This is a genomic window from Moraxella sp. E33BD (genome assembly GCF_041807865.1).
Lineage (GTDB): Bacteria > Pseudomonadota > Gammaproteobacteria > Pseudomonadales > Moraxellaceae > Moraxella > Moraxella haemolytica.
Genome location: NZ_JBGTZD010000011.1, coordinates 1 through 107,179, shown reverse-complemented (window position 1 = coordinate 107,179; position 107,179 = coordinate 1). Strand labels below are relative to the sequence as shown.

The 107,179-nt window shown below is 43.1% G+C and carries 91 protein-coding genes, 1 tRNA gene, 1 other RNA gene, 3 pseudogenes and 1 riboswitch; of the genes and pseudogenes, 33 read left to right on the top strand and 63 right to left on the bottom strand.

The window, feature by feature from the left end; all coding sequences use genetic code 11:
- Positions 1-211 precede the first annotated feature (211 nt).
- The 8 genes from ACERC6_RS08175 to nfsA form a co-directional block, all read right to left on the bottom strand.
- Positions 212-288 (bottom strand) — tRNA-Met (locus ACERC6_RS08175).
- Between the two features lie 93 nt (positions 289-381).
- Positions 382-725, bottom strand: an RNA gene (rnpB, locus tag ACERC6_RS08170) — RNase P RNA component class A.
- A 19-nt stretch (positions 726-744) separates the two neighbouring features.
- Positions 745-999 carry a YfhL family 4Fe-4S dicluster ferredoxin gene (locus ACERC6_RS08165; RefSeq protein WP_373628522.1) on the bottom strand — a complete coding sequence of 85 codons (255 nt, stop codon included), beginning with the start codon at positions 997-999 and terminating at the stop codon, positions 745-747.
- Between the two features lie 9 nt (positions 1,000-1,008).
- Complete coding sequence (gene coaD / locus ACERC6_RS08160; protein WP_373628521.1) at positions 1,009-1,506, bottom strand: pantetheine-phosphate adenylyltransferase; 498 nt, start codon at positions 1,504-1,506, stop codon at positions 1,009-1,011.
- Positions 1,507-1,649: 143 nt separating this feature from the next.
- Positions 1,650-2,633, bottom strand: coding sequence for an ABC transporter substrate-binding protein (locus ACERC6_RS08155; RefSeq protein ID WP_373628519.1), 984 nt, complete (start codon positions 2,631-2,633; stop codon positions 1,650-1,652).
- A 42-nt stretch (positions 2,634-2,675) separates the two neighbouring features.
- Positions 2,676-3,419, bottom strand: coding sequence for an ABC transporter permease (locus ACERC6_RS08150; protein WP_373628518.1), 744 nt, complete (start codon positions 3,417-3,419; stop codon positions 2,676-2,678).
- 8 nt (positions 3,420-3,427) lie between these two features.
- On the bottom strand, positions 3,428-4,135 hold the full coding sequence (locus ACERC6_RS08145; protein WP_373628517.1) for an ABC transporter ATP-binding protein: 708 nt from the start codon (positions 4,133-4,135) through the stop codon (positions 3,428-3,430).
- Between the two features lie 33 nt (positions 4,136-4,168).
- Positions 4,169-4,261, bottom strand: a riboswitch (TPP riboswitch).
- Between the two features lie 93 nt (positions 4,262-4,354).
- Positions 4,355-5,137 (bottom strand): oxygen-insensitive NADPH nitroreductase, encoded by a 783-nt coding sequence (gene nfsA, locus ACERC6_RS08140; RefSeq protein WP_373628516.1) that lies wholly within the window; start codon positions 5,135-5,137, stop codon positions 4,355-4,357.
- A gap of 221 nt (positions 5,138-5,358) precedes the next feature.
- Between nfsA and smpB the strand changes: the two genes are divergently transcribed.
- Complete coding sequence (smpB, locus tag ACERC6_RS08135) at positions 5,359-5,826, top strand: SsrA-binding protein SmpB (RefSeq protein ID WP_373628515.1); 468 nt, start codon at positions 5,359-5,361, stop codon at positions 5,824-5,826.
- A gap of 89 nt (positions 5,827-5,915) precedes the next feature.
- On the opposite strand, the gene rarD is transcribed toward smpB, so the two are convergent.
- Positions 5,916-6,860: an EamA family transporter RarD gene (gene rarD / locus ACERC6_RS08130; RefSeq protein ID WP_373628514.1), complete on the bottom strand. Its 945-nt coding sequence runs from the start codon at positions 6,858-6,860 to the stop codon at positions 5,916-5,918.
- A gap of 173 nt (positions 6,861-7,033) precedes the next feature.
- Between rarD and ACERC6_RS08125 the strand changes: the two genes are divergently transcribed.
- Positions 7,034-7,501 carry an Lrp/AsnC family transcriptional regulator gene (locus tag ACERC6_RS08125; protein WP_373628513.1) on the top strand — a complete coding sequence of 156 codons (468 nt, stop codon included), beginning with the start codon at positions 7,034-7,036 and terminating at the stop codon, positions 7,499-7,501.
- A 35-nt stretch (positions 7,502-7,536) separates the two neighbouring features.
- Entirely contained in the window at positions 7,537-8,070 is a 534-nt protein-coding gene (locus tag ACERC6_RS08120) for a hypothetical protein (protein ID WP_373628512.1), read from the top strand.
- A gap of 55 nt (positions 8,071-8,125) precedes the next feature.
- Here the strand turns inward: ACERC6_RS08120 and ACERC6_RS08115 are convergent, their stop codons facing one another.
- The 7 genes from ACERC6_RS08115 to pheS all read right to left on the bottom strand — a co-directional run bounded on the left by ACERC6_RS08115 (position 8,126) and on the right by pheS (position 16,779).
- Positions 8,126-9,031, bottom strand: a complete 906-nt coding sequence (locus ACERC6_RS08115) for a DMT family transporter (protein WP_373628511.1) — start codon at positions 9,029-9,031, stop codon at positions 8,126-8,128.
- A gap of 94 nt (positions 9,032-9,125) precedes the next feature.
- A complete protein-coding gene (gene ligA, locus ACERC6_RS08110; protein ID WP_373628510.1) occupies positions 9,126-11,201 on the bottom strand; it encodes an NAD-dependent DNA ligase LigA in 2,076 nt (691 codons plus the stop codon).
- Between the two features lie 111 nt (positions 11,202-11,312).
- Positions 11,313-12,200, bottom strand: coding sequence for a cell division protein ZipA C-terminal FtsZ-binding domain-containing protein (locus tag ACERC6_RS08105; protein WP_373628509.1), 888 nt, complete (start codon positions 12,198-12,200; stop codon positions 11,313-11,315).
- Positions 12,201-12,437: 237 nt separating this feature from the next.
- Positions 12,438-12,701, bottom strand: a complete 264-nt coding sequence (locus ACERC6_RS08100) for a type B 50S ribosomal protein L31 (RefSeq protein ID WP_284673765.1) — start codon at positions 12,699-12,701, stop codon at positions 12,438-12,440.
- A 214-nt stretch (positions 12,702-12,915) separates the two neighbouring features.
- Positions 12,916-13,215, bottom strand: a complete 300-nt coding sequence (locus tag ACERC6_RS08095) for an integration host factor subunit alpha (protein ID WP_284673764.1) — start codon at positions 13,213-13,215, stop codon at positions 12,916-12,918.
- A 44-nt stretch (positions 13,216-13,259) separates the two neighbouring features.
- Entirely contained in the window at positions 13,260-15,659 is a 2,400-nt protein-coding gene (gene pheT / locus ACERC6_RS08090; RefSeq protein ID WP_373628508.1) for a phenylalanine--tRNA ligase subunit beta, read from the bottom strand.
- A gap of 91 nt (positions 15,660-15,750) precedes the next feature.
- Complete coding sequence (gene pheS, locus ACERC6_RS08085) at positions 15,751-16,779, bottom strand: phenylalanine--tRNA ligase subunit alpha (protein ID WP_373628507.1); 1,029 nt, start codon at positions 16,777-16,779, stop codon at positions 15,751-15,753.
- A gap of 337 nt (positions 16,780-17,116) precedes the next feature.
- On the opposite strand from pheS, the gene ACERC6_RS08080 reads away from it, so the two are divergent.
- The gene (locus ACERC6_RS08080; RefSeq protein WP_373628506.1) at positions 17,117-18,136 is read left to right on the top strand and encodes a porin; all 1,020 of its coding nucleotides are present in this window, start codon (positions 17,117-17,119) and stop codon (positions 18,134-18,136) included.
- Between the two features lie 179 nt (positions 18,137-18,315).
- On the opposite strand, the gene rplT is transcribed toward ACERC6_RS08080, so the two are convergent.
- Together rplT and rpmI are read right to left on the bottom strand one after the other, a co-directional pair.
- Positions 18,316-18,672, bottom strand: coding sequence for a 50S ribosomal protein L20 (gene rplT / locus ACERC6_RS08075; protein ID WP_029102390.1), 357 nt, complete (start codon positions 18,670-18,672; stop codon positions 18,316-18,318).
- Between the two features lie 14 nt (positions 18,673-18,686).
- Positions 18,687-18,884, bottom strand: a complete 198-nt coding sequence (gene rpmI / locus ACERC6_RS08070; protein ID WP_029102391.1) for a 50S ribosomal protein L35 — start codon at positions 18,882-18,884, stop codon at positions 18,687-18,689.
- Positions 18,885-19,104: 220 nt separating this feature from the next.
- Between rpmI and hisIE the strand changes: the two genes are divergently transcribed.
- The 7 genes from hisIE to ykgO all read left to right on the top strand — a co-directional run bounded on the left by hisIE (position 19,105) and on the right by ykgO (position 24,392).
- A complete protein-coding gene (hisIE, locus tag ACERC6_RS08065) occupies positions 19,105-19,917 on the top strand; it encodes a bifunctional phosphoribosyl-AMP cyclohydrolase/phosphoribosyl-ATP diphosphatase HisIE (RefSeq protein WP_373628504.1) in 813 nt (270 codons plus the stop codon).
- A gap of 89 nt (positions 19,918-20,006) precedes the next feature.
- On the top strand, positions 20,007-20,231 hold the full coding sequence (tatA, locus tag ACERC6_RS08060) for a Sec-independent protein translocase subunit TatA (RefSeq protein WP_373628502.1): 225 nt from the start codon (positions 20,007-20,009) through the stop codon (positions 20,229-20,231).
- 17 nt (positions 20,232-20,248) lie between these two features.
- A complete protein-coding gene (gene tatB / locus ACERC6_RS08055) occupies positions 20,249-20,767 on the top strand; it encodes a Sec-independent protein translocase protein TatB (RefSeq protein WP_373628501.1) in 519 nt (172 codons plus the stop codon).
- A gap of 59 nt (positions 20,768-20,826) precedes the next feature.
- Complete coding sequence (gene tatC, locus ACERC6_RS08050; protein WP_373628526.1) at positions 20,827-21,570, top strand: twin-arginine translocase subunit TatC; 744 nt, start codon at positions 20,827-20,829, stop codon at positions 21,568-21,570.
- 89 nt (positions 21,571-21,659) lie between these two features.
- Complete coding sequence (locus ACERC6_RS08045) at positions 21,660-23,147, top strand: UvrD-helicase domain-containing protein (protein WP_373628525.1); 1,488 nt, start codon at positions 21,660-21,662, stop codon at positions 23,145-23,147.
- 15 nt (positions 23,148-23,162) lie between these two features.
- Positions 23,163-24,143 (top strand): tRNA dihydrouridine synthase, encoded by a 981-nt coding sequence (locus ACERC6_RS08040; RefSeq protein ID WP_373628500.1) that lies wholly within the window; start codon positions 23,163-23,165, stop codon positions 24,141-24,143.
- Positions 24,144-24,251: 108 nt separating this feature from the next.
- Entirely contained in the window at positions 24,252-24,392 is a 141-nt protein-coding gene (gene ykgO, locus ACERC6_RS08035; RefSeq protein ID WP_284673755.1) for a type B 50S ribosomal protein L36, read from the top strand.
- Positions 24,393-24,520: 128 nt separating this feature from the next.
- On the opposite strand, the gene ACERC6_RS08030 is transcribed toward ykgO, so the two are convergent.
- Positions 24,521-24,751 (bottom strand): nitroreductase family protein, encoded by a 231-nt coding sequence (locus ACERC6_RS08030; RefSeq protein ID WP_373628499.1) that lies wholly within the window; start codon positions 24,749-24,751, stop codon positions 24,521-24,523.
- Positions 24,703-25,239: a nitroreductase family protein gene (locus ACERC6_RS08025; RefSeq protein ID WP_373628497.1), complete on the bottom strand. Its 537-nt coding sequence runs from the start codon at positions 25,237-25,239 to the stop codon at positions 24,703-24,705. Before ACERC6_RS08025 ends, ACERC6_RS08030 begins: the two co-directional genes overlap by 49 nt.
- 158 nt (positions 25,240-25,397) lie before the next feature.
- Here ACERC6_RS08025 and ACERC6_RS08020 point away from each other — a divergent pair, with 158 nt between their 5' ends.
- Both ACERC6_RS08020 and panF read left to right on the top strand, forming a co-directional pair.
- A complete protein-coding gene (locus tag ACERC6_RS08020) occupies positions 25,398-25,682 on the top strand; it encodes a YhdT family protein (protein WP_373628495.1) in 285 nt (94 codons plus the stop codon).
- Positions 25,679-27,103, top strand: a complete 1,425-nt coding sequence (gene panF, locus ACERC6_RS08015; protein ID WP_373628494.1) for a sodium/pantothenate symporter — start codon at positions 25,679-25,681, stop codon at positions 27,101-27,103. Before ACERC6_RS08020 ends, panF begins: the two co-directional genes overlap by 4 nt.
- A gap of 255 nt (positions 27,104-27,358) precedes the next feature.
- Here the strand turns inward: panF and ACERC6_RS08010 are convergent, their stop codons facing one another.
- The 6 genes from ACERC6_RS08010 to ACERC6_RS07985 form a co-directional block, all read right to left on the bottom strand.
- Positions 27,359-27,868 carry a hypothetical protein gene (locus ACERC6_RS08010; protein WP_373628493.1) on the bottom strand — a complete coding sequence of 170 codons (510 nt, stop codon included), beginning with the start codon at positions 27,866-27,868 and terminating at the stop codon, positions 27,359-27,361.
- A gap of 266 nt (positions 27,869-28,134) precedes the next feature.
- The gene (fadA, locus tag ACERC6_RS08005; protein ID WP_373628492.1) at positions 28,135-29,307 is read right to left on the bottom strand and encodes an acetyl-CoA C-acyltransferase FadA; all 1,173 of its coding nucleotides are present in this window, start codon (positions 29,305-29,307) and stop codon (positions 28,135-28,137) included.
- A gap of 31 nt (positions 29,308-29,338) precedes the next feature.
- Entirely contained in the window at positions 29,339-31,495 is a 2,157-nt protein-coding gene (fadB, locus tag ACERC6_RS08000) for a fatty acid oxidation complex subunit alpha FadB (protein ID WP_373628491.1), read from the bottom strand.
- 160 nt (positions 31,496-31,655) lie between these two features.
- Entirely contained in the window at positions 31,656-32,921 is a 1,266-nt protein-coding gene (locus ACERC6_RS07995) for an NRAMP family divalent metal transporter (RefSeq protein ID WP_373628490.1), read from the bottom strand.
- A gap of 253 nt (positions 32,922-33,174) precedes the next feature.
- Positions 33,175-34,347, bottom strand: a complete 1,173-nt coding sequence (locus tag ACERC6_RS07990; RefSeq protein WP_373628489.1) for an RNA-guided endonuclease InsQ/TnpB family protein — start codon at positions 34,345-34,347, stop codon at positions 33,175-33,177.
- Complete coding sequence (locus ACERC6_RS07985; protein WP_373628488.1) at positions 34,344-34,958, bottom strand: IS607 family transposase; 615 nt, start codon at positions 34,956-34,958, stop codon at positions 34,344-34,346. Before ACERC6_RS07985 ends, ACERC6_RS07990 begins: the two co-directional genes overlap by 4 nt.
- 214 nt (positions 34,959-35,172) lie before the next feature.
- On the opposite strand from ACERC6_RS07985, the gene ACERC6_RS07980 reads away from it, so the two are divergent.
- The 3 genes and pseudogenes from ACERC6_RS07980 to ACERC6_RS07970 all read left to right on the top strand — a co-directional run bounded on the left by ACERC6_RS07980 (position 35,173) and on the right by ACERC6_RS07970 (position 36,669).
- Positions 35,173-35,496: a MobC family plasmid mobilization relaxosome protein gene (locus tag ACERC6_RS07980; protein ID WP_373628487.1), complete on the top strand. Its 324-nt coding sequence runs from the start codon at positions 35,173-35,175 to the stop codon at positions 35,494-35,496.
- Between the two features lie 44 nt (positions 35,497-35,540).
- Positions 35,541-35,915: pseudogene (locus ACERC6_RS07975) on the top strand (relaxase/mobilization nuclease domain-containing protein); the annotation flags it as partial.
- A 274-nt stretch (positions 35,916-36,189) separates the two neighbouring features.
- The gene (locus ACERC6_RS07970; protein WP_373628524.1) at positions 36,190-36,669 is read left to right on the top strand and encodes an MbeB family mobilization protein; all 480 of its coding nucleotides are present in this window, start codon (positions 36,190-36,192) and stop codon (positions 36,667-36,669) included.
- Between the two features lie 617 nt (positions 36,670-37,286).
- Here ACERC6_RS07970 and ACERC6_RS07965 read toward each other — a convergent pair.
- The 10 genes from ACERC6_RS07965 to rdgB form a co-directional block, all read right to left on the bottom strand.
- Positions 37,287-38,516: an MFS transporter gene (locus tag ACERC6_RS07965; protein WP_373628486.1), complete on the bottom strand. Its 1,230-nt coding sequence runs from the start codon at positions 38,514-38,516 to the stop codon at positions 37,287-37,289.
- On the bottom strand, positions 38,513-39,535 hold the full coding sequence (locus ACERC6_RS07960; protein ID WP_373628485.1) for a hypothetical protein: 1,023 nt from the start codon (positions 39,533-39,535) through the stop codon (positions 38,513-38,515). Before ACERC6_RS07960 ends, ACERC6_RS07965 begins: the two co-directional genes overlap by 4 nt.
- Positions 39,522-40,304 carry a hypothetical protein gene (locus tag ACERC6_RS07955; RefSeq protein ID WP_373628484.1) on the bottom strand — a complete coding sequence of 261 codons (783 nt, stop codon included), beginning with the start codon at positions 40,302-40,304 and terminating at the stop codon, positions 39,522-39,524. Before ACERC6_RS07955 ends, ACERC6_RS07960 begins: the two co-directional genes overlap by 14 nt.
- Positions 40,301-40,918, bottom strand: coding sequence for a hypothetical protein (locus tag ACERC6_RS07950; RefSeq protein ID WP_373628483.1), 618 nt, complete (start codon positions 40,916-40,918; stop codon positions 40,301-40,303). The genes ACERC6_RS07955 and ACERC6_RS07950 overlap by 4 nt, the downstream gene beginning before the upstream one ends.
- Positions 40,908-41,540: a hypothetical protein gene (locus ACERC6_RS07945; RefSeq protein WP_373628482.1), complete on the bottom strand. Its 633-nt coding sequence runs from the start codon at positions 41,538-41,540 to the stop codon at positions 40,908-40,910. Before ACERC6_RS07945 ends, ACERC6_RS07950 begins: the two co-directional genes overlap by 11 nt.
- A 52-nt stretch (positions 41,541-41,592) precedes the next feature.
- Entirely contained in the window at positions 41,593-42,282 is a 690-nt protein-coding gene (locus tag ACERC6_RS07940; RefSeq protein ID WP_373628481.1) for a radical SAM protein, read from the bottom strand.
- A gap of 138 nt (positions 42,283-42,420) precedes the next feature.
- A complete protein-coding gene (gene clpX, locus ACERC6_RS07935) occupies positions 42,421-43,677 on the bottom strand; it encodes an ATP-dependent protease ATP-binding subunit ClpX (RefSeq protein ID WP_373628480.1) in 1,257 nt (418 codons plus the stop codon).
- A 9-nt stretch (positions 43,678-43,686) separates the two neighbouring features.
- Positions 43,687-44,343 carry an ATP-dependent Clp endopeptidase proteolytic subunit ClpP gene (gene clpP / locus ACERC6_RS07930; RefSeq protein ID WP_284673744.1) on the bottom strand — a complete coding sequence of 219 codons (657 nt, stop codon included), beginning with the start codon at positions 44,341-44,343 and terminating at the stop codon, positions 43,687-43,689.
- A gap of 131 nt (positions 44,344-44,474) precedes the next feature.
- Positions 44,475-45,809: a trigger factor gene (gene tig, locus ACERC6_RS07925; RefSeq protein WP_373628478.1), complete on the bottom strand. Its 1,335-nt coding sequence runs from the start codon at positions 45,807-45,809 to the stop codon at positions 44,475-44,477.
- Positions 45,810-46,087: 278 nt separating this feature from the next.
- A complete protein-coding gene (rdgB, locus tag ACERC6_RS07920; RefSeq protein ID WP_284673742.1) occupies positions 46,088-46,699 on the bottom strand; it encodes an RdgB/HAM1 family non-canonical purine NTP pyrophosphatase in 612 nt (203 codons plus the stop codon).
- Positions 46,700-47,017: 318 nt separating this feature from the next.
- On the opposite strand from rdgB, the gene ACERC6_RS07915 reads away from it, so the two are divergent.
- Positions 47,018-48,106: a YjgN family protein gene (locus ACERC6_RS07915; RefSeq protein WP_284673741.1), complete on the top strand. Its 1,089-nt coding sequence runs from the start codon at positions 47,018-47,020 to the stop codon at positions 48,104-48,106.
- Between the two features lie 2 nt (positions 48,107-48,108).
- Complete coding sequence (locus ACERC6_RS07910) at positions 48,109-49,119, top strand: M48 family metallopeptidase (RefSeq protein ID WP_373628477.1); 1,011 nt, start codon at positions 48,109-48,111, stop codon at positions 49,117-49,119.
- A 129-nt stretch (positions 49,120-49,248) separates the two neighbouring features.
- Here ACERC6_RS07910 and ACERC6_RS07905 read toward each other — a convergent pair whose 3' ends face one another.
- From ACERC6_RS07905 to ACERC6_RS07895, 3 genes are all read right to left on the bottom strand, one after another.
- On the bottom strand, positions 49,249-50,469 hold the full coding sequence (locus ACERC6_RS07905; protein ID WP_284673739.1) for a UDP-glucose 6-dehydrogenase: 1,221 nt from the start codon (positions 50,467-50,469) through the stop codon (positions 49,249-49,251).
- Positions 50,466-52,094 carry a glucose-6-phosphate isomerase gene (gene pgi, locus ACERC6_RS07900; RefSeq protein ID WP_373628475.1) on the bottom strand — a complete coding sequence of 543 codons (1,629 nt, stop codon included), beginning with the start codon at positions 52,092-52,094 and terminating at the stop codon, positions 50,466-50,468. The genes ACERC6_RS07905 and pgi overlap by 4 nt, the downstream gene beginning before the upstream one ends.
- A 218-nt stretch (positions 52,095-52,312) precedes the next feature.
- On the bottom strand, positions 52,313-53,179 hold the full coding sequence (locus tag ACERC6_RS07895; protein WP_284673737.1) for a UTP--glucose-1-phosphate uridylyltransferase: 867 nt from the start codon (positions 53,177-53,179) through the stop codon (positions 52,313-52,315).
- Between the two features lie 399 nt (positions 53,180-53,578).
- Here ACERC6_RS07895 and ACERC6_RS07890 point away from each other — a divergent pair, with 399 nt between their 5' ends.
- A complete protein-coding gene (locus tag ACERC6_RS07890) occupies positions 53,579-54,895 on the top strand; it encodes a YadA-like family protein (RefSeq protein WP_373628473.1) in 1,317 nt (438 codons plus the stop codon).
- 267 nt (positions 54,896-55,162) lie between these two features.
- Here the strand turns inward: ACERC6_RS07890 and lpdA are convergent, their stop codons facing one another.
- From lpdA to sdhC, 7 genes are all read right to left on the bottom strand, one after another.
- A complete protein-coding gene (gene lpdA, locus ACERC6_RS07885) occupies positions 55,163-56,608 on the bottom strand; it encodes a dihydrolipoyl dehydrogenase (RefSeq protein ID WP_373628472.1) in 1,446 nt (481 codons plus the stop codon).
- A gap of 60 nt (positions 56,609-56,668) precedes the next feature.
- Positions 56,669-57,886, bottom strand: coding sequence for a 2-oxoglutarate dehydrogenase complex dihydrolipoyllysine-residue succinyltransferase (gene odhB, locus ACERC6_RS07880; RefSeq protein WP_373628471.1), 1,218 nt, complete (start codon positions 57,884-57,886; stop codon positions 56,669-56,671).
- A gap of 73 nt (positions 57,887-57,959) precedes the next feature.
- Positions 57,960-60,794: a 2-oxoglutarate dehydrogenase E1 component gene (locus tag ACERC6_RS07875; RefSeq protein ID WP_373628470.1), complete on the bottom strand. Its 2,835-nt coding sequence runs from the start codon at positions 60,792-60,794 to the stop codon at positions 57,960-57,962.
- Positions 60,795-61,194: 400 nt separating this feature from the next.
- The gene (locus tag ACERC6_RS07870; protein WP_284673732.1) at positions 61,195-61,905 is read right to left on the bottom strand and encodes a succinate dehydrogenase iron-sulfur subunit; all 711 of its coding nucleotides are present in this window, start codon (positions 61,903-61,905) and stop codon (positions 61,195-61,197) included.
- 101 nt (positions 61,906-62,006) lie between these two features.
- Positions 62,007-63,857, bottom strand: coding sequence for a succinate dehydrogenase flavoprotein subunit (sdhA, locus tag ACERC6_RS07865; RefSeq protein ID WP_284673731.1), 1,851 nt, complete (start codon positions 63,855-63,857; stop codon positions 62,007-62,009).
- 46 nt (positions 63,858-63,903) lie between these two features.
- A complete protein-coding gene (sdhD, locus tag ACERC6_RS07860) occupies positions 63,904-64,260 on the bottom strand; it encodes a succinate dehydrogenase, hydrophobic membrane anchor protein (RefSeq protein ID WP_284673730.1) in 357 nt (118 codons plus the stop codon).
- Positions 64,260-64,649, bottom strand: a complete 390-nt coding sequence (sdhC, locus tag ACERC6_RS07855) for a succinate dehydrogenase, cytochrome b556 subunit (RefSeq protein ID WP_284673729.1) — start codon at positions 64,647-64,649, stop codon at positions 64,260-64,262. Before sdhC ends, sdhD begins: the two co-directional genes overlap by 1 nt.
- Positions 64,650-65,660: 1,011 nt before the next feature.
- Between sdhC and gltA the strand changes: the two genes are divergently transcribed.
- A complete protein-coding gene (gltA, locus tag ACERC6_RS07850) occupies positions 65,661-66,938 on the top strand; it encodes a citrate synthase (protein ID WP_284673728.1) in 1,278 nt (425 codons plus the stop codon).
- A 121-nt stretch (positions 66,939-67,059) separates the two neighbouring features.
- On the opposite strand, the gene ACERC6_RS07845 is transcribed toward gltA, so the two are convergent.
- Positions 67,060-69,426 carry a helix-hairpin-helix domain-containing protein gene (locus tag ACERC6_RS07845; RefSeq protein ID WP_373628467.1) on the bottom strand — a complete coding sequence of 789 codons (2,367 nt, stop codon included), beginning with the start codon at positions 69,424-69,426 and terminating at the stop codon, positions 67,060-67,062.
- A 294-nt stretch (positions 69,427-69,720) separates the two neighbouring features.
- On the opposite strand from ACERC6_RS07845, the gene ompR reads away from it, so the two are divergent.
- Positions 69,721-70,455, top strand: a complete 735-nt coding sequence (gene ompR / locus ACERC6_RS07840; protein ID WP_373628466.1) for a two-component system response regulator OmpR — start codon at positions 69,721-69,723, stop codon at positions 70,453-70,455.
- Positions 70,456-70,626: 171 nt separating this feature from the next.
- Here ompR and lptG read toward each other — a convergent pair whose 3' ends face one another.
- Positions 70,627-71,715: an LPS export ABC transporter permease LptG gene (gene lptG / locus ACERC6_RS07835; protein ID WP_284673725.1), complete on the bottom strand. Its 1,089-nt coding sequence runs from the start codon at positions 71,713-71,715 to the stop codon at positions 70,627-70,629.
- Positions 71,712-72,926 (bottom strand): LPS export ABC transporter permease LptF, encoded by a 1,215-nt coding sequence (gene lptF / locus ACERC6_RS07830; RefSeq protein ID WP_373628465.1) that lies wholly within the window; start codon positions 72,924-72,926, stop codon positions 71,712-71,714. The genes lptG and lptF overlap by 4 nt, the downstream gene beginning before the upstream one ends.
- A 278-nt stretch (positions 72,927-73,204) precedes the next feature.
- Between lptF and ACERC6_RS07825 the strand changes: the two genes are divergently transcribed.
- The gene (locus tag ACERC6_RS07825) at positions 73,205-74,704 is read left to right on the top strand and encodes a leucyl aminopeptidase (RefSeq protein WP_373628523.1); all 1,500 of its coding nucleotides are present in this window, start codon (positions 73,205-73,207) and stop codon (positions 74,702-74,704) included.
- An 84-nt stretch (positions 74,705-74,788) separates the two neighbouring features.
- On the opposite strand, the gene ACERC6_RS07820 is transcribed toward ACERC6_RS07825, so the two are convergent.
- The 6 genes from ACERC6_RS07820 to sstT form a co-directional block, all read right to left on the bottom strand.
- Positions 74,789-76,216 (bottom strand): surface lipoprotein assembly modifier, encoded by a 1,428-nt coding sequence (locus ACERC6_RS07820; RefSeq protein WP_373628464.1) that lies wholly within the window; start codon positions 76,214-76,216, stop codon positions 74,789-74,791.
- A 347-nt stretch (positions 76,217-76,563) separates the two neighbouring features.
- Positions 76,564-79,383 (bottom strand): lactoferrin/transferrin family TonB-dependent receptor, encoded by a 2,820-nt coding sequence (locus ACERC6_RS07815; RefSeq protein WP_373628463.1) that lies wholly within the window; start codon positions 79,381-79,383, stop codon positions 76,564-76,566.
- Positions 79,384-79,413: 30 nt separating this feature from the next.
- Complete coding sequence (locus ACERC6_RS07810) at positions 79,414-82,335, bottom strand: transferrin-binding protein-like solute binding protein (protein WP_373628462.1); 2,922 nt, start codon at positions 82,333-82,335, stop codon at positions 79,414-79,416.
- Between the two features lie 251 nt (positions 82,336-82,586).
- Positions 82,587-83,783 (bottom strand): aromatic amino acid transaminase, encoded by a 1,197-nt coding sequence (locus ACERC6_RS07805; RefSeq protein ID WP_373628461.1) that lies wholly within the window; start codon positions 83,781-83,783, stop codon positions 82,587-82,589.
- A 178-nt stretch (positions 83,784-83,961) separates the two neighbouring features.
- Positions 83,962-84,873 (bottom strand): LysR family transcriptional regulator, encoded by a 912-nt coding sequence (locus ACERC6_RS07800; protein WP_284673719.1) that lies wholly within the window; start codon positions 84,871-84,873, stop codon positions 83,962-83,964.
- A gap of 185 nt (positions 84,874-85,058) precedes the next feature.
- The gene (sstT, locus tag ACERC6_RS07795; RefSeq protein WP_284673718.1) at positions 85,059-86,270 is read right to left on the bottom strand and encodes a serine/threonine transporter SstT; all 1,212 of its coding nucleotides are present in this window, start codon (positions 86,268-86,270) and stop codon (positions 85,059-85,061) included.
- A gap of 371 nt (positions 86,271-86,641) precedes the next feature.
- On the opposite strand from sstT, the pseudogene ACERC6_RS07790 reads away from it, so the two are divergent.
- A pseudogene (locus tag ACERC6_RS07790) lies at positions 86,642-87,238 on the top strand (IS607 family transposase).
- On the top strand, positions 87,235-88,389 hold the full coding sequence (locus tag ACERC6_RS07785; RefSeq protein ID WP_373628460.1) for an RNA-guided endonuclease InsQ/TnpB family protein: 1,155 nt from the start codon (positions 87,235-87,237) through the stop codon (positions 88,387-88,389). Before ACERC6_RS07790 ends, ACERC6_RS07785 begins: the two are co-directional and overlap by 4 nt.
- A 163-nt stretch (positions 88,390-88,552) precedes the next feature.
- On the opposite strand, the gene rraA is transcribed toward ACERC6_RS07785, so the two are convergent.
- Both rraA and ACERC6_RS07775 read right to left on the bottom strand, forming a co-directional pair.
- Positions 88,553-89,053 carry a ribonuclease E activity regulator RraA gene (rraA, locus tag ACERC6_RS07780; RefSeq protein WP_373628459.1) on the bottom strand — a complete coding sequence of 167 codons (501 nt, stop codon included), beginning with the start codon at positions 89,051-89,053 and terminating at the stop codon, positions 88,553-88,555.
- A 120-nt stretch (positions 89,054-89,173) separates the two neighbouring features.
- Positions 89,174-90,085, bottom strand: a complete 912-nt coding sequence (locus ACERC6_RS07775; RefSeq protein WP_373628458.1) for a pseudouridine synthase — start codon at positions 90,083-90,085, stop codon at positions 89,174-89,176.
- 36 nt (positions 90,086-90,121) lie between these two features.
- Here ACERC6_RS07775 and ACERC6_RS07770 point away from each other — a divergent pair, with 36 nt between their 5' ends.
- Together ACERC6_RS07770 and ACERC6_RS07765 are read left to right on the top strand one after the other, a co-directional pair.
- Positions 90,122-90,298: a hypothetical protein gene (locus ACERC6_RS07770; RefSeq protein ID WP_373628457.1), complete on the top strand. Its 177-nt coding sequence runs from the start codon at positions 90,122-90,124 to the stop codon at positions 90,296-90,298.
- A gap of 338 nt (positions 90,299-90,636) precedes the next feature.
- Positions 90,637-90,792, top strand: a complete 156-nt coding sequence (locus ACERC6_RS07765) for a hypothetical protein (protein ID WP_284673714.1) — start codon at positions 90,637-90,639, stop codon at positions 90,790-90,792.
- A 50-nt stretch (positions 90,793-90,842) separates the two neighbouring features.
- On the opposite strand, the gene ACERC6_RS07760 is transcribed toward ACERC6_RS07765, so the two are convergent.
- Positions 90,843-91,448, bottom strand: a complete 606-nt coding sequence (locus tag ACERC6_RS07760; protein WP_284673713.1) for a YigZ family protein — start codon at positions 91,446-91,448, stop codon at positions 90,843-90,845.
- Between the two features lie 82 nt (positions 91,449-91,530).
- Between ACERC6_RS07760 and ACERC6_RS07755 the strand changes: the two genes are divergently transcribed.
- From ACERC6_RS07755 to dapB, 6 genes are all read left to right on the top strand, one after another.
- Positions 91,531-92,232 carry a pseudouridine synthase gene (locus ACERC6_RS07755; protein ID WP_373628456.1) on the top strand — a complete coding sequence of 234 codons (702 nt, stop codon included), beginning with the start codon at positions 91,531-91,533 and terminating at the stop codon, positions 92,230-92,232.
- Between the two features lie 52 nt (positions 92,233-92,284).
- Positions 92,285-93,271 carry a DsbC family protein gene (locus tag ACERC6_RS07750; RefSeq protein WP_373630517.1) on the top strand — a complete coding sequence of 329 codons (987 nt, stop codon included), beginning with the start codon at positions 92,285-92,287 and terminating at the stop codon, positions 93,269-93,271.
- 294 nt (positions 93,272-93,565) lie between these two features.
- Positions 93,566-94,717, top strand: a complete 1,152-nt coding sequence (gene dnaJ / locus ACERC6_RS07745; RefSeq protein WP_373628454.1) for a molecular chaperone DnaJ — start codon at positions 93,566-93,568, stop codon at positions 94,715-94,717.
- A 675-nt stretch (positions 94,718-95,392) separates the two neighbouring features.
- Positions 95,393-98,497, top strand: coding sequence for a S6 family peptidase (locus ACERC6_RS07740; protein WP_373630516.1), 3,105 nt, complete (start codon positions 95,393-95,395; stop codon positions 98,495-98,497).
- A gap of 279 nt (positions 98,498-98,776) precedes the next feature.
- Positions 98,777-99,586, top strand: a complete 810-nt coding sequence (locus ACERC6_RS07735) for an autotransporter domain-containing protein (protein ID WP_373630515.1) — start codon at positions 98,777-98,779, stop codon at positions 99,584-99,586.
- Between the two features lie 141 nt (positions 99,587-99,727).
- A complete protein-coding gene (gene dapB / locus ACERC6_RS07730; protein WP_284673708.1) occupies positions 99,728-100,531 on the top strand; it encodes a 4-hydroxy-tetrahydrodipicolinate reductase in 804 nt (267 codons plus the stop codon).
- A 108-nt stretch (positions 100,532-100,639) separates the two neighbouring features.
- Here the strand turns inward: dapB and ACERC6_RS07725 are convergent, their stop codons facing one another.
- From ACERC6_RS07725 to ACERC6_RS07710, 4 genes and pseudogenes are all read right to left on the bottom strand, one after another.
- Positions 100,640-101,743, bottom strand: a complete 1,104-nt coding sequence (locus tag ACERC6_RS07725; RefSeq protein ID WP_373628452.1) for a metallophosphoesterase — start codon at positions 101,741-101,743, stop codon at positions 100,640-100,642.
- On the bottom strand, positions 101,743-102,708 hold the full coding sequence (locus tag ACERC6_RS07720; RefSeq protein WP_373630514.1) for a YheT family hydrolase: 966 nt from the start codon (positions 102,706-102,708) through the stop codon (positions 101,743-101,745). The genes ACERC6_RS07725 and ACERC6_RS07720 overlap by 1 nt, the downstream gene beginning before the upstream one ends.
- A 542-nt stretch (positions 102,709-103,250) precedes the next feature.
- Positions 103,251-103,448 (bottom strand): annotated as a pseudogene (locus tag ACERC6_RS07715) (DnaJ domain-containing protein); the annotation flags it as partial.
- A gap of 2 nt (positions 103,449-103,450) precedes the next feature.
- On the bottom strand, positions 103,451-105,376 hold the full coding sequence (locus ACERC6_RS07710) for an ABC-F family ATP-binding cassette domain-containing protein (RefSeq protein ID WP_373628449.1): 1,926 nt from the start codon (positions 105,374-105,376) through the stop codon (positions 103,451-103,453).
- A gap of 109 nt (positions 105,377-105,485) precedes the next feature.
- Here ACERC6_RS07710 and erpA point away from each other — a divergent pair, with 109 nt between their 5' ends.
- A complete protein-coding gene (gene erpA / locus ACERC6_RS07705; protein WP_284673703.1) occupies positions 105,486-105,818 on the top strand; it encodes an iron-sulfur cluster insertion protein ErpA in 333 nt (110 codons plus the stop codon).
- A gap of 72 nt (positions 105,819-105,890) precedes the next feature.
- Here erpA and ACERC6_RS07700 read toward each other — a convergent pair whose 3' ends face one another.
- Entirely contained in the window at positions 105,891-106,943 is a 1,053-nt protein-coding gene (locus ACERC6_RS07700; RefSeq protein WP_373628448.1) for a hypothetical protein, read from the bottom strand.
- Positions 106,944-107,179 lie beyond the last annotated feature (236 nt).

Here is a 107,179-nt window from a genome sequence, read left to right as displayed (position 1 = left end):
GTGATGCATCGTCTGCATCATCAATCAAGGCTAACCATTCTATCACATTATTTTGTGGTGTCAAGCGTTTTTTTAAATATTTTTGAAATTTGTTTTTAATGACAATTTTCAGATTAAAAAGGCTTATTCGTTAGCTGAGATAACATTATATAATATATTAAAATTAAGTCAAGTATTTTTTGAAAAAATTTTAATTATTATCATTTGTAATTGGTGGCGATGAAGAGACTTGAACTCTTGACCTCACGATTATGAGTCGTGCGCTCTAACCAGCTGAGCTACATCGCCATTACAGGGTGCAAATTATACAGATAGTTTTAACTGCTGTCAATGCTAATTTTTGCAATTTCTTAAATATTTTTAAATATTTAAGAAATTAAAAAAGCGGGCAAACCGATAAGCCGGGTTCTGTCGTGGACAATCATTCATCTAGGCGTATCATCGCTAATACGCTCAAGCAACCTACCCGTGTCCCAAGCGGGCAACTCGTTGGACACCTATTTGGTCTTGCTACGAGTGGAGTTTACCATGCCATGAACTGTTGCCAGTCATGCGGTGTGCTCTTACCACACCCTTTCACCCTTACCCATATAAATATAGGCGGTCTGCTCTCTGTTGCACTGGTCGTAGGCTTTCGCCCCCTAGCCGTTAGCTAGCACTCTGCCCTATGTAGCCCGGACTTTCCTCCCCTTCTATATAGAAGTGGCGATTGTCTGGTTTACCAAGTGGCTATTATAGCACAGTTTAGGCTGATTGTCCTGTTATTCTATAAAATTTTTGCAACAATGCCATCTGGTCTTCAAAGTGATCAAGGTCTTTTGGGATACAGTCTACAGGACAGATATCCACGCACTGGGGTGTATCAAAATGCCCAACACATTCAGTACACAAATTAGGGTCAATGACATAAATGTCATCGCCTGCTGATATTGCCTCGTTTGGGCATACAGGTTCACATACATCACAATTGATGCACTCTTGTGTAATTTTTAATGCCATGAATTCAGCTTATCTTGTTAAAAACTTCTGTTCAAAACCTACCAAGACACAAGGTGGCACAAATTTTGAGACATCACCACCCAACTTGGCTACCTCACGCACCAAAGTTGATGAAACGAATGAATACTCTTGAGATGGCGTTAAAAATACCGCTTCAAAATTCTCATCTAAACTGCGATTCATGTTCGCCAAACCAAATTCATATTCAAAATCTGACACTGCCCTAAGTCCACGAATGACCGCTTGAACTCCTTGCTCTTTAGCAAAATCCACCAAGAGCCCCTCAAAACCCACTACAGAAATCCTTGGATCGCCATCAAAAACTGACTCCACTAATGCCACTCGCTCATCAAAACTAAACAAAGGTTTTTTATGGTGAGCGAATGCTACGGCAATGACCACCTCATCAAACAATCTTAATGCTCGCTTGACAAGATCCACATGACCATTAGTTATGGGGTCAAAAGTACCAGGATAGAGAGCTTTTTTTTGGGCATGATTAGTCATGACGCATCGCTTTTTAAAAATTAGGTGCTTATGCTACCAAAATTTTTATGAACTTTAAACCAATTTTGATAGAAATTTATAAGGATGCACCAATTTCCTAGCAAGTCGCATTTTATCAAACCATTACTCAATTATCCCATTCATCATGGCAGCTCGACCGTATATTCACTAACATCAGGTAGAGACTTAGTTAGACCTTGTTGTTGCATAAAATTCGCCATCGTCTCGTAGCGTGCTTTGTCTAACACCTTTGGATTATCCGCTAAATGTGGCAAAGTATCTGCCCACGCCAGACGATTTAATTCATTACCCAACTCGTTTGGCTTATAAGAAACGAACAATTTCCATGCTTCATCTGGATTGGTCTTGATGAAGTCTGTCGCCTGCTGAATGGCCGTCATAAAACGAGCCAGCTTCTCTTCTTGAATGCGTTGCTTATGAGCGACAAAAATCAGCTCATCATAAGCAGGCACACCGTGTTGTTCAGGATAGAATGCCAAACCTTCATGCTTTTCAAGTTTTAGTTGATTGAGTTCAAAGTTGCGAAGCGAGCCAATCACCGCATCTGTCTGACCACTAAGTAATGATGGCGATAAAGACCAATTAACATTAACCAATTCAACATCTTTTGCATCAAGATTGGCAGAAGCCAACATGGTTTTTAACAAAAGCTCTTCAAAACCACTGATTGAATAACCAATCTTTTTACCCTTTAGATCGGCAAGATTAGAAATGCCACTCTCTTTTAATACCACCAGACTGTTTAATGGCGAGTCGATGACCGTACCAATTCTTACCAAAGGCAGACCTTCTGCAACTTGCTGTTGAAGCTGTGGCTGATAATCAATGGCGATGTCTGCTTTTTGGGCTGCCACAAGCTTCGGCGGCATAGATGGGTCGGCAGGCTCAATAATTTCTACCTCCAAACCCTGATCATCAAAATAACCTTTTTGCCTAGCAACGATAATGGCGGCATGATTGGGATTGGCAAACCAATCAAGTAGCAGTGATACTTTTTGGGTGCTTGGCATGGCGGTATCTGCTTGTTTATCCTTATTGGGGGTGCAAGATGTCAGCACGCCCGCCATCGCAAGTACCACCACACCTGATAAAAATTTAGAGATCACAATAAAACTCCTTTACTTTTTGGTTGTTGTAAACAGACATGATTAATGCATATGAGTCGCCCATGGAATTAGGCGTTTTAATAAACAATCGCCCGCAAAATACAACACTAACGCAATGATCAATAGTGCAAATAATGCCACAAACATCAAATCCACCTGCATTCTGGCGTTGGCGTGTAACATAAGATATCCTAGCCCTTCAGATGAACCAACCCACTCGCCTACCACTGCACCAATCGGGGCAATAGAGATGGCGATTCTAAGTCCTGACGCCAATGCAGGCAAAGCAGCAGGCAATTTTACTTTTAAGAGCGTCTGCCATGCACTGATACGGTAAGTCTTTGCTAAATCTAGCCAAGCCTTTGGGGTTTGGCAAAGCCCATCAAAACAGGCTGTCGTTACTGGAAAATAAATAATAAGCACAGTCATGACAATCTTAGATGCAATGCCATAACCAAGCCACAACACCAAAAGCGGTGCAATGGCAAATACGGGAATCGCTTGCGAAATGACGAGCAGTGGCAACAAAATAGATGAAATTCGCCTTGAACTACTAAGAAGCAATGCTGAACATACTCCCATGACAGCACCAACCCCCAAACCCAATAAAATCTCAAGCAAAGTAACCTTGGTGTGATGCCAAATCAGCGATGTATTGACCAAAAAAGTATCCAACACCATCATTGGGCTTGGCAGGATATAACGGGGCAGCTCAAAGATACTTACCACAAACTGCCACAACAAGATGAGTATGAGTGCAATCAAGGGTATTTTAATCAGTTTCATCACCACCCCTAAACCGAAAGTTCACTCAAAAGTCGTGCGTGCAATACACCAAACTCACCATCGTCAAGTTGTCTGACAGGGCGACCACTTGGGCTAATTTTAGTAGAAATTACAGCAGGGGACTGTTTTAGCACATAAATATCATCGCTTAGACGAATCGCTTCTTGGGGATCATGGGTGATAAGCAAGACAGTCTTTTGTTGTAGTAAGTCATAAGATAAAGCCTGTAACTCATGACGAGTTACCGCATCAAGAGCTGAAAACGGCTCGTCCATCAACACCAAATCCGCCTTCATCATCAAAGTGCGAGCCAATGCTACCCGCTGACGCTGTCCACCTGATAATTCATAGGTTTTTTTGTGTAAATAGGCATCCATCTTGACTTTTTTTAATAAAAGCAACGCCTCCTCTTTGGTGTGCGGTGTTTTTTGTCCTGACAAATGGGCGGATAACTGCACATTGTCCAAGACAGACAGCCACGGATACAAAGAGTCGTGCTGAGCCAAATAGGATAATTGAATGCCATCAGTAAAACCTATCCGACCAGTAAAATTCTGCTCAAGTCCTGCGATGATGCGAAGAAGGGTTGATTTGCCCACACCTGATGCACCCAATAGGCTAGTAAACCGCCCTTTTGGCAAGGTGAAATCAAAATCATGAAAAATAGACTGCTCGCCAAACTTGAACGATAAACCCACAATCTCAACACACATCATGGGTTACCTCGCCAAGCAAAGCGGCACAAGGAATGATAAACATGGTTAGTTTCCTACGACAGCATTAACTGAACAGGTTCACGGGTATCATCTCAGCCATCTATGACAGCACCCCGACTAAACAAAATAACTATAATTTGAGCAATTATAAGCCAAGATAATTCATAAAACCACTCACGGTTAAATCATGACCATAATAATAAAGGTTTTTTAGGCTAATCAGCGTTTGGCAAAACCTTGCTTTTGTAGGTAGTCTAACATGAAAGGACGCACTTCGCCACCAAATGTTGCAGCAATTTGAGCCTTCCAATCCAAATCAAGACCACGCCCCTGATAGTATTCACGCACCTGCTCATTATAAGTGGCAAGCACATCATCGCTGGCGATTTGATAAATATCAGTAGAAACCAGCGTTTGTAGTGGCAAACGCGGTCTTTGTGATTGGTTAATCTTAGATTCCCAATCAGGATGCCCCAAACATAATCCAAACAATGGCACAACATGCTTTGGCAAGCCCAAAATTTCACCTGCACGCTCAATATCGTTGCGAAGCGAGCCAATATATACACCACCTAGACCTAAGCTCTCGGCGGCGGCAAGGATATTTTGTGCCATAAGTGCTGCGTCAATAGCACCAATAAGCGTCACTTCCATCCAGTCTGTCTGCACATCGGCAAGCTGATTGTGGCGATGAGCATCCATACAAAAAACCAAATATTCTGCACATGACTCCACATAGCCATGACCCAATCGCTTACCCTCTGCCAATGCCTGAGTGTATTCCTCTTCACTCATGTCGCACGAAATCTGACGCAAAGCGGTACGCTTATTGGTATCAATCACACGAATGATACTGGTTGCCTGCAAAAAACTAGAAGTTGATACTGCACGCCCTGCTTCCAAGATGGTAGTTAACGCCTCATCAGAAATCGACTCGCCTGTGTATTTGCGTATTGAGCGGTGATTGAGCAGGGTTTCAATGGTAGATGCACTGTTTAGCATGAACGCATTCCTTTTTAGTTTGTTAATTATCAAAAAATTATAAAAATCAATATAAGCTAGCATGGTATCAATTATCAACCACAAAGGCAAATTGATTTGACAATTTTTTGTGTTTTTGGACAGATTTTCACAATTAACAGATGGGCTACTTTATCTGCTAAGATAATTTGTTATAATACCAATCAAGATTAAACAAAAAATACAAAAACTGGACAATTATCATGGCAAAAAAACCAAGTAACCAAATCTGTGCCAACAAAAAAGTAAGGCATGAATATTTTATTGAAGAAACTTTTGAGGCAGGGTTGGCCTTAGAAGGCTGGGAAGTTAAATCCATTCGAGCAGGCAAAATGACCATCACCGATGCCTATGTTATCTTTAAAAATGGCGAAGCATTCTTGTTCGGAGCACACATTCAACCGCTATTAACCAGTTCAACTCACATAAACCCTGACAACATTCGTACCAGAAAGTTGCTATTAAACCGCCGTGAGATTGACAAATTATTTGGCATGGTCAATCAAAAAGGCTATGCGGTCGTGCCACTGTCATGCTATTGGAAAGCATCACGAGTCAAATGTGAAATCGCTCTTGCCAAAGGCAAAAAACTACACGACAAAAGAGCGACTCTCAAAGAGCGTGATTGGCAAATGGATAAAAAGCGTGGCTTTAAGGCGGACTTACGCTAAATTAGCCTATTTACAACATTGACAACAAGCCATATCAAAGAGGCTGTGTGTTTAATCTCTTTGATATGCTAATGATGCCATCAAAAAAGTTAGGCAGGCTTGTTTTTATTACCACTGATGGTACTCATGCCTTGTACTATCAAGCATAAAATACCTGCCCAAATCAATCCATAGCTAGCTAGCATATCTAGTGTAAATGTACCGCCAAGCACCGTTACTGCCAACAAGAACAGCAACGCAGGTTCAAGATAGCCCACCAAACCAAACAGACTAACAGGCAGGATTCGATTTGCTTCTAGATGCGATTGTAGTGCCAATATGCTAATCACACCCAACCCTACGACTTTTAGAAATAACCAACCATTTTGCAACACCATACTCACATTCTGATCATACATCAATAGGTATATCAAGCAAAATGGGGCGATTAGCACCGCATCCACAAACATGCCTGTGATGGCACGCACCTTTTGCACACGACGCATGACATAATAGATGGGGTAAGTCATACAGACCCAAAAAGTCGCCCAACTTAGCTCACCTGTCCGCATAATCTCCAATGCCACACCTGTCACCGCCAACAATACAGCAAGCCACTGAACCTTGGTCAGTTTTTCTTTAAAAAATATACAACCAAACAGCACCATCACCAAAGGAAATAAAAAATACCCCATCGCCGTCTGTACGCCCTGCTGATTTAACGGTGCCCACATAAATAGCCATAGTTGACTACCAAAAATTGGGGTCGGCAGTAGCAACCACGCCCACGCCTTAACGCCATGCACCGCTTTTAGGTCGCCGATAACGCTCTTGATTTGACCACTAAACACCAAAAAGATGAGCAGGCACCCCAAAATCATTACCATTCGCCACAAAAACACGCTCGTACCCGACAACGGCGATAACCATTGACCATAAGAATAAAGTACGCCAAACAAAACATTGGCAAAAACTGCCAGAACCACCCCTAGGATGAATTTCTGACGACTCGTGTTTGTGGATTGATTGATGGCGGTAGATGTGTTATTGCTCATGAATGCCTGCTTTTTTTTGCATTAAATCATCGCACTTATTTTAAGGGAAGTTGTTGATAAAAATTTTGGATTTTTTATAAAATATGCTTTTATTTTGCAAATTTTTTATATTTTTGATAAAATTTCTCACAGACTAACAGAATTGCGTAAAATTATTTTATGAATACTCCGCCATGAATCACACTCTAGACGATACCGATAAAGTCATCTTAAACCTACTACAAGATGATGCCACCACACCCCTAAAAATCATTGCTGAGCATGCACGCATCTCTATCGCTACCGCCCAACGCAGAATCAACACACTCATCGAACAACAAGTTATTGACCGTCAGGTTGCCATCATCAATCCACTGAAAGTCGGCTATGGATTGACAGTGTTAGTCATGATTAAAATGGCCACTTCTAATGTTTCCATGCAACAACGGTTTGAGCGGATCATGTCTGCTGAACCGCAGGTGATGATGTGCTATGAGATTTCTGGAAATTATGACTTCATGCTGGTAGTGAACAGTCAAAACATGCAGGACTACCACGCCTTTACACGCAGGTTATTGACCAGCGAAAACAATGTTAATCATTTTAATAGTCAATTCGTCATGAATTTTATTAAATCTGGTACAAAAATTACGCTAAAATAAACGCATTTTCACATTCTTATTATTCAAGGTTTATCATGAAAAAAATTCTAAGTCTTGGTCTATTGTGCTATCTGACTGCCTGCACACAGCCTGAACCATCACAGACCACAAAAAGCACCACCAACGCACATAGTAGCCAAGCACCAACTGATATCTTATCTGATGCTGATGACGCCATCGAGTCACAGCCCATAACCACACCGGATGGTAAAATTCAAATCGACTGGTCGCTCATTGATACAAAAACACCCCGAGCCGACCTAGCAAACTATCCATACCCCATCGCCATTGATAGCCAAGCAGTCAAAAACTACGCCACTGCCCATAAAATCAGCGATGGCGAAGCACAGCACAGCATTGTCGTGAGCATGGCATCCCCTGAAGCCTTAGGCAAACTACTTGACCAACTTGAGGACAGTTATCTAGGTCATGAGCTTGTAGATGGAGCAAATATGGCTCTCATTATCCATACCACAGACAATGTCATCGCTGATGAACGAGACTATATCTTTGCCGATAAATTTGGCGAAGGTCTGGTGCTACCCATCAAAATCACACCAAAACAATAATCCAATGAACAATTCAGCCAAAAAAGGAGTATCTCTTTTTTGGCTGATGGCAATATTAATGGTTTTTTGCCCCAAATGAACCTAAATAAATGGCAAGCATCACCAAAAATGCCCCACCCCATTGCCATGCGTTGATCGATTTATCCAACCAGAAATAATCAATGAGTAGTGCTGCTACAGGCTCAGACAACAACAAAAGCCCTGTCAAAGATAATGCTAACTTTGGAATGGAATAACCAATCAAGCCCCAAGCCAAGCACTGCATGACAGCACCATAAACCAGAACCCAGCCCCACTCACTCATGGTCATTGGCAAAATTTGCCCATCATTCCACAAAAACATCATGGGCAAAAGTGCCATTGTTCCACCTGTACCAATGATGGTCATCATAGGCAATATGGCAACTTTGGCTACTTCATGTACACGGCGAATATACGCCATTGATAACGCCAAAAAACCGCCTGAAGCAATACCAGCAACAAAGCCCCATAATGCCGCATCATTGGTTGCAAACTCAGGGCTAGCAATGAATATCACACCAATCGATGCCATGGCAAGGCTCATCAGCTGTATTTTGTTTTGTTTTTCACCAAACCACAAAAAAGCAATGAATGCCAAAAAGAATATTTGTAAGCTATTTAACAAGGTAGAGATACCCGGTCCTACTGCATAGATGCTCTCATGCCACAATGCCAAGTCAAGCCCCAATGCCACTCCTGATGCCAAAGCCAAAGCAATGGATTTTTTGCTAGTGGGAAAGGCTTGACGACAAATCATGGAAAGCACCCAGAAAATACAGGCTGAGATGAACAGTCGCCAGAACGCCATCGCAAAGCCACCTAGACCATCAACATGAGCAACAATCAAACTCCCAAGTCCAAACAAAACACAACCAATCAACAGTCCAGCCATTGACAGTACATCACTTTTGCTTCTAGGTTGCGTATGCTGATTGCCCATCATTTGCCTTATTCATAAATTAATATTTATATTTGATAATCCATCATAACCATTAGTAAAGTCAAGCACAACACCATATTTGCTCTTAGTAGCATCACACACGCCCATGTTCACCAAGCAGAGCCAAGAACGCCTCTTCATCAACGATTTTTATGCCAAGCTCGTTAGCCTTAGCTAGCTTAGAGCCCGCCTTTTCACCTGCCAGTAGCACACCGGTCTTAGCAGATACCGAGCCTGATACTTTTGCCCCTAACGCCTGCAAATGAGCTTTTGCCTCATCTCGCCCCATCGCAGACAGCGTACCTGTTACCACCCAAGTCTGACCCTCAAGCGGTGTATTTAAAGCACTCTTGGTCATCGCCTCCCATGCCACACCTGAATTTAGTAGTGCATCAATGACCTCATTGTTGTGTGCACTATCAAAAAAATCATTGATACTATGGGCGGTGATGTCGCCCACATCAGGCACACCAACAAGCGTAGCAACATCCGCCTGTCTTAGTGCCTCAAAATCACAAAAATAGTGTGCCAAATTCAGTGCTGTTGACTCACCCACCCCACGAATGCCTAACGCAAAAATAAAGCGAGACAGTGTGGTATTTTTTGATTTTTCAATGGCATTTAGCATATTAGCAACGGATTTTTCACCCAAACCTTCTAGCGTTACAAGATGCTCTTGGTGATTGCTTAGCGTGTAGATATCCGCCACCGTCTTAATCAATCCCATTTCAAAGAATTTAATCAGCCACTGCTCCCCTAGACCATCAATATCCATCGCACGGCGTGAGACAAAATGCACCAAAGCCTCTTTTGATTGAGCGGGGCAATACAAACCACCTGTACAGCGTGCCAAAGCCTCTCCTTCTGGCAACACCACCTCAGACTCACAAACAGGGCAACTCTTCGGCAGATACACAGGGCTAACATCAGCACCCCTAAGCTCAGCCAATACACCCGATACCTTTGGAATGACATCGCCTGCTCGGTGAATGCTAACCATATCACCAACCATCAGTCCAAGCCGTCCAATCTCGCCAAAGTTATGTAAAGTAACATTGCTTACCGTAACACCACCCACATTGACAGGCTCTAGCTTACCCACAGGGGTAAGCTGACCTGTACGCCCCACTTGCCATTCTACCGCCAAAAGTTTGGTTACGGCACTTTCAGCCGTAAACTTATAAGCAGTTGCCCAGCGTGGCTCACGGCTTAAAAAACCCAAATCACTTTGTAGCTGCAATGAATTAACTTTCACTACCACGCCATCAATCTCAAACGGCAAACTAGCACGAGTCTTGCTAATGTGTTCATAGAAATCTTGCACACCTATGGGCGTGGCAGCCGTATCAAAAGGTGCAGTCTCAAAGCCGAGCGTCTGTAGATATTGCAAAGCCCCGCTTTGAGTGGCGATATTCTGGGGTAATCCTTGATTTACCGAGTAAGCATAGAACGCCAAAGGACGAGCGGCGGCAATGGCAGGATTAAGCTGGCGAAGCGAACCTGCGGCAGCATTTCTGGGGTTGGCAAAGACTTTTTCTCCACGCTCTTGGCTTTGGCGGTTTAATTTCTCAAAACCTGCCTTTGGCATTAGCACCTCACCACGCACCTCAAGCAAAGCAATATCTTGGCAGGCGGGCAATACCTGTGGTAAGTTACAAATAGTGCGGACATTGTGCGTAATGTCTTCACCAATACGCCCATCGCCACGAGTAATGGCTTGGGTAAACACACCATTCACATATTTTAAGGATACTGCCAGACCATCTAATTTCAACTCCATTTCGTATTCAGGATTCTGATTTTTAGCATCTAGGCGATCGTTAATACGATTCATGAAGGCGGATAACTCATCTAGGCTAAAAACATTGCCCAAAGACAACATGGCAAGGTCATGTGGTACCTGAACAAACGCAGGCAAAGGGGCATCACCCACTTTATCTGTAGGGCTGTCAGGCTGTTTTAGGGCAGGAAAATCAGTCTCTAGCTTAATCAGCTGTTGTCTTAGGCTATCATATTCATCATCCAAGATGGTTGGATTATCTAGTACATAATAGGCGTGATTGTGTTTTTTTAGGGCGTCAATCAAAAGACGCATCCGCCCAATAACGCCCATCTCATCAGATGCGTCTTGGTTGTTAGATTGGTCATTAAAGCTGAATAAATCTGTCATGGCTCACTCAAATATTGGGTTGATAGGTTTTGACGGTGGTTTGTGACAAGGGTTGTCTTGGCAAATAACACAAAAACCGTCTTAAAAGACGGTTTTGCATCAATTCATTGATTATTGATAATTGGCGATATCAGCACGCAATTTAGCAAGTCTTTCATCGTTTAACAGCTCGCCTTGCTCATCGTACAAATCTGCGTCAATATCGCTAGCAATCATCTGTGCGGTCGATACCATGCTATCAAAACCACGCAAAGCGTAAGGATGTGGCAATGACAAGAACAACAAAATGGTATTAAAACGACTTTCTGATAAAGTGTTTAGGTCAAAAGATTGCACGCCTGCATCATTCGCCCCAAGCATACTAAACCACAAATCACCTGTGCCATTCTCATGTTCGTAACGATGGAACATCTCCATTACACCGTATTTTAGCCCATATTCACGCACCAGCCCCAAGATACTCTTACCTGGCAAGCCCGTAAAAAAATTGCGTGGCGTGATGACAATGGTTACAGTATCTTTAGCGTTTAATAATGGTCCATTGTTTTGATCAGAGCTGACTTCCTGAGATAGGTGTCTGTCTATTAGCGGTGCTTTTTGTTCGCTAGCAGGCTGAGTCAATTCAGTTGCTTCTTGGAAGTCTAGCACATCTAAATCATGAACTTGCTCGTCCAGACCGCTCACCTGAGTGGAGTTTTGGTCAATTGGTGCTTCATAAATTGCTGACGCCTTAGTGGGCGACTCTGGCGTCCTATCGGCATTTACTACAGGCGATGATGCAGCGACCGCCGCCATATTACTTAGTGCATCTGTATCTTCATCATCTTGTGGCGTCGCTTTAGTGGCTGTTTGCGACATACGCTCATCTCTTGGTGTGATGGGCAAACCGTCCTTGTGCTGAACATCTGTTTCAACATCACCCACCTGCTTCGCCTTAATAAGACGCACTACCGCTAGCACAATCAAAATCAGCCCAGCAACCATAGCCAGTATGGTCATGAGCAATTGCACACTTTGTTCCATAATTACCCCAGTTTATTCGTCTTCAGATGAGACTCAAAAAGTCAGTCAATAAATACGCATAGTCTATCACGATGTGCTTGATTCGTCATCTATTTGTTCAGAAAATCAACCAATTTTATTGTATTTTGGCACAACTCATATAATCATTTCCCAAACACCAAAAACCGCCCCCATAAGGACGGTTTTTGAGCACATTGTAAAGCACAAATATGATTAGGCTTTTTTGCCACGGCTTGCAAACGCACCAAAACGCTTGTTGAAGCTGGCAACACGACCTTCGTTAGATGCCTTGCGTTGCTCACCAGTGTAGAATGGGTGAGAAGCACTTGAGATATCAAGCGGGAAATATGGGTACTCTTTACCTTCGTATTCACGAGTTGCTTTAGTGGCAACGGTTGAGCGAGTTAGGAAGTACACATCAGCATTGGTGTCGTGAAATAGAACTTCTTTGTAATCTGGGTGAATGTCTTTACGCATGATAATTGTCCAATAAACCTAAGCACTAATAAAAACTGCCCGCAAAACCAATTCTTAGGCAATCAAACATAGCCACGCTATCACCAACCAACTTTGGTATGTCGCACCATGCCTTATCATCTATTAGCCAACTTAAGTGGGAAAAATGAACCGATATTATAACAAAGGCATACCCACTTTTCAACTAAAAATAAGCTAGCTTTTGCCCAGATTATTATTGGTGGTCGCTTTCCATCTCAACTCGAGTACGAAATTTTTGACCCGCCTTAAAAGTAACTACTCGCCTTGCTTTGACAGGAATGCTTTCGCCAGTTTTTGGATTTCTACCCGGTCTTGGTTTTTTGTCTTTTAGTACAAAATTGCCAAAGCCTGAGATTTTAACCTCTCTGCCATCTGCCAAATTTTGACTAATTTCTTCAAAAAACTTATCGACAATTTGCCTAGCATCTTGGCGAGTGATGCGTAGGCGAATGGTCAAGCGGTCAATCATATCAGCCTTGGTTAATGCACTCATGATTTTTCCTTGTTATCCCATTGTACCTTCAGTTGATGTGTTAATCAGCCGTCACGAAGCTGCACGCCGTGTTTGTCAGTTAAAACCTTGACGACATCATCCATTGCGGTCTTGATGGCTTCGTCTTCAAGTGTGGCATCGGCATTTTGAAATAACATCGCAAACGCCAATGATTTTTTACCCTCTGGTAAATGCTCGCCTTGATAGACATCAAACAGCCACAAATCGCTCAAATATTGCCCTGCCGCCCCACGAATATCCGCAATCAAATCTTGCCAGACCACCGAAGTATCCGCCAAAAATGCCAAATCACGGCGAACGCTTGGGAATTTACTTGGTGAATGAATGGTATTTTTTGCACGATGCAGGTCAATCAAACCCTCTAAAGCAAATTGTGCTACCCACACACTAGGCAAATCAAGTGCCTTGGCAATACTTGGGTGCAACTGACCAAACCAACCTAGTTTTTCTCCATTCACTACCAGATAAGCACTTTGACCAGGATGCAAAAACGCCAAATCCGCTCGTTGGTATTCAACTGCACTCTTATCTAGACGCTTTGGCAATAGACTTTCAATATCACGCTTTAAATCAAAAAAGTCCATTTCTCGCTTGTCATAAATGCCCTCATCTGCCACAAGACCTGTAGCAACGATAGCAAGACTTGGGGTCTGTACCAAATCTTTGATGTCTTGACCAATAAACGATAACCCTGTTTCAAACAGACGCACACGAGATTGTTGGCGTTTTAGATTATACGACACCACAGGCAACATACTAGATAGCAAAGTACGACGCATCACCGCAAGCTCTAATGAAATCGGGTTGGCAAGTGGCAGAACCGATCCCAACTGATCATCATTGAATAGTGCCTCAATCTTGGCATCGCTAAAGCTAAAACTCACTGCCTCAAAATAACCTGAAGTCGCCAATACTGCCTTGATGGCATAAGTCAAATCTGCCGTATCGTCATGACTCATGTCCACCGCAAAACTTGGTAAAGTCGCCTCAATCTTATCATAACCATAGATACGAGCCACCTCTTCAACCACATCTTCGGCAATGCTTATGTCAAAACGATGACTTGGTGGCTGACAGATAAGACCATCACCGTTGATTGTACTATCAATTCCCAAGCGATTTAAGATATCTAGCACTTCATCAGCAGATGGCTTAATGCCCAATAGCTGTTCAATCTTAGCTAACGGTAGATGAATTGCCTCACGCTTAGGCAGTTTTTGTGTGTTTTCAACGGTGGTAATCTGACCTGCCTCACCGCCTGCAATATCACAAATCAATGCTGTGGCACGGTTTATTGCCGTCAATGGCAACTCAAAATCCACGCCTCGTTCAAATCGCTGGCTGGCATCGGTATGTAGCCCAAAGCGTCTGGCTCGTGCTGCGATGGCAAGCTGATGAAAATGTGCCGACTCAAGCACGATATTGGTCGTCTCATCGCTAACAGCAGAACGCAGCCCTCCCATGATACCTGCCAAGGCAAGCACACCTTCATCATCGGCAATGACCAGCTCATCACCTGTCAAAGTAATGCTTTGCTCATTGAGTAGCACCACCTGTTCTTGTTTTTGTGCCAATCGCACGACAATATCGCCTACGATTTTATCAGCATCAAAGGCGTGAAGTGGCTGACCAAGCTCTAATAGCACATAGTTGGTAACATCAACCAAAAAGTTGTGTGTACGCACCCCTGACGCTGTCAAATGCTCCATCAACCAAGCAGGACTTTTAACCGTGCGGTCGATATTACCAATATACTGGGCTAAATAGCGTGGGCAAGCATCATCGCTGAGCACCTTAACGCTGGGAGTCTGGCTAATGCTTGGGGCAACCTGAGTGATGACTGGGTGATTTAATGACAAACGGTTAATCACCGAAATCTCACGAGCAATACCTAATGCACTAAAACAGTCGCCACGATTTGGTGTGATGGCAATGTCAAAAATCATGGCATCTAAATTTAAATATTCTCGCACACAGACACCGATGGGTGCATCAGGCGACAACTCAAGCAAACCATCAATTTCATCAACCAAGCCAATCTCTGAAGCACCGCATAGCATGCCTTGAGATTCTACACCACGCAGTTTGCCTTTTTTAATTTTAAACTCTTTACCGTCAATCGGTGGCAATACCGCACCCACTGTCGCTACCGCTACTTTTAACCCTGCTCGCACATTCGGTGCACCGCACACAATTTGTAGCAGTTCTGGTTGACCGATATTGACGGTCGTAACACGCAAACGATCAGCATCTGGATGCTGTTCACAGGTAATAACCTCCCCAACCACCACACCACTAAATGGCGGTGCAACCATCTGGGCATCATCAAGTTCAAGCCCTGCCATCGTCAGTTGTTCGCCAAGCTCTGCTGAAGTGTTGGTGGGGTTTACCCATTGTCTTAGCCAATTTTCGCTGATTTTCATAAATTTCTCAAAACTCTATTTTGTGTCAATATTCATCAAGATTGGGCCTGCCACTCATTTTGACCGCTTCCATTCATCAGTCGCCCAATTCTTAGGCGAATTGCTTTAAAAATCTGATGTCATTTTGGAAAAATAAACGCAAGTCATTCACACCATAATACAGCATGGCAAAGCGTTCAATCCCAAGACCAAAAGCAAATCCTGTATACTCGTCAGGGTCAATGCCACAGTTACGCAGCACCTGTGGATGAACCATACCACAGCCCAGAACCTCTAGCCATTTGCCATTGTCTGATAAGATATCCACTTCAGCAGATGGTTCGGTAAATGGGAAGAAAGATGGGCGAAAACGAACGGTCATCTGTTTGCCAAAAAAAGCATTTAAAAACTCATGAATCACACCTTTTAACTCAGCAAAGTTAGATGATTTAGAAATCATCAAGCCCTCCATCTGATGAAACATTGGTGAATGCGTCTGGTCGCTATCGGAGCGATACACACGCCCAGGGCAGATGATGCGAAGTGGTGGCTCCGATTTCTCCATCGTGCGAATCTGCACACCTGAAGTATGTGTACGCAGCAGATAATTGGCATCAAAATAAAAAGTATCGTGCATCGATCGAGCAGGGTGATGATCTGGGATATTAAGTGCCTCAAAGTTATAATAATCACTCTCCACCTCAGGACCTGTCGCCACGCTAAATCCTGCCTGAGTAAAGAACTGCTTCATACGCTCGGTTACCTGCGTAATGGGATGCAGTCCACCAATCGCCACACCTCGTGCTGGCAAACTGACATCAACTGTCTCACTGGCAAGTTTAGCATTTAGGGCGTTTTGTGCCAAAAGCTGTCCACGCTCATCAAATGCTACGGTTATCTTGGTGCGTAACTCATGCAAATATGCACCGTAGGTTTTTTTGCCATCAGCATCTAAAGAACCCATCTGCTTGGACAAGGTGGTGATGTCGCTTTTTTTGCCTTGCAAGGCAACTTTAAGTTCTTGCAGCTCTGTTTCACTTTGAGCGTGCTGGATTAATGAGCAAGCCGATTCGCCAAATGTAGCAAAATCCTGCTCTGTAAGATTCGCTAAAGGCTGATTCAAGGTGGGTATTGTGGTCATAAATGTACAACTTTTATCAGATTTTTTATAGAAAAATAAACAACTTATTGTAAATAATTCATTTTCAAATATCAATAAGCGATTTGCTTTGGTTACAATAATTATTCTGCCAATCAACAAATACCAATGGGCACAACCACTCTTAAAAATCATTTTATGTAAAAAAATTTTACAATTTTTCAAAACCCTGTTGACATAATTGTCTTAAATTTGTATATTTAGATTGCATTTTTGATACTTTATTGTAGAATTGCAAATTTTTGCTGTCGCACTATTACACTTTTTGGACTAAAGTCACTGATGGTGCATGGATTATCAGCCACAAGGAAACACTTCTATGAAACATTCTGTTTTAGCTACTTCTCTCAAAGTCGCCACCCTAGCCAGCATTGCAACACTTTCTACTGTCGCCATTGCTGCCCCCGACATCTATGGTCAAATTCGTATGTCTTTTGCAAGTGAAAGTGCCGAAACCACCAAAAATGGTATTACCACCAAAGACTCGGCTCGACCCAAGTTTACAACAGGTAACTCTCGTATCGGCTTTAAAGGTTCAGAAAAGCTCAAAGATAAACTTGACCTAGAATATCGCTTAGAGTATCGAGTTGATGTCGCTGAAAGTACTAGTGCCAACTTTTCTGCTCGTCAAGGTTGGATTGCCTTAAACCATGCAGATTATGGCCGTCTACAAGCAGGTCGCACCATCTCAAAAGACGATGATCTTGTTACAGGCAATGCATGGCTATGGGGGATAGGCATTGGTCCATTTTCTGGCCATGCAGGTAACTGGGTAAATAATAGCTTTTTATATACTACACCAAAATTCAACAGCGACACTACTACCGCATTCATACACTATGGCATGGATGAAGGTAAAAAAGGTTCTCGCTCTTTTATTACTTTTAAAAATGGAGAGGAAAAATCAGTTGATCGTGATTTTGTCATTGTCGGTGCTCAATACACTAAAGATAAAACCTCACTAAATGTCGCTTATACTCGTGCAGGCAATGACCTAAATTCACTACTTGGTTCTGGTGAATATACAATTAACGACCAATGGTCGGTGCATGGCACAGCTCAATACACCGACTACAATAGCAATGATAACGAGCTTGCATTGTTTACTGGTGTAGCTTACAAACCCAAAGACTCTGTAACCACTTGGGCTGAGATCTCTTATACCGATAACTATAAAGGTTATGGTGATGGAGAGGTAGTTGGTCTGAATGTGGGTGCCTCTTATGATGTCAGCAAAAATCTACTTGGTTTTGCTAATGTCGGTTTTTCTAAAGAAGAATATAATAAAACCAAAGTTGATAAAAAAGGTATTGAGTTAGGTGCAGTATATCGCTTCTAACACCCTACCATCATCTCCATAGGTAAAGTTAGAAAATAGCCCACTCATTGAGTGGGCTTGTTTATAGACCAATCATTCAAATAAGCAACTACCCACTTTCAAAACGCAGGTAAATAAAAAACCGCAACACGGAGTATTGCGGTTTTTAAATTTAGTCGAAACTAAATATATGCTTAGACTTATGCCAAAGCAGATTTTGCTTTTTCGCAGATTGCAGTGAATGCTGCTGCATCATGCATGGCGATGTCTGCTAGAATACGGCGGTCAATCTCAATGCTTGCCTTTTTAAGACCATTGATAAGACGGCTGTATGACAAACCATTTAGACGAGCACCTGCATTAATACGAGCAATCCACAGACGGCGGAAAGAGCGTTTTTTGTTACGGCGGTCACGGTATGCGTATTGACCTGCTTTCATCACAGCTTGTACAGCAACACGATACACACGAGAGCGAGCACCGTAGTAACCTTTTGCACGAGCCAGAACTTTTTTATGACGGCGGTTAGCCTGTACACCACGTTTTACACGAGCCATTATATTCTCCTAAATTAAATGTATGGGCACATACGGCGGATTGATGGAACATCAGCGACATGAACCATCACGCAACCACGAAGTTGGCGGATACGCTTAGGAGACTTTTTGGTCAAGATGTGGCGTTTGAAGGCTTGCTTACGCTTAAAACCATTAGCGGTTTTTTTAAAACGCTTAGCTGCACCACGCTTGGTTTTTAATTTTACTTTCATGGTAACCTCTTTGTTAAAGGTTGGTTGCCCAACCGATGAACCTTTTTGTCAATTTGTTCAAAACAAATAACGGAAGGTGGGAGCAACATTATAAAAGATAACAAAATAAATTGCAAGACTTGACTATGACAAATAATACAAACCAGCAGATGTTTTATCTCATTTAGATTAGTCAGATCATTAGATAGTGTGCTAAAATATCGCAAAATAGGAGATAATGATGAACTATCTTAACGCTCTACGATTTAATGCCGATGGGCTGATTCCTGCCATTGCCCAAGACCGTGATACAGGGCAAATTCTAATGTTGGCATGGCAAAACCGTGAAGCACTGACACTTACCGCACAAACAGGGCAAGCAGTGTACTACTCTCGCTCTCGCAATCAGCTATGGCATAAAGGCGAAAGCTCAGGTCATGCTCAAATTGTTCATGAAATACGCACCGATTGTGATAAAGATGTCATCGTGCTAATCATTACGCAGATTGGTGATATCGCATGCCATACAGGGCGTCGCTCATGCTTTTATGACAAGCTAGATACCACTGAAGGCAGATGGATAACCGTGGATCAGGTCATCAAAAATCCTGATGAGATTTATGGTAGGTCTCACAGCTCAACAAGCAACCAAGCCGACCATGTTCACAACAAAAACACCACGGCCACTCTTTGCATAGATAACATCATCGCAAAACTAGATGATATCCTAGCAGAAAGAAAACTTGCTGACAAAGACAGCTCTTATGTGGCAAGTTTATACCACAAAGGATTAAACAAAATCCTAGAAAAAGTAGGCGAAGAAGCAACTGAATCCATCATCTCTGCCAAAGAACTGCAACTTGTTCGCACCCAAGGCGTTGATGATGACAAGGCAGCATCCGAGCTTGTCTATGAAGTGGCGGACACTTGGTTTCATGGTTTGGTCGCCTTGCACCACTTGGGCTTATCAGGGCAGGCAGTACTAGATGAGCTTGGCAGACGCTTTGGGTTGTCGGGCATTGATGAAAAAAATAGCCGTACAGTACAGTCATAACAGCCAAATGAGCTAAATTTTCATCATTTTATTAAAATTTTGTGTTAGACTATTTTTAAAACAACAAAGTAATCTTTTAAGGATGGGTTATGGGTAGTTTTTCAATCACGCATTGGATCATTTTATTATTGGTAGTGGTGGTAATCTTTGGCACAAGCAAACTTAAAAATGCAGGCAAAGATTTAGGTTCTGCTGTTAAAGGTTTTAAGGATGCTGTTAAAGATGAAGACAAACCTAAACTTGCTGACAGCGACAATAAACCCATCATCGCTGAAATCAAAGAAATCAAAAACGACAAGCCAAGCGACAGCTGATCACTTAGGATTTATTTGTGGCAAATCTTGGTTTTTTTGAGCTGACTTTATTTGGCATCATTGCACTCATCGTGCTTGGTCCTGAAAAACTGCCATTGGCAGCACGCACACTGGGCAAATGGTACGGCAAATTTCGCCGTATGTCAGCACGCCTGCAAAGTGAGTTTGTCAGCGAAATGCAGCTTTTAGAAGTTCAAGAAGAACTCAAAGCCGAGCTTGCCAAAATCAAAGAGTCAGAAGCGGCAATGAAACAGCAAGTAGTCAAGCTCCAACGCACCATAGATCAGACCGAACAAACCGCTCACACCAACAAACACCACATTCTAGAAAGCTGGCAGACAAGCACAAATGATGATGAATCACCAATCCACCATCACAACGCCCAAAAAACAGCAGTACTTGAAACCGCATTTAATATGCCAATGGTGAACCGCTGGTTCTTATTGGGCGAGTATGACAAAAAACGCCGTCTGCCACCACCGCCTTTTTTACCCAATCATCAAGCAGATAAACTGCTACATCAGGGGGGTGCGTGAGCGATTTAACCCCTGATATCAACATCTCCAAGCAACACACACCCAGTCATGAAGGCGATATGCCATTCATGGCACACTTTGCTGAGCTACGGACTCGCTTTATTCGTATGTTTTTGGCGGTCATCGTGGTGTTCTTGGCATTGATTGGATTTAGCCGAGAATTATATGATTTTATCTCAAACCCACTGGTTGCTCTATTGCCCAAAGAAGCCAGTCTCATCGCCACTGATGTCGCATCTGGGTTTTTAGCACCAATTAAACTAACCTTTTTTGTGTCGCTATTTTTGACTGTGCCGTTTATTCTTGCACAGATTTGGGGCTTTGTTTCACCTGCTCTTTATAAGCACGAAAAACGAGCCGCCTTACCATTACTATTATCTGCCATCATACTATTTTATGTGGGTGTGGCGTTTGCTTATTTTGTGGTGCTTGTTCCTGCACTCAAATTTTTTGTGATGTTTGCACCTGATAATGTCCTACCAATGACAGACATTCAAAGCTATCTTGATTTTGTGATTAAGCTTTTTGCTGTATTTGGAGTGATGTTTGAGATACCTGTGGCAACCTTACTATTGGTGCTAATGCGTATCATCAGCCCAAAAGCGTTGGCGGATAAACGACGCTATATCATCGTTGGTTGTTTTTTTATTGCTGCCATCGTTACACCACCTGATGGAGCAAGTATGCTCATGCTTGCCATTCCAATGTGCCTACTGTTTGAGTTTGGTCTATTGATGGCAAAGATTTTGGTCAAAGAACCCTCCCCTAAAGACGCTATTTCTCAAGCAAACGATAAGCCATAATCTTTGTCAATCTTGACATCATAAGTCAAGCCGACAACCTTACAAAACTATGCTATAATGATGCGGTTTTGTCATCAGTTAATCTGCCCATGAGTTCAGCCACCACCTACGCACCCACCGATGAGCAGCTTGCTGCCTTACAGATGGCAATGACAGGACAATCATTCAAAATCGTTGCCTATGCAGGTGCAGGTAAAACCACCACCTTAAAACTCATCAGCGACCACATGAATGGTCGGGGGCTGTACCTAGCATTCAACAAGTCCATCGCCAACGAAGCTCAGAGCAAATTCCCAAGAAATGTACGCTGCCAGACCTTCCACTCTCTTGCTTATCGCCATGTTAATCGTGATGTAACCGCCAAGGTTAGTCTACCACGCCTAACGCCCAGCCGACTGGCTAGCGAGCTAAATTTATCCGCCATTCAAGTGGAAAGAAAGATAGACGGTGTTAACAAATCAGTTACGCTCACCCCCGCCAAACTTGCCAATATCGTCAGTGAAGGCTTGACCAATTTTTGTAAAACATCGAGTGCCTATCCTGCCCCACGCCACATCACTCCACCATCATGGCTAAGCCAAGCTGATGGTGAACACTTGCAAGAGCTACTATACCCTGCCCTAGAAATGCGATGGTTGCAATCTATTGACCCACGCCATCAGTCAGGCATCGGACACGACATTTACCTAAAACTATGGACACTATCTAACCCCATCATTCCTGCTGACTTTATTTTATTTGATGAAGCACAAGACGCAGACCCCTTGATGATGGGTGCACTCATTCGCCAAGACAAACAAACCATTTATGTAGGCGATGCCCATCAACAAATTTATGAATGGCGTGGGGCATTAAATGCCATGAAACGCCTACCCTATCCACAGACCCTACTAACGCAATCGTTTCGCTTTGGTGATGAGATTGCCAAAGTTGCCAATATATTTTTGACCGCCCTACAAGAAGAAACCCCCCTAAAAGGCAACCCTGCCATCTCAAGCCGTATTGCCAAACTGCTTGCTCAGGGGAAAAAAGATGCGATTTTGTGTCGTACCAACGCCACTGCTATCAGCCATTTACTAACAGGGCTAAAAGCAGGGCATAAAGTCGCCCTACAAGCTGATAGTGAGCGAATTTTACGGTTTTGTCATGCCGCCGAGAGCCTAAAAACAGGTAAATCTGCCTATGGCGTGCCTGAGCTTGCTTTTTTTAAGCATTGGGGAGAAGTGCAAGAATTTAGCGAGACAGGCGAAGGGTCTGATTTAAAAACTTGGGTAAAGCTCATCGAAGAGCATGGCACACAGACAATCTCCAGTGCCATTAAAAGTCTAACCACCCAAAGCCACGCAGATTATGTGGTTTCCACCGCCCACAAAGCAAAGGGGCTGGAATGGTCTCGTGTACAAATTAGCGATGATTTTTTGTACGACATCAATCGCCACACCATCAAAATCTCTCCTGAAGAATTACGCTTACTGTATGTCGCCTGCACTCGTGCCAAAGAAGTCCTAGACATACACCATATTGGTGATTTGATGGCAAGTTTAGCACTTGATGATAAAAAATTGATTTATAAATAATTTTAGCCGACCCCCATGAACACATTTTCACACCTATTCACCCACCCTGTTCGCCTACTTGCACCAATGGAAGGGCTGACCGACCCACTCATGCGGCGGATATTAACTGACATCGCCACACGACTTGGCACACCCTATGACTGGTCTGTCAGTGAGTTCATTCGGGTAACGCATTATCCTTTGCCTGCTCATGTGTTCTACAAATATGTGCCAGAATTACACACCGATGGCAAAACAGCAAGTGGCACACCCATTCATGTACAGCTACTGGGCAACAACCCTGACACCATGAGCCAAAGTGCTGCCACCGCCATCTCACTTGGGGCACACGCCATTGACCTGAATTTTGGCTGTCCTGCCAAGACAGTCAATAACCACAAAGGCGGTGCGGTGCTACTAGATGAGCCAGAGAGTATTCATCGCATCATCCATGCTGTACGCCACAGCACGCCTTCCTTTACGCCTGTTTCTGCCAAGATTCGGCTAGGCTATACCGACACCTCCAAGATGAAAGAAATTGGCGACGCCGTCCGCAGTGCTGGTGCCAGCTGGCTAACCATTCATGCCCGCACCAAAACACAAGGATATAAACCACCTGCCTATTGGGAGCTTATTGAACCTTTGACCACTTTAGACTTACCCATCATCGCCAACGGTGAGATTTGGACAGCAGATGATGCTTACCGCTGTATGATTCGCTCTAATACACCCCATCTTATGCTTGGTCGTGGTGCGGTTACTCGTCCTGATTTGATTGCCCAGATTCATAATCAAAACATTGAACTAAGCTGGCAGGCACTCGTTGACGCTCAAATTGAATTTTTAGATGACGACACAGACAATCAATCAGGCTTAATTGGTCGCTATAAGCAATGGCTTGGCATGCTCACCAAAGGCTATCTTGAAGCAGAAACGCTGTGGCACACCATCAAACGCCTAAAAAATAAAGACACCATCATTGACGCTCTAACAACAAGTCGCAATACATCTGACTGACTACTCGTCCCCCAAAATTAAAATCCGCCCATATGCTCTTGCCAAAGCAGGAAAATGGGCGTATAATGCTTTTTGTAAGTTATGTTATAACATTTATAAGGAAACATCATGCAAGTGCTATCTTCACTAAAATCCGCCAAAAATCGCCACGAAGACTGCCAAGTCGTCCGTCGTCGTGGACGCACCTTTGTGATTTGCAAATCAAATCCTCGCTTTAAAGCCGTGCAAGGTGGCAAAAAGAAAAAATAACAGCCCCTTAGGTAGGTAAGTTAAAATACCGCTTATATCAAGCGGTATTTATAAACCTTAAAACCACACCAATATTTACAACATTAACAAAAAATACCGCCTTGACGGCAGTATTGATTACGCTTCAGCTAAATCTTGTGATAAACTTCAGCAAATGGCACACGAAACCTATCTCCCCAAACGCCCTTATCGCTCCGCACACCACAAGAAACCACCATGTTAATCTCGCTACTTTTTGGTAGGTTTAGTAGCTCCTTAATCACACGACCATCAAAGCCTTCCATCGGACAAGTATCCAAGCCCTTCTCGCTCATCGCCAGCATGAAAGTCTGAGCAACAAGACCACAGCTTTTGTGCATGACGATACGCATATCATCAAACGAGATTTCCGACTGAATGGGGCGAAACTTACCAACCGTACGAGCCAGCGCCTCACGAGCTTTTGGATAAATCGGCTTTGGTTGTACAACAGTGGCATCAAGCGATTATAATAAGTATCAAACCGCTTAATCCTAGAGGCGACTTTATCGACAGGGCTGTAGTTTTGAATATTTTGTTTTTCAAAATCAAACACCGTCTTAGCTCGTACTCGGTGCAAATCAGGACGAATAACAAAAACCACCAATTGATTGGCGGTGGTTGCTGCTCCTTGTGATAAGCAGGCTTTGGCAATTTGACCGAGCATGGCTTTATCTGTAATGTGATAAAACTCATACAACTGCATATTTGAACTGGTGGGTGCTAAGGTGGCAAGCTCAAGGCAATGCTTAACCATCGCATCGTCAATATCCACAGGCAAATAATCACGAACAGAACGGCGATATGTCAAAATATCATGCAGACTCATCTTATCTCCAATATCATAAGGCTTACATCAATACGATGCTCTAAGACTGCATCTATTCTAGTCAAATTTTTTACAATTTGCCATCACATTTTATGGTACACTAACGACCTTTTTTCAAATGAACCCCAACATCTTGATTTATCAGACAAATCATTGCCATGCCACAGCACACACCCTCCCCAACCCACCAGCTAAACCGTGAAGCCAAATGGTCAGTTTATCTCACCCTTTTATATCTTATTGGGTGGGTTGTTTTTGGCTATTTCATGCCTGATGGCATAGGATTTTTAGGTTTTCCATTATGGTTTGAGCTAAGCTGTATTGTCCTGCCCATCTTATTTGTCTTGATTAGCCTTGCTGTCTTAAAGGCAGTATATAAAGAGATGGATTTGGAAGGTCATGACAAACTCAATGATGATAATGATTTAGGGGGTCATGTATGAACATCAACATTCATGTTCTGATACCTTTTGGTCTGTATTTGTTTTTTGTCTTTGCGGTGGCGTGGCACGCTTATCAAAAACGCTCATCAGGCGAATTTTTGAGTGAGTACTATGTTGGCTCTCGCTCTATGGGTGGTTTCGTACTGGCGATGACGACAGTGGCGACTTACATCTCGGCAAGCTCATTCATTGGAGGACCTGGTGCAGCATATAAATATGGTCTAGGCTGGGTGCTACTATCTATGATACAAGTCCCAGCGATATGGCTAACTCTTGGCACGCTAGGCAAAAAATTTGCCATCTTGGCTCGCAAGACAGGCAGTATCACGATTAACGACCTACTCTATGCTCGCTACCAAAACAAAGTTGTGGTATGGCTGGCTTGCCTATCCTTATTGCTTGCATTCTTTGGCATGATGGTGGTACAGTTTATTGGTGCAGGTCGTCTCTTGGAAGCCACACTAGGACTACCTTATGAACTATCCATTGGTGTGTTCGCCTTCGTGATTGGGCTTTATACCTTTATTGGTGGATTTAGAGCGGTGGTCTTAACTGACACCGTGCAAGGTCTGGTGATGATGATTGGTACGGTGCTACTGTTGGGTGGTACAGTGATGGCAACAGGCGGTATTGATAGTGCCATGACAACCTTACATAGCATTGACCCACGCCTGCTTATGCCCACAGGCGTTGATGACAAACTATCAGCGACCTTTATGCTCTCGTTTTGGGTACTTGTGTGTTTTGGTTTGATTGGGCTACCTCACACCGCCATTCGTGCAATGGCATATAAGGACAGTCGCTCGCTCCATCGTGGGATATTGGTTGGCACGATGGTCATGGGTGTACTGGTCTTAGGTATGCACCTAGCAGGGGTGTTGGCTCGGGCTGTCATACCAGAGCTTGATGTACCTGACAAGGTCATTCCAACTCTCATGATGACGGTATTACCACCCTTTGTGGCAGGGGTGTTTTTAGCAGCCCCCATGGCAGCAATCATGTCATCAATTGACTCCATGCTGATTCAGTCATCAAGCACACTCATCAAGGATTTATACTTATCTATCAGACCTAAAGCGGTGCAACATGAAGCGAAAATCAAACGCTATTCCACTTTTCTGACGCTCATCTTTACCGTGATTTTGGCAGCTGTCGCCATGTTCAATCCGCCCGATATGCTCATTTGGCTAAATCTTTTATCCTTTGGTGGGCTTGAAGCGACTTTCTTGTGGGTGTTGGTCTTTGGGTTGTATTACAAAAAAGCCAATGCCATAGGAGCTATTGCCTCCATGCTATCAGGACTGACCTGCTACATTATCTTTGCTTATTTTAAAATCAGCTTTTGGGATTTGCACGCTGTAGTGCCTGCACTCATTATTGGGCTTGTGGCATTTTTGGTGGGCAATAAACTAGGAGAATAATGATAAAAAATTGGGTGGCTATTGATTGGTCATCAAGGCAATAGCCTAACATGGCGGTCGGTTCATCGTCCATCAACTCATCAAAAAGTATCAGCCACTATTGAGTGATGACAAAAAACGATTGGCTCAACTTAAAACTACTGTTAATTGTTAACCTAAAAATACAAGTGGCGTTGCAATCTTGATTTGGTTAATCACAACGCCAACTTTAAGACTCTATTGGCAAGATTTTAGATTGCCAGTTCAAATCGTGCGTTATTTGACACGCACACGATATTTGACGACCGCTGTCGCACCAATACCCAAATCCTCAACCGTCCAGCGTAATGCCTTGTAGTAGCTCAGTGGTAACTCTCGAACCTGTCCGTTGATGTTAGCACGAATCGGCATATGAACAAAACGCTGACCATCAGTGCTTGCCTTCACAATGGCAGGCTCAACCGCACCAACAAGCTCCACCCCCTCAGGAATGTTTAGTGTCGCTATCATGCTACGCACACGGTTGGTGTCTTGGTTGGTGAATAGCCCTTGATATTCCACAATCTCGCCACGAGCTACATTATCACTTGCGGTCAATGGTTGCAAGACTTCTTTTCCTGTTGCATCTTGACGAACCAAGAACGCATTCACTCTTTGGTCAATCTGTAAGACATCAGATGCCTGCTGTGCGTTTTTTGGCGTAGGCAACATGGCATGGGCAGAGATACCCATTGTTGTCAAGGCAACAGCGAACATGGTGTTAAACATGGCATTGCGTAATTTCATCATTTCTCCCCTCAAAAAAGTATCATAAAAAATTGGTATTATCATACCATGAATTGCACTTGAAAGTCCGTCAAATTGTATCCTAAATAAAACAATCATGTATGATTTTTTTCACCATTGCTCCTTTTTTTGCATACACCAATCATTAAGCCTAAGATGATAGATTGATAATTTTTTACAAACCATCTCTTTATAGACAGCAACACCAAACTTAAGCTCATAAAAAAATCCAAGCGACTGCTTGGATTTTAAGAAAGCCAAAATCATCATACTCGCTCAATGATGGTGGCGATACCTTGACCCAGACCGATACACATCGTTGCAAGCCCCAACTCGGTATCTTGCTGTTCCATCACATTTAATAAAGTGGTGGTGATTCGTGCACCTGAACAACCAAGCGGATGCCCCAAAGCGATTGCACCGCCATGATGATTGACAATGTCTTGGCGGTCGTAAAGATCCAAACCTTTTAATACCGATAGGCCCTGAGCGGCAAAGGCTTCATTGAGCTCAATCGTCTGAATGTCAGAGATATTCACGCCTGCACGCTTTAATGCTTTTTGGGTGGCAGGTACAGGACCATAGCCCATGATGGCAGCATCACAGCCTGCCACTGCCATGCCACGAATGCGAGCTCTTGGGGTTAATCCCAATGCTTTGGCCTTTTGGGCGGACATCACCAACATGGCAGACGCACCATCTGAGAGTGCCGATGCCGAACCTGCCGTTACTGTGCCATTGGCAGGGTCAAAGACAGGTCGTAGTTTTTGTAAACTTTCTAAACTGGCATCAAAACGAATGACCTCATCTTTTGTACATAACTGCAAATTACCTGCTTCATCATGCCCTTCCACGCCCACAATCTCACGGTCAAATCGTCCTTCAGCGGTGGCTTTGGCGGCTTTTAGGTGCGAATTTAGAGCAAATTTGTCTTGCTCTTCTCGGCTAATACCATTCATGCGACCCAACAGCTCTGCGGTCAGACCCATCATGTTTGACGCTTTGGCGATTTGCTTTGAACTGCTTGGGTTTAAGTCCACACCATGCATCATCGCCACATGACCCATATGCTCAACCCCACCGATGATGAACACCTCGCCTTGATTGGTCATGATTTGAGCGGCGGCAGTATGCAATGCTTGCATGGACGAGCCACACAGACGGTTCACAGTCTGGGCTGATACATGCTTAGGAATGCCTGCCAATAGACTTGCATGGCGGGCGATATTCCAACCTTGTTCTAAGGTTTGGTTCACACAACCCCAGATGACATCTTCAAGCTCATTAGGGTCCAGATTATTTCTTTTAATCAATGCCTTCATCAACTCAGCTGACAAGGTTTCAGCTCGTACATGACGAAACATACCATTTTTGGATTTGCCCATGGCGGTGCGTACACCATCAACAATCACCACATCTTTTGGAGATAGAGTTGTCATAATTTTTCCTTAAATTCTTCTTGATTCATCATTAAGCGTAAAATGTTTTTTTGTCTTTTGCCATTTGCTTAAGCAACTCTGGGGCTTCATACGCACGACCAAGATGTGCATATTTATCACAAAGAGCGACAAACTCGCTTACACCAACTTGGTCGATATAACGGCACGGTCCACCACGAAACGGTGGAAATCCCAACCCCATCAACATCGCCATGTCTGCCTCACCAGCACTGGCGACAATGCCCTCCTCTAGGCAACGCACCGTCTCATTACAAAACGCCACCATCAAGCGGTCAATAATCTCTTGGTCATCAAATGACACGCCATTTGTATCTTGCACAGGTTGTAGCAACTCATAAACAGTCGCATCAGCTGATTTTTTTTGCTTGCCTTTTTTATCAAGCTCATACCGATAAAAACCAAAGCCATTTTTTTGACCCAAACGATTGTTGGCAAACATCACGCTCGTAGCAGTTTGATACTCTGGTTTCATGCGGTCAGGAAAACCGTTCGCCATCACTTCACTGGCGTGTACCCCTGTATCAATTCCCACCACATCAAGCAGGTAGGCAGGACCCATAGGCCAGCCAAATTTTTCCATGACTTTATCAATCTTCACAAAGTCTGCACCGTGCTTGATGAGCAAATCAAACGCCCCAAAATAAGGGAATAACACACGATTCACCAAAAATCCTGGGCAGTCATTAACCACAATCGGCGTTTTGCCCATTTTTTGGGCAAGAGCAACAGTAGTGGCAATCGCTTCATCGCTTGTCTTTTCGCCACGAATCACCTCAACAAGTGGCATACGATGCACAGGATTAAAAAAGTGCATACCCACAAAATTCTCTGGGCGTTTTAGTGCAGTGGCAAGCTCAGTAATGCTGATGGTGGAAGTATTAGATGCCAAAATCGCCTCATCTTTAATCAGGCTTTCGGTCTCGGCAAGCACTGATTTTTTTACTTTCTCATTTTCAACCACCGCCTCAATGATGATATCAGGGGTAGCAAAGTCGCCATAATTGAGCGTTGGGCGGATTTTTGATAGTGTCGCACCCATCTTAGTGGCATTGATTTTACCTCGCTCAACTTCTTTAGAAAGCAGTTTGCTCGCCTCATTCATGCCCAAATCAAGCTGTTCACTCTTGATGTCTTTCATGATGATGGGTAGCCCTTTAACCGCCGCTTGATAAGCAATACCACCACCCATAATGCCTGCACCAAGCACTGCCATCTCATTGATATCATGGGCATCTTTAGATTGCTCTTTGGCACGCTTTTTGACAAGCTGATCATTTAAGAACACCCCCACAAGTGCCTGTGCTTGTGGTGTCTTGGCAGCTTTGACAAAATTAGCTGCCTCCACCTTAATCGCTTCATCACGGTTAAGATTGGCGTGCTTTTCTACCGCTTCTAAGGCAAGAGCAATGGCAGGATAATGCTTAGGGTTGGCTTTGGCAAAAATCGCCCCTTTGGCAGAATTAAACGCCATGATTTGTTCGGTCGCATTTAGCTTAACAGGCTCCAGCTTCTCCGCTCGTTTTGCCTGCCAATCAAGCTCACCTTGAATACACTTTTTGACCAAATCTTGTGCCGATTGTTCAAGATACTCATCTGACACCACCGCATCAACCAAGCCCGCTTTGATGGCATCGGCAGGCTTTAGGGCATTGCCTTTGGCAATCAGCTCTAGGGCATTATCCACCCCAATGATACGGGGGGCTCGTACCGAACCGCCAAATCCTGGAAAAATACCCAACTTGGTCTCAGGAAAACCCACCTGACCTGATGCACCAATGACACGATACTCGCACACCAAAGTCATCTCACAACCACCGCCTAACGCCGCACCATTGATAGCACAGACTTTTGGAAACGGCAAATCCTCAAAACGGTTAAAGGTGCGGTTGATATCAAGTAGCCATGATTCAATCTCGCCTGCTGAACGCTGAAAATGACCAACGAACTCGGTGATGTCCGCCCCTGCAATGAATACTTTTTTGCCAGATGTTACAACAAGACCTTGTATGTCATCTCGCCCCTCAAGCAGTTCAACCACTTGGGTAAATTCAGCATTGGTCTTGGCGTCAAATTTATTGACGCTTTGTGATTGATTATCAAAACACAAGTTGGCGATACCATTTACTAAAGTCAATGTTAGGCTATTGCCTTTAAAAATTTCAGTCATTATCATGGTCCTTTGTTGATGAATTTACTGATGGGTTTTACTAGAAAGTTATTTAATATAACAAACTTTTTGTCATTTGCGGTAGGATTTTTTAAAAAATTGACTGACAAGTCATGAAAAAAGCCCTGCCACCATCTAAGCGTCAGGGCTTTTAAGCGATTTAGCTTAATATGCCAAAAAAGTGTGATAAAAACAACAATGCAAAGCCCGTCAAAAACACCAACCCTGCCCAAGACAGCACCCTTAGCCATCTAGGGAGATGCTCTTGTTCACGAGCCAATGCAAAGTTTAGCCATGCAAATACAGGAGCAGAAACGAACGCCATAATCATGGCAAATTTTAGCATACTGGTCAATGCCGACCCAAAATATAAAATCAGCACCAAGCCTGCCACACTAAAAAAGCTCAGCCATGCACGCAAGGTGTGTTTACCAAAATGATGCTTCTTGCGAATCAATCGCACCGACTCAGCATTAAGACGAGCGTAGCCATCAATCACCGTGATGGTCGAGCCAAACATACATAAAAACGCAATGGACGCCACAAGTAGCCCAGACCACTCGCCGATGGTTTGGGTGTACATACCAATCAGTTGCCCAACATATTTACCACCCACCAACTGAATCTCTTGACCTGAACCATACTGCACCAACGCCCCAAGTGCCAAAAACACGATGGCAAGTATCGCCGATGCCAAAAAACCCACATTAAAATCAAGCAATCCTTGCTCATGGGTCAGCTTAGGATTCTCACGGCGTTTTTGTATGGTCCATAAGGAAGTAATGGCAGAAATCTCAATAGGAGCTGGCATCCAACCCATGAGTGCCACAATAAACCCCAATGCCGCCAAATTAAAAGGACTGGCAGGCACAAAATCAGGGGCAACCACTGATGGTTTTCCCATGGCGATGGCAACAGCCAAAATGGTGGTGATGGTCAATAAGATGACAATCCATTTGGTAGCACCATCTAGCAATTTATAGCGACCTGCCACCAAAAACAACCAACTTGCCAATACCGAAATGACCGACAGCATAGGGATAGACAGCGACCAACTCTCTGGCAACAACTCCCCCAAAATAACCGCACAGAGCATCGCCACCGCCCCTGTACTGACAATCCCTGAGATGAATGCCATCACAAAAAATAGATAAAGATAAGCACGGCTTTTTTGGGCATAGCCCTCTACCAAAGATTTGCCAGACTCATAAGTATAATCAACCCCAAAACGAAAAAAGGGATATTTAAATAAGTTGGCAAGCACGATAAAGATGGCAAGTTGCCAACCGTACAAAGCCCCTGCTTGAGTTGATGAAATTAAATGCGAAGCCCCAATGGCAGCCGATGCCATCAAAATACCAGGCCCAAAGGCTTTCCAATTCATTGTAATCACTGCATTACTCCTAACAATCAGGCTAATATTCATCCCAAATTGGCTATACAAAGCTAGGTGGCATAGGTCAGTTGCAATAATAAAAAAGGCTTGGCAATATTTATCACTGCAAAAAATACAACCATAAATAAACCGTTCCTTAAAACCCACCTAAACCCACCCAAAGGCAAATTTAGCGTTTAATTCCTACTTCAATGTTGTTTGCCTTATTCGTTTGAACTTGGACTGACATCAACTCCATAGGCGTTTTTAGTTGGGGATAGAACTTACCCACCAACGATTAATATTAAGATAAAGTTAAAACCTTATCTGCCTGATTTAAAATATTGATACTTGCATTAATATCACGGTCATGATTGGTATGGCAACTAGGACAAATCCAATGTCTAACCGCAAGTGTCAAGTTTTCTTTTGTCATAATAAAACCGCAATTTGAACAAGTTTTAGAGCTTGGATAAAACCTGTCCAATTCTTTGATGGTCTTACCCCATTGGTTGGCTTTATAAATCAGCTGTCGCTTAAACTCATAAAACCCTAAATCGCTAATGGCTCGGCTTAAGTGACGGTTTTTAACCATACCTTTAACGTTAAGGTTTTCAATGCAAATCACGTCATAACTTTTGACAAGTTGTGTTGTGAGCTTATGAGTAAAGTCTTTTCTGATACAACTGATTTTGTAATGCAATCGTGATAGCTTGGTTTTCGCTTTTTCACGATTTTTAGAGCCTTTTTGTTTTCGGCTGAGCTGTTTGCTTAGTCGTTTTAATTGTTTGAGTTTGGTTTTTAATGGCTTGGGAGCTTGTGCTTTTGTGCCGTCTGATAATACGGCTAAATCACTTATGCCTAAGTCTATGCCAACTTGTTTGCCTGTTTTGTTTAATGGTTTGTTCATTTCACCAAGTTCAACGGCAACTGAGACAAACCATTTTTCGCCTTGTTTAAAGACTTTGGCGGATAAAATTTTCCCTTGATGGCGTAAGTTTTCACGCATTCTTACCAAACCTAAATTTGGGATTTGAATGTATGGTTTGTTATTGATGGTTTTGAGTTTAAATTGGTCGTTGGATAGGCTAAAACGGTCATTTACGCCTTTTTTGCGAAATTGGGGATATTTGCTTTCGCCTTTAAAAAAGCGTTTAAAGGCATCGCCTAGTTGCATAATAGCAAGTTGTGGACTGCACTTGGTTACTTCTAGCATGAATGGGTATTTTTCATGTTTTATGGCGTTAAGTTGTTTTCTTAGTTTACCTTGTGATGGTTTGTTAAGTCGGTTTTCGTCAATGGTTATGCCTTTTGCTTGACAGTCATCACGGTAGTTTTTGTCTTGTTCATATTGCTTTTTCCATTCTGCCAACGCCCAATTATAGGCTAGACGTGCGACACCGCACGCCTTGCTAAAATGTGTGGCTTGTTTATTGGTTGGGTCAAGTCGGACGATGTGTCCACGAATAATCGTCATTCCAATGCTACCTTAACGGCTTCAAGCAGTTTTTTATTCTTTTTACTTCGTGAGCCATATAGTCTTGCTGAAAATACCGTAATGATTTCTAGCACATCTTGAGCAAGCTCTTCTTCAAAGGATAGGTTTTCGCCTTGATTGATGATGATAACTTCAACATTTCTTGCTTCACAGATAGCAAAGACAAGTTCTGCACCAAAGCGTAATAGGCGGTCTTTATGGGTTAAAACCAATCTGCCGATTTCATTGTTTAATATACCGTCAAGCAGTTGTTTAAGTCCTTTTTTATGGTAGTTCATGCCAGAACCTAAATCATTGATGACCTCATAAGTCCAGCCTTGTTTGGCACAGTAGAGTTCTAAAACTTGGATTTGACGCTCTAAATCGTCCTTTTGGTCGTGGCTTGATACTCGTGCATAGGCAATGGTTTTTCGGTCTTTGTTGCCTATGCCATGCAGTAGGTTTGGGTTGATTTTACTAATATCGTACCGTCTGTGTCCTTTAGGTGTTCTTTCGGCAACAAGCACACCACTTTCGTCCCATCTGCGTAATGTTGAGATGGACACGCCAAGTTGTTTGGAAGCTTCGTTGATACTAATTAATCTATTCATTTGGATATTATAAGATAGATTTAGTTAGATTTCAAGGAATAGTTCAAAGCCCCTCTTTGGCTTTGCCAATTGGGGGCAAGCCCCCAAACCACCCCCCATTGGAAAGACAAAAGAAAAATGTAATGACATTGAAAATACATTGTAATGAAATTTATCAAAGTAAGCATTTGCACGCATATTGTAATTACATTTGCAACATTGGAAATTTTTGACAATGAAATCGCCAAAACGCACCAAAGAAATCAAAATCAGATTGACCGAGCAAGAACATCAAGCCCTACTTGACCGCAAAAAAGGGGAATTGGCAGTTTGGATTAGAAATACCTGTTTGGGACAAGAGATACCACAGTCAAAACAAGTTAAAACGGCAGACCCTGAACTTTTGCGACAACTTGCCAAGATTGGGGGCAATCTTAATCAAATCGCAAAACACGCCAATACAGACACACTAGGGGGCAAAATAGACCGTTTACGGCTACTAGGAGAATTAGCCGTAATCCGTGAGCAACTGGACGAACTTTTGGAGCATAACCAGTGATTGTTAAGTTCTTCAAGCGTGGTACTGGTTCGTGCTTGGCTACAATGAATTATTTACTTGGTAAAAATTATGACCGAGAACACGCCAAAGTATTACAGGGCAACCCAAAATTAACACAGCAGTTAGCTGACAGCCTAGACTTTAAGCACAGATACACCGTTGGGGTATTATCGTTCGAGGAAAGCGACCTTGACGAGTGCCAAAAGCGTGAGATTATGGCGGACTTTGAAAAAGCCCTTTTGTGTGGATTAGAGCAAGACCAATATAATATTTGTTGGGTAGAACACAAAGACAAAGGGCGGTTAGAACTGAATTTTGTCATTCCAAAGGTTGAATTAACCACAGGTAAGGCGTTAAACCCTTATTTTGACAGCGTGGACAGAAAGCGAGTAAACGCATTCAAAGACCACACCAACGCCAAATACAACCTAACAGACCCTAATGACCCAGCCAACCGCCAACCACTTACACCCAAATACAACCTACCCAAAGACAAAAAAGCGTTACAGGAAGCGATTACAGGCTATCTGATGAACGAAATGGGGCAAGGTAGGGTAACAGACCGCCAAAGCGTTTTAAATGCAATACAGAGCGATTTAGGGCTATCTGTAGCGAGAATTACCCCTGATTCAATCAGTATCAAAGACCCAACCAACGAAAATGGGCGAAATATCCGCCTAAAAGGGGAAATTTATGCAGACAATTTCAGATTTAGCCAAGACTATTTCGCAGAAAACGAGCGAGCGGGCCGAGAATACCGAGCAAATCGTACAAAACGAATTAGCGAGACTGGAAAAATCCTTACAGCAGAGATTGAGAGAAAGCGAGCATTCAATAGCGAACTGTATAGCCGACTACCAAGCGAGCCTACAAGCGAAATTGAACACCGCCCTAGCGTTCAAGAATTGGCTAATGATAACCATAGGGGTGTTATTGGCGACAATCCTAGTATTGGGAGGAATGGCAATGTATTTTTACAGCAGTATGAAAGACAGCCGAGCCGAACAAGCCGAAATTTTGGCGACCATAGAGCAAATGCCCCTACCGCCCAAAGTGTTGAACCAATTCAACATACAGCAGGACGAGAAGTATTACTACCTAGCGACCAAGAACAAGAAAGCGGAAGTATTCGCCAACAAAAACGGCGGAAAGACGATAAAAATACCCAAATAAACGCCATAGGAGAGCCTACAAGCCCCACCAAAGAGCAAAATGATGTTACCCTACCGCCAACCCCACAAAATCGCTCTATGACGCTCCTAGACCCATTAAATGCGATTTACCCCAAAAGACAGGAATTTTTAACCAATGCACAACAGCTTTTTGAACGACTACAACGCATTGTTGAACGAACTAGAACGGCAGTTAAGCGAGTTTGCGAGTATTACAAAATCACAAAAGAAAATGATCGAGCAATTAACGAGCGAAAACCAGGCTTACAAGGAGTGCTTAGAAAGCTTAACCGCCAAATTACAGTACATAACGAACAATGCAGCCAATCAAGAAGCACAATTTATGGATTTGATAACGAGATTAAACAGCGAGAACAACACATTATCCAAACAGAACAAGCAATTAACCGAGCTACTTTTGAACAGCAAGAAGAACTAGACAGGAACAGGGGGTTTCGACTTGAGCTGTAACAGACAAATCAAAATTGAATTTGGTAAGCAGTAAGTAAAAACTTTGTTTGCTTTGCAGGTTTTGCCTAAAAATATCAAAATTCCCACCCTGCCAGTCATGAAACAGCTACCCAAAGAGCTAAACAGAGTTAAATTTGCATTAAGTTATTATTTTTTGAAACCATTACAAGCTGATTTCTGCATAATATTTGTAATAATACTATAAATTATAATGGATAAAAGACCAATAACGAATATCGAAATTAGAGATGTTTTCGCTCCGTAATGTTGATATAACCAACCACCAATACCCCCACTAACTAATCCAGATGCTTGTTTTACTACCGACTCTATGGATAGCATAACATTTCTATACTTGTCAGGTATTGATTGATGCATTGCCGTTTGTATGATGGGATATTCTATGAAGCTGATAACATATATTGCAATAATTGAGATAAGAAATACAGGAAAGGAATAAGAGTGAGACATAATTATAAAGGATGCAGAAAAAGCAAATCTTAAATAACATATCCAGAAATTATATTTCTTGGGAACGAAATTTTTTTTCAATAGAATAATTAGTGAAAGAGTTGAAAGGAAATATGCTGATGAATAAGCAAGTGAAATTTTAAAATCTTCGATGCCAAAGCTTTTTCCTATAGGCATCCAAAATATCTCAAAAAATCCAAATGCAAACCCATAAGAAAATGATAAAGGTAAAAATCTAATAAATTTAAGTGATTTAAGAGAAGTAATTATTTCTTTTTTGCTATACAGACCTATAATTAGAGGTTTGGCGGTATATTTTTTATTATCGCTCATTAAGAAATAAGCTAAAATGGATAAGAATAAAAATAATACAGAGGTAATTTTTAGAATTGAATTTGCCTCAAATAATAAGATGTCGTTGTTTTGAAATAGCAGAAGTTGGCTAGTAACCAAAACTCCAACCCCAATAGAAAATGATGATATCATGGAGGCTATATTAAAAGTTTTATTTATAATACTTGCCCTCTCGTTATCATTTTCTATCGAATTTACATACCATGACTCTAAAATTCCAGAGAAAAAAGATCTCCCTATATTCCATAATATATAGCCAGAAACGATCGTTTGTAAGTCTTTAGCTATAGCCCATAAAAAATAGCCGGATGCATGGAAAACCATACCTATAATGAATACATATTTTTTTTTAAAAACATCTCCTACAAATCCCACTGGGATATCTAAGGCAAGATACGCCAAGGTGGAAAAAGATACAATTAGACCTAAATCAATATAGTTTATGCCCAAACCAAGCAAATGAATGGTTAGAACAGGAAAAGTTAAAGAAGAAATAAGCCAATATAGGGAATTAAGGGTTAAATAAGAATTTCTAGCTTTATGTATAATCATTTTAAAATGCCATCAATCACCTCAAAAGAAGTAACCTTTTCATTACCCAAAAACATTTCACCATGTTCTTGCAATATAATTATTGGTGACCTAGTTTCTTGGTAGACTTTTGAAACAAAATCCCCTAATTCTGGTTCTCCATAGTATGTTGGCGGAACGAAGGGTATATTAGCTCTACCAGAATTTCTAGTAAAATTTTTACTATCATGAGTATGTATTATTTGCTGAATATTTGGGTTTTTTTCAAAGACAACATACGCTTCTACCGAATCCGAAGAGGGTAAATAGGCACCATTATACTCTATTGTGTTTAAGTTTCTGTTATAGCTCTTAATTAGAGATATTCTGTTTAAGTCCAGACTCCTATCTTTCGGTGTCTTTGTTGCGGTTATGTATATCCCTTCTGTTTTTCTTATAGCAAAATACCCATCTGTACTTGATCTATGATACATACGATATCGATCATAGTATTTTGATGCATTTATAAAAAATTCTTTTACATCATCAGGAATAGTATTTAAAAGACTATTATTATTCAGGCATACAGCGTTATATTTTAGCCTGATGGTGTCACATATAATATTATCCATTATTTTGATGTCAGACACTATGAACCCATCTTGATTCACTTCATCAGGTCTCATAATATTTAAACAACGCAAACTTCCTGGATTTTCTTTTTCAATACTGATCTCATCCTCATGCAACAAGGATTGATTTTTATCCTTATAGGAAAATGCTATTGATCCAGAAATGTAATTTTCATTAGTTATGCTTCTTAGTTGTTCTATAATATATTTATTAAAGCTGGATTTTAATCTAACTATAAAGTGATTGATTTTAAAATTACTACTACGACATATGACATCAATCTCTTTTAAAGATTTTGCAGCTACAAAATTTATTTGATATTTTTTACACACCGATTGTGCATTACGAGCTGCAATATCGCCTTTTAATTCATCAAAAAACACAACTAAAATATCTTTTGGATTGAGAGGTTTGCTATAATCTATCATTTTTACCATCCTTATTTAGAAGTACGCCCACAATTAAAGAATCATTGCCAAAGCTATCAAAATTTTTATTATAAATAACACAATCTAGATCAAAAAGCGACTGTGAAATAAATTTAATATCATCAAATGTGTGAATGTATTCAGTAGATAGGTAAGTTTCAGCAAGATTGTTGATTGATATTTCCACATTCATATCTAAGGATAATGACCCTATACTATTAAATTTTATGTCTTTTGGCCAAATGCACTTAACCACTCCATATTTAGATGATACTTCCCTCTCTCTTATACGCATATCATTATTAGCCAATGAAAGTATTTTACTTGGAATATGCAGCTCGATAATCAGCAAGCCGTTTGCATGAGAGTTTAAATCACACCACTTGATTAAATTGGATAATTGTAATTTATCCATATAGCCAACGGAGTATCTTAACAAAGTAAATAGATTGGTTTTGGGTACTGTAAGATTAATATTTGGAATATGACTGACAATATACTTAATTGGCGACTGAAATCCTTGTTTTATTGAGTATTGCATCATGGATAATGCAGAATCTATCGAAAGTACATCACAACCTAACTTTACAAACTCAAGCGAATGTCTTGCAGGCCCAGCAAAAAGCTCTATAACATTAGGTTTAATTGTTAAAGTATGACATTTCAAAAGCGATAGTATGTCTGCAGCTTGCTGAAAAAAATCTCTATCATTTGAAAAAATATCATATATGTCTGGATTTTCTGAATAAAGTTTGTAAATTTCCTTCATAGCTCTCTCGTAGATTGCAAAGTTACATTTGGTACAATGGCAAACTTACTTAAATTGATTAATAAACTGATAATATTAAAAACATCCTGGATTTCAACAGAATGCATACCGATTGTTCCAAGCTGAATGTTTGTTATTTTCAAGTCTAAAGAATGATCAATTTGAATACGATTGGCTAAAATTTCTTGAAGCTTCTTGCTAATTGCATATGAAAAATGCTTTGATTTCAGTATGCTCTCGGAGGCGATCGAACCAATATTAATAATATTGGCATTGGGGACTATAAGGTTATTTAAAATAAGCGTGTCACACACTCTTTTAAAGCCCAACGGCCCTGTTTCGATAAAATTAATCAATTCTTGAGTATTTAAGCTCTCTTGATCTCTCCATAATGAAGGGCAGTAGATAATCATATTGAATTTCTTATCAAGACTGTCAAGTGCAGCATCTATATTGTCTTGAAATCGAACATCGCAATTGCAATTTATAACCCCGTCCAAATTACTCGTCGTCCTAGAGAAATTATAAACTGTAAAATTTTGGGAGATAAAATACTCTGACAGTTTTTCTCCCAATCCCTTACTTCCACCAAACACTGCAATATTAAAGCTCATAATTATCTCCTATGGTTGGGATATTATTATCCCAACCGTGACTCAGATATTTGATACTATTCGACGAATAAGACCTTATGGTTTCATCGTATGTCAACAAATTTATGAATTTAGAAGGCAATGTTTTTTTATTATAAAAGTAAACCATGTCGTATAGATTTTGAATATTTTCAGGTAAATTATCAATTGTTAATTTACCATTTTCAAATTTATATAAAAATATATCCATAACATTTAATGAAAATAAACTCAGTTTTTCAAACCATATCGAAAAGTTATTTCTGTCAGAGATAGCACTCTCATAGTTTAACTCAGCAATTTTCTTGGTTACTTCATAATGCAGCACTCGATAAATTTCCATTAGTGGTTCTAACTTGGTATCAAATATAGCATTGAACTTTCCTGGTTGTGATTTATAATAAAGAAGCCACTTAATATAAGTTTTATTGCTTAAAACATTCTTACCTTCATCATTCCAAGAAGACTCCATATTAAATATAAAATTTGGCATTCCTAAATATTTGCTATTTGGTAGTTTATGTAATTCTTTTAAAGTTTCTATATTAAATCTCAGTGATTTGGTTGTAGTGTACCTATTAAATGTAATAAAACTTAATGTCATATAGATATTCATATTTAGTAAGCTTTTGAGACAGGATATTAAATTCTCACTTCTAATCCCTTTTTTTGAGATTAGTAAGATTATTTTGGAAAAATGACTCAACACCTATGAATATATTGATAAGCCCAGCATCTTTTAAATTTTCTAATGCAGTGCATTTTGATATCGTATCCGCCCTAGCATAGATCATAAAACGAATATCTGGAAACATTTCCTTAATATTTTCAGACAATTCCTTTATCTCATTATCCCTGGCTCTAGACCTTCCAATAAACTCAGAATCCATAAATACAAATAATCTAAAACCAAGATTATAATATATGGAAATATCTTGCAATATAGATCTTATTGACCTAACATCCCATTTCTGTACAATCTCCTGATTGTTGCAGTTTATATAACAAAATTTACACTTAAACTCACAACCTCTAGTACCCTCCAATGCAACCTTAAATAAAGGCATCCTACTTTCGATAATATTACATTGATCAAAATAGGGCTTTACAGAAAATCCAGAATTAAATGTTATATTATCATCAACTTTAAAATCAGGGAAAATATAATTTATTAAAGCCTTTTCATTCTGCTCGATAAATTTTACTTTCTCATGTCGAAGAATATCTATCTTCTTTAGTCTTTCAACTTGACCATATAATGTTACTCTCTTTTCGTTATCAATCAACTTCTTGCATATTCTTATAGCGTAATGAGGAGCACTCCCTGTCTCTCTAACAAAAATCACAAAATGACAGCTATTTGACCTTATTATATTTTCAACACTATTACTCTTATCTAATACAAAATCAAATATAGAAAAATCTAGTTTTAAATTTTGTGCCTCACAATACCCCAGTTGAAAATCACCAACTAGGGCTTATGCTTAAGAAATCACAGGCTCTTTACCCTCGTCAATGACCTCACGAGTAACCGATACTCCATTGACACCCTCCATGCTTGGTAATTCGTACATGGTATCAAGCAGGGCATTTTCAATGATAGAACGAAGACCCCTCGCCCCTGTTTTTCGCTTCATGGCTTTTTTGGCGATGGCGGTTAGGGCTTCTTCATCAAAGTTCAGCTTCGCCCCTTCCATCTCAAACAGGTACTGATATTGTTTGGTTAGGGCATTTTTTGGTTCGGTCAAAATCTGAACCAACGCCTCTTCATCAAGCTCATCTAGCGTAGCGATGACAGGCAGACGACCGATGAACTCTGGAATAATACCAAATCTCACCAAATCCTCAGGCTCAACCTCACGGAACAGCTCGCTGATTTTCGCCTCTTTTTTTGCCTTGACGGTGGCATTAAAGCCCATGCCTGTCGTCTCAGTACGCTGTTGAATGATACGGTCAAGCCCTGCAAACGCCCCACCAACGATGATGAGAATATTGCTTGTATCCACCTGAATCATCTCTTGGCGTGGGTGCTTGCGTCCACCTTGTGGCGGAATATTCGCTACTGTGCCTTCGATGATTTTTAAGAGTGCTTGTTGCACACCCTCACCTGAAACATCTCGAGTGATGGAGACATTTTCACTTTTTTTGGTGATTTTATCAATCTCATCAATATAAATAATGCCTTTTTGGGTACGCTCGATATCATAATCGGCGGCTTGTAGTAGCTTTTGGACGATGTTTTCCACATCTTCGCCCACATAGCCTGCCTCGGTCAAGGTTGTGGCATCTGCCATGGCAAATGGCACATCTAGTAGGCGTGCTAAAGTCTGAGCCAGTAGCGTCTTGCCTGACCCTGTCGGTCCGATTAGCAGAATGTTACTTTTGGCAAGCTCAACTTTCTCTTTGCTTGTCGCTTCATCTTTTTTGGCGGATTTTAGTCGCTTGTAGTGGTTATAGACCGCTACCGATAAGGCTTTTTTTGCCGTGTCTTGACCGATGACATATTCATCCAGATGAGCTCGTAGCTCTTTTGGGGTTGGTAGCTTGGCATTTTCCCACGCATCGGCATCTTTGGCTGATGAGTCATTCAACGGCTCAGCGTCAATGCCGGCACCTGCAAGCATATCCCCACATTGTGCTACGCATTCATTACAAATGCTAGCACCATCGCCTGCAATTAGTTTTTTGACTTCGGTTTTTTTCTTACCACAAAATGAGCAAGTATTTAGTGTATCAGTCATGACGCCCCCTTACAGCTGTGCTGGGCGTCTATCAAGGACGCTATCAACCAAGCCGTATTCTTGTGCTTCGTACGCATCTAGCCAATAATCTCGCTCTACATCTCGCTCAACCTTTTCAAGTGGCTGACCTGTACGCTCGGCAAGTATGCGATTTAGGCGTTCACGGATTTTTAGGATTTCACGCGCACTAATCTCAATGTCGGTTGCTTGACCTTGTGCTCCACCTGATGGCTGATGAATCATGACACGGCTGTTCGCTAAGGCATAGCGTTTACCCTTCGCCCCTGCCGCCAATAAAAACGACCCCATGCTACACGCCTGCCCCATGCAGATGGTCGATACATCAGGCTTGATAAAATTCATGGTATCAAACATCGCCATGCCTGCTGTTACGACACCACCAGGGGAGTTGATATATAGATGAATGTCTTTTTCAGGATTCTCTGCTTCTAGGAACAAAAGCTGAGCGACAATCAAATTCGCCATGTGGTCTTCTACTTGACCTGTCAAGAAAATCACTCGCTCACGCAGTAGGCGAGAGAAAATGTCAAACGAACGCTCGCCACGCCCTGACTGCTCAATCACCATGGGTACAAGGGCGGAGCGTGGTGCGTGGTAAGTATCCATCAGTTGATCATAATACGGATTATGTTTCATGTGGTTCATTGATTTTCCCATTATTTACTAATCATTCACTAAATTAAAAACGAAAAATTTCTGCTATTCTACCACTAATTAAAAAATACCCCAAACACTGTTTGGGGTATTTTTATGGATTTATTGTAAGCCCAAAGAGATTATAGCTGTGCTTGCTGTGCAGCTGCCAATAAATCTTGGTATTTCACTTCTTTATCGGTTACTTTTGCTTGTGAAAGCAGATAGTCAACCACTTGATCTTCTAGTACCACAGCCTCGATACCGGCTCGCTGCTGCTTGTCGTTGGTGTAGTATTCGATGACTTCAGACGGATCTTCATAGTTCTCTGCTGCTTCTGCAATGAATGCAGTAACTCGCTCTTGGTCAACTTCAAGACCTTGTTTTTCAATGATTTGGCTAGCCAATACGCCCAAACGCACCGCACGAAGTGCTTGGTCTTCAAACAACTCATTTGGTAGCATATCTGCACCAAAGCTGTTTGGATTAGTACCGAACTGCTGAGCGAAGCGTTGTAGCATTTGTTCACGCTGACGGTTAATCTCTTGCTCTAGCATTGCTTTTGGCACATCAAATTCATTCTTTTCAAGCAATGCGTCAAAAGCAGCTTGCTTGACTTGGTTACGAGCTGCATTCTTGATTTCACGCTCCATGTTCTTGCGAACATCGGCTTTTAGCTTATCAAGACCACCTTCTTTAACACCAAACAGCTCAAAGAACTCTTCGTTTAGCTCTGGTAGTTTTGGTGTTTTAACTTCTTTAACGCTGATTTTAAAATCTGCTTCTTTGCCTTGTAGGTTTTCAGCTTGGTAGTCTGCAGGGAAAGTTACCTTGATGGTTTTTTCTTCGCCAGCTTTCATGCCTTTCATGCCATCTTCAAAACCAGGAATCATGCGACCTGAACCGATGACCAAGCGATAATCTTCAGCTGCACCACCTTCAAACTTCTCGCCGTCAATCGTACCTTCAAAATCAAAAGTCGCTTCATCGCCATCTTCTAGCGCACCGTCTTTGGTCTCGTAAGTTTGGCGTTGCTTTTGTAGGTTTTCAATCATCGTATCTACATCTTCATCAGATACGGTGGCAGTTTGGCGTTCTACTTCAATCTCGCTAATGCCTTGAACTTCTACCGCTGGGAAAGTCTCAACAGTGGCTTGATAAACCAAAAAATCATCTTCAAGTTTCACATCATCAATATTTGGTACGCCAACAGCACGCACTTTTTGCTCACTCATGGCTTCAAATACCGTATCACGAATCACATCGTTGATGACTTCTTGTTGAATGCCTGCACCATACTGGGCACGAATGTGGCTAACTGGCACTTTGCCCTTGCGGAAACCGTCAATCTTGGCAGTCTTTGCCACAGAACGGATACGGCTTTCAACACGGCTTTGAATGGTAGCGACAGGGACTTTTACAGTCAGTTGAGTCTCTTTGTCCGACAGTACATTGACTGTGATGTCTAAATTGCTCATGGTAATTACCTTAAAAAATTATTAAAAATCAATAGCTTAAAACAAAAAAATACAAATCCAAACAGGCAACAGATGCCATAAAATTCTTAAAAGATAGCCATTATAGCTTTTTTCCATAAAAATAACAAGCAAAAGACAGGCCCCCAGTTTATCAAGATTGCATCGCACCAAGAGCGATAAACATCATGCTGTATCTGTGGTAGCAGGTGGCTTGTGGACATCAAACCACCACCCATCAAACCCTTGATAACCAATCGGTCGAGCAGTTTGGCTTTAGCTTAACTTTTTAGCATTGATATCAGTGATTGCAATGCCTGACCTCGATGACTGATTTTATTTTTCTTGGCTTTGTCTAACTGTGCTGAAGTTTTTTGTAATTCTGGTAGCCAAAAAAGCGGGTCATAGCCAAAACCATGCTCGCCTTGTGGCTGTGGCAAAATCTGCCCACGCCACAGACCTTGTGCGATGATTGGCAATGGGTCATCTTGATGGCGAACAAGGGCAAGCACACAAACAAAAAAAGCCTCCACCGTCTCGCCCTTTTCAAAAAAAGGTGCTAGCTCACAAAGTAGCTTGTTATTATTCGCCAAGTCATTGCCATGCTCGCCTGCAAATCGTGCCGAATAAATCCCTGGAAAATTCCCCAAAATAGGCACACACAGCCCACTGTCATCAGCGATGGCAGGCAGTCCGCTCTTACTGCTTGCATGGCGTGCTTTAATCAACGCATTCTCCACGAACGACAGACCATCTTCAATGGCGTCATCAATGCCAAGCTCGCCTTGTGGGACGATGGTCAGCCCCAAATTTGTCTCATCAAACAACCCCTGAAACTCAGCAAGTTTGCCTTGATTATTACTGGCTAAGACGATTTTTTGACTATCCAACATGACTTCACTCCACAAAACCTAAAAAAATAGTTAACTTGTTCATTTTTGAGCTGTCTCACCTGATGATGACCTGCGATGACTTATGATAACTGACATCATGCACCATTGTAGCACAAAAACCTTGATAACACTGGCACAAAAGCTCACCCAATGACCGCTGAATAGGTCAAAGTTACACACGCATACCCCAAAATAAGCATTTATCTTTTGGAATAACATTGCTACAATATCTTTTATATGTTAATCAACAATACATACCGCCCAACAGTTGTTAGTTTAGCATTTGCAATAATAGACTTCACATCAATAGGACAGATTATGCATGACGACAATACCTTACTGACGGCACAGACCTCTATCACACCCAGATCATCAGCGACACCCAGCACACATCGCTTTACCTTTTATGGCAGTGGGTCGGCTTATTTTAAGATTTGGATTGTCAATTTGTTTTTGACCATCATTACCTTAGGTATCTATTCGCCGTGGGCGAAAGTGCGTCGTCTGCGGTATTTTTATGGCAATACTGAAATCGGCGGAGAGATTTTTGACTTTACCGCCAGCCCAAAACGGATTTTAATTGGACGAATGATTGCCATTGTGGTTTATTTAGTAATCAATATTTTTAGTAATTTTTCGCCAGAGCTTGCCATCGCCGGCTTTCTTGTTTTGTTTGTTTTATTTCCATGGCTCATTCGTTCTACCATGCGTTTTATGGCAAGAAACAGTCAGTACAACAACATTCGCTTTGGCTTTGGGGGTACGCTTGGCACTTTATATATGATGTGTATCGCCATTGTATTATTAAACCTTGTCAGTTTTGGTCTGCTCATGCCATTTAGTCTTTGGTTGTTTAAACACTATCAATTTGATAACACCTATTTTGGACAGCTCAAATTCAACTTTAACACCAGCGTACTGGATTATTATAAAGCCATGCTATTGCCAATAGTACTATTCATCTTGATGATGGTCATCTCTGCTATTATTGGTTTTGGTGGCTATATGGATATCATCTCTGATATGGATAACGATACGATGGCATCTATATTTGCGATAATGATTGGGCTGTTCTATGTGGGCATACTACTCATCATACCGCTCGTGCAAGGCTATCTACATAAAGCCATCTGGGGCAAGCTGACTTTGGGGGATAATCGCTTTGAGTTGGTGAATTTTAGTGTGATGAAATTTGCCCTAATCAACCTAACCAATTACATCGCCATCATCATAAGTCTGGGTCTGCTTTATCCATGGGCGAGCGTGCGTTTGCACCGCTATAAGACAGAGACGCTCTCACTGGTCGCTTATGATGACTTTGAAATGCTCACCACGCCAAGTGCAGACCATGTCTCACCGATTGGCGAAGAGATTAGTGATGTATTTGATTTTGATGTCTCGTGGTAATCATGGCAGAAGCGATTAACATTCGTTATTTTGATGGCAAAATCAGCAAGCCTCATTTAGCACGCTTAAGCCCCATCTTTTATCAAGGGCAGGCGGACGGCTTTGTCATCACATGGCAAAATAAGCATGGCTCACATGAACAACGCTACTTCATCAAAGACTGTGAATACCTACCCGCCATTGACAACTCGCCCCATGTACTGATGTTTCATGATGGGACAAGGGCTGAGTTGGCGGTCATTCCTGATTGGCTAACACTTGACAACAAAAAGCTGTTTGGCAACATCAAAAAGATGGAGACTCGCTGGAGTTGGATAGGAACAAGTCTCATCGTGGTGTGCCTGTTCGTCTTTGGGCTATTTCGCTACGGCATTCCTACCGCCTCTCACCATCTCGCCCAGAGCCTACCTGCAGATACGCTAGTTAGGCTTGGTGATCAGGCAGAAGACTATGTCATGGAGCTCACCTTGCCAAGCACCCTGCCCCAAGCACGCCAAGACGAAATCATCAGCCTATATGACAAGCTAGATAGCAACCCAAAAGCCAAAATACTGGTGCGCCATGGCGACTCTCTTGGTGCAAATGCCTTTGCCATTCCCAACAACACCATCGTCATCACCGATGAACTCATCAAGCTAAGTGATGATAATAATGAGATTCTCGCCGTGCTTGCCCACGAACAAGGGCATCTGGTACACCGCCACAGTCTAGAACAAGCCATCAGTAGCTTGGGTTTGGGTGTACTCATCGTCATCATCACAGGCGACACCTCTGATATCTTGCTCGCCTTGCCTACGCTACTGACGAGCAGTCATTACTCCCAAAAAGCAGAACTAGAAGCAGACAGGTTCGCCATCAATGAGCTGACACGCTTGGGCATTTCTCCCAAACATCTCGCCAGTTTTTTTGAAAAAATGCAAAAAGAACACGGCGAACAAGGGCATTGGTCCATCATCTCCACCCACCCTGACACCAACAAGCGTATCGAGCAGGTCAATCAACACAGCAAATAAACCCATCAAAAAAACCGCCCAATTATTCCCTTGTGATAATTGGGCGGTTTTTTTGGGTCATCTCCATAAGACAGCCACCACTTCATCTAAGCGTGTGCCACCATCCAATCACTTGTCATCTTGTCAGACTTACTTGCCCACGCCTGTATAAAACCCTTTATAACTCAACACCTGCTCATCATCAAAGACATTTTTGGCATCAAATATCGGCAAGGTAAAGTTATTTAATCTGCCCATATCAATCAGCTCATTCTCCGACCAGTTGATGATGAATAAGGCGTGGGCGGTTGTGAGCGTGTATGGGTCGCTTAGCAGTTGGAATAATGGCTGATCGCCATATAGACTTTTTAGTTCATCGGCAGTATTGACCGCATAAACGCAAGTTTTAATATCATACGCCCAGCACAGTTTTAGTAAGGCATGAATGGCACTGCCAGTGGTCTTTGGGGTATTGGTGCGATAACCCGCCCCCCAAATCACCACCTGCTTATTCTCAATCCCACCATTAAAATACTGCCAAAACTTTCTAAATATCAGCTCTTTTTGGTCGCCATTGACATCTGCCACTGCTTTTAATAGCGAAGTGTCCACGCCATTATCATGGAAACTTTGGGTTAAGTGTGCCAATTCATTGGGCAAAGTTTTACCACCAAATCCCCAACCTGCTTTTAGATAATGCGAGCCGATACGCTTATCTAGCCCCATCATCGTCTCAATCTGCTTGATATTCACGCCGACACCATCAGCCAGTCGTGCCATCTCATTGATGAAGGACAGCCGTGTGGCAAGCATTCCTATGATGCTTGCTCTTGCCAATTCAACGGTCTTAATATCAGCAAAATAGTGCTTGTCGCTATTTTTTATCAAAGACGCCAACACATCAGAATGATCAACGCTGCCCTGTAATTTCTCGCCAATCAGCAATAATTCAATATGAAAAAACGCATTAAAATTGTTACCGTCTTTTAAAAAATTAAATGGCACATAATACACCCAGTTGGTCGCTAACCGCTCTGCAAAATCATCAAAAAACCCCAATGGCTTTGCACCGCTTAAGATGACCTGTGAGCTTGGATTTAGGTCAAGATTGAGACAGTCATTATCATGATGCTCATCAAAAAACAGCCAATAATAAGGGGTCGGCTTTAGGTCGGCTTGAATGATGATTTTGTTATCAGTTACATAAAACTGCCACAATAACGACAATTGACGGTCAAACTGATAAGGCATCAAGACTTCATCTATCTGTTGTTGGCTTGCCAAAATAGACACCTGCCAAGCATGACTTGCCAAAAATATGGCGGTATTGATACTCTCATGATTGATGCCAATGATTTGAATCTGTTTCATTTGTTATCCAAAATGACTTTTAGTAAATGATTGGTAGAGCCATCAAAGCTACCCATATTGCCATTTAGCACGCCAAACACGCTTTGTGCCATCACCTTGCCGACTTCCACGCCCCATTGGTCAAAAGGGTTGATTTGCCAAATCACACTCATCACAAAGACTTTATGCTCATACAGTGCGATGAGCGAACCTAGCGTCTTGGGCGATAAAGCACTCAGTAGCAAGGTGGTGGACGGCTGATTGCCTCGATATTGTTTAAATTGGCTAAATTGATCATCATGATTTCTTAATTCATCAGGCAAGGCACGATTGCCGAACGCCAACACCTGCGACTGGGCAAGGCAGTTTGCTAGTGATAATTTATGCTGATTGTCTAATTGTCTGTCATGTGCTTGGTGGTTGTCGTAGCGGTTGATGGGCGTGATAAAGTCGCACGATACCCTTTGAGTACCTTGATGTAACAGCTGATAAAAAGCGTGCTGAGCATTTGACCCAATATCTCCCCATAAAATTGGGCAGGTCTGATAAGCCACTTTTTGACCGTTGCGCGCCACTGATTTGCCATTAGATTCCATTTCAAGCTGAGTGAGATAATTGGGAAAAAATTTCAGCCGTCCATCGTAGGGTAAGACAGCATGGGCATTGATTCCCAAAAATGTCGCATTCCACACGCCAAGCAGACCCAACAGCACTGGCAGGTTTTGTTCAAACGAGCTTTGGGCAAAGTGTCTGTCCATGTCGCTTGCCCCTGCCAACAGCTCATAAAAGTTGTCCATGCCCACCTTAATCGCAATGGCAAGCCCAATCGCCGACCACATAGAAAAGCGTCCACCCACCCAGTCCCAAAGCAGTAGTTGGTTATCGTCATGGATTCCCCACTCGCTCATCTTGTCAGGGCGAGTAGAAATGCCAATAAAATGATGGCGTAAAACCGTCGGTCTATGATCACAAAAAGACAACAGCCACGACAAAGCCGTCTGTGCATTAGCGAGCGTATCGGCAGTGCCAAAAGATTTTGAAGAGATGATGAACAAAGTGGTCTGGGGATTTAGAGTTTTTAGCAAAATATCAAGCTGAGTGCCGTCCATATTAGAGACAAAATGCACACGAGTATCGGTATCCGCCCACTCATCTAAAGCGACACTTGCCATCAATGGTCCAAGATCAGACCCACCCACTCCGATATTGACCACATCGCTCATCGCCCTGCCAGAATAGCCACGCCATACTTTGGTGCGGATACGCTCCACCATCGTTGCACATTTTTCTAAACTGGCGTGGACTTGACCGCCCACATCAATGCCGTCCACCATCAGCGTCTCGCCTTTAGGCAGTCTAAGGGCGGTGTGCAGGGCTGAGCGGTTTTCGGTGTCGTTGATTTTTTTGCCAGTCAATAAATCATTAATCCTACTGGATAATTCAAACTCATCTGCTAGCGTCAATAAATCCGCCAAAATCTCATCATCAATCGCCTGCTTACTAAAATCCATAAAAATATCGCAAGCACTGGCACTAAATCTCTCGCTTCGCTTAGGGTCAGACCAAAACAAATCGCCCAAATCTAGGGGCGTGGTGGCATAAGACCAAAGAGATTGCCAAGTTGTTGAGTGTGTTGTATTGAGCATGATATTATCCTGCAATTCCACATAAACTTTGGGTCATGAACCAAAAGACAAGCGTGTCTCAAACAGACCACCAAAGACTTACCACCAAAAACCAACAAAAAACAACACAAAAGATAATGCCATCTTGACTTGATGACCGCCCAGAGAGCTGTTTTTGCAAACTGTTTTTTGTAAGCCGTTTTTTGTAAGCCGTTTTTAGTCAGTTGCTTTTTGGTGATTTACTTCTCGGCGAGTTGCTTGTTGGCGAAGTACATGAACGCACGCATATAACTGGTCATGTCGCCGGCATCAAAACTATCGCCCACCATGGTCGCCACATCCACACCACGACTGCCAATCAACGCATCGATGGCATCGGTCAGCTGAATCTCTCCGCCAACGCTTGGGACAGCCCCATCAAGATACTCAAAAATCTTAGGGTCAAACACATATCTACCCACGACCGCCAAGTTTGATGGAGCAACATCGGCGGTTGGTTTTTCTACAAAGCCCATGACAGCAAAGGACTGGTTTTGTTCGTCTTTTTGTAGGGTCTGGGCGTTATTGAGTTTGGCAATGCCGTATTTGTGAATGTCTTCTTTTGCCACAGGTTCAACCAAAATCTGGCTGCGACCTGTACTGGCAAATTGATCAAGCATATAAGCCAGATTGTGCATTGCATAGTCGGTGTGATAAGGATCGATGACCACATCAGGCAGTAGCACCGCAAAAGGACGGTCGCCCACCACCGCACGCCCCGAAAGCACAGCGTGCCCTAGCCCCAAAGGCTTGCCTTGGCGGACGCTGATGATTTGCACACCATCTGGCAACACAGTCAGCCCATCTGCCATGTCATCTTTGCCTTTTGAGCGAAGTTGGGTATCTAGTTCGCTGTTGGTGTCAAAATAATTTTCTATCGCACCCTTTTGGGCGTGATTGACAAGCACGATATTTTTGATGCCAGCACGCACCGCCTCCATGACGACATAGTGAATGGCGGGCTTGTTACCAAGTGGTAACAGCTCTTTTGGGATGGCTTTTGAAAGCGGGAGCATCCGTGTGCCAAAGCCTGCACAAGGAATGATGGCATAAGTTACTGATTTCATCTAAACTACCTATCACATCTACAATGGCTACTATGATTAAATAACAGCAATTCAAAAAAGTCATGACACCTTGAGCATCAGACCAGCCAAATGATCCATCATGACCATTCAACCTCATGACATTCAATCAATGTTTGATTATAACACACATCGCATAATGACAATGCAGGCAAATGACCTATCTCACCAATAATACATCCGCTCATCTTATGCACCCAAAAAATCCAAAAAAAATTTTTTATAGCAAGGCTTCAAATGATGCTAAAATATATTTGACACAAAAGCGATGTTTTGTTACCATAAAGCGAAACAATATTAAAACATATGGCGATGGGTGCCCAAAAGCTACACACTGGGTTCTTATTTACCTTTCATCACAAATCAGATAGGAGTTATCTTGTGAATAAAATCTTTAAAGTCAAGCGCAACTCGCTTGGTCAATCTGTGGTTTGCTCAGAAATCGCCACTTCTCGTTCTAAAGGTCGAGTGGTTGCCTCAGCATTGGCGTTGACCGTATTGGCAAGTGCAACCACCACCCAAGCGTTTGCTCAAATAGTCACACAACAGTTAGATCCAGAAAAGTCAGAAGATCTAAAAGTCATAATAGATAAGAATATCGACGAGATTAAGATCGACACTAATGATATCAACGCTACTACTAATACTATTAAAGAGTGGTTAAAACCGCTCTATAAGACCGCTATCAACCATGAAGAAGATATTGAAGCTTTGACTGAGATTGTTGGAGCCGTGAATGCTTATCATGAAGAAGATATTGAAGCTTTGACTGAGTATGTCAATGCAGTTGCTGAAACTGCAGACATCAACAGCATTGCCAAAGCAGATAAAGTTGATGTTGATGCTGCTCTAGCGATCAAAGCAAATAAAGCTGATGTTGATGCTGCTCTAACAGGTAAACTAGATTCAAGCATCTTTTTTAATTTCCAAAATGACAACGCAAGCAACATTCAAGGCGTACTAGATAAAGTTGACACCAAAGCAAGCCAAGCTGATTTTGATACCTTGAAAGAAGAAGCGCGAGTAGCCAAAGCGGTTGCAGATAATGCTGTCTCAGTAAACAACGAGCAACAAGGTAAAATCGCAGAAAACACCACTGCCATTGCTCAAAACACCGCTGCCATCGTTGATACAGTAAAATATGTCAATGCAGTTGCTGAAACTGCAGACACCAACAGCATTGCCATCGCTCAAAACACCGCTGCCATCGCAACCAAAGCAAATCAATCTGCTGTTGATGCTCTAAAACAAGCGGATACTCACCTAGCTTCTATCGCAGGTACAAACCAAGGCAATATCGCTAAATTGCAAACAGAAGTTGGCACCATTGGAGCCGATTTGAAGAAAAAGGCGGACCAAGAGCAAGTGAACACACTTGGCAATAAAGTAGATGCATTTGACACCAAAATCAACACGCTACAGTCAGGACATCAAAACCTTAATGGTAAAATCAACAGACTGGACAAAGACCTAAGTGCCGGTATTGCAGGTTCTGTTGCTCTTGCCATGATGCCAGCACCAGCAGCAGGCAGCCAGTACATCACTGGTGGCACAGGCTTCTATAATGGCGAAAGTGCTGTAGCACTTGGTTTTACTGGTGCTAGCGAAACTGGTAAGTTCACCTACAAGCTGGGTGGTTCGTTGACCTCATCTGGCTCTGGTATTTTCGGTGCAGGTGCAGGCTATCGCTGGAAATAATGCACGCTGTATTGTCTAACAATACTGGCAATAAAAACCGCTCAAATGATTTTGAGCGGTTTTTTTGTTGTGGATTTGCGTAGTTGAGATGGACAGCATGACTTCTTACCATCACAACCAACCCAATCCTAAAAGCCACACACAAGCCCATGTATAAAGCCATATACCAAGCCGTGTATCATTCAAGACAAGGTAGATCAGACAAAAGTCAAGCACAAAAAACACCCATTGTGTGGGTGTTTTTTGGATTTGCTATTTTGACTCAGATTAGCGTTTTTTACGCTGAATGGCGTGAATCGCTCGACCATCTGCCGACAGTGCCGCTTCATGCACGGCTTCTGATACTGTTGGGTGAGCAAATGTCATCAGCTGCAAATCTTCAACGCTCGACACAAACTCAAGAGCAATCATGCCTTGATGTACGATATCGCCTGCACCCACGCCCACCATGTGCAAGCCCAACAGACGGTCAGTCTTGGCATCTGCCACAACTTTAATCAAGCCTTGACCTTCGCCTTGAGCTAAGGCACGACCGTTAGCAGCTAGGCTAAATGAGCCTGTTTTAACTTCATGACCTTTGTCTTTGGCGGCTTGTTCGCTCAGACCCACCCACGCAATCTCAGGGTGAGTATAAATCACGCTGATGATGGTATCGTAGTTCACTTGGGCTTTTTCGCCATGAATGCGTTCTACCGCCATCATGCCTTCTTCCATCGCCTTGTGAGCAAGCATCGGACCACGCACCAAATCGCCAATGGCATATACGCCATCTAGGTTGGTTTTGCATTGGTCATCTACCGCTACCAAGCCACGCTCGGTCAGCTCGATGCCACAGCCATCAGCCAATAGACCTTCGCTATACGCACGGCGACCCACGCAGACGATAAGCTTATCAAAGGTCTCGGTCTTAACCTCGCCTTTCACATCGGTCGTAACCACCACCTCGCCATTCACCACCTCAGCGTTCGTAACTTTGGTGTCCACACGAATGTCAAGACCTTGTTTTTTAAGGAGTTTGGCAGCTTCTTTTGAGATGTCTTTATCAGCCACTGCCAAAAACTCTGGCATGGCTTCATACACAACCACTTCTGAACCCAAGCGACGCCATACCGAGCCAAGCTCCAAGCCAATCACGCCAGCACCAATCACGCCTAGGCGTTTTGGTGCTTCGCTAAACTCTAAAGCACCTGTACTATCTACGATATACTCGCCATCAGTCTTAGCAACAGGAATCTCAATCGGCACAGAACCTGCCGCCAAAATCACATACTTAGCAGTGATGGTGGTCTCGGTGCCATCATGAGCGGTGAATTTGACTTGTTTTTCGGCAGATTTGCCATCAAGCAAAGTACCCACGCCTTGTAGCCAGTCCACACCATTGCCTTTTAATAGACCTGCCACGCCTGCGGTCAAGCCTTTGACGATACCGTCTTTGCGTGCTAGCATTTTGGCGACATCAATGGCGACATCGCCTGTGGTGATACCATGCTCGTCTAGCTCGTGGCGAGTTGCTTCATAACGGTGTGAGCTGTCTAGCAGAGCCTTTGATGGGATACAGCCCACATTTAGGCAAGTACCGCCCAAAGCAGGCTCGCCTTTATGAATGCGTTTTTCGATACAGGCGGTGCTAAATCCAAGCTGAGCGGCACGAATGGCAGCTTCATAACCACCAGGACCACCACCGATTACAACCAAATCATATGAAGTTTTCATTATTATTCTCTCTTTTGTAATGAATGATGCCCACCTTGCGATAGGCATCTAAATAACAGATTAGATATCAAGAATTAGGCGTGCAGGATCTTCGATCAACTCTTTGATGGTTACCAAGAATTGTACCGCATCTTTACCATCAATCAAGCGGTGGTCATAAGATAAAGCCAGATACATCATCGGTAGGATAACCACTTGACCATTAACCGCCATCGGACGCTCATTGATGGCGTGCATACCCAAAATAGCAGTTTGTGGTGGGTTGATGATTGGGGTTGATAGTAGTGAACCAAACACACCGCCGTTGGTGATGGTGAATGTGCCACCTGTCATCTCATCAATAGACAGCTTGCCTTCACGGGCTTTGGTGGCATAATCACGAATACCGCCTTCAATATCAGCCAGACCCATGTTGTCGGTATCACGAAGCACAGGCACAACCAAACCACGGTCAGAAGACACCGCTACGCCCACATCATAATAGCCGTGATACACGATATCATCACCATCAATAGAAGCATTAACCGCAGGGAAACGCTTCAACGCTTCGGTCGCCGCTTTAACAAATAGCGACATGAAGCCCAATTTTACGCCATGACGCTTCTCAAATTGGTCTTTGTACTTAGCACGCAAGTCCATCAAAGGCTTCATGTTCACTTCGTTGAAAGTGGTCAACATCGCTGTTTCTTGGGTTGCTAACAACAGACGCTCAGCGATACGCTTACGCAGACGAGTCATTGGCACACGAGTCTCAGCACGCTCACCCACCGCAGTGGCAATCACGCTACCAGAGGTGGTTTTTAGCGTTGGGTTGATCATGTCAGATTTGGTAACACGACCGCCACGACCCGAACCTTGAACATCGGCAGGATTAACACCTGTTTCTTTGGCGGCTTTACGGACAGCAGGCGATTGGTCTTTAAAATCGCCTTCATTGGTCGCTTTTGGTTGTACAGGGGCTGCCACAGAAGTAGGGTCAATGGTCGTGCCTTTAGCAGCTTCTGACTCGCTTGGCGTCTGTGCTGATGGTGCTGCAGCGGTTGCACCTGCTTCAAACTCGGCAATCACCTCATCAGATAGCACCGTGCTGTCCACACCTTTGATGATGCTAGTAATCACGCCATCATCAGGGGCAACGACTTCTAGCACAACCTTATCAGTTTCAACTTCAGCAAGCAGTTGGTCACGGCTGACCTGCTCGCCTTCGGCGATATGCCATTCAACGATAGTGCCGTCTTGTACCGACTCTGGGAATACTGGGGCTTTAATTTGAGACATGATGAACTCCTAATTATAATCAATAAAATATGGTAAAAGACCAAACCGACTTAGCATCGGTTTGGTGTATCAATCATTGTAACACTTCAACATCAACACCCAATGCTTCGGCAATCAGGGCTTTTTGCTGTGCATTATGAATCTTTGGTGAGCCTGTCGCAGGGGCAGCAGCCGCAGGGCGAGTTGCCATTTCAATGGATAGGTTGGTATCCAAGTCGTACAGCTCTGGCATGATGAAGTAGCACGCTCCTTGATTTTTCGGCTCTTCTTGCGTCCACACAACAGATGTGGTGTTCGGATATTTGGCAAGTTCAGCCTTCACACGCTCAGCAGGGAACGGATACAACTGCTCCACACGCACAATGGCGATGTGATTGAGACCCAGTTTACGACGCTGGTCAAGTAGCTCATAGTACACCTTACCACCACACAGCACCACACGAGTTACTGCATGATTATCTAGTGCGTCAATCTCTGGTAGCACGGTTTCAAATTTGCCATTCGCTAGCTCTTCTAGAGTGGATGTGGCAAGTGGGTGGCGAAGCAATGATTTTGGCGACATGACAATCAGTGGCTTACGAGCAGGACGCACCACTTGACGACGCAACGCATGGAAAATCTGTGCAGGTGTCGTTGGGGTGATGACTTGCATATTATCCTCAGCACACAACTGCAAATAACGCTCCAAGCGAGCTGAAGAATGCTCTGGACCTTGACCCTCAAAACCGTGTGGCAATAGCATGGTAAGACCTGCCAGACGCTGCCACTTGGTCTCGCCAGAACAGATGAACTGGTCAATCACGACCTGTGCACCGTTAGCAAAGTCGCCAAACTGTGCTTCCCATACCACCAAAGCATTTGGCATGGTGGTGGCATAGCCATATTCAAAGGCAAGCACCGCTTCTTCTGACAATAGTGAGTTATAAGTAGCAAAACGAGCTTGACCTTCACGGATATGCTGTAGCGGAATGTACATACTGCCATCTTTTTGGTTGTACAGTTCGCTATGACGATGAGAGAAAGTACCACGACCCACATCTTCACCTGTGATACGCACCAACAATCCTTCATCAACCAATGACGCATATGCCAAAGTCTCTGCCGCACCCCAGTTGAGTGGCTCTTCGCCTGTCTGCATGGCAAGGCGTTGTTCTAGTACTTTGGCGATTTGGCGTTGTAGCTCAAAGCCCTCTGGCACTTTTGCCATCGCACGACCATAGGACTTTAATTTTTCAATATCAACGCCTGTATCCCAGTCATCTTCTAGCTTATGCCCAATATACGGCGACCAGTCCACGAACAAGCTAGTGTCTGGCTCCTTAGCCAAACCCTGTGCGACATCTTGACCGTTGTCTAGTGCCACACGGTAGTTGTCTTCAATTTGGGTGCTTTCATCTTTGGTGATGATACCCTCTTTCACCAATTTATCTGCGTACTGCGTGCGTGCGGTTGGCAGTTTTTTGATGATTTTGTACATGAGTGGCTGGGTTGCTGATGGCTCATCTGACTCATTGTGTCCGTTACGGCGATAGCAGACGATATCCAACACGATATCACGACCGAACTCGTTGCGATAATCCACCAGTAGCTGAGAAGCAAACACCACTGCCTCTGGGTCATCGCCATTGACATGCAAAATCGGTGCATGAACCATCTTCGCCACATCGGTGCAATACTCGGTTGAACGAGCGTCCTCTGGACGACTGGTGGTAAAGCCCACTTGGTTGTTAATCACGATATGCAAAGTACCGCCTGTCTTGTAGGCACGAGTCTGCGACATCTGGAAAGTCTCTTGGTTGACACCCTGACCTGCAAAGGCAGCATCGCCATGCACCACGATAGGCAGTACGGTCTTGTTATCAATCTCATAGCCGTATTTTTCCGAGCGTCTGGCTTGACGAGCACGCACCGAACCTAGCATGACAGGAGAGACGATTTCTAGATGCGATGGGTTATAAGCCAAAGCAAGGTGTAGCTCACCACCTTTGGTGATGACATTTGAGCTAAAGCCGTTGTGGTATTTCACATCGCCTGAGCCTACGGTTGGCTGAATTTTGCCATCAAATTCATCAAATAATGTTGATGGGTTTTTACCCATGATATTAACCAATAGGTTCAAGCGACCACGGTGAGCCATGCCAATGACCACTTCTTTGGCACCATAAGTACCCACACGCTGAATCATCTCGTGTACCGCAGGGATAAAACTTTCGCCACCTTCTAGACCGAAGCGTTTTACGCCTGTGTATTTACGAGCTAGGTATTTTTCTAGACCTTCGGCGGCGGTCAAGCGATCAAAGATTTCAAGTTTTTTGTCTTTATCAAAGCGGATATGACCTTGATTAGATTCAATATAGTCCTCAAACCACTTTTTCTCGGTAGCAGTAAAGACATGCATATATTCATAGCCGATACTACCGCAATAGATGCGTTCGCAAATCTCGATGATCTCACGCAAAGTGGCTTCATTTTTGCCAATGCTCATCAAGTTGGTTGGAAATACCGTATCCAGATCAGCCTCAGATAAGCCGTGATATGCCAAAGTCAGCTCTTCAATGGCAGGACGGTTTTGTAGATTTAATGGATCAAGATTGGCCTTGCGATGACCACGGCGACGATACGCAGAGATGAGCTGTTGTACCGCCATCTGTTTAGGGTCGCATCTATCTGCACCTTGTGCAACAGGACGGGCATTGGTTTGGTTGCGAGCCAGTAGCAGGTACTGCTCTTTGATGGCATTATGCGGTGCATCTGTATCGGTGCGATAATTGGCGAAATAGGCTTGCCATTCTTCGCTAACATTATTTTTATCTGCCAAATAATCTTCGTACAACGCCTCAATATACGCTGCACCATCTGCTGCTAATTCGGTGTTTTGATATGCCACCGTGTCTTTACTGTTTGTCATAATGTTCGCCATTTTCTTGGTGAATTTTTAGGATAAAATCTCATCAATAAGTGAACCAATCGTCTAAATATTGACCTAAATATCTACCTATGCGTCCATGCTTTCAAATGAGACGCATATCAACCGTATAGTGTACGCCATTTAATGCAAGATAACAAGTTGGAATGTTTTTAAAAATGTGCATGGTCGTAAATTTTCGTAAAAATCAGCAAAACAACCATCATCATTATTCATTTTGTGATGATAATCAGCACTTATTTATAAAATTTCCTACTTTAAGCCATTTTGTGTGTCATTGGTTAAACTCATGACAACCACCCTGTTGGCTGTTCATCATCAGCTATTGTAAAGCAAAAGGCCTTATCTTTAGATAAGACCTTTGATACCGCCCAACGAGCAGTTAGCCTGCTACATCAAGCAACATATTACGGATATGACCGATGGCTTTGGTTGGGTTTAGACCTTTTGGACATACCGACACACAGTTCATGATACCACGGCAACGGAACAAGCTAAATGGGTCATCAAGACGAGCCAAACGAGCTTGGGTATCACTATCACGGCTATCAATGATGAAACGGTAGCCGTTCAATAGTGCTGATGGTCCAAGGAACTTATCAGGGTTCCACCAGAACGATGGGCAAGAAGTAGAACAGCATGCACACAAAATACATTCGTATAGACCATTTAGCTTCTCACGGTCTTCGGGCGACTGCAAACGCTCTTTTGGTGGTGCAGGTTGGCTGTTGATTAGGTATGGGTGTACTTTTTCATACTGGGCATAGAATTGGTTCATGTCCACAACCAAATCTTTAATCACAGGCAAGCCAGGTAATGGACGCACCACAATCTTATTTGGCAAGGTGTTCATGTTAATCAAACACGCCAAACCATTTTTGCCGTTAATATTCATGCCATCAGAACCACAGATACCCTCACGGCAGCTGCGGCGGAAAGTAAGTGTTTCGTCCATCTTTTTAAGACGCAACAACACATCTAGCAACATACGATCAGATTCTAGTAGCTCAATCTCATAAGTTTGCATATAAGGGGCATTGTCTTTATCTGGATCGTAGCGATAAATCTCTACAATGCGAGTGCCTCGACTCATGGTACTTCTCCACAAAATTTTTTTGATGATGGCTGAAATAATGACACAATGCTATGTTTTATGGGTCATTATTCCAACACATCTAAGAATATGAAACGAAATTAGAAAGTACGAACTCGTGGTTCACAATAGTCCACAGTCAGTGGCTTTTTACGAACAGGCTTATAAATCACACGGTTGCCTTCTGAATACCAAAGCGTATGCTTCATCCACTCATGGTCGTTACGACCTAGTGGCGCATACTCATCATCAGCAGGACGCTCGTAATCTAGCACAGAATGGGCACCACGGCACTCATGACGCAGGGCAGCTGACAGCATGGTCGCCTTAGCAACTTCATACAGGTTCGCCACTTCTAGTGCTTCAATGCGTGCGGTGTTAAAGACAGCTGATTTGTCTTTTAGATAGATTTGCTCAACTTTTGGTGCAAGTGCCAAAATCTTCTCAACACCCTCGTCCATCAACGCTTGGGTACGGAATACGCCTGCGTGAGACTGCATGATACTGCGGATTTCATCAGCAACTTCTTGGGCATTATAGCCCTCAGTAGAGTTTTGTAGCTTATCAAGGCGAGCTTGAGTGAAGTCTAGCACTCGTGGGTCTAATGGCTTGTAGCCATGGTCAGATTTTGCAAACTCATCTAGGATATGTTGACCTGCTGCACGACCAAACACCACAAGGTCAAGCAAAGAGTTCGTACCCAATCGGTTCGCACCATGTACTGACACACACGCACATTCACCGATGGCATACAGACCTTTGATGATGCGACCTTCAGTATATAGACCTTGTTCATCTACCTGACCGTCTAGTACAGGTACGGTTACTTGACCGTGAATGTTGGTTGGAATACCACCCATCATATAGTGAATGGTTGGTACAACTGGTACTGGCTCTTTGGTGATGTCCACATTAGCGAAGTTATGGCTAATCTCAAACACCGATGGCAAACGCTTCATGATTTCGGCATGACCCAGATGCGTCATGTCCATCACGATATAGTCGCCATTAGGACCACAGCCACGACCTTCTTTGATTTCTTGGTCCATAGAACGAGAAACGAAATCACGAGGTGCTAGGTCTTTTAGGGTCGGTGCATAACGCTCCATGAATGCCTCGCCGTGCTTGTTACGAAGGATAGCACCCTCGCCACGACAGCCTTCGGTCAATAGCACGCCAGCTCCCGCCACACCTGTTGGGTGGAATTGCCAAAATTCCATGTCTTGTAGTGGAATGCCTGCACGCACCGCCATACCCAAACCATCGCCTGTGTTGATATAGGCGTTCGTAGAGGCTTTAAAGATACGACCTGCACCACCAGTAGCCAGAACAGTTGTTTGGGCTTGGAATACAGAGATATTGCCTGTTTCTTGGTCTAAAGCCACCACACCGTTGATGTTGCCTTCGCCATCTTTGATGAGGTCAAGAGCAATCCACTCAACGAAAAATTGAGTGCCTTTTTCAAGGTTTTTTTGATATAAGGTGTGCAGTAGAGCGTGTCCTGTACGGTCAGCAGCGGCACAGGCACGAGGTACAGCTTTTTCGCCATAGTTGGCAGAATGCCCACCAAATGGACGCTGATAGATCGTGCCGTCTGCATTACGGTCAAACGGCATACCCATATGCTCTAGCTCATAGACGACTTTTGGAGCCTCACGGCACATATATTCAATAGCGTCTTGGTCGCCTAGCCAGTCAGAACCTTTGACGGTGTCATAGAAGTGGAAATGCCAGTTGTCATTGCTCATGTTACCCAATGATGCACCGATACCGCCTTGTGCTGCTACGGTATGGCTACGAGTTGGGAAAACTTTGGTCAGTACCGCCACTTTCATGCCGCCTTCAACCAGCTGCAATGATGCACGCATACCAGAACCACCACCACCAACGATGACTGCGTCAAAGTTGAGCGTTGGAATGTTATTAATTGTATTATCTTGTGCTGATGCCATGTTAATTCCTAAAATGTTATCAATGTATCAGTTGATGACTGGCAGATTACCAAAAAATCATCACACCCCAAAACAGGTAAACCAAAACAGCCACGATGACAGCTGCTTGTAGCACCAAACGCAGACCTGATGACTTAACATAGTCAGTAAATACCGTCCACATACCTACCCATGCGTGGAATACAAGCGATAAAATCGTCACCAAGCTAAATAGCTTCATTGGTAGGCTTGTCATAAAGCCGTGCCAAGCGGTGTAATCAACTTGATTGAATAGGAAAAATCCCACAACTACCACAGCATAAACTGCCAGCACAACCGCACTGATGCGTTGCAAGATCCAATCACGAGAGCCTGAACCAGTTAGACCTGTCGCACTTTTAATACCTGAATTATTTCTAGACATTAGAACATCACCCATACAAACGAAGCTACAATCAAGATTGCCGCAATCACAAAGCTGATGATGGCAGCGGTCTTCCCAGACTTAAATTCTTCATTCATGCCAAGGTCTGCAAGCAAGTGCTTAACACCCATCACAAAATGATAAGCGGTCGCCGCCACAAAAACCCATGCCACAAAACGAACCAAGACATTATCAAACACTGAGGCGAAACCCTCAGGAGAGGACAATGAGACTTGCAAGAGATACAGCATCACAGGAACAAGTAAAAATAGCACAATGCCAGAAACACGGTGCAAGATAGAAGCCATGGCGATTGGTGATTTTGAGTTCACCGCAATCACTTGACTAAGAGGTAAATTTATCGGTCGGTTGCTTTTCACAGCGGGCATCCTCATCTAATTTACGCCGCAAAGGGCAAGGAGAGCTGGCTGACGGGGTGCATCATTTTAGATACAAATTCTTATTTCTTGGTTCAATAAAATTAGTTAACGCAATTAGTCCAACAAAATCAATCACTCTTATTTTTGTTATAAACCAGACAAGCCAAACAAATTTTAACCAAACTAAATAAAAAACGATGCAGCTAAAAATTGAAACGCCACACAGCGAACACCATAAAAAATATACTTTTATAAGATGAGCTTATCCAAGAGTTGGCAATCTGATTGGCGATTAAGCCCGATACCAAAAAAGTCTTGCAATGCAAGTGGTTATCATTTATAAAAGTAGGTTGGTAAATATCGGAATTATAAAACGCTTGATAAAATTTTACAAATAAATTTAGCCCTTTTTATCAAAAATGTAGCAATTTTTTGTAACTAATAAAAAACAATCGCAATATCACAGCCAAATCTGCTTAAGATTGTTGCTATCTGAGCTTTTGCCATGAAATTTAGGTGGTCTTAGTAGAGATGTCTATCTTGATCACAAATTGTGTGGCGGGTCGTATCATTCGCCCATGCAATTCGTCCATACAATATTGTTACAAATAATGTCCAAAGGATAAAAACGCTTGTCAAAGCGATGAATTACCCCTAAAATCATGGAGATAAACTGTAGATGTCATTAGCTTTGATTTAACTAGCATGGTTATTTTGTTATTCTTAAAGTTTATCCAGTTTTAATCATCATCAAATACCCATCAAGCACCAAATATCACAACGAAATTGTGCTTCATGCACAAGCCAAACAAGCAAAATTTTCTGATGGGGGCTTGTAAGTTGTGCAAAGTTTTTGTATCATCACACCAGTTTGGTGTGTATTTTGAGAAGATATGCACAAAAAAGCTCAACAAGGATGTCGCATCTTGCGATTAAACGAATTAACGAAGATGCGATTCAACTCGTCATCTCTCATCTAGTATGATGCAGAATGGACGCTAACAACCAAAGAGGTTTATTATGTCAAAGCAAGTAAAATTAATTGTAGATGGCACAGAATATGAGATGCCAGTATTGGAGACAACATTAGGTCGCCCTGTCTTAGACATCAGTGCGGTCAATAAAGCAGGTTTTTGGACTTATGACCCAGGCTTCATGGCGACTGCCCCAGTTGAATCTAAGCTGACCTACATTGATGGCGATAAAGGTGAGTTGCTACACCGTGGCTATGCCATTGATGAACTAGCAGACAACGCTGATTATCTAGAAGTATGCTACGCCCTACTATACGGCGACCTACCAAACGCCGAGCAAAAAGACGAGTTTTATGCACGCGTCTCTAGCAAGATGGCGGTACATGACCAACTGCGTAAGTTTTTTGAAGGTTTCCGCCGTGATGCTCACCCAATGGCGATTATGATTGGCGTGGTTGGTGCATTGTCTGCATTCTATCACAATCACCTAGATATCTCTGATGTCAAGCATCGTGATGAGACTGCGGTAGATTTGATTGCAAAAGTACCAACCTTAGCAGCAATGAGCTACAAATATTCTATTGGCGAGCCATTTTTGTATCCAAGAAAAGACTTCAGCTATGCCGAAAACTTCCTATACATGATGTTCGCCACTCCAGGTGATGTGAATTATCGTCCAAATCCTGTATTGGTTGACGCAATGGACAAAATTTTCACCTTGCATGCCGACCACGAACAAAACGCATCAACTTCTACTGTGCGTCTGGCAGGCTCAACAGGTGCCAACCCTTATGCGTGTATCGCTTCTGGTATCGCAGCCTTGTGGGGACCATCACACGGCGGTGCAAACGAAGCCGTTCTTACCATGCTAGATGAGATTGGTAGCATCGAGAATGTCGCTCCATTCATGGAAAAAGTTAAAACCAAAGAAGCCAAGCTAATGGGCTTTGGTCACCGTGTTTATAAGAACTTTGACCCTCGTGCCAAAGTCATGAAAGAAACTTGTGATGCGGTATTGGGTGCACTTGGTGTTAATGATCCAAAACTACAGTTAGCGATGGAACTAGAAAAAATCGCTCTATCTGACCCATACTTCATCGAGCGTAAGCTATATCCGAATGTGGACTTCTATTCTGGTATCATTCTAAAAGCGATTGGTATCCCAACCTCAATGTTCACTGTAATCTTTGCTCTGGCTCGTACCGCAGGTTGGATTGCACACTGGACAGAGATGCACTCAGAAGCCTTCAAAATCGGTCGTCCACGCCAGCGTTATACTGGTGAGACCCACCGTTCTTTTGTTAAGATTGAAGACCGCAAATAATTTTGCGTACAAAAAATCCCCCACTTGGGGGATTTTTTTGGTCAATCATAAAGTTTTGGATTAACATTGGTGGGATAAAAAAATAAACCACCCTAAGATGGTTTATTTTAAAACATTTAGTTTATAATCCTGCTTGTTTTAGTAATGCCCCAAAACTACCCATTTTATCGGCTCTCTCTTGAGTTTTAGCAGATTTATCTGACTTGGTGGATTTGCGACCAGATTTTGGCTTATCTGCACGCTCTTTATTGGGTTTATCCTTGTTTTTGTTCTCTTTGTCGCTCTTATCATCATTGGCTTGTTCGCTCTTTGATTTCATGCTAAAGCCGATACGCCCACGAGCTTCATCTACCGAAATCACACGCACACTCACGATGTCTTGAGGCTTGACGACAGAAGCAGGGTTTTCTACGAACTCATCGGATAACTCTGAGATATGCACCAACCCATCTTGATGTACGCCCACATCCACAAAGCAACCAAAAGCGGTAACATTGGTTACCACGCCCTCTAATATCATACCAACAGATAAATCTTTGATGGAACTGACATCATCACGAAACTTGGCAGTCTTAAACTCGCCTCGTGGGTCGTGTGCAGGTTTGGCAAGCTCATTTAACACAGTGGCAAGCTGACTAAAATTATCACTGCTGTCGTTTAGCGACTTGGCAAGCGTCTCATTACCCAGTACTTCTGAGAGTGATTTGTCCGCCTTACGCAAAATTTCATACACCAGTCCATAGCTCTCAGGATGCACACCTGTGGCATCTAACGGCTCATTGCCATCTTTAATGCGTAAGAAACCTGCCGCTTGTTCAAAGGTTTTTGCCCCTAAGCGTGGCACGGCTTTTAGTTCACCACGGTTTTTAAATGCACCATTAGCACGGCGATAATCAACAATCTGCTGAGCGACATTTTTGTTTAAGCCTGCAATGTGTGCCAAGATGGCAGGGCTTGCCGTATTGACATCTACACCCACTGCGTTCACACAGTCCTCAGTAACTTTATCAAGACTGGACTCAAGCTCGGCTTGGTTGACATCGTGCTGATACTGCCCCACACCGATGGCTTTTGGTTCTACCTTGACCAGCTCGGACAAGGGGTCTTGTAGACGGCGGGCAATCGATACTGCCCCACGCACCGACACATCTAGATTTGGCAATTCAGCAGACGCCAGTTCGCTCGCTGAATACACCGACGCCCCTGCCTCTGAGATGACCAATGCAGTGGCGTTTAGTTGCTGTTGTCCAATCACTTCTTTAATCAGCATTTCACTTTCACGACTGGCAGTGCCGTTACCGATGGCAACCAATGCCACGCCATGCTCTTTGATGAGTTTGGCAATCTTATCTTTTGCTTCATCAACTTTATTATAAGGTTCGAACGGATACACCGTTTCGGTTGCTAGCACATCGCCTGTGGCATCGATGACTGCCATTTTTACTCCATGACGAATGCCTGGATCCACACCCAAGATGACCTTGCGACCAGCAGGGGCGGTCATGAGCAGATGCTTTAGATTCTCAGCAAAGACATCAATGGCATCTGTCTCAGCCGACACACGGCGTTCTGTCAGCAAACGATGCTCAATCTGAGCTCGCCACTTGACATGCCACAACTTCTCTGCCGTCTGTGCCAAAAAGACACCATTATCCGCTGTCTCATTGATATTAAAGTGTTTTTTGATTTGCTCAACAAACGGCTCATCTTCGCCATCAACATGCAACACCAGTACATTTTTTTGGCGACCACGCAACATAGCAAGCAAACGATGATTAGACAGCTTAGCAAATGGCTCACTATGCTCAAAGTAGTCTTTGAACTTCTCGCCTACCTCTCGTTTATCTTCATCAATAAGCTCTGAGCGAATGCTGGCAGTCTTATTAAAACCTAAACGCACCGCATCGAGCAAATCTAAATCCTGCGCCCAAGCATCTAGGATAATCGCCTGCACACCTGCCAACTGCTTGTCCAAATCCTTAAAATCTGCCTCAAAAGTCTCACCTGTCTCATCAGTCAAAGTATCAGGACAGCTAAAACCAGTCAGGGCTTCTGCAGGATTTTTGCCTGCTAGGATATCGTGTGCAACCGTCTCAAGTCCAGCCAATCTGGCACGAGATGCCACCGAACGACGACGGGGGCGATACGGCTGATAAATCTCTTCAAGCTCAAGTTTCGTGCTTGCCGTCTCAATGCGTGCGGTCAGCTCATCGCTTAGGGCGTTCTGTGCGGTCAACAGAGCAATGATTTTTAGGCGTCGCTCCGCCAAATCTCGCTCGGTCGCCAAGCCTTTTTCTAGCAAACGCAGTACCGCATCATCTAAACCACCTGTCTGCTCTTTACGATAACGAGCAATGAAAGGTACGCTTGCACCATCATCGAACAACTGGGCAAATGCCGCCACTTGAGTCGCCTTAATACCATGTTCTTTGGCGAGCTGGTCATAGATGGCTTGATGATTGATAAAAGTTAAAACCGAGTTTGTCATAAGCAAATTCTTTAAAATAAACCTAAAAATACCCCTATTTTATCACAGTATCATTGCCATAGCACTCCAAAAAGCACAAAATCCAACTTCGTTTACCGTCTCATCATATCTGGCGAAACTTGTGATTGTTTGCCAAGATTGCTTTGTTTATGGCTTGGGTATGGCATGATGAGTTGTTGGTGTCAATTTTTTGTCAAAAATTTAATAAAGTCTCCAAAAACTTGTTACATTTTTTTGTGTGATGTTGTACACTAAATACAACAATCGCAAATTCACACACCCTAAGGATAAGACATGACAGAATTGAACGAAAATATCGCTCATCGCATCTTGGTTGTTGATGATGATGTTCGCTTGCGTACACTGCTTCAGCGTTTCTTAGAAGATGACGGTTTTGTGGTGCGTGTGGCACACGATGGCAAGCAGATGGACAAACTCATCTCTCGTGAGATTTTCTCGCTCATCGTACTTGATTTAATGTTGCCTGACGAAGATGGCATCAGTATCTGTAAGCGTCTGCGTGCCGAAAATTCAGACATACCCATCATCATGCTCACCGCCAAAGGCTCTGACACTGACCGTATCGCAGGACTAGAATCAGGTGCAGATGATTATCTGCCCAAGCCATTTAACCCAAAAGAGCTACTGGCTCGTATCAAGGCTGTACTACGCCGACAAAACCGAGAACTGCCTGGTGCACCTAGCCAACAGGTAGAAGTCGTAGAATTTGGTCCTTGGGCATTAGATTTATCTACTCGCACCTTAAAGCGTGATGGCAATGTCGTTACCCTAACCACAGGTGAATTTAGCGTCCTAAAAGCCCTAGTACAGCACCCAAGAGAGCCTTTGACTCGTGATAAACTCATGAATTTGGCTCGTGGTCGTGAATGGGGAGCTATGGAGCGTTCTATTGATGTGCAAGTATCTCGCCTGCGTCGCTTGATTGAAGACAATCCATCGCAAGCTCGCTATATTCAGACCGTATGGGGCGTAGGTTATGTATTCGTTCCAGATGGAGTAGAAGGTTAAGACACAGCAAATAAAAGAAGAGCAGGATTACCTGCTCTTCTTTTATTTATCAAATCAATACATCCGTCAAAACTTTCTTAAAAAACCACTCAGTTTAAGCAAAAAGACAGATTAAACAAAAGATAAAGGCACTGATTTTTTAGGCACGCCATGCTAATCCAACCAAGCCATCTACTGGCGTTTTTGTAAAAGATATATCCCCACTGCCGTACTAATGATGATGGGTAATAGTGCCATAATAAAAGGTGAAAATTTGGTGGCTAAGGCGATAAAACCTGTCAAGTCGGTCAAATAGCTAAATAACAGTCCTGTCAATAACGACACAACGATACGAAGCCCCAAACCGTGCGAGCGTAGTGAACCAAAAACAAATGACGATGCCACCAATACCAAAGATAGCACCGCAAATGGCGAGAACAGTTTTTGCCAAAATTTTAGCTCATGACGAGCAGATGATATGCCTTGATGATTCATCAGCTGTCTGTGGGCATATAGGTCCGTCAATGACATATCTTCAGGCTCACGAGTCAGCAGATGCACATCAGTCGGAGCGATAGGAAGCGTTAGCTGTCTTTTACTGTCATGACGCTGTTTGACGCCACTTTGTTGGATATTCACCACATCAACATCATTCATGGTCCAATTATAACGAGTGTCTGATTGCCCATCATAACTGCCTGATACTGCCCGCATGGCAACGGTCAGATTGCTATTATTATCCAATGTGTATCGCTTGATCTCGCCCAGTTTACCTTCGCTGTCAGCATAACTAATATAGACGATATCTTGCCCTGTATCATGCTCACTGACCGACCAATAACCATTGATAGAAACAAGCCTATCTTGGGTGTTGTGTGTCGTAATGGTGTCGGCTTTTTGGTTGGTGATGGGCAGAACAAACTGATTCACCGCCAACGAAATCACCACAAAGATACTTGCAGGTAACATCGCCCAACCAATGATGCGATATTTACTCACACCTGCTGCCTGCATACTCACCAGCTCACTATTGCCCGCCAGTAGCCCAAGCCCAATCACCGCCCCCAGCAATGCACCAGTCGGAATGAACTGCACCAAAAAATATGGCGAGCGATACAAAATAAAAGTCAATGCGTCTTTGACCGTATAAGTATCACTCAGATTCTCAAGCTCCCCCAAGTAGGCAAAAACCATCTGCAACAGCCATAGCCCAATCACCGCCCCTAACATCGCAAATAAGGCGGCATAAATCACATAGCGTGCCAAGATATAAGACTTCATGTGCGAATTCTCCGCCCTAGACGCAGTCGTGTCATGGTGCGTTCATGATAATTGATATATAAGGCAATCAAAAACAGTACCGCAAGCACCGCAGGATATGCCCAACCGCCCATCTTGCCTTTGGCAATACTCTCTTTTAGGGAAATGATAATGAGTACATTGACCACAAAAATAAAAATGGCAGGAATCAACTTCAACCACCGCCCCTGTCGTGGTCGCACCTGTGCCAAAGATGGTGCTAACATGACAGCGATGATGATAAGCCAAGGCAAACTCAGACGATAGCCAAGCTCAGCATGGATTTGGCTATCGCTTGGATTTGAGATGTTTTTGTTTAAATTGGCGAGCAGTTCTGGCGTACTCCAACCTTCAATTTTCATTGATTTTAGGTCGTCAGTCTTGCTCGCTGATAGACTGATGCGATAGCGTTCAAAACCAACTTGGCTGTATTTTTTGCTGGTTGCGTCAACTTCATAGCGTCGCCCTTGATGTAAGTCTAGTCGCACCACACCATCATCGCTTGCCACCTGCGTGGCAGATTTGGCAAAGATAATACTGTCTTTTTCGCTTAATAATTTGGTTGGAATCTGCTGAACGGCTACTTCAGCTTTGGCGGCGGTCTTGGTATCTTGACGACTGATGTCGCCAAATGCTGTGGCATCTATTTTTTGATTGCTTGCCATCTGAATGACGATGACATCTTTTAGATATTCTCTATTTTTGCCAACATCGCCCACATACAGATGGTAATCACCGCTACTGATGAATTTTTTTGGTGTGATGAGATCAAACACCTCTAGGGCGGATTGCTCTTGCCAAATGTTGGTCGCTTTTGCTACACCCCACGGCTTACCCCAAATGGTGATGGCACTTTGGGCAAAAAATACAATCACCACCAAAGGCATCAGCAATCTTGCCACTTGTCCACGACTGATACCACTGGCATTGAAGACCGCCATCTCATGGTCAGCATAAAGTCGCCCAAAAACAAGCATAAGTCCAATAAAAAACGACAGCGGAAAAATCAACTCCAAAAAATATGGCAAGTTATAGCCAATCAAGGCAAACAATACACCAACATCTAGACCGCCTTCTGCTGCCATTCCAAAATAACGAATCAATCGCCCACCCAAAAGCATCACCACCAAAAACCCCAAAACTAAGGCGGTGGTCGTAGCAACTTCTCGTATCATGTAGCGGCGTAGAATCACAGCATTATCCAATCTAGATAAAATAACCTGTTATTATAGCAAAAAACCACACCAAAAAGGCGTGATTGTACCGTGATTTTGTTATTTTTAGCCATAAAAACGCAACGATTTATTTCATACCACCCATCATGTCATGCACACCTTGTTTGATGAATATTATTTTATGAATATCATTCCATAATGTATGTTAAATGTGCTAAACTAGGGCGTTTGTCATGCTAATTGCTCCATCAGCTTGACAGCCCCTTTAAACTACAAACGGCATCAAACAAGGATACATCATGTCAATAACACTACAAGTCAATCCAAAACTCACCCTAAAAAAACCCACCAAAACCAACCCACTACCGCAACTGGTATTTTTCGCTGACAGCGAAGGGGTAATACTGGGTAATCACAACAGCGAACATACAGAACACGCCAAAGCCTTAATCGCAAAGTCTGGCTTTAAAGCAACACTGGGCGATAGCGTCAGTGATTATGCCCTAGACAGCGACCGTGCCGGCATTACCATTATCGGCGTGGGCAAACTTGACAAGTTGGCAACCAACATTCAAAAGGTAGGGGACGCAACCTACAAAGCCATTAAAAACCAAAAATCCGCCGCCATCATCTGGGGCGATACAATCTGCCAAAAGCACTTCACACAGTTTGTGCTGAGCATTCTAAATGCCGGTTATCGCTTTGACCGCCACTTGAGCCAAAAAGCCGATGCCGACCAACTGACCGCCATCAACTTCATTAACAACAAAGACAGCGAAAGAGACTACAAAGCCGCTCTTGAGTACGCTCAAGCGACTTTTATCGGTCAAAGCCTTGCTCGTGATGTGGCAAATGAAGCACCCAATCTCCTAACCCCAAGTGCCATCGCCAAAGAAGCCAAAAAACTTGCCAAAGAATACAGCGATAAAGTTGAAGTTACCGTTTTAGGTGAAAAAGAAATCGCCAAACTGGGCATGGGCTGTTTCATGGCTGTTTCACAAGGCTCTGCTGAAGAAGGCAAATTGGTCATCATCGAATACTTTGGCAAAACCAAAAAGAACAAAAAATCCAAACTATCCAATCCTATCGCCCTAGTGGGCAAAGGCATTACCTTTGATACAGGTGGTATCTCACTAAAACCAGGTGCAGGCATGGATGAGATGAAGTTTGACATGGGTGGTGCAGCCGCCATGTTAGGCACAACCAAAGCTGTGTGTGAAGCAGGTCTTGAACTTGATATTGTTACCGTACTTGCTTGTGCTGAGAATATGCCATCAGGCACTGCCACTCGCCCAGGCGACATCGTTACTGCAATGAACGGCACCAGTGTTGAAATCCTAAACACCGATGCCGAAGGTCGTCTGGTACTGTGCGATGCTCTGTGCTATGTCCAAGACAACTATGAGCCACGCACCATCATTGATGCTGCCACCTTGACAGGTGCGTGCGTCATCGCACTAGGTGGCGTGCGTTCAGGCGTATTTAGTAATGACGAAGACACGCTATTTGCCCTAGAGTCAGCAGGCGAATACGCAGGCGACCTAATTTGGCAAATGCCACTAGATGATGGTTATGCCGCCCAACTAAAATCAAAGTTCGCCGACTTACAAAACATCGGCAGTCGTGAAGGTGGCTCTATCACCGCAGCGTGTTTTTTGAAGCATTTCATCAAAGAAGGTCAAGCGTGGGCACACCTTGACATCGCAGGTACTGCATGGATTAGCGGTAGCAATAAAGGGGCGACAGGTCGTCCTGTGCCAATGTTGATGCAATACCTAAAATCACAAGTCAGCTGATTGATGAGTGTTGAACAAACAAGCTAAATAAATAAAACGCCTCATGTGGGCGTTTTATTTTTGACAAAAACAGTCATCAACCATCTAAAAACTGCCTGTGATTTCAACAAACACTCGGTTCTTGTCATGGCGATACAAGGCGATACTACTGTCAGTTTTTTGGTATTGCCAAGTTAGGCGTGGCATAAAGTTCTTGTATTTTAACTTATCATGCCAAAGGCTGACCCCAGCACCATATTCATCATTGACCTGCGTTTGCTTAAAAATAGGCATGGGTGCTAGATAGCGTCTTTTGGCATAGCTGACATTGGCACTCATGCCGACATCTTGCCACTGCTTGGTGAGTCCACCTGTCAGCCCAAACCTGCGGTACGAATCATCTTTATCTTTGGTTTTGACATAGTTAAAATCCGCCCCCACACTAAGCCAAGCATTACCCAAAGCGGCGTATCGCTTGCTAAAACTAGGAGAAATGCTCGCACTATGCCCATCTAGATGCTTACGAGTCTGATAGCGATTTTTGGCAATTTCTGCTTGGGTTGAGAATTGCCCACCATTATCAAGCATCTTATCAGCCCTAACACGCACACCCAGACTATCAGAAAAATGCGTCAGCTTGTGATTATCCTTACCTCCCCCCGCATAATAAGTGATTTCATGAAAAGGTGAGATGCTAAGACCACCTTTATCATCACGCAGACCAATCCCAAAAGATGAGCGTACTGCAACTTCATTATACTGCTTGGCATCACGGTATAACTTACTGCGAACACCAAGCTCTGGCGTGATTGATACACCCTGCTCTAGCAAGAATCGCTTGGAGATACCAACATTTGACGCCAAGCCATGTGCCGAGATGGGTTCGTTTGCGGTCCAACCACCACCCAAATCACGGCTCCTAGGTGCATTATTGATGTTTTTATCAATAATCAGATTGCCTCCGATACGAATGTTTGTTTTGCCCATCTCATCAATCGCCCTAACATAAGGTGCCATCTGCACCGCTAAGATGGGGTCGGTCGTGATGATGTCGTGTGCTTCTTTATACTGACGATGGGCAACTAGGCTTTGAACCAGTCGTGCTTTAAAAAGTTGGTTATCAGGATAGTCCTTAACAAGCTCTTGATATAAGGCAGTGGCCGTCCGATGGTCTTGCTTCTTGGTTGCTAAGGTCGCTCTCGCCCAGATAATCATTGGTGCTTCTATCAGCGTTTTCGGCTGTGCTTCATAGATGGGCAATAGCACCTCTACGCCATCAGCCTGATGATATACCAATGCTGACAGCATCGCTCTTGCTAATAGCTCTGATTGCTCTAACAATGCTCGTTCATCAACCATCATCGCCTGCGTTTTTGGGTTGGCGATAGGCAACTCTGGATCGGCAGGTACGGCAGGCAGAACAAAAGGCTGATCGGCAGATTGTCGCCTTCTGTCATCTTGGCTTTGCTCGTCAATCTGACTGGCATGAGCCTGCATCATCAATGACAGCATCAAACCTGATAACACCTTCACAGATGTTTTTTTTCCAACAAATTTTATACACATGACAGTTTCTCACATTTTTATCTGATATTACCTAAAAGCAAATAACGCTAAAGCCACCTAATAGACTTAGTCTACAACCAACAGTAAACTTACGCATTGGCAAAATTATATTGATGGTTCAATCTTGATTAGCAGTAACCATGAACAATAAAATACATCTAACACCCATCGTCTTATGCCACAAAAAAAATACGCCCACTTTAGTATCGTATTGATGATATGGTGGGCGTACATAGGTCATATCATAAGCGTATGAGCCTTATTGTTTAGGCTTAATCTCTGATACGATGAATTAAGCCTAAGCTCTACAGCGATTAGTATTTCATCTCTAGCGATACAACAAAGTTGCGACCAGGGGCGGCATACTGATTGAATGAGCCTTGCTCGTGTGCATTGCCAGAAGTGATAGAAGTCTGACGCAACGATTCCCAAGTGCTATAGCGATGGTTCAATGCGTTTTGAATGCTACCACGCACAGTAATATACTGGTTGGGGCGGTAGAACGCCGATAAATCTAGCGTCTGCCATTTGCCACTACGAGCGTTCGTTGCCCGTCGCTCATAACTTTCTCCACTTGGGACGACAGCTTTTGTTTTTAGCTCGTCCTCATTTTTAGCACCTGTAAAGGTCCAAGTTGCTCCCACGCCCCACTTATCACTATCAGCAGCATAATCTAGACCCAAGACATAACGGGTGGGCGTGATGGTATCTAAGAAATATCCATCTGCATTAACAAACACATCTTTTAGCTTGTTAGATTTGACATTGGTTCTTAGATAAGCCAATCGTCCTGTCAATCCTGATGGCAGTTTGTCCGACAACGCATCAAAATACAGCTTACCGCCCAGCGTAAAGCCATTTAAATGCACATCTTGGTAGTTACGATATGCCCAAATGTTGTTGCTCGGCAGCAGTGGTGTCGCACCAGGGAAACTTTTGAGCGTTAGGTCAATCAAATCCTCATAACGGTTGTCAAAGTAGCTGACCTCTAAATTACCCAAATTACCACCAAATACCACCCCAATCTCTTGGTTCAAGGCTTTCTCTGGACGCACATTGGTTACCTCATGACGGAAAATTCTATCAAATGGTGGCGTTTTTGTTTGTTCTTTGGTTTGCCCATCTAGGCGATAGCCGAACAGCTCTTTGAAACTTGGGACACGATAGCCTGATGAGATGCGATACAGCAGTTCGATACGGTCAGTCGGTCTAAACGCCAAGCCAACATTCCAAGAAGTATTACTGTATTTGCCAGTACCGGTCCAGTCATCATCAGTGTTGAACTTGTGCTTATCATGGCGTAGTCCAATACTTAAGTCAGTGTGCTCACCAAAGTGAATCGTGTCTTTTAAGCTAGCATAGGCATTATAACCTGTGATGACACTGTCGCCACATTTGCGAGCCTCACCCAGTCTCTCTGGCATGTCTCGGCAGATATCAAGGTGGTCTAGTGTGGGTTTGTCCGCTGACCACACTTGGATAAATTCGCCGTCTTTGTTCTTTTTATCAGCTAGGAATTTGAAGTTTTGCAGGTATCTTCTGGTATGCAAATCACTAATGCCACGAGTCGATTTGAATTTATCAAAACCGACACCGCCTTGGATATTGTGCGTGATTTTTTCGCCATGCCAACTTTTGGCAAAATTAGCACGAATCAAATTGTGCAATTCATTGTAAGTCGTACGGTTGGTCGATTCACTAGAATTTGGCTTATCAGGACTTGGCTTGCAATCTTTGTCCACATTTGGATAAACCGAGCAGGCTTTCGTGATGGCAAAGTTGTCAATATTGACCGACTGACGGTCAAAGCTGATGTTTGCCTCATCAAACACGCCCAGAACATCACCACCTTTAAGCTGATAGTCTAGACCCCAACGAGTCTTGTTGTGTCGCTCATTGATGAATCTGGCTTGAGCATATTGAGCCCCTATGAAGTCTGCTTTGACAAAGCCTTCATGATAGTTTTGACCTGTATAGACTTTTTTACTGTTCGCACTGGCGTTTAATGGACCGCCTTTGAGATTTGGGTGGTCCACCAAATGATACGCCTCTTTAGTCATGTCTCTGGTATCGTACTGCTGTTTGGTGTTTTCATAGATGGCTTCTAATCTTTGACCATCGGTGATGTTATAGCCAAATTTTGCCAAATAAGACCCCGACTCATAGTCCATCGGATCACCCATCACACGGCTTTTACCGGTGTAGTCTTTGGCACTCATGTCCTCTGAGACTGGCTTACTAGAGACGGTTGGTTTGGCTTGGCAGCCATCGATGTTATTTTGATAGTCTGCACATTCCTCAGCAATGACGAATTTGTATTTATCAAATTCAATGCCACCGTTTTTAAAATCCTCAGGCGTGCTTGCCCAACGCCAGACACGATACCGGGTTTTAAGAATGTCTTTGTGTGGTTGCACCGAATCTTTGGTGCGGTCGGTGTATTGCACCAGTGCATCTACTTTGTCGCTACGAAAGGCAGCACCTACCGAGTGCATGATTTGCTTATCACGGTTGGCATACGCCCCTTTATAAAAAGTAGTGAACTTTTGGTCGCCATCTAGCACATCATCGACACTTTTGGTACGAAAACTCACCGCACCACCTAGTGCACCACTACCAGATTCTGTACCGCTCGCCCCTTGGCTGATTTGCACCGCACTGACATTCTCAAGCTCAATCTCGTTAATCGCACCACTGCCTTCACGACCATCATCGTCCTGCCGTTTTTGTACCAAATAAGACTGTGCTTGGTTTAGACCATCTACCGTAACCGCCACACGGTTTTTATCCATGCCTCGCACGGTGTATCCAGAACTGGCTCCACGACCCTGTTCAACAACAGCCACGCCAGGGGTGTCTCGTACCAGATCACGAATCGATAGGATTTGTTTTTCGCTGATTTCTTCTGCGGTCTTGACCGTCTTACCAAGCCCTGTTACCTCTTCGCTTCTTTTGGTTGGGCGTTTTTTAATGACCGCAGCAATCTCATCTAGCACGATGTTTGGCGTGTTCACATTCACATTGGTGTGTTCATTTTTCTTATCATCATCAGCGATTGCCGGTGTGATGCCGCCGAACAACACCGCACACACCGCCAAACTCAGATGAGTCAAACGACAATTAACAGTTTTCATGTTTTTCCTCTTATCTTTATTTGATGATTGCTATTGGGTTACTTTCTTTTTATCGTCTTGGGTGCCATAGAACACACCGCCACCAATCACAGTTTCTAAAGTATCTATTGCATCTTCAGAAGTGTTCGTACCATCATATTTGGTTAATACGCCATCAAAAGAAAAACCACCTGCTAAATGCTTAGCATCTTTACCATAAAAACTGCCTTGTAAATTATCACTCAGCACTGGATTTTGTTTAATCACGCCCCCTGCAATATCAAGATATTTATCTACATAAATACCTTTTTCATTGGCGATTGCCGTACCAGAGAAGGTATTGCCCTCAATCTTAGCGTTAATGGTGAAGGTTGGATCGCTAGAACTCTTCTCCGTCAGACTTCCTGTTAATGTTTTGTCATTAAAGTTCACATCAAACTTCGCCTTACTCTCAGCTGGTGTAACGCTCCAACTGCGATTATTATGGATTCTGCCATACCACGCACCTTGATACTGAGCCTGCCCTGTCTTCGGAATCTCACTGGCTACTGTCTGCTCACCTAGAACATAAAAACCATTTAGCGAATCATCAATGGTCATGTCTCTTACCTGTGGTATCTTGAGCAGATAAACCATCAGATTATCCTTATTATCAACATTAGCCTTATCACCTGACGCAATCAGCCCAACCAGTGCTTTTTGTGAATCCTCAATATCATGCTCGAGTTTTTTCAAGATTTGCTGTTTCTGAGCTTCAACCCCATTTGCCTTTGCCAACTCTTCTTTTGCTACTTTGACTTTTTTATCAATAGCATCTATAAAAGTCTTAATTTTCTCTTCAATGCTAGTATGGTGAGTATTACTATAATAAGTTAGAATCTTAGCTTTGATGCGAGCAGGTATGTCTTGTGCTTCCGAAGCATCAGTATCCTCTAACAAAGCAAATGCATGATGCTCACTCAATATGTCGCTCAACTCCTGTTGATCTTGGTGAATCTTAGCACGCAACTGGTCTTGTGCGAGTCGAATCGCACCAGGACTATAATCATCTGCATTCTTTTTGTCGGTCTCTGCCAAAGCTAGGACTTCTTTATCCGATTTGTCAAGCAGTTGCTTCCAGTTTTTTTCATAATTTGGATCTGATTGTTCACTCTGCCCAAAGATGGCGATGATTTTCTCAATACTGTCATCAATTTTTTCTTGACTAGCCTCCAATGCATCATCACTCAATCCATTATCCAACCCACCTTCTTCGCTCTCGTCGTCTTCGTTCAAACCACTGCTTTTAGCCAGCTCGCCCAACAAATTCACAACTTGCTTTTCTCGTGACTCGTCTTGCTTGCCATATACTGAGAATACCTGCTTCAAGATGGTTTTGCTCAAAGCTTCTTTCTCTAGCCCCTCTTCTTCCGCCAAAATATATTCATTCAAAATATTACGCAATTCATCTTTTAAGCTCTCTACTTTATCCATAAACTGCTCTTTGGCTTTTTGTTTAGCAGCGGCGATTTTCTCTTCCAGTGCTTTTTTTCTTTCTTCTGTCTGTGCTTTGTTCTCTTCGATGACCTGAGACAGTGTTTTTTGGTTGCTTATTCCTGTCTTGGCGATATGACCGACATTTAGCACGCCATCTAATGTGCCAAAGTTAGTGATGACCGCTTTTTGACCTGTGGGCAGTGCAACCGTTTTTTGTGAGACTTTCTTACCACCTTGTTGTGGTAATAAATCAATGACCTGCGAATTAACCACAAGCTGACTGATATCACCCAAGACAAGCAAGTCATTGATACTACTTACCTTTCTTGGGTTGAATTTTTCGTCTTTGGTAATATCCACATACAGTGAATCATAGTGCTTGGCAAGCTCCTCAGCATCGCCTGTTTGCTTGGCAGCAAATACCCCAAACACCGAATTATCATCGGTTAAGAATTTACCTGCCAGTTCTTGAGCCTTATCCCCATAGAAGCCACCTTCTAAGCGATTGGTCGCATCTTTATTAAACAAGGTAAGATTATCGTCCTTTTGACCTTGTGGTACAGTCGCACTACCAGTAAAGCGGTTGCCTTTGATGGTGGCATCAATACTGTATCTCTCCACATAATAAGCTTCTTTCTTCTGATCAGTAGCATCTTTCTTTTGAGTGCTTAGCTTGCCTGTAAGTTTTTTGTTATCAAAATCTGCCTCAAATTCTGCTTTATGATGACCCTCTCTCGGTGAATGTTCTGAAGGATAGGTCTCAGCAAAACTGGTGGCACCAAGATGGTCGCCAAACTTTCCATCCATGCCATATGCAGAACCACCGCCAATAAATTCTGCCTTTTTGCCATCACCACTATTTGTCTTTGTAAGTCGCACTCTTTTGGCATCGGTTGAAAAATCCCAATGTCCTGTATATTTCGCCTTGCCTTTAGCAAAGCCCATGGTTGGCTGTTCGCCATAATAATAGACATAGCCATCACCGATGTGGTATCTGGTGTTTGGCTTGTCTGTTGTTTCTGCATTAAGATCTGTGGCATAAAATTCAGAGAATAACCAACCAGCCTTGACAAACTTATAATTTTTATTAGTCTTAGTATTCTCATAGATTTTTTTATTAGGGTACTGCTTAGCCAGCTTCTCTTTGAGTGCTTTGATGGTGTCAGCATCTGCACCGCTGATGTCAGCGACACCAATGGCTTTTCGCTCTTCTTCTCCCTTTTCGGCATCAGAGTACACATTTCGTTTTGGAATGGCTGCGACACTGCCCACTGTGGGTTGAATCAGTGTCTTTTCAGGCGATAATTTCTCAACTTCTTTCTTGTCTGACGCATCTGGGGTTTTGTCAGACTTAGGTGCGACCAGTGGGTTAATGCCCGATTCAATATGATTAGGATTGCCAAAACTGCCACCGCCACAGGCAGTTAATAAGGCTGTACTGATGGCAAGCACCAAAGGTAATGGGGTAAATTTTAGCGTATAAGTTGGGTCAGACATATCAAGCTCCAAGCAATAAAATAAACCAGAATTCAGTCAATACTTACGACAACCTTATCATTTTGTTATCCTATGTAATAAAAAATACAAGATTGACATTAACTTTCTCAAATATCATTATATTTGATAATAAATAAAAAAACAATAACAATTATCAATAACAATTAAAAACAAACATCATTCCTGCACAACCATCAAAAAAACCGCTCTAATTTGAGCGGTTTTTTTGATTAGGTTAAGTTATCGCTTATTTATTTTAGTACTTCTGCCATTGCATTGGCGACATACTCAACATTCTTATTGTTCAAGCCTGCGATGCACATACGACCGTTTTCTACCATATATACGGCAAATTCTTCACGCAGACGCACCACCTGTTCAGCCGTCAGCCCTGTAAAGCTAAACATACCACGCTGTTTGGTAAAGTAGCTAAAATCTCGCTCAGGCAATTTAGCGGTCAAAATATCTTGTAATTTTTGACGCATCTCACGAATGCGATCACGCATTTCATAAACTTCACTCACCCACTGGGCAAACAAAGTATCATCATTCATGACGATATCAACCACTGCGTTACCGTGTGATGGTGGGCTTGAGTAGATACGGCGTACGGTGAATTTTAATTGACCTAGCACTCGTTGTGCTTCTTCGGCTGATGGTGCAACCACCGACAAGCCACCGACACGCTCACCATAAAGAGATAGGTTTTTTGAGAATGAATTTGACACAAAAATCGGCAAGCCCAACTCAACAGCACGGCGAATGGCGTACACATCACCATTCATGTCATCGCCAAAGCCTTGATAAGCAATATCCATAAAGGCGATGAGTTTCTTGTCTTTGACGATGTCAAGCACAATGTCCCATTGCTCATTTGATAAATCCACGCCTGTTGGATTGTGGCAACACGGATGCAGTAGCACCACATCATTTTCATTTAAGCCCTTAAAGAACTCACACATCTTATCAAATTTGACACCAATGGTGGCAGCATCATAGTAAGGATATTTATCCACCTCAATGCCAGCCCCCTCAAAGATGCTGATGTGATTGCCCCAAGTTGGATTTGACACATAGCACTTAGCAGTCGGAAACCATTGATGTATAAAGTCTGCACCTACTTTCAATGCACCAGAACCGCCCAGCGTAGCAATCGTCGCCACTCGACCTTCTGCTACCGCCTGACTGTCTTTACCAAACAGTAGTTCTTGACAGGCTTTTTTATAACCTGTCAGACCATCCATCGGCAGATAACCTCGTGGGCGTGGTGGATTGGCGATTTGTGCTTCGGCTGTCTTGACACACTCAAGCACAGGTAGCTTGCCATCTTCTGTATAGTACACGCCAACACCCAAATTTACCTTAATGTCGGTACGAGAGTCTTGTGCAAATTTATCCATCAAACCCAAAATTGGGTCGCCTGCATAACGCTCAACATGATTAAACATATCAATTTCCTTGAGTTAAAAGCCGATTGGCAAAGTTATCAAACAAAAAATAATAAAAAATTGTCATTAAAACCATCAAGCAATAACAGCAGATACAGTATAACTGAAAATACGCACTTTGTGCAGTTAAATTGGTATAATCAATACGCATCTGCCATCATTTAATCATCTAGCCTTGCTACTTAGGGTGGCTGACCAAAAACTCATGAGCATTTTCAATCAAAAATGCCTTAAACGCCATCGCAGCAGGGGATAGCGAACGGTTTTTGTGCGTGTACAACAAAAAATTTCTCTCTACCACAGGTTCGGCAATGGGTCGCATGACCAGACCGTTTTGTTCCACCCATTCGGCAGCATATAAAAGACACAAGGTAACACCTAAGCCCATTCTGGTCATGCCTAGTGCCGTGGACAAGAAATTCACCTCAAAGTCAGGATTAAAAATACGGCTAGAAATCGGGGCAGGTAGCTCATTTTGTAGCGACTTGATAAAAGGTCCATTTAAGGTAATTAGTCGTTCATTGAGCAAATCCGTCCAACGAACGCTGTCTTTATTGGCAAAAGGGTGCGACTTGGGCAGTACCAAATAAAATGGTGAGCGAAATAATGTATCCGTCTGCAAGTCGTTAGAATAGGCTCGCTCAGGAGCAACACCCAAATCCGCTTCCAAATTCTCAATGTGGTCAACCACATCATCAACCGAACAATCCGTCAAAGTTACTTGAATGTGTGGATGCAACTCACAAAACTTAGCGATGAACTTGGGCATCGTAGATGCTGAAAGCTGCTGCGAGACTGCCAAACGCACATGACCTTGATGCAAGGATTTAAGATTGGAGACTTTTTCATTTAGCACAGACATTTCGTTTAGCACACGGCGAGCCTGTGGCAGTAGTCGCATTCCTGCATCAGATAGGTTTAGCTTGCGAGTCGTACGGTCAAAGAGCTTGACATCTAGATTTTGTTCAAGCTCTTTAATCAAACCGCTTAGAGCAGACTGAGTCAAACACAAAGTTTCAGCGGCCTTAGTAAAGCTATTTTGTTCAGCAACCAAGACAAAAGCTCGTAGCTGACGCAGTGTGGTACTCACGATTATCAATCCTAGTAATATATGTATAAGTTATTATTATAAATCATAATCACCAAGATACAAGCAGTTACACAAAAAAATAATATCAATTTATTTTGAATGTTAATCACTACCTACCCATACAATGCACAAGCACAAAAACAAAAACCGACCTGATGATGGTCGGTTTTCTTATGATTGGCTTTTTAGCCCTTATAGTGGTATTTGGGGTCAGCCGCCGCCGTGAACAGCACATCGGTTGATGAATTTAACGCCGTTTCTGCCGAGTCTTGCACCACACCAATAATAAAGCCAATCGCTACCACCTGCATGGCAATGTCATTAGGAATGCTAAATAAATTGCTCGCCATCGGAATCAGTAGCAGTGAGCCACCTGCCACACCCGATGCACCACAAGCCGCCAAGCTACCAATGATGGCAAGCAACAATGCCGAACCAAATGACACATCAATACCTAGTGTATGAGCTGCCGCCAAGGTCAGCACATTGATGGTAATGGCAGCACCTGCCATGTTGATGGTCGCCCCCAAAGGAATGGTTACTGAGTAGGTCTCCTCATTGAGTCCAAGTTTGCGTGCAAGATTCATATTTACAGGAATGTTTGCCGCCGATGAACGAGTAAAAAACGCCGTTACACCTGATTCACGCAGACACGCCAACACCAGCGGATAAGGATTGCTTCGAGTCATGGCAAAGACAATGATGGGGTTTATCACCAAAGCGATGAATAACATACAACCCACCAACACCGCTAGCAAATGAGCATAGCCAAACAATGCTTCAAGTCCTGTTTCAGCGACGGTTACCGCCACCAATCCAAAGATACCAATTGGAGCAAAGGCGATGATCCACTTGACCACGCTTGTGATGGCACTGCTTAGACTGGTTGCCACTTGGCGAGTAGCCTCACTGACATGACGCAGTGCCAAGCCAATGAGTATCGCCCAAGTCAAGATACCCATGTAGTTCGCCTCTGCCAATGATTTGACAGGGTTTGCCACCAGATTCATTAGTAGCGTAGTCAAGACTTCCTTCAGATGCTGTGGTGGCGTCTGCTCCATGCCCTCTGCCGCTACGAGTGCAAGCTCTGTTGGAAAAGCAAAACTTGCCACAACCGCTGTCAATGCCGCAGTAAATGTCCCTACCAAATACAGAATAAACACAGGTTTGATGCGTAAATCGCCACCGCCACGATGAGAAGTTACCGCTGCAATCACCAAGAAGAATACCAAAATCGGAGCAACTGCCTTTAACGCACCCACAAAAATCGACCCCAAAATGCCGACAGCCGCACCAACCGAAGGCAACACCGCCCCCACAATCGCCCCAAGCACCAACCCCAAAATAATCATGGGTACTAGTCCTGCTTTTAGATAGGCGTTTACCAAAGCACGCATACAAACTCCTGCTTAATATTGATCAATGAGCCAACATGTACTCATTTACTTTTAAGTATTTAAAGATTCAAAAAACCCAACATTCTACCACATCAATCGTCATCCACTGCGTTTTCCATCATTGAGAAAATTCTGAACAAAAAACATCGTGTTAGGCATACCGATGGTCATTTGACAAAAAACACCATAATTATACCTAATTTTCTTTGATACATTGATACAAAAATACTCACCTTAGCCAAACTAATCGTCATGAATGACCGCCTACAACCAAAAAACGCCCTTATTTAGGCGTTTTTAGAGCAATTAACTAGGCATTGAAAATATATCTAAACTATCTATAATACTATAAAATAGATAGGTTATTAATCATGTATAAACCCAAAGAATTTGCTAAAAAACGGTGTGTCAGTATCTACATTGAGGCGTTGGGATAGAGAAAAACGCCTTGTACCACTTAGAACGGAAACCAACCACCGTGTTTATACTGATGATGATATATTTAAAGTCTTAAATCTTGAAAAGCCAAACAATCAAGGTAAAATCGTTGTTTATTGCCGAGTGTCAAGCCATGCTCAAAAAGACGATTTGCAATCACAACTAGAAGCCATGCAAACCTTTTGTTTAGCACAAGGCATCGCCGTTGATGAATGGCATAGTGAAGTCGGTGGCGGCTTAAACTTTAAACGCAAAATTTTTTTATCACTTATGGACAGAATAGAAATTGGTGAGATAAAAACTTTGTATGTCGCTCACAAAGACCGTCTTGCATGTTTTGGATTTAATTATTTTGAACACATGGCAAACCGCCATAACTGTCAAATTGTGGTTGCCAATCAAGAAAAACTATCGCCACAACAAGAGCTGGTTGAAGATATGCTTGCATCATTCATAGCTTTAGTAGCCGATTGTATGGGCTTAGAAAATACAAAAAACAAGTCAAGCAAATGGTCAAAGAACAGCCATGATATTAGGACACATCATAGAGCTTGCTCCAAATAACAAACAAGCGACATATTTTAAAAAAGCTTGCGGAGTGGCTCGCTTTGCCTATAACTGGGCGTTAAATGAATGGCAAACACAATACGAAGCCGATAAAAAATACCGTAATGATTGCTTAAAAAATGGCATACAAGTTGACAACAGCAAACTTAAAAACCCAAGCCAATTTAAACTAAGAAAACAGCTTAATAGCATAAAAAAGCAAGCATTCCCCTTTATGAGCGAAGTTACCAAATGCTCCCCACAAGAAGCCATTATTCAGCTAGGCAAGGCATTTGACAACTTTTTTAAAGGGCGAGCCAAATACCCACAATTTAGAACCAAAGGCGTGAATGACAGATTTAGCCTAACCAATGACCAGTTCAAAATCATTGGCAAAAAGATAAAAATCCCAAATCTAGGCTTTGTAAAATTAACAGAAAACTTGCGTTTTATGGGTAAATTGATGAATGCTACCGTTTTTAAAAAAGGCGGTAAATGGTTTGTGTCTGTTGGCGTAGAAATCAACAATTTACCAAAATTAAATACCAAAACACACAAAAGTGTTGGCATTGATTTAGGGGTTACAGACTTGGCGGTATTATCCAATGGCGAAAAAGTTAAAGCACCAAAACCTTTAAAAAGCAAACTTAAAAAACTACAAAGATTGTCAAAATCTTTATCAAGAAAACAAAAAGGCAGTAACAACCGTGAAAAAGCGAAAACCAAGCTATCACGATTGCACCATAAAATCAGTTGTGTCAGAAAAGACTTTTTGCACAAATTAACAAGCAAGCTTGTTAAACAATTTGATGTGATTTGTATAGAAAACTTAAATGTCAAAGGTATGGTAAAAAACCGTAAACTAAGCCTTGCTATCAGCGATTTGGGTTTTTATGAGTTTAAAAGACAACTGATTTATAAAGCCAATATACACAATAAAACCGTCAAAGAAGTGGGCAGATTTTATCCAAGTAGTAAAACCTGTTCATGTTGTGGTTTTGTAGTAACTAAAGAAAACTTGACATTAGCAACACGTCATTGGACTTGTCCAAATTGTAAGGCAAATCATGACCGTGATGTCAATGCAAGCTTAAACATTTTAAAACAGGCGGATAAAGTCTTAACTTTATCTTAATTTCAACAAGCGGTAGGTTCTACCGTGTTAGTCTATGGAGCTTATGTAAGTCTTAAGTCAAATGACAAGAGCAATGGGTGATGAAGTAGAAATTAAACGCTAAATTTGCCTTTGGGTAAGTTTAGATAGGTTTTAAGGAACAGTAAAGCATCAATCTGGACAATCATAATAGTTTGATCTTAGAAACCAAAACGCCATTATTATCCGCATAGACATAGTCGCCCTCACAGATACTCACACCCCCAAAATTTAGGGTAATGCCCGTCTCACCCACACCTTTTCTGGTGGATTTTTTGGGAATACATCCTAATGCCTGCACACCCAAATCAAGCACAGCCAATTCATCAACATCACGCACGCACCCATAGACAATCACGCCTGCCCAACCCTGCTCTACTGCCCCTTTTGCAATCATATCGCCAAGCAATGCACAACGCATGGAAGCACCGCCATCAACGACAAGCACTCTGCCCTCACCTTTGGTTGCCAACAGCTCTTTAACACGAGAATTATCCTCAAAGCATTTTACAGTAACGGCTTGCCCGCCAAATGCCAACTTACCACCAAAATTCCTAAAACACTTACCGTCAATGCTTGGGCTGACAACCCCAATATCCTTATCCTCATTTTCGTCCAATAAATCACAAGTAACAAATTCGCTCATCGCACACTCCTTGATAACAATCTATGTCTCATCAATCATCCACCTGCCAATCTTGCCATCAGCTGTGCGGATTTTGCCACATTAGCATCTCCTAACACCTTTGTCAATCATACCTGCAAGCTAGAATTCCAACTGACGCTTCGACTCAAAAGCCATCAGCTCGCCAGTAATAGGATCAATAAAAGACAACGACTTTGCTAGCAGTTGCAACGGTGAACCAAAATCATCAGGTGCTTTATGGCGTACCGTAGGGTAATATGGGTCGTTTTTGATGGGAATGCCCAGATGACTTAGATGCACACGCAACTGATGTAACTTGCCTGTGGTGGGATATAGTTCATACTTTGCCCAGTCGCCCCTTGTCTGAAGATGGGTGATGTGCGTGTGAGAATTGGGCGTGCCGTCTGCCACTTTCATGGTATAAAATGGCTCTTTTCGCACCAGATGTAAGTGCAAATCCAGCGGAAACATTAAATCATGCCTAACAGGTGCTATGGCGTGATAGATTTTTTTGATGTTTTGGCTTTTAAATAAGGATTGATAAAGCCCACGAGTGGCAGGATTTTTACTGATGAGTATCAGCCCTGCCGTTTCTTTATCCAGTCGATGAATGGGCGATAACTTGGAATTGCCACTGTCTTTTTTTAGGCGAGTCAGTAGTGTCTGTTGTACATATTGACCACTGGGTGTTATGGTCAAAAAATGTGGCTTATCCACCACCATCAATTCTTGGTTTTCAAAGATAATTTCATGAGAAAACGGCACAATGATTTCATGTTTTAAAAACCGATAATAATAAATCGTCCGCCCATAGTCATACTCATCATCAATACAAGCAGGCACACCATCATCCCAAAACACCAACCCATCAACAAACCGCTGTCGCCATTCATTAACAGCAATGTGGGCGAACTTTTGGCACAAAAAATCAAAAAGACGCTTTGGTTGCACCACAGCATCCATTTTCTCTAGATAAATCATACTGGCGGATACACCGTCTAGCATGGGCAAGTCTTTGGGCTTGGCTGTCATTTTGTTTCTAATGTTGGTTTAGTTTTTGGCTTTAGCATGAGTAATAAAGAGTTGAACCAGTGGTTATCATGGGGGTATTATAAAGTGTTTTATCTATTTTGGGCAACGAGCTTGGCAATGCTTAGCATCTGGCATCAGCTTTTAGCTATATTTATGGCAAGGACAAGCAGGCTTGCCAAGATAGACACCACCGATGTGGTAAACTTCTTGTAAGCATTTTCTTACACAACTTTACGATATTAGCGTATTTTCATACATATCAGAAATTGGCATAATACGCACATCAGCAAGGAGATGGCAAATGGATACGCCACATGGATGAACGCTGATAAGTGATGGATTACAAACATGGAGTAGATGGAAAAGTAAGATAACATAAAGCCACAGGGTTTTCTCTGTGGCTTTATGTTTAATTATAAAATGATGATAAACAATTGCACAACCGCCAATATCTGCACACCTTGCTAATTTTGGCAGTTTTTTGATGTCATTTTTGATATAATGGCTCACTAATCACTCTCTTAGATTTGACCAAACATTAAAGGTATGTTATGAACGCACAAACCCAATCCGATGAACTTGATGTCAATTTTGATGAACTAGACTTTGATGTCATGCTAGGCGACTTTGCCGACAGTGCAGTCAGTGGCGGTTTTGACAGCGACACCGCTATTGATGATTGTGAAGGCGGTGCATGTAAAATCTAATCAATAGCCCCACCAAAAAATCCTTTAAGATGCGAATTTTAAAGGATTTTTTATTCTTCGCTCTCTTCGTCCAAAAGCAACCCATAAACCCCAAGACCACCGCCAAATTCACTCACTTTTTCGCTATCCATCTGCACACTCATCACGACATCAGCACCATAATCCACCGATAAAATCTCACCGTCCATTTGCCCAACCAAATAACGAACTTGGGCTTCGTGAGCAAAGGTGGTGGCAACGGTCAGCACAGATTTAGGCACAAAGATGGTCAGTGCCATCTCATCTACCACCAGTTGTGTTGCGGTCGCATAGGCTCGAGTCAACCCCCCTGCCCCAAGCTTAATCCCCCCAAAATATCGCACCACCACGACCAACACATTACCAATGCCCTTATGTTGCAAAACATTTAAAATCGGTCTTCCTGCCGTACCATTTGGCTCACCATCATCATCAAAGCCTGCCGATGTGGTGTTATGTGGATCACCGATGATATAAGCGGTGCAATGATGGCGAGCATCAGGATAGGTCTGGCGTAAATGTTCCACATGAAACATGATATCGCTTTTATTGTTAATGGGATAAGCAAAGGCGAGAAATTCGCTCTTTTTGATTTCATAGACAGCTTGGCAGGGGATAGCAGGAGTGTGATAGGTCATTTTTTATTTGTTAATCTGGGTAAATATGATAGACTAAGGCTATTTTAACCCATTATTTTACTTTATTTAAGCGATAAAAATCATGAGACTTGATAAATTTCTAAGCAAAGCGACTGGGCTGTCTCGTAGTGAGTGCAAAAAGATACTCCACCGAGGCGAGGTTACCATCAATGACGAAATCAACAAAAATGGTAGCACGCACATTGGCGTAGATGATGAAGTGTTGTGGGCGGGCGAACCCTTATCCGTGGCGGACGGCAACCGCTACATTCTGCTATACAAACCAGATGGATTTGAATGCACCCTAAAAGCCAAAGAATACCCTATCGTAACCGAGCTGATCGCTGTGCCAGAAGTATCAAGTTTACGCATCGCAGGACGGCTTGATGTTGATACCACAGGAGCATTGCTCCTATCAGACGATGGGGCGTGGCTACACCGAGTTACTAGCCCCAAACGCCATCAGCCCAAACGCTATGAACTCACCCTTGCCGACCCCATGACTGCCGATGAACAAGCGAACGCCATCAAGCAGGTGGCAAATGGCATCTTATTAGAAGGTGATGATGTTAAAACTCGTCCTGCTCAGCTGTCTTTTAGCGATGAGACACACGCTACTTTGATACTCACCGAAGGCAAGTATCATCAGGTCAAACGCATGATGGCGTATTTTGGTAATAAAGTCATCGAGCTTCACCGAGCCAGTATCGGTGCAATCAACCTAGACGGTCTAGAGATGGGCGAATGCCGATTTTTGACAGCAGAAGAAGTGGCACAGTTTTAATAGTCAATATCATCAATTAAACACTTACGCACAATATTTATTAGTGACACATATGAAATCTATGAACATCATCAAGTCTATACTTGCAAGTCTCATTATCATGGCAAGCATTCACACCGCCAACGCCGCACCAACGCATGACGATATCCGCCGTATGCTCTTTGATGCAGGGCTGATTGTACCGATTGCAGATATTAGCCCAAGCCCCATCACATCACTCACACAGATTCGTTTGGCAGGTGATCAAGAACCACTACTCATCACTGATGACCTAAGCTACATCATTGGTGGCAACATCGAACCAAACCCAAGCCCAATCACCCCCATCAATGGACAAATCAGCTCAGGAAAGGCAGGTACACCCATCAGCAACACCCATAAAACCGCCTTACTGAACAACATGACCGCTCTAAAAAACATCAATGAGCAAAGTATGTTTTATCACACAAATGTTGATGGGCTACTGTGGGGCGTGTCAGGTAGTGGCACGACCTTTTTGGTGAGTAGTGATGGCAAATATTTCATCAATTCAGAGATTTCTGTCATCAAAAATGGTCGCTTAGCAGGTCTTGATGATGAGTTTGAACTCACCAAAAACCGCCATGTTTTTACCCAACTTGATGAGCAAGCCTTAACCACCTACCCTGCCAAAGGTCAACGCCATGCTACTTTATATGTGGCCACGGACATTCATTGTCCGTATTGCAGGATTTTTCATGAAAAAATCCATGAACTAAATAGTCAAGGCATCACCGTCAAGGCCATCGGCTACCCCATCTATGATGAGTCGCATGTTCCTATGGCTAGAATCTGGTGCGAATCTGATAATGACAAGCGAGCTGCACTATTAAGTGCTGCCATGAAAGACATTCACACCGCCCAAGATTGTCAAAGTTTAGACAACAAACTTGCCAGTAACCAACAGATCGCCCACGCCTTAGCCATTTTTGCCACGCCTGCCATTTTTCATGAAAACGGCACACTCTTTGAAGGACAGATTGACACAAGCGAGCTGATTGATTTTGTCAATGCCCAGTAGCTAACGATTGGTGATGTCATCAATCATCCAACGAACCATTGATGAATTGGGCATATTTTTTAATATGGCTGATAAACAAGCAACCTATTCACAACAGCCTGGTTGATTATCCTTTTGTGGTTTTACTGCTTGGTTCAACTTAGTCATTCACCAACTCAGCCTGTGTTGGTGAATGACACATCTACCCGCTTTGCTTCATTTTCATAATTTTCTTAATTTTTCTTATCATCTGCCTTGATAAAACAGACACAACCACCATTAAAGGCAAAACTATCTTGATATTGTGGAATTAACATGAGTAGAGATTTTTATACCGTCCTAGGTGTGGATAAATCAGCAGACGAGAAAGAAATCAAAAAAGCCTATCGCCGTCTGGCAATGAAATACCACCCCGATAAAAACCCAGACGACCCAAGTGCCGAAGAAAAATTCAAAGAAGCCACGATGGCATATGAGGTATTATCCGATGCCCAAAAGCGTGCCAGTTATGACCGCATGGGTCATACCGCCTTTGAACAAGGCATGAATAATGGCGGATTTGGTGGTGCAGGTGGCTTTAGTGGCGATTTTAGCGACATCTTTGGCGATATTTTTGGACAGTTCGGCGGTGGTGGTTTTGGCGACTTTTTTGGTGGTTCTCGTAGCTCTCGTGCTAGCAAGGGCAATGACCTATTATACCGACTGGCTTTAACACTCGAAGAAGCGGTTAAAGGCTGTAAAAAAGAAATCAACTTTAGTGCATCGGTCAGCTGTACCACCTGTCATGGCAAAGGGGCGAAATCAGACGCCGACATCGTTACTTGTACCAGTTGTGGCGGTCATGGTCAAGTGCGTGTACAGCAAGGCTTTTTTGTTATGCAACAGACCTGCCCTAACTGTCATGGAACTGGCAAAACCATCAAGAACCCTTGCCCAGACTGTCATGGCGAAGGCAAACAACAAAAATCTCAGACTCTAGAGGTATCCATTCCCGCTGGTGTGGACAATGGCGACCGTGTGCGTCTAGCAGGCAAAGGTGAGGCAGGCGATACTGGTATGCCAAATGGCGATCTGTATGTAGAGATTCATGTCAAAGATCATGAAATATTTACCCGCAACGGTGCGGATTTGCACATGGATATTCCTGTAGATATAGCCACCGCCGCCTTAGGTGATGAAGTTGAGATACCAACCCTAGATGGTCGCCTAAAAATCAAAGTTGCTGAAGGCACTCAAACTGGCAAACTGCTACGAGTGCGTGGCAAAGGTGTTACAACTGTACGCAGTGGCATGGTGGGCGATTTAATTTGTCGTATCATCGTTGAGACCCCAACCAACCTAAGTGATGAACAAAAAGAGCTGTTGCGTCAATTCAAAGCAAATCTCGGCAAGGAAAATATTGCCAATGCCAAGAAAAAAGGCTTTTTTGATAAAATAAAAGATGATGTCAAAGATTTGTTTGACTAATCTATTGAAACAAGCACGGTAACAAGCCGTGCTTGTTTCAATTTTGCAATCAGTCCATCACTCACCAAAAATCAATATGTGGACACTTATTGTTTATAATTTTTAAAAATAAAATCAAGGGTTTATCAATAAACAAAAAAATATTGGTATTTTTAATATATCACACCATAAACCTTGATTACATAAGATATTTTATATAAAATATCTAGTAGCACACCGCATAGGTGGCTTAGAAAGCACTGCAAGACAACGAGGAGGAACAAAGTGCGTAGCACACCGCATAGGTGGCTTAGAAAAATATTGTTGAACACTTGGAGGTCGAAGCTAAAGAACGCAAGGCAAGAATTACTAAAATACAAGCCAAACAAATATTAATAAGAAAACAACATTATATCCTTAGGTAGCTTTGGTAACCGTGCTTTATGCAACAGTGATTAAATAATTTTTACAACGCCGTCTATATCAATTTTAACTTGTAAAAGTTAAAATTGTTTGTATCATCTTTTTGTCGAGCTAACAGACCCCATCACTTCAAGCCCCAGCAATCGTTGGGGGTTTTTTACCCAATCTTTGCAAAAAAGTGAAGTTTTACAGATTTTCTGTCTTGCTTTTGGGTATTTTTTATTGAATAATAACAAAAAATTTTCCCTAATAAGATTCAACAAAGGATTTTTTATGCTAAAACGCACCCTTCTTGCCACCGCCATTGCCAGCCATATTGCCCATGCTTCTAGTATTCGTGATGACATTGATTTGCAAACCTATCGAGATTTTGCCGAAAATAAAGGCGAATTTGTAGCTGGTGCAACCGACATTGTGATTCGCAACAAAAATGGCGACATCATCGGTACGCTACTGCCAACAGGTGTGCCCGTGCCTGATTTTAGTGCCGCCAATACCAAATCTGGCGTGGTTACGCTCATCTCACCACAGCTAACAGGGACAGTACAGCACAATCCGACCTATGTACTGCTTGGGCAAGACCATCAACAATTTGCCAAAGATCGTTCCAACACCGCCGCTAGCAATTTGCAACTGGTGTACGATGGACTGAGCTTTGGGGCAAATGACAGTCATCACGCCCCAAAAAATCACTATTTTGTCGTCAAACGCAACGACATGGAAAAAGACCTCAATGTACACGGTGTGCATACAAATCGCTACCCAGCAGGTTTTGACAATCGCAAAATCATCAAAACCGAAGATGAAGCAACCGCAAGCGATGCCAATAGCGATTTTTGGACATATTATAGTATGGGCTCTGTGTATGACATTGCCCTACCACGCTTACACAAGCTAGTTACCGAAACCGCACCAACACCAAGCCTAGATGACATGGGCAACTTTAAGGTAGAAAATTACAGTGCTTTTGTTCATGTGGGTGCTGGCGTGCTAGAAATGGTAGACCCAAACACAGGTGATCCTGTGCCATTTCAAGGCGTGTATCCACATCTGACAGACTTGGGCACAAATACTTTTGTGCATGAATTTTTGACCGCAGGTCTGCCCCCTGCCCTAAAACCAGAACTTTCTGTCAATTACAGCAAAAACAACACCGATGCCAACAATCTGTCCTTTTATCTGACTGGCGAAGACACCGATTATCGCAAATTTTATGATGCCAATGACACCCCTATCGTCACACCAGATGGCAAGCGTCTACCCCTAGCCGCTGCCATTCAGCCGGGTGATAGCGGCAGCGGTCTTTATGGATTTAACAAACTGACCCAGCAATGGGAATTGATCGGTTTTGTACAAAGTGGCAATGGCGGTGCGACCAACCAAGACCGCATCAACCGAGTCAATGCGTATAGCGACCAATACACCCTGTTTGACCCATATTTCAAACAACTGACCGAATACAATAATGCCATAGCCCCCCCCCTTACATCGGACGCGCTGGTCTGGCAACAGAAAGAGGACGACACACAGCTTGACGAGACTTTGGTAGAAAAACACAAAGATGTGTACATTGACACCAGTGGTACACTAACACTTACTAGCGACATTGATCAAAAAAGCGGCTCACTTTATATTGGTACAGACGCACCAACCAACCTGCTCATCACAGGCGATAACAAGACGCACACAGGCGGTGGTATCTATGTGGGCGATGGTAGTCATGTGGATTACCAAGTTGGTATCAAAGAAAAAATCACTGTGTACAGCCAGCTTGGGCAAACCGACGAATATCTTGCCAAGCTGGGTGCTGGCACACTGACCATCAGTGGGCAAGGCAACAATCAAGGCGGCATCAGCGTGGGCGATGGCACAGTCATCTTGGATAAAGACGGGCAAGCTGCCAAATATGTAGAGCTGGCCAGCGGTCGTGGTCAAGTCATTCTCAACCGTGCCAACCAAGTCAAAAACAACGATTTTCGTTTTGGACACAAAGGCGGTGTGCTAGATTTGAACGGTCAATCCATCACCACCGACTACCTGCACAATGTTGACGACGGTGCCAAAATCATCAATAACAACACCCAAGCGGCTTCTACTTTGACATGGCGTTCGTCTCGTGATTTTGTCTTTGACAAGGACAAAAACGGACATTATGCCGTCATTGGCAATGCCCATCTGGACAGACAATCTGGGGCAAATACCGCCAACTACATCGATTTGGGCAGTGATGCCACGCAAGCCCAAAATGCCAAACAAGCCTTGCTGGACAGTCAAGGCGTGATGACCGCTTTTGCAGGTCAGTTGGGCAATACAGAACAACAAGGCGAGCTTAATGTCGTCTTTAATCCCACAAATAAACAGGCAAAATGGCTACTGACAGGCGGTAGTTTTGTCAATGACTTGACCGCCCAAGATGGCACACTTATTTTGGCAGGCAGACCCACACCAAAGGCGTTTGACCATCTTAGCCAAAAAGATTTTGACCCCAATAAAAACACTTGGGTAGAGACACAATATACTGCCAAAACCATCAACGCCAATAATCACGCCACCGTCATGTCGGCACGAGGGGCAAATGCCATCTATGCCAATTTGGTGGGGAAAAACAATGCCAAATTTGACATTGGATTTTTGCCAAACAGTCAGGGCAAACTGTGCGTTCGCTCAGACTATAACGGCTTGATTGACTGCCAAACGCTGTCGCCTACCGACCAGCAAACTCATCGAGTAGATACCGTCTTAAAAGGCGATGTCCATCTTGATGGCAACGCTGGGGCAACCTTGACCGCCACCGATTGGACAGGTTCTATCTTGGGTTCTCAAAACACCAATCTAAAACTCAATCATAGTCAATGGCAGATGAATCAAAATGGCACGATTGGCAATTTGACACTCAACAGTAGTGCCATCAAACTCAGCCAAGATGGCGACTTTCACACCCTAAATGTTTTGGGCGATTTGACAGGCAGTAGCCAGATTTATTATCGCACCCGCATCAAAGACCTACTGGGCGATCAGATTGTGGTGCATGGCACGACCGCAGGTCAGCACACTTTGCACATTGCCAATGACGGTGCAGAACCTGCCGCCCCAAACAGCAAGCTCACACTCATCAAGACACTGGGCAACCAAAACAACCCGACCATAACACTAGCGAACAGTGCTGTGGATTTGGGAGCGTACCGTTATACGCTGGGCAATGACGCACAAGCGTTCTATTTGTACAATCCAGAATTGGACAAACAAGCCGAAAAAGAAAGACTAGAAGCGGAACGCTTAGCAAAAGAGCAAGCAGAGAAAGAGCGTTTAGCTCGTGAAGCAGAAGAAAAGGCTAAGGCTGAACAAGCAGAGCGTGAGCGTTTAGCTCAACTTGAATAAGAAAGACTAGAAGCGGAACGCTTAGCAAAAGAGCAAGCAGAGAAAGAGCGTTTAGCTCGTGAAGCAGAAGAAAAGGCTAAGGCTGAACAAGCAGAGCGTGAGCTTTTAGCTCAACTTGAAAAAGAAAGACTAGAAGCGGAACGCTTAGCAAAAGAGCAAGCAGAGAAAGAGCGTTTAGCTCGTGAAGCAGAAGAAAAGGCTAAGGCTGAACAAGCAGAGCGTGAGCGTTTAGCTCAACAAAAACAAGCTGACATCATCAGCCGTTATACCAATGCTGCGTTGTCAGATTTATCATTGCAGGCGTACGATATTTTATCGCTGAGTCATCGCCTAAGTCAGACTTTACATGGTAATTTGAGCGGTATCTGGTTGCAAGCTGATCATAGTCAAGGCACGCATCAAAGCAATTTATACCGTCCATATGACCGCAAAACCAACAGTCAACAGCTTGGCTTAAGTCGCCAAACGGACAATCTACGCTACGGCGTCGCCATCACGAAACAAAACAGTACCGCTCAACTGGCTGATAGTATGCATACTGAACAAAACAGCATGCTTGCTAATATTTTTGCCAAATATCATTGGCATGATACTGCCTTTATGTTGGATTTAGGCTTTGGTCGCACCAATGCCGTAGTGGCAAGCAATCATAACAAGCGTCATTTTTCAAGCGTTGGCATAGGCATTAATCATCAATTTGGCGAAAAAATCGTAATCTTACCAAGCGTCTATGCTCGCCATCACAAACTTGATGGGGCAAATTATCATCTCAATGGGGCAAATATCGCACTAGACCGCACGCATATCAACCAAATTGGTGGCGATATCCAGCTACAAACCGCCCTAAGTTATGGCACATTGACCATCACCCCAAGTATCGGCTTGGGTTATCAGCATAATCAAGGAATGGGTGTGGTATCGGTCAATAATCATCGCTTTGCACAACACTTTGGCGATGATAAATATGCCAATGTTGGTGTGATGGTGCAACGAGGATTGTTAAATGCCAGCGTGCAGGTTGAACAGCATTATGGTGACGAAACAGATAAGCAAACCAAAGCAGGTATCCGATTGGGCTATACTTGGTAATTGCCATTATCTCACCAAAACATCAATTTTGGCGAGATTTTTTGGTTTTTCATCGGTTTTTTCTTTACAGATACTGATGAAAAACCACACAAGGTTTGTTATAATCAAAACACATCAAACCATCTAATATAAGGACAAAGCATGAATAGCCTAAATATCGGCATCATGGGTGCGTCAGGTCGCATGGGGCGAATGCTACTACAAGCCACCCAAGACAATCCAAACACCACCCTAAAAGGTGCATTTGTGCGTGGTATCTCAAGTCTCATTGGGGTAGATGCCGGTGAGTTTATTGGGACAGGCAAAAATGGCGTTGCTCTAAGCACGCTGGATGTGTCAGGAATTAACGCACTCATTGACTTTAGCTTACCTGAAGCACTAGATGAAGTACTCGCTCAATGCACTACCCATAAGACCGCCCTTGTGATGGGTGTAACTGGTCTTAGTGATGAACAAGAAGCCAAATTACAAGAAGCAAGCAAAACCATTCCCATCGTCTATGCAGGCAACTTCTCAACAGGTGTCAACCTAAGCCTAAATCTACTTGCCACCACAGCCAAGGTATTGGGGTTAGATGCTGATGTTGAGATTATTGAGCATCACCACAAACATAAGATTGATGCACCGTCTGGCACAGCCCTAATGATGGCAAATTCGGTTGCCACCGCTCGTGGGCAAAGCCTAAAAACCGCCCTTGTTCATGGTCGTCAAGGTGCGACCAAACGCAGTCAAGGCGAGATTGGTATGCACGCCATTCGTGGCGGTGAGATTGTCGGTGAGCATACGGTCGAGTTCATCATGAATGGCGAAATCATCGAAATCACACACAAAGCAATGAGTCGCCTAACTTTCGCTGCAGGGGCAGTGCGTGCTGCCATTTGGGCAAGCAAGCAACCAGCAGGTCTGTACGACATGCAAGATGTCTTAGGTTTAAAAGCCAGTTAAATACTGGCTTGCACAGCTTTGACTAGGTTATCAAGTAAATAAAAAAGCGTTCATTATCAAAACGCTTTTTTATTTACTCTTTAATTTTTTGCGGTTGATGAATAAGACCTACTTACCTGACAATTCAATCACCCATAGCTCTGACTGACTGCCCAAACGCAAAGGTATGCCCCAAAAACCATAGCCTGATGATACCACGATGTGTGTGCCATTGATGAGTCTATACCCATAAGCAACACGGTTTAGCATTTTTACAATAAAATTGGCAGGAAACAACTGCCCATTATGCGTATGTCCCGACACCTGCAAATCTATGGGCAACTTGACATTCTCATCGATCTGACTGGGACGATGATCAAGCAGGATTACAGGCTGTAACTGTTGTTGCTGACTAAGCTGACCATACAACTCATCACTGCTTTGTCTATTAAGCACATGATCATCAAAGCGACCAATAATAGAAAGCGGTACACCGCCTGCATAAATGGTCGCAACCTTATCATCAAGCAAAGTCGCTCCTGCCTCACGGATCGCCTGAACAATATCAAGGTAAGCATCGGTATCATACAAATCATGATTGCCCAAACTTGCTACTACGCCATCTGTGGTAGCTGTAACCACTCGTGCAAACGCCGCCGCCATATTCTGTTCGTCATAGGCTTTTGTATCATCGTCCATGATGTCGCCTGCCATGAGTAATAGGTCAACTCGCTCATCTTTTAATAACTCAGATAGTCTATCTAGTTGATTTGCACCAAACAGACTGCCCAAATGTAAATCTGATACCAACCCAATGCGTACAGGCTTTGCCATCGGTTTATCAATTTGCACCGACAGATATCGCACGGTCGGTGTATAGGCATTATAAACTGACAACCCCACCAACACACCAAACACCAAAACAGCAAATACCCTAATCACGGTAGAAAACCGCCCATCAAGCGATAACCTACGCAAGATAAACGATGCCAAAACCACCATCATCACGGTTAGCACGCCAAGCCACAACACCGCCAGATAGCCCACACCAAGGCGAAATTGACCGAAGAACAACACCGCCAAAAACACATTACTCACCACAAAGAACGCCGGCGTGATCCATCGTCTAGGCTTGGCGACATACGGGCGCACCAACCACTCAAGCCCACGACCGACAATAAAAGTAAACAGCTGAAATAAAATGACAATGGCCACCAAAAATAGCATTCGCATCACACACAACCCTCAAAGAATGCCAATGCCCGCTTTGGAATATAATCCATACAAAATGCACGAGTAGCATAATCATAATCAATAAAGCCAATATGACCGCCATGCTCGGTAGTTAGCAGAACAACTTGTGATGAAACATCGCCACACTCCGCCGTTACCCCCAAAAACGGATCGTCTTTAGCGGTGATGATGAGTGTCGGCTTGACTATTTCCTTTAAATAAGGCAAAGCGGACGCTTGACGATAATAATCATTTTTAGAGACAAAACCATGGCGAGGTGCGGTAAATATATTATCAAAATCACCCATACATTTAGCACGCTTTAGAGTAGTGATTTCATCAGCAGTAATCCGATTGTCCAGTGCTTTTTTAATAATAGGATTTAACAGATATGGCGTATAGATTTTCTTGGCAAGCAGTCGATCCATCGCAATCGACGCACTCGCCAAGTCCACAGGAGCAGACACCACCACCGCACGCTCACAGATGGCATCAGTGCCATACTCGCCCATGTATTTGGCAAGGGCATTACCACCTAAAGACACGCCCATCGCATAGATGGTCTGATATTGCTGTTTTAAGATGCCTAAATAATGGTGTAACTCTGCAGTATCGCCTGCATTATAAAATATCTTGCCAGATACCGCCACGCCGCCACACGAGCGAAAATGAGGCACCACAAAATGAAAACCTGCCGTCTGCACCTGCTTAGCAAGCGTTCGTGCATAATGACTTTGGCTTGAACCCTCCATGCCATGAAACAGTACAACCAACGGTTTTTGGTATTTACCATCTACCAAGACATCATCCGCCAGTAGATAATCAAATGCCACATCACTCTCATCCAAACTGTCTTTGTAAAGATGGCGTTCATAATCAAGTGTATCTTTCACCAAAAATTTTGGTAGGATTGTTTGAATGTGTGGGTTTTTTAGCCAAAAAGGCGGAGCAAAAGTTGTATTCATCATCTCTCTTATCATTCCTTAAAAAACAAATCTATAAATCCATCAAGGCAAGGTTTTGCTAAATTTCAATACGCACCTAACCACAGCAGTCCATATCAACATGATACATCAGACACCTTGATTACAAACCATGCCTCCGCACCATCAATGACAAGTTTAACCTGCAAGCCATCTGATAACCCCTTAGGTAGCGTGGTGCGAATATTCCTACCAAAATGCACAAAGCCAACTTGTCCGCCATGCATAGCGACATCAGCACTAATGACAAGTACAGGCAGTGCTTGTTGTTTGGTGTGGCTTTGGGCTTGCTTGAACATCGTCCATGCTTTATCTATTAATATTTTAGCATTTTTAAAAGCACCCTTATCATGCTGCCAATCATACTCCAATGTCTGCCAACGCCGCTCGGTGGCACGCATCAGCTGATGCACCTTGATTTGGGCTTTTTGTAGATTTGCCATAGCTGTGGGCGATTGTTGCAGTTTTTTTCCAATTTGATGAACCGCCTTGCCCATCACACTACAATAAATGGTGTGATAAGCATCATATCTGGCACGACTCTCCACATCTTTTAAAGTGGCATAGGCTTCATTGATAAGCACAATCTCACCACCCTCTCCCACTCTATCAGGATGATGGCGTGTGGCAAGTTTGCGATAAGCACGCTTTATCTCATCTTTGCTTGCTGACTTTGACACACCCAAAACCGCATAATAATCAACAGGTACATCATGTTTCATCACTAGCCACCTTGTTCTAATGACTGCTCTAAGCACTCAAGCTTATCCATCGCCAAAAGTAGTAACTCTTCTACCTCGCCAAGCTCAGATTGTAAATTAGATTGCTCAGATAACAAAGACAACAACCTCTCTTTATTAGCATCATCATATAGGCTTTGGTCGGACAAAGTTTCTTCAACACGACTCAGCTCATCAGAAAGTTTGTCTAGCTGTTTTTCCAGCCTTTCTATTTCTTTACGCAGTGGTGCAGTCTTGGCACGATTTTGAGCCGCCAGTTTACGCTTTTCTTCTTTGGACAGCCCTAATGTCTGATTGGCAACTTTGTTTTGCGTATTTAAACTGACCGTCTTAGCTTGTCTTTGTAATCTTGCGTGTCTTAGATGCTCAGCATAATCAACCATATCGCCAGCGAATTCTTCTGCTCGCCCATCAGCTACCAAGATGAGAGAATCACAAACTGAAGTAATCAATCCACGGTCATGCGATACCAAAATTAACGCCCCTTCAAAATTTTGTAGAGCAAGCATGAGTGCATCTCGCATCTGCAAATCCAAATGGTTGGTTGGCTCATCAAGCACCAGTACATTCGGACGCTGCCAAACGATGAGTGCTAGGGTCAATCTGGCACGCTCACCACCTGAGAAAAGATAGCACGGCGTATCAATCTTCTCGCCACGAAAATCAAAACTCCCTAAAAATGCCCGTAAATCAGCATCTGAGGTTGCCCCTGCTAGCCTACGAAGCAGAATCATCGGCGTGGCATTGCCATCTAACGCATCCATCTGATGCTGATTAAAATACCCAAGTTTTAAAGTTTCTGACACCTTGTATGCACCACCAAGCAATGGCAAATCGCCAACCAACGCCTTAATTAGGGTTGATTTTCCCGCACCATTTGCCCCCAAGATACCCAAACGCACTTCAGGCGTGATTTGTAAATTTACCTTTGTCATGAGCGGTTTGTCATAACCGATGGTGGCATTATCCAGTACAATCAATGGGCTTGCCATATGACTTGGCGGATAAAACTCAAAACTAAAAGCTGAATCCGCCATCACGGGGGCAATATCAGCCATACGCTCTAGCTGTTTGGCACGACTTTGGGCTTGTTTGGCTTTGGTTGCTTTTGCCCCAAAACGGCGGATAAAATTCTCCAAATGTGCTTTTATTGCTTGCTGTTTTTCATAGGCTTGTGCTTGCTGAGAAAGGCGTTCGGCACGAGTACGAATAAATTGACTATAATTGCCTGAGTACAGCGTAATCTTGCCCTGCTCAATGTGCAAAATATGTCCCACCACCGCATCCAAAAAATCCTTATCATGACTAATTAACAATATCAAGCCATCAAACTTAGCAAGCCACTCTTCCAACCACAAAATCGCATCCAAATCCAAATGGTTGGTCGGCTCATCAAGTAGCAAAACATCAGCACGGTGCATGAGTGTACGAGCAAGATTGAGTCGCATCCTCCAGCCACCAGAGAAAGTTGCCACTTCTCTAGTGTGATCACCATCGCTAAAGCCAAGACCTGAGAGAATCTGTGCAGCCTTAGTCGGTATACGAAAGCCATCAATCTCCTCAAACCGCCCATAAATAGGAGCAATCTCTTCGGCGGACAATGCCGATTGATTTTGTAATTTTTGATTTAACTCATACCATTCACCATCACCAGACAGCACATAATCCATCGCTTGTATCTTAGTTGCGTGCACTTCTTGTGCCATGTGAGCAATCTGCCAATCACTTGGCATCTCAACACTGCCCACATCCGTCTGATGCTCGCCCAATAAAGTAGCAAACAAGGTGGATTTACCTGTGCCATTATTGCCTGTCAGACCAATTTTTTGCGATTTGTGTAGCTGTAAATTGACATCGCTAAACAGCAACCTGCCATCACGGCGAACCGACACATTTTTAAAATCAATCATAAAATACTTCCAAACAGTTTGCCATCTATTATAACAGAGACATTCCTTGTATAATTAAAATCTTGCCGATTATGATATAATACCAACACAAAAACAATCAGAGACGACAATGAACAATCTCATGACACTCACGGACAATGCCGCCAAAAAGTTAGCAAAACTAAAGATGGCCGAAAATAATGATTCGCTCATGCTACGAGTCTATGTTACAGGTGGTGGCTGCTCAGGTTTTTCTTATGGCTTTGACTTTGCTGAAGAAGTTGAAGAAGATGATGCCACTTTTTTAAATGGCGATGCAATTTTAGTTGTAGACAGTCTAAGTTATCAGTACTTGCATGGCTCGACCATTGACTATATTGAAGGGCTAGAAGGTTCTCGTTTTGTGGTTAACAACCCTAATGCCACCACCACTTGTGGTTGCGGATCGTCTTTTTCAATTTAAGGCGATTTTTAGTCAAATTTAGATCAAAAATAAAACCTGCTAACTTGCAGGTTTTATTGATTTAATCATGAATTATTTACGCTCATCACGCAATACTACTGGTGAGACAGACAGTCTATAATTAGCGGCAGCTGTTCTTGCACCAATGATGCTTGCCAAGAAAGTTAATAGCGTGCTTATCAACCAGAAAAGACCAGAGTATAGAGCTGCTTTACGAGCAGTATCTTCGGCAACTTGCAATGCTTGTTCCATGGTTGCACGAGCATCAGCAACGGCTTGCTTAGTATTATCAAGATATTCGTGATAAGAAGCTAATGTTTCTTGTTGAACTTCAACAGCTTGAGCTTGATTTAGACCTTCTGCTTGTAAACGGTCAATCAATTCATCGCCAGTCAATACAGTCTCAATCTCATCTGCACGCTGTTTAGCATACTCATCAATATTTTTCCAAGTATCAAGATTGGTAAAATCCATTTGAGCGACATCATTGCGAGTTTTGTTTAACATATCTTCTAGTACATTCACCGTTGCATGTACTTGCGATTGATTAAAAGTATCATTATTCTTGGCAACCCATGCTTCAATATCTTGACGATTGATATTACCAGTTGCTTTTTGATACAGCTCTTCTGCACGGCCTACAAGATTGCCATCTGAATTAGCAGCTACCGCACCAGCACCGGCAACGGTAGCAGCTGTTGAGGTTACAGCACTAGCAGCCCCACCTATAGCATTTGCTGTCGTACCAACCGCATTTCCTGCAGTTCTTACAATACCTGATACGCTGTTCATTGCAAAAACAGAAGTAATCACCACGATCGCAGCTGCGGTCAGAATGCCTGTCAATGTTGCATCTTTTGGTAGAATGTCAGTACCATCACCAAATAAGGCTTCTGGTGCGGAGGCTTTGACAGCAAAGAAGCCAGCCACAAATGCACTCAATAAAGCGGTTACGGCAGCATAAATGCCCGCTGCAATACCTGCACCGCGAAGATCTAGCGATAAAAATGAGCTTAGCACCAATGCTAAGGCTAACATCATCATAGAAACCACAAGACCCATCAAAAGTCCTGCAAGAATACCACGCCAAGATGGGCGTCTAGCCACTGTTGTATGAATTTTCATAATTACTAAAACCTATAAAAAGTGAATAAAAACAATACTTTAGTATTTAATTCATTGTAAATGATTTCTCATGAATTTTCAGTATGCCTTTAGTACACTTAAAGTAACAATATGAAACCCAACCCCCCCAAACATAAACCCCCCACATCTTCCAATGTGAGGGGTTTGAAATAAGATGCTGACGATGACCTACTCTCACATGGGCGAACCACACTACCATCGGTGCTAAGACGTTT

What these genes read in the sequence shown, in the direction of transcription:
- ACERC6_RS08115 (WP_373628511.1), bottom strand. Translation starts at nt 9,031, where the DNA reads ATGGGCAATCAGCATACGCAACCTAGAAGCAAAAGTGATGTACTGTCA.
- odhB (WP_373628471.1), bottom strand. Translation starts at nt 57,886, where the DNA reads ATGTCTCAAATTAAAGCCCCAGTATTCCCAGAGTCGGTACAAGACGGC.
- pgi (WP_373628475.1), bottom strand. Translation starts at nt 52,094, where the DNA reads ATGCTCAATACAACACACTCAACAACTTGGCAATCTCTTTGGTCTTAT.
- ACERC6_RS08145 (WP_373628517.1), bottom strand. Translation starts at nt 4,135, where the DNA reads ATGATGTGTGTTGAGATTGTGGGTTTATCGTTCAAGTTTGGCGAGCAG.
- ACERC6_RS08165 (WP_373628522.1), bottom strand. Translation starts at nt 999, where the DNA reads ATGGCATTAAAAATTACACAAGAGTGCATCAATTGTGATGTATGTGAA.
- ACERC6_RS07805 (WP_373628461.1), bottom strand. Translation starts at nt 83,783, where the DNA reads ATGTTTAATCATGTTGAGCGTTATGCAGGCGACCCAATTTTGGGTTTG.
- dnaJ (WP_373628454.1), top strand. Translation starts at nt 93,566, where the DNA reads ATGAGTAGAGATTTTTATACCGTCCTAGGTGTGGATAAATCAGCAGAC.
- ACERC6_RS07760 (WP_284673713.1), bottom strand. Translation starts at nt 91,448, where the DNA reads ATGACCTATCACACTCCTGCTATCCCCTGCCAAGCTGTCTATGAAATC.
- ACERC6_RS07990 (WP_373628489.1), bottom strand. Translation starts at nt 34,347, where the DNA reads ATGACGATTATTCGTGGACACATCGTCCGACTTGACCCAACCAATAAA.
- ACERC6_RS07895 (WP_284673737.1), bottom strand. Translation starts at nt 53,179, where the DNA reads ATGAAATCAGTAACTTATGCCATCATTCCTTGTGCAGGCTTTGGCACA.
- fadB (WP_373628491.1), bottom strand. Translation starts at nt 31,495, where the DNA reads ATGACTGAAATTTTTAAAGGCAATAGCCTAACATTGACTTTAGTAAAT.
- ACERC6_RS07700 (WP_373628448.1), bottom strand. Translation starts at nt 106,943, where the DNA reads ATGAAAATTCATACAACAGTGGCTAGACGCCCATCTTGGCGTGGTATT.
- ACERC6_RS07965 (WP_373628486.1), bottom strand. Translation starts at nt 38,516, where the DNA reads ATGATTATACATAAAGCTAGAAATTCTTATTTAACCCTTAATTCCCTA.
- ACERC6_RS07725 (WP_373628452.1), bottom strand. Translation starts at nt 101,743, where the DNA reads ATGCGAATGCTATTTTTGGTGGCCATTGTCATTTTATTTCAGCTGTTT.
- ligA (WP_373628510.1), bottom strand. Translation starts at nt 11,201, where the DNA reads ATGACAGATTTATTCAGCTTTAATGACCAATCTAACAACCAAGACGCA.
- ACERC6_RS08020 (WP_373628495.1), top strand. Translation starts at nt 25,398, where the DNA reads ATGCCACAGCACACACCCTCCCCAACCCACCAGCTAAACCGTGAAGCC.
- ACERC6_RS07985 (WP_373628488.1), bottom strand. Translation starts at nt 34,958, where the DNA reads ATGAATAGATTAATTAGTATCAACGAAGCTTCCAAACAACTTGGCGTG.
- sstT (WP_284673718.1), bottom strand. Translation starts at nt 86,270, where the DNA reads ATGCGTGCTTTGGTAAACGCCTATCTAAAAGCAGGACTAGTACCCATG.
- ACERC6_RS07970 (WP_373628524.1), top strand. Translation starts at nt 36,190, where the DNA reads ATGCAGACAATTTCAGATTTAGCCAAGACTATTTCGCAGAAAACGAGC.
- pheS (WP_373628507.1), bottom strand. Translation starts at nt 16,779, where the DNA reads ATGACCACAATACCCACCTTGAATCAGCCTTTAGCGAATCTTACAGAG.
- ykgO (WP_284673755.1), top strand. Translation starts at nt 24,252, where the DNA reads ATGCAAGTGCTATCTTCACTAAAATCCGCCAAAAATCGCCACGAAGAC.
- panF (WP_373628494.1), top strand. Translation starts at nt 25,679, where the DNA reads ATGAACATCAACATTCATGTTCTGATACCTTTTGGTCTGTATTTGTTT.
- ACERC6_RS08025 (WP_373628497.1), bottom strand. Translation starts at nt 25,239, where the DNA reads ATGAGTCTGCATGATATTTTGACATATCGCCGTTCTGTTCGTGATTAT.
- ACERC6_RS07750 (WP_373630517.1), top strand. Translation starts at nt 92,285, where the DNA reads ATGAAATCTATGAACATCATCAAGTCTATACTTGCAAGTCTCATTATC.
- rraA (WP_373628459.1), bottom strand. Translation starts at nt 89,053, where the DNA reads ATGAGCGAATTTGTTACTTGTGATTTATTGGACGAAAATGAGGATAAG.
- ACERC6_RS08040 (WP_373628500.1), top strand. Translation starts at nt 23,163, where the DNA reads ATGAACACATTTTCACACCTATTCACCCACCCTGTTCGCCTACTTGCA.
- ACERC6_RS07845 (WP_373628467.1), bottom strand. Translation starts at nt 69,426, where the DNA reads ATGACAAACTCGGTTTTAACTTTTATCAATCATCAAGCCATCTATGAC.
- coaD (WP_373628521.1), bottom strand. Translation starts at nt 1,506, where the DNA reads ATGACTAATCATGCCCAAAAAAAAGCTCTCTATCCTGGTACTTTTGAC.
- ACERC6_RS07755 (WP_373628456.1), top strand. Translation starts at nt 91,531, where the DNA reads ATGAGACTTGATAAATTTCTAAGCAAAGCGACTGGGCTGTCTCGTAGT.
- nfsA (WP_373628516.1), bottom strand. Translation starts at nt 5,137, where the DNA reads ATGCTAAACAGTGCATCTACCATTGAAACCCTGCTCAATCACCGCTCA.
- ACERC6_RS07775 (WP_373628458.1), bottom strand. Translation starts at nt 90,085, where the DNA reads ATGACAGCCAAGCCCAAAGACTTGCCCATGCTAGACGGTGTATCCGCC.
- ACERC6_RS08095 (WP_284673764.1), bottom strand. Translation starts at nt 13,215, where the DNA reads ATGAGTGCATTAACCAAGGCTGATATGATTGACCGCTTGACCATTCGC.
- ACERC6_RS07960 (WP_373628485.1), bottom strand. Translation starts at nt 39,535, where the DNA reads ATGATAGATTATAGCAAACCTCTCAATCCAAAAGATATTTTAGTTGTG.
- rpmI (WP_029102391.1), bottom strand. Translation starts at nt 18,884, where the DNA reads ATGAAAGTAAAATTAAAAACCAAGCGTGGTGCAGCTAAGCGTTTTAAA.
- ACERC6_RS07915 (WP_284673741.1), top strand. Translation starts at nt 47,018, where the DNA reads ATGCATGACGACAATACCTTACTGACGGCACAGACCTCTATCACACCC.
- ACERC6_RS07810 (WP_373628462.1), bottom strand. Translation starts at nt 82,335, where the DNA reads ATGTCTGACCCAACTTATACGCTAAAATTTACCCCATTACCTTTGGTG.
- ACERC6_RS07910 (WP_373628477.1), top strand. Translation starts at nt 48,109, where the DNA reads ATGGCAGAAGCGATTAACATTCGTTATTTTGATGGCAAAATCAGCAAG.
- ACERC6_RS07815 (WP_373628463.1), bottom strand. Translation starts at nt 79,383, where the DNA reads ATGAAAACTGTTAATTGTCGTTTGACTCATCTGAGTTTGGCGGTGTGT.
- ACERC6_RS08125 (WP_373628513.1), top strand. Translation starts at nt 7,034, where the DNA reads ATGAATCACACTCTAGACGATACCGATAAAGTCATCTTAAACCTACTA.
- tatA (WP_373628502.1), top strand. Translation starts at nt 20,007, where the DNA reads ATGGGTAGTTTTTCAATCACGCATTGGATCATTTTATTATTGGTAGTG.
- fadA (WP_373628492.1), bottom strand. Translation starts at nt 29,307, where the DNA reads ATGACAACTCTATCTCCAAAAGATGTGGTGATTGTTGATGGTGTACGC.
- lptG (WP_284673725.1), bottom strand. Translation starts at nt 71,715, where the DNA reads ATGAAGTCTTATATCTTGGCACGCTATGTGATTTATGCCGCCTTATTT.
- ACERC6_RS07765 (WP_284673714.1), top strand. Translation starts at nt 90,637, where the DNA reads ATGAACGCACAAACCCAATCCGATGAACTTGATGTCAATTTTGATGAA.
- clpP (WP_284673744.1), bottom strand. Translation starts at nt 44,343, where the DNA reads ATGAACCACATGAAACATAATCCGTATTATGATCAACTGATGGATACT.
- ACERC6_RS07875 (WP_373628470.1), bottom strand. Translation starts at nt 60,794, where the DNA reads ATGACAAACAGTAAAGACACGGTGGCATATCAAAACACCGAATTAGCA.
- gltA (WP_284673728.1), top strand. Translation starts at nt 65,661, where the DNA reads ATGTCAAAGCAAGTAAAATTAATTGTAGATGGCACAGAATATGAGATG.
- dapB (WP_284673708.1), top strand. Translation starts at nt 99,728, where the DNA reads ATGAATAGCCTAAATATCGGCATCATGGGTGCGTCAGGTCGCATGGGG.
- ACERC6_RS07950 (WP_373628483.1), bottom strand. Translation starts at nt 40,918, where the DNA reads ATGAGCTTTAATATTGCAGTGTTTGGTGGAAGTAAGGGATTGGGAGAA.
- ompR (WP_373628466.1), top strand. Translation starts at nt 69,721, where the DNA reads ATGACAGAATTGAACGAAAATATCGCTCATCGCATCTTGGTTGTTGAT.
- hisIE (WP_373628504.1), top strand. Translation starts at nt 19,105, where the DNA reads ATGAACTATCTTAACGCTCTACGATTTAATGCCGATGGGCTGATTCCT.
- sdhA (WP_284673731.1), bottom strand. Translation starts at nt 63,857, where the DNA reads ATGGCATCAGCACAAGATAATACAATTAATAACATTCCAACGCTCAAC.
- ACERC6_RS08080 (WP_373628506.1), top strand. Translation starts at nt 17,117, where the DNA reads ATGAAACATTCTGTTTTAGCTACTTCTCTCAAAGTCGCCACCCTAGCC.
- rplT (WP_029102390.1), bottom strand. Translation starts at nt 18,672, where the DNA reads ATGGCTCGTGTAAAACGTGGTGTACAGGCTAACCGCCGTCATAAAAAA.
- ACERC6_RS07870 (WP_284673732.1), bottom strand. Translation starts at nt 61,905, where the DNA reads ATGAGTCGAGGCACTCGCATTGTAGAGATTTATCGCTACGATCCAGAT.
- ACERC6_RS07980 (WP_373628487.1), top strand. Translation starts at nt 35,173, where the DNA reads ATGAAATCGCCAAAACGCACCAAAGAAATCAAAATCAGATTGACCGAG.
- clpX (WP_373628480.1), bottom strand. Translation starts at nt 43,677, where the DNA reads ATGACTGATACACTAAATACTTGCTCATTTTGTGGTAAGAAAAAAACC.
- tig (WP_373628478.1), bottom strand. Translation starts at nt 45,809, where the DNA reads ATGAGCAATTTAGACATCACAGTCAATGTACTGTCGGACAAAGAGACT.
- erpA (WP_284673703.1), top strand. Translation starts at nt 105,486, where the DNA reads ATGAACAATCTCATGACACTCACGGACAATGCCGCCAAAAAGTTAGCA.
- sdhC (WP_284673729.1), bottom strand. Translation starts at nt 64,649, where the DNA reads ATGCCCGCTGTGAAAAGCAACCGACCGATAAATTTACCTCTTAGTCAA.
- ACERC6_RS07720 (WP_373630514.1), bottom strand. Translation starts at nt 102,708, where the DNA reads ATGAATACAACTTTTGCTCCGCCTTTTTGGCTAAAAAACCCACACATT.
- pheT (WP_373628508.1), bottom strand. Translation starts at nt 15,659, where the DNA reads ATGAAAATCAGCGAAAATTGGCTAAGACAATGGGTAAACCCCACCAAC.
- ACERC6_RS07945 (WP_373628482.1), bottom strand. Translation starts at nt 41,540, where the DNA reads ATGACATTAAGTTTTATTACATTTAATAGGTACACTACAACCAAATCA.
- ACERC6_RS08045 (WP_373628525.1), top strand. Translation starts at nt 21,660, where the DNA reads ATGAGTTCAGCCACCACCTACGCACCCACCGATGAGCAGCTTGCTGCC.
- ACERC6_RS07785 (WP_373628460.1), top strand. Translation starts at nt 87,235, where the DNA reads ATGATATTAGGACACATCATAGAGCTTGCTCCAAATAACAAACAAGCG.
- lpdA (WP_373628472.1), bottom strand. Translation starts at nt 56,608, where the DNA reads ATGAAAACTTCATATGATTTGGTTGTAATCGGTGGTGGTCCTGGTGGT.
- ACERC6_RS07995 (WP_373628490.1), bottom strand. Translation starts at nt 32,921, where the DNA reads ATGAATATTAGCCTGATTGTTAGGAGTAATGCAGTGATTACAATGAAT.
- tatC (WP_373628526.1), top strand. Translation starts at nt 20,827, where the DNA reads ATGCCATTCATGGCACACTTTGCTGAGCTACGGACTCGCTTTATTCGT.
- ACERC6_RS08100 (WP_284673765.1), bottom strand. Translation starts at nt 12,701, where the DNA reads ATGCGTAAAGACATTCACCCAGATTACAAAGAAGTTCTATTTCACGAC.
- ACERC6_RS07955 (WP_373628484.1), bottom strand. Translation starts at nt 40,304, where the DNA reads ATGAAGGAAATTTACAAACTTTATTCAGAAAATCCAGACATATATGAT.
- ACERC6_RS07710 (WP_373628449.1), bottom strand. Translation starts at nt 105,376, where the DNA reads ATGATTGATTTTAAAAATGTGTCGGTTCGCCGTGATGGCAGGTTGCTG.
- ACERC6_RS08120 (WP_373628512.1), top strand. Translation starts at nt 7,537, where the DNA reads ATGAAAAAAATTCTAAGTCTTGGTCTATTGTGCTATCTGACTGCCTGC.
- rarD (WP_373628514.1), bottom strand. Translation starts at nt 6,860, where the DNA reads ATGAGCAATAACACATCTACCGCCATCAATCAATCCACAAACACGAGT.
- ACERC6_RS07905 (WP_284673739.1), bottom strand. Translation starts at nt 50,469, where the DNA reads ATGAAACAGATTCAAATCATTGGCATCAATCATGAGAGTATCAATACC.
- ACERC6_RS08150 (WP_373628518.1), bottom strand. Translation starts at nt 3,419, where the DNA reads ATGAAACTGATTAAAATACCCTTGATTGCACTCATACTCATCTTGTTG.
- smpB (WP_373628515.1), top strand. Translation starts at nt 5,359, where the DNA reads ATGGCAAAAAAACCAAGTAACCAAATCTGTGCCAACAAAAAAGTAAGG.
- ACERC6_RS08030 (WP_373628499.1), bottom strand. Translation starts at nt 24,751, where the DNA reads ATGCACAAAAGCTGTGGTCTTGTTGCTCAGACTTTCATGCTGGCGATG.
- ACERC6_RS08105 (WP_373628509.1), bottom strand. Translation starts at nt 12,200, where the DNA reads ATGACCATACTGGCTATGGTTGCTGGGCTGATTTTGATTGTGCTAGCG.
- rdgB (WP_284673742.1), bottom strand. Translation starts at nt 46,699, where the DNA reads ATGTTGGATAGTCAAAAAATCGTCTTAGCCAGTAATAATCAAGGCAAA.
- ACERC6_RS07770 (WP_373628457.1), top strand. Translation starts at nt 90,122, where the DNA reads ATGAGTAATAAAGAGTTGAACCAGTGGTTATCATGGGGGTATTATAAA.
- ACERC6_RS08010 (WP_373628493.1), bottom strand. Translation starts at nt 27,868, where the DNA reads ATGAAATTACGCAATGCCATGTTTAACACCATGTTCGCTGTTGCCTTG.
- ACERC6_RS07740 (WP_373630516.1), top strand. Translation starts at nt 95,393, where the DNA reads ATGCTAAAACGCACCCTTCTTGCCACCGCCATTGCCAGCCATATTGCC.
- sdhD (WP_284673730.1), bottom strand. Translation starts at nt 64,260, where the DNA reads ATGTCTAGAAATAATTCAGGTATTAAAAGTGCGACAGGTCTAACTGGT.